The 115343-nt window shown below is 48.0% G+C and carries 111 protein-coding genes, 7 pseudogenes, 1 riboswitch and 1 other annotated feature (2 of these 120 cut by a window edge); of the genes and pseudogenes, 81 read left to right on the top strand and 37 right to left on the bottom strand.

The genetic code is table 11. From position 1 onward, the window contains the following. Window positions 1–603, top strand: the 3' portion of a protein-coding gene (locus CW734_RS17605; RefSeq protein ID WP_101192023.1) for a branched-chain amino acid aminotransferase. The gene continues 471 nt to the left of window position 1, outside the view; only the last 603 of its 1074 coding nucleotides appear in the window; the start codon falls outside the window, past its left edge; it ends in the stop codon at window positions 601–603. Between the two features lie 26 nt (window positions 604–629). On the opposite strand, the gene CW734_RS17600 is transcribed toward CW734_RS17605, so the two are convergent. After that, complete coding sequence (locus CW734_RS17600) at window positions 630–1481, bottom strand: TetR/AcrR family transcriptional regulator (RefSeq protein WP_157824189.1); 852 nt, start codon at window positions 1479–1481, stop codon at window positions 630–632. Between the two features lie 98 nt (window positions 1482–1579). On the opposite strand from CW734_RS17600, the gene CW734_RS17595 reads away from it, so the two are divergent. From CW734_RS17595 to CW734_RS17570, 6 genes and pseudogenes are all read left to right on the top strand, one after another. Beyond that, entirely contained in the window at window positions 1580–4675 is a 3096-nt protein-coding gene (locus CW734_RS17595) for an efflux RND transporter permease subunit (RefSeq protein ID WP_101192021.1), read from the top strand. A 173-nt stretch (window positions 4676–4848) separates the two neighbouring features. Further along, window positions 4849–6285 carry an alkaline phosphatase gene (locus CW734_RS17590; protein WP_101192020.1) on the top strand — a complete coding sequence of 479 codons (1437 nt, stop codon included), beginning with the start codon at window positions 4849–4851 and terminating at the stop codon, window positions 6283–6285. Window positions 6286–6307: 22 nt separating this feature from the next. Further along, window positions 6308–6943 carry a DUF4352 domain-containing protein gene (locus tag CW734_RS17585; protein ID WP_101192019.1) on the top strand — a complete coding sequence of 212 codons (636 nt, stop codon included), beginning with the start codon at window positions 6308–6310 and terminating at the stop codon, window positions 6941–6943. Window positions 6944–7127: 184 nt separating this feature from the next. After that, window positions 7128–8165 carry a DUF1700 domain-containing protein gene (locus CW734_RS17580; RefSeq protein ID WP_101192018.1) on the top strand — a complete coding sequence of 346 codons (1038 nt, stop codon included), beginning with the start codon at window positions 7128–7130 and terminating at the stop codon, window positions 8163–8165. 524 nt (window positions 8166–8689) lie between these two features. Continuing rightward, window positions 8690–9454 (top strand): annotated as a pseudogene (gene proB, locus CW734_RS17575) (glutamate 5-kinase); the annotation flags it as partial. Between the two features lie 35 nt (window positions 9455–9489). Beyond that, window positions 9490–10767 (top strand): glutamate-5-semialdehyde dehydrogenase, encoded by a 1278-nt coding sequence (locus CW734_RS17570; protein WP_101192016.1) that lies wholly within the window; start codon window positions 9490–9492, stop codon window positions 10765–10767. Between the two features lie 51 nt (window positions 10768–10818). Here the strand turns inward: CW734_RS17570 and CW734_RS17565 are convergent, their stop codons facing one another. The 3 genes from CW734_RS17565 to CW734_RS17555 form a co-directional block, all read right to left on the bottom strand. Further along, window positions 10819–11232, bottom strand: a complete 414-nt coding sequence (locus CW734_RS17565; RefSeq protein WP_101192015.1) for a DUF4395 domain-containing protein — start codon at window positions 11230–11232, stop codon at window positions 10819–10821. A 139-nt stretch (window positions 11233–11371) separates the two neighbouring features. Beyond that, the gene (mgtE, locus tag CW734_RS17560) at window positions 11372–12718 is read right to left on the bottom strand and encodes a magnesium transporter (protein ID WP_101192014.1); all 1347 of its coding nucleotides are present in this window, start codon (window positions 12716–12718) and stop codon (window positions 11372–11374) included. Between the two features lie 107 nt (window positions 12719–12825). Continuing rightward, entirely contained in the window at window positions 12826–13362 is a 537-nt protein-coding gene (locus CW734_RS17555; RefSeq protein WP_101192013.1) for a dihydrofolate reductase family protein, read from the bottom strand. A 204-nt stretch (window positions 13363–13566) separates the two neighbouring features. On the opposite strand from CW734_RS17555, the gene nhaC reads away from it, so the two are divergent. After that, a complete protein-coding gene (nhaC, locus tag CW734_RS17550; RefSeq protein ID WP_058382371.1) occupies window positions 13567–15036 on the top strand; it encodes a Na+/H+ antiporter NhaC in 1470 nt (489 codons plus the stop codon). A 49-nt stretch (window positions 15037–15085) separates the two neighbouring features. On the opposite strand, the gene CW734_RS17545 is transcribed toward nhaC, so the two are convergent. The 4 genes from CW734_RS17545 to CW734_RS17530 all read right to left on the bottom strand — a co-directional run bounded on the left by CW734_RS17545 (window position 15086) and on the right by CW734_RS17530 (window position 18855). Then, window positions 15086–16093: a FecCD family ABC transporter permease gene (locus CW734_RS17545; protein WP_101192012.1), complete on the bottom strand. Its 1008-nt coding sequence runs from the start codon at window positions 16091–16093 to the stop codon at window positions 15086–15088. Beyond that, a complete protein-coding gene (locus tag CW734_RS17540) occupies window positions 16090–17088 on the bottom strand; it encodes a FecCD family ABC transporter permease (RefSeq protein WP_083509202.1) in 999 nt (332 codons plus the stop codon). Before CW734_RS17540 ends, CW734_RS17545 begins: the two co-directional genes overlap by 4 nt. A 62-nt stretch (window positions 17089–17150) precedes the next feature. Beyond that, window positions 17151–18080, bottom strand: coding sequence for an iron-hydroxamate ABC transporter substrate-binding protein (locus tag CW734_RS17535; protein ID WP_101192011.1), 930 nt, complete (start codon window positions 18078–18080; stop codon window positions 17151–17153). 7 nt (window positions 18081–18087) lie between these two features. Continuing rightward, window positions 18088–18855, bottom strand: a complete 768-nt coding sequence (locus tag CW734_RS17530; protein ID WP_232787288.1) for an ABC transporter ATP-binding protein — start codon at window positions 18853–18855, stop codon at window positions 18088–18090. 175 nt (window positions 18856–19030) lie between these two features. Here CW734_RS17530 and CW734_RS17525 point away from each other — a divergent pair, with 175 nt between their 5' ends. Together CW734_RS17525 and CW734_RS17520 are read left to right on the top strand one after the other, a co-directional pair. Beyond that, a complete protein-coding gene (locus tag CW734_RS17525; protein ID WP_101192009.1) occupies window positions 19031–20080 on the top strand; it encodes an NAD(P)/FAD-dependent oxidoreductase in 1050 nt (349 codons plus the stop codon). 75 nt (window positions 20081–20155) lie between these two features. After that, entirely contained in the window at window positions 20156–20572 is a 417-nt protein-coding gene (locus CW734_RS17520; protein ID WP_101192008.1) for a cupin domain-containing protein, read from the top strand. Between the two features lie 55 nt (window positions 20573–20627). Here CW734_RS17520 and CW734_RS17515 read toward each other — a convergent pair whose 3' ends face one another. The 4 genes from CW734_RS17515 to CW734_RS17500 form a co-directional block, all read right to left on the bottom strand. Then, the gene (locus CW734_RS17515) at window positions 20628–21818 is read right to left on the bottom strand and encodes an MFS transporter (protein ID WP_101192007.1); all 1191 of its coding nucleotides are present in this window, start codon (window positions 21816–21818) and stop codon (window positions 20628–20630) included. Window positions 21819–22006: 188 nt separating this feature from the next. After that, a complete protein-coding gene (locus tag CW734_RS17510) occupies window positions 22007–23647 on the bottom strand; it encodes a diguanylate cyclase domain-containing protein (RefSeq protein WP_101192006.1) in 1641 nt (546 codons plus the stop codon). Window positions 23648–23761: 114 nt separating this feature from the next. Next, window positions 23762–24094, bottom strand: coding sequence for a heme oxygenase (locus CW734_RS17505; protein WP_101192005.1), 333 nt, complete (start codon window positions 24092–24094; stop codon window positions 23762–23764). Between the two features lie 83 nt (window positions 24095–24177). Next, window positions 24178–25407, bottom strand: a complete 1230-nt coding sequence (locus CW734_RS17500) for a dicarboxylate/amino acid:cation symporter (RefSeq protein WP_101192004.1) — start codon at window positions 25405–25407, stop codon at window positions 24178–24180. Between the two features lie 264 nt (window positions 25408–25671). Here CW734_RS17500 and CW734_RS17495 point away from each other — a divergent pair, with 264 nt between their 5' ends. The 8 genes and pseudogenes from CW734_RS17495 (at window position 25672) to panB (ending at window position 30435) form a co-directional block, all read left to right on the top strand. Continuing rightward, entirely contained in the window at window positions 25672–26166 is a 495-nt protein-coding gene (locus CW734_RS17495) for a DUF4181 domain-containing protein (protein ID WP_058382380.1), read from the top strand. A gap of 137 nt (window positions 26167–26303) precedes the next feature. Further along, on the top strand, window positions 26304–26756 hold the full coding sequence (locus CW734_RS17490) for an isoleucine--tRNA ligase (protein WP_101192003.1): 453 nt from the start codon (window positions 26304–26306) through the stop codon (window positions 26754–26756). A gap of 17 nt (window positions 26757–26773) precedes the next feature. Next, the gene (locus CW734_RS17485) at window positions 26774–27343 is read left to right on the top strand and encodes a GNAT family N-acetyltransferase (RefSeq protein ID WP_232787126.1); all 570 of its coding nucleotides are present in this window, start codon (window positions 26774–26776) and stop codon (window positions 27341–27343) included. Then, window positions 27324–27884 carry a GNAT family N-acetyltransferase gene (locus CW734_RS17480; RefSeq protein WP_101192002.1) on the top strand — a complete coding sequence of 187 codons (561 nt, stop codon included), beginning with the start codon at window positions 27324–27326 and terminating at the stop codon, window positions 27882–27884. The genes CW734_RS17485 and CW734_RS17480 overlap by 20 nt, the downstream gene beginning before the upstream one ends. A gap of 19 nt (window positions 27885–27903) precedes the next feature. Beyond that, window positions 27904–28428, top strand: a pseudogene (locus CW734_RS17475) (class I SAM-dependent methyltransferase); the annotation flags it as partial. A gap of 84 nt (window positions 28429–28512) precedes the next feature. Beyond that, window positions 28513–28929, top strand: a complete 417-nt coding sequence (locus tag CW734_RS18525) for an HIT family protein (protein WP_180956247.1) — start codon at window positions 28513–28515, stop codon at window positions 28927–28929. Then, the gene (locus tag CW734_RS17470; protein ID WP_232787125.1) at window positions 28926–29396 is read left to right on the top strand and encodes a GNAT family N-acetyltransferase; all 471 of its coding nucleotides are present in this window, start codon (window positions 28926–28928) and stop codon (window positions 29394–29396) included. Before CW734_RS18525 ends, CW734_RS17470 begins: the two co-directional genes overlap by 4 nt. Window positions 29397–29601: 205 nt before the next feature. Beyond that, entirely contained in the window at window positions 29602–30435 is an 834-nt protein-coding gene (gene panB, locus CW734_RS17465; protein ID WP_101192001.1) for a 3-methyl-2-oxobutanoate hydroxymethyltransferase, read from the top strand. Window positions 30436–30485: 50 nt separating this feature from the next. On the opposite strand, the gene CW734_RS17460 is transcribed toward panB, so the two are convergent. The 5 genes from CW734_RS17460 to CW734_RS17440 form a co-directional block, all read right to left on the bottom strand. Next, window positions 30486–30755, bottom strand: coding sequence for a hypothetical protein (locus CW734_RS17460; protein WP_101192000.1), 270 nt, complete (start codon window positions 30753–30755; stop codon window positions 30486–30488). A 33-nt stretch (window positions 30756–30788) separates the two neighbouring features. Next, window positions 30789–31067, bottom strand: a complete 279-nt coding sequence (locus CW734_RS17455) for a hypothetical protein (RefSeq protein WP_101191999.1) — start codon at window positions 31065–31067, stop codon at window positions 30789–30791. A gap of 35 nt (window positions 31068–31102) precedes the next feature. Continuing rightward, window positions 31103–31387 carry a hypothetical protein gene (locus CW734_RS17450; protein WP_101191998.1) on the bottom strand — a complete coding sequence of 95 codons (285 nt, stop codon included), beginning with the start codon at window positions 31385–31387 and terminating at the stop codon, window positions 31103–31105. A 39-nt stretch (window positions 31388–31426) separates the two neighbouring features. Beyond that, window positions 31427–31726 carry a hypothetical protein gene (locus CW734_RS17445; RefSeq protein ID WP_101191997.1) on the bottom strand — a complete coding sequence of 100 codons (300 nt, stop codon included), beginning with the start codon at window positions 31724–31726 and terminating at the stop codon, window positions 31427–31429. A 204-nt stretch (window positions 31727–31930) separates the two neighbouring features. Continuing rightward, window positions 31931–33250, bottom strand: a complete 1320-nt coding sequence (locus CW734_RS17440; protein ID WP_058382390.1) for a murein hydrolase activator EnvC family protein — start codon at window positions 33248–33250, stop codon at window positions 31931–31933. A gap of 406 nt (window positions 33251–33656) precedes the next feature. On the opposite strand from CW734_RS17440, the gene CW734_RS17435 reads away from it, so the two are divergent. Further along, on the top strand, window positions 33657–34706 hold the full coding sequence (locus CW734_RS17435; protein WP_058382391.1) for a M14 family zinc carboxypeptidase: 1050 nt from the start codon (window positions 33657–33659) through the stop codon (window positions 34704–34706). A gap of 58 nt (window positions 34707–34764) precedes the next feature. On the opposite strand, the gene CW734_RS17430 is transcribed toward CW734_RS17435, so the two are convergent. After that, window positions 34765–35229, bottom strand: coding sequence for a universal stress protein (locus CW734_RS17430; RefSeq protein WP_101191996.1), 465 nt, complete (start codon window positions 35227–35229; stop codon window positions 34765–34767). Between the two features lie 172 nt (window positions 35230–35401). Here CW734_RS17430 and CW734_RS17425 point away from each other — a divergent pair, with 172 nt between their 5' ends. The 17 genes from CW734_RS17425 (at window position 35402) to pabB (ending at window position 50898) form a co-directional block, all read left to right on the top strand. Further along, window positions 35402–36097 (top strand): Crp/Fnr family transcriptional regulator, encoded by a 696-nt coding sequence (locus CW734_RS17425; protein WP_374703191.1) that lies wholly within the window; start codon window positions 35402–35404, stop codon window positions 36095–36097. A gap of 1075 nt (window positions 36098–37172) precedes the next feature. After that, window positions 37173–37295, top strand: coding sequence for a hypothetical protein (locus CW734_RS17420; RefSeq protein WP_058382393.1), 123 nt, complete (start codon window positions 37173–37175; stop codon window positions 37293–37295). A gap of 18 nt (window positions 37296–37313) precedes the next feature. Then, window positions 37314–37781, top strand: a complete 468-nt coding sequence (locus CW734_RS17415) for a cytochrome c oxidase subunit II (protein ID WP_058382394.1) — start codon at window positions 37314–37316, stop codon at window positions 37779–37781. Window position 37782: 1 nt separating this feature from the next. Then, complete coding sequence (locus tag CW734_RS17410; protein WP_101191995.1) at window positions 37783–39435, top strand: b(o/a)3-type cytochrome-c oxidase subunit 1; 1653 nt, start codon at window positions 37783–37785, stop codon at window positions 39433–39435. Between the two features lie 214 nt (window positions 39436–39649). After that, window positions 39650–40204, top strand: a complete 555-nt coding sequence (locus CW734_RS17405) for a methyltransferase family protein (RefSeq protein WP_101191994.1) — start codon at window positions 39650–39652, stop codon at window positions 40202–40204. Window positions 40205–40354: 150 nt separating this feature from the next. Next, window positions 40355–40774 carry an organic hydroperoxide resistance protein gene (locus CW734_RS17400; protein WP_058382397.1) on the top strand — a complete coding sequence of 140 codons (420 nt, stop codon included), beginning with the start codon at window positions 40355–40357 and terminating at the stop codon, window positions 40772–40774. A 20-nt stretch (window positions 40775–40794) separates the two neighbouring features. Further along, the gene (locus CW734_RS17395) at window positions 40795–41232 is read left to right on the top strand and encodes a transcriptional regulator, SarA/Rot family (RefSeq protein WP_058382398.1); all 438 of its coding nucleotides are present in this window, start codon (window positions 40795–40797) and stop codon (window positions 41230–41232) included. Between the two features lie 28 nt (window positions 41233–41260). After that, on the top strand, window positions 41261–41737 hold the full coding sequence (locus tag CW734_RS17390) for a glutathione peroxidase (RefSeq protein ID WP_101191993.1): 477 nt from the start codon (window positions 41261–41263) through the stop codon (window positions 41735–41737). 72 nt (window positions 41738–41809) lie between these two features. Then, window positions 41810–41998: a DUF3934 domain-containing protein gene (locus CW734_RS17385; protein WP_058382400.1), complete on the top strand. Its 189-nt coding sequence runs from the start codon at window positions 41810–41812 to the stop codon at window positions 41996–41998. A gap of 863 nt (window positions 41999–42861) precedes the next feature. Then, a riboswitch (cobalamin riboswitch) is annotated at window positions 42862–43039 on the top strand. Between the two features lie 136 nt (window positions 43040–43175). Beyond that, on the top strand, window positions 43176–43664 hold the full coding sequence (locus CW734_RS17380; protein ID WP_101191992.1) for an acyl-CoA thioesterase: 489 nt from the start codon (window positions 43176–43178) through the stop codon (window positions 43662–43664). A 1-nt stretch (window position 43665) separates the two neighbouring features. Then, window positions 43666–45843, top strand: a complete 2178-nt coding sequence (locus CW734_RS17375) for a ribonucleoside-diphosphate reductase subunit alpha (protein ID WP_101191991.1) — start codon at window positions 43666–43668, stop codon at window positions 45841–45843. A 6-nt stretch (window positions 45844–45849) separates the two neighbouring features. Continuing rightward, a complete protein-coding gene (locus CW734_RS17370) occupies window positions 45850–46896 on the top strand; it encodes a ribonucleotide-diphosphate reductase subunit beta (RefSeq protein ID WP_101191990.1) in 1047 nt (348 codons plus the stop codon). Further along, window positions 46883–47362 (top strand): flavodoxin domain-containing protein, encoded by a 480-nt coding sequence (locus CW734_RS17365; protein WP_232787124.1) that lies wholly within the window; start codon window positions 46883–46885, stop codon window positions 47360–47362. The genes CW734_RS17370 and CW734_RS17365 overlap by 14 nt, the downstream gene beginning before the upstream one ends. Before the next feature lie 74 nt (window positions 47363–47436). Continuing rightward, window positions 47437–47616 carry a hypothetical protein gene (locus CW734_RS17360; protein ID WP_101191989.1) on the top strand — a complete coding sequence of 60 codons (180 nt, stop codon included), beginning with the start codon at window positions 47437–47439 and terminating at the stop codon, window positions 47614–47616. Between the two features lie 244 nt (window positions 47617–47860). After that, a complete protein-coding gene (locus CW734_RS17355; protein ID WP_101191988.1) occupies window positions 47861–48259 on the top strand; it encodes a DUF1259 domain-containing protein in 399 nt (132 codons plus the stop codon). A gap of 295 nt (window positions 48260–48554) precedes the next feature. Beyond that, a complete protein-coding gene (locus CW734_RS17350; protein ID WP_101191987.1) occupies window positions 48555–49178 on the top strand; it encodes an anthranilate synthase component II in 624 nt (207 codons plus the stop codon). Beyond that, window positions 49153–50898: an aminodeoxychorismate synthase component I gene (gene pabB, locus CW734_RS17345; protein WP_101191986.1), complete on the top strand. Its 1746-nt coding sequence runs from the start codon at window positions 49153–49155 to the stop codon at window positions 50896–50898. Before CW734_RS17350 ends, pabB begins: the two co-directional genes overlap by 26 nt. Window positions 50899–50953: 55 nt before the next feature. Here pabB and CW734_RS17340 read toward each other — a convergent pair whose 3' ends face one another. The 3 genes from CW734_RS17340 to CW734_RS17330 all read right to left on the bottom strand — a co-directional run bounded on the left by CW734_RS17340 (window position 50954) and on the right by CW734_RS17330 (window position 54479). Then, the gene (locus tag CW734_RS17340) at window positions 50954–51700 is read right to left on the bottom strand and encodes an ABC transporter ATP-binding protein (protein WP_101191985.1); all 747 of its coding nucleotides are present in this window, start codon (window positions 51698–51700) and stop codon (window positions 50954–50956) included. Between the two features lies 1 nt (window position 51701). Next, on the bottom strand, window positions 51702–53333 hold the full coding sequence (locus tag CW734_RS17335) for an ABC transporter permease (protein WP_101191984.1): 1632 nt from the start codon (window positions 53331–53333) through the stop codon (window positions 51702–51704). A 75-nt stretch (window positions 53334–53408) separates the two neighbouring features. Then, entirely contained in the window at window positions 53409–54479 is a 1071-nt protein-coding gene (locus CW734_RS17330; protein WP_101191983.1) for a Fe(3+) ABC transporter substrate-binding protein, read from the bottom strand. 278 nt (window positions 54480–54757) lie between these two features. Between CW734_RS17330 and CW734_RS17325 the strand changes: the two are divergent. Then, a pseudogene (locus CW734_RS17325) lies at window positions 54758–56253 on the top strand (amidase). Window positions 56254–56326: 73 nt separating this feature from the next. Here CW734_RS17325 and CW734_RS17320 read toward each other — a convergent pair. After that, on the bottom strand, window positions 56327–57610 hold the full coding sequence (locus CW734_RS17320) for an L-lactate MFS transporter (protein ID WP_101191982.1): 1284 nt from the start codon (window positions 57608–57610) through the stop codon (window positions 56327–56329). A gap of 589 nt (window positions 57611–58199) precedes the next feature. After that, window positions 58200–58871: a GntR family transcriptional regulator gene (locus CW734_RS17315; RefSeq protein ID WP_101191981.1), complete on the bottom strand. Its 672-nt coding sequence runs from the start codon at window positions 58869–58871 to the stop codon at window positions 58200–58202. A 311-nt stretch (window positions 58872–59182) separates the two neighbouring features. Between CW734_RS17315 and CW734_RS17310 the strand changes: the two genes are divergently transcribed. The 8 genes from CW734_RS17310 to CW734_RS17275 are packed head-to-tail and all read left to right on the top strand — an operon-like array spanning window position 59183 to window position 67079. Further along, window positions 59183–60427, top strand: a complete 1245-nt coding sequence (locus CW734_RS17310; protein ID WP_101191980.1) for a CaiB/BaiF CoA transferase family protein — start codon at window positions 59183–59185, stop codon at window positions 60425–60427. A gap of 13 nt (window positions 60428–60440) precedes the next feature. Further along, complete coding sequence (gene leuC / locus CW734_RS17305) at window positions 60441–61865, top strand: 3-isopropylmalate dehydratase large subunit (protein WP_101191979.1); 1425 nt, start codon at window positions 60441–60443, stop codon at window positions 61863–61865. Further along, window positions 61862–62467: a 3-isopropylmalate dehydratase small subunit gene (gene leuD / locus CW734_RS17300; protein ID WP_101191978.1), complete on the top strand. Its 606-nt coding sequence runs from the start codon at window positions 61862–61864 to the stop codon at window positions 62465–62467. The genes leuC and leuD overlap by 4 nt, the downstream gene beginning before the upstream one ends. Window positions 62468–62509: 42 nt before the next feature. Beyond that, window positions 62510–62770: a hypothetical protein gene (locus CW734_RS17295; RefSeq protein WP_101191977.1), complete on the top strand. Its 261-nt coding sequence runs from the start codon at window positions 62510–62512 to the stop codon at window positions 62768–62770. Continuing rightward, window positions 62763–64259 carry a sodium:solute symporter family protein gene (locus tag CW734_RS17290; protein WP_101191976.1) on the top strand — a complete coding sequence of 499 codons (1497 nt, stop codon included), beginning with the start codon at window positions 62763–62765 and terminating at the stop codon, window positions 64257–64259. The genes CW734_RS17295 and CW734_RS17290 overlap by 8 nt, the downstream gene beginning before the upstream one ends. Window positions 64260–64298: 39 nt before the next feature. Next, window positions 64299–65555 (top strand): MFS transporter, encoded by a 1257-nt coding sequence (locus tag CW734_RS17285; protein WP_101191975.1) that lies wholly within the window; start codon window positions 64299–64301, stop codon window positions 65553–65555. Between the two features lies 1 nt (window position 65556). Then, a complete protein-coding gene (locus CW734_RS17280) occupies window positions 65557–66180 on the top strand; it encodes a flavin reductase family protein (RefSeq protein WP_374703190.1) in 624 nt (207 codons plus the stop codon). Then, a complete protein-coding gene (locus CW734_RS17275; RefSeq protein WP_232787123.1) occupies window positions 66177–67079 on the top strand; it encodes a hydroxymethylglutaryl-CoA lyase in 903 nt (300 codons plus the stop codon). Before CW734_RS17280 ends, CW734_RS17275 begins: the two co-directional genes overlap by 4 nt. Before the next feature lie 57 nt (window positions 67080–67136). Here the strand turns inward: CW734_RS17275 and CW734_RS17270 are convergent, their stop codons facing one another. Next, on the bottom strand, window positions 67137–68066 hold the full coding sequence (locus tag CW734_RS17270) for a LysR family transcriptional regulator (RefSeq protein ID WP_101191974.1): 930 nt from the start codon (window positions 68064–68066) through the stop codon (window positions 67137–67139). Window positions 68067–68225: 159 nt separating this feature from the next. On the opposite strand from CW734_RS17270, the gene CW734_RS17265 reads away from it, so the two are divergent. The 9 genes from CW734_RS17265 (at window position 68226) to CW734_RS17225 (ending at window position 76391) form a co-directional block, all read left to right on the top strand. Beyond that, window positions 68226–69830: a gamma-glutamyltransferase family protein gene (locus tag CW734_RS17265; RefSeq protein WP_101191973.1), complete on the top strand. Its 1605-nt coding sequence runs from the start codon at window positions 68226–68228 to the stop codon at window positions 69828–69830. A 32-nt stretch (window positions 69831–69862) separates the two neighbouring features. Next, a complete protein-coding gene (locus CW734_RS17260) occupies window positions 69863–70393 on the top strand; it encodes a chromate transporter (protein ID WP_101192248.1) in 531 nt (176 codons plus the stop codon). Further along, window positions 70390–70923, top strand: coding sequence for a chromate transporter (locus CW734_RS17255; protein ID WP_101191972.1), 534 nt, complete (start codon window positions 70390–70392; stop codon window positions 70921–70923). Before CW734_RS17260 ends, CW734_RS17255 begins: the two co-directional genes overlap by 4 nt. A 16-nt stretch (window positions 70924–70939) precedes the next feature. Further along, complete coding sequence (locus tag CW734_RS17250; RefSeq protein WP_157824188.1) at window positions 70940–71911, top strand: Bug family tripartite tricarboxylate transporter substrate binding protein; 972 nt, start codon at window positions 70940–70942, stop codon at window positions 71909–71911. A 93-nt stretch (window positions 71912–72004) separates the two neighbouring features. Beyond that, the gene (locus tag CW734_RS17245; RefSeq protein ID WP_101191970.1) at window positions 72005–72487 is read left to right on the top strand and encodes a tripartite tricarboxylate transporter TctB family protein; all 483 of its coding nucleotides are present in this window, start codon (window positions 72005–72007) and stop codon (window positions 72485–72487) included. Between the two features lie 27 nt (window positions 72488–72514). Continuing rightward, a complete protein-coding gene (locus tag CW734_RS17240; protein ID WP_232787122.1) occupies window positions 72515–74038 on the top strand; it encodes a tripartite tricarboxylate transporter permease in 1524 nt (507 codons plus the stop codon). 131 nt (window positions 74039–74169) lie between these two features. Further along, a complete protein-coding gene (locus CW734_RS17235; protein WP_101191969.1) occupies window positions 74170–74850 on the top strand; it encodes a FusB/FusC family EF-G-binding protein in 681 nt (226 codons plus the stop codon). 12 nt (window positions 74851–74862) lie between these two features. Then, complete coding sequence (locus tag CW734_RS17230; RefSeq protein WP_101191968.1) at window positions 74863–75150, top strand: hypothetical protein; 288 nt, start codon at window positions 74863–74865, stop codon at window positions 75148–75150. 350 nt (window positions 75151–75500) lie between these two features. Beyond that, window positions 75501–76391, top strand: a complete 891-nt coding sequence (locus tag CW734_RS17225) for a fumarylacetoacetate hydrolase family protein (protein WP_101191967.1) — start codon at window positions 75501–75503, stop codon at window positions 76389–76391. A gap of 41 nt (window positions 76392–76432) precedes the next feature. On the opposite strand, the gene CW734_RS17220 is transcribed toward CW734_RS17225, so the two are convergent. Next, window positions 76433–77182, bottom strand: a complete 750-nt coding sequence (locus CW734_RS17220) for an SDR family NAD(P)-dependent oxidoreductase (RefSeq protein ID WP_101191966.1) — start codon at window positions 77180–77182, stop codon at window positions 76433–76435. A gap of 172 nt (window positions 77183–77354) precedes the next feature. Here CW734_RS17220 and CW734_RS17215 point away from each other — a divergent pair, with 172 nt between their 5' ends. The 9 genes from CW734_RS17215 to CW734_RS19505 all read left to right on the top strand — a co-directional run bounded on the left by CW734_RS17215 (window position 77355) and on the right by CW734_RS19505 (window position 82739). Further along, entirely contained in the window at window positions 77355–78611 is a 1257-nt protein-coding gene (locus CW734_RS17215; protein ID WP_101191965.1) for a Y-family DNA polymerase, read from the top strand. Window positions 78612–78726: 115 nt separating this feature from the next. After that, the gene (rpmG, locus tag CW734_RS17210; protein WP_058382433.1) at window positions 78727–78876 is read left to right on the top strand and encodes a 50S ribosomal protein L33; all 150 of its coding nucleotides are present in this window, start codon (window positions 78727–78729) and stop codon (window positions 78874–78876) included. 39 nt (window positions 78877–78915) lie between these two features. Continuing rightward, entirely contained in the window at window positions 78916–79185 is a 270-nt protein-coding gene (gene rpsN, locus CW734_RS17205) for a 30S ribosomal protein S14 (protein ID WP_101191964.1), read from the top strand. Window positions 79186–79208: 23 nt separating this feature from the next. After that, a complete protein-coding gene (locus CW734_RS17200) occupies window positions 79209–79562 on the top strand; it encodes a hypothetical protein (protein WP_101191963.1) in 354 nt (117 codons plus the stop codon). Window positions 79563–79688: 126 nt separating this feature from the next. After that, entirely contained in the window at window positions 79689–79931 is a 243-nt protein-coding gene (locus CW734_RS17195; RefSeq protein WP_101191962.1) for a hypothetical protein, read from the top strand. Window positions 79932–79976: 45 nt separating this feature from the next. Continuing rightward, complete coding sequence (locus CW734_RS17190) at window positions 79977–80219, top strand: hypothetical protein (protein ID WP_101191961.1); 243 nt, start codon at window positions 79977–79979, stop codon at window positions 80217–80219. Window positions 80220–80235: 16 nt separating this feature from the next. Beyond that, window positions 80236–80934, top strand: a complete 699-nt coding sequence (locus CW734_RS17185; protein WP_101191960.1) for a Type 1 glutamine amidotransferase-like domain-containing protein — start codon at window positions 80236–80238, stop codon at window positions 80932–80934. Between the two features lie 98 nt (window positions 80935–81032). Continuing rightward, complete coding sequence (aldA, locus tag CW734_RS17180; RefSeq protein ID WP_101191959.1) at window positions 81033–82472, top strand: aldehyde dehydrogenase; 1440 nt, start codon at window positions 81033–81035, stop codon at window positions 82470–82472. A gap of 144 nt (window positions 82473–82616) precedes the next feature. After that, window positions 82617–82739: a hypothetical protein gene (locus CW734_RS19505; RefSeq protein WP_257968616.1), complete on the top strand. Its 123-nt coding sequence runs from the start codon at window positions 82617–82619 to the stop codon at window positions 82737–82739. A 77-nt stretch (window positions 82740–82816) separates the two neighbouring features. On the opposite strand, the pseudogene tyrS reads toward CW734_RS19505, so the two are convergent. The 3 genes and pseudogenes from tyrS to CW734_RS17160 all read right to left on the bottom strand — a co-directional run bounded on the left by tyrS (window position 82817) and on the right by CW734_RS17160 (window position 86544). Then, a pseudogene (tyrS, locus tag CW734_RS17175) lies at window positions 82817–84030 on the bottom strand (tyrosine--tRNA ligase). Between the two features lie 78 nt (window positions 84031–84108). After that, window positions 84109–84350 (bottom strand) — a binding site (T-box leader). A 118-nt stretch (window positions 84351–84468) separates the two neighbouring features. Continuing rightward, entirely contained in the window at window positions 84469–85935 is a 1467-nt protein-coding gene (locus CW734_RS17165) for a DHA2 family efflux MFS transporter permease subunit (protein ID WP_101192246.1), read from the bottom strand. Window positions 85936–85968: 33 nt separating this feature from the next. Next, entirely contained in the window at window positions 85969–86544 is a 576-nt protein-coding gene (locus CW734_RS17160) for a TetR/AcrR family transcriptional regulator (RefSeq protein WP_101191957.1), read from the bottom strand. A 166-nt stretch (window positions 86545–86710) separates the two neighbouring features. Here CW734_RS17160 and CW734_RS17155 point away from each other — a divergent pair, with 166 nt between their 5' ends. Next, window positions 86711–87706, top strand: coding sequence for a YhdH/YhfP family quinone oxidoreductase (locus CW734_RS17155; RefSeq protein ID WP_101191956.1), 996 nt, complete (start codon window positions 86711–86713; stop codon window positions 87704–87706). Between the two features lie 82 nt (window positions 87707–87788). Here CW734_RS17155 and CW734_RS17150 read toward each other — a convergent pair whose 3' ends face one another. Then, window positions 87789–88448, bottom strand: coding sequence for a Type 1 glutamine amidotransferase-like domain-containing protein (locus CW734_RS17150; RefSeq protein ID WP_101191955.1), 660 nt, complete (start codon window positions 88446–88448; stop codon window positions 87789–87791). Between the two features lie 138 nt (window positions 88449–88586). Here CW734_RS17150 and CW734_RS17145 point away from each other — a divergent pair, with 138 nt between their 5' ends. Continuing rightward, complete coding sequence (locus CW734_RS17145; protein WP_101191954.1) at window positions 88587–89198, top strand: TetR/AcrR family transcriptional regulator; 612 nt, start codon at window positions 88587–88589, stop codon at window positions 89196–89198. Between the two features lie 26 nt (window positions 89199–89224). Continuing rightward, complete coding sequence (locus CW734_RS17140; RefSeq protein ID WP_101191953.1) at window positions 89225–91540, top strand: MMPL family transporter; 2316 nt, start codon at window positions 89225–89227, stop codon at window positions 91538–91540. Window positions 91541–91905: 365 nt separating this feature from the next. Here the strand turns inward: CW734_RS17140 and CW734_RS17135 are convergent, their stop codons facing one another. The 3 genes from CW734_RS17135 to CW734_RS17125 all read right to left on the bottom strand — a co-directional run bounded on the left by CW734_RS17135 (window position 91906) and on the right by CW734_RS17125 (window position 95378). Beyond that, a complete protein-coding gene (locus CW734_RS17135) occupies window positions 91906–94326 on the bottom strand; it encodes a heavy metal translocating P-type ATPase (protein WP_101191952.1) in 2421 nt (806 codons plus the stop codon). Next, window positions 94319–94684, bottom strand: coding sequence for an ArsR/SmtB family transcription factor (locus CW734_RS17130; protein WP_101191951.1), 366 nt, complete (start codon window positions 94682–94684; stop codon window positions 94319–94321). The genes CW734_RS17135 and CW734_RS17130 overlap by 8 nt, the downstream gene beginning before the upstream one ends. 79 nt (window positions 94685–94763) lie before the next feature. Then, window positions 94764–95378, bottom strand: coding sequence for a CadD family cadmium resistance transporter (locus tag CW734_RS17125; RefSeq protein WP_101192245.1), 615 nt, complete (start codon window positions 95376–95378; stop codon window positions 94764–94766). Window positions 95379–95785: 407 nt separating this feature from the next. Between CW734_RS17125 and CW734_RS18430 the strand changes: the two genes are divergently transcribed. Next, on the top strand, window positions 95786–95968 hold the full coding sequence (locus CW734_RS18430) for a hypothetical protein (RefSeq protein ID WP_157824187.1): 183 nt from the start codon (window positions 95786–95788) through the stop codon (window positions 95966–95968). Between the two features lie 221 nt (window positions 95969–96189). Here the strand turns inward: CW734_RS18430 and CW734_RS17115 are convergent. Further along, window positions 96190–96380 (bottom strand): annotated as a pseudogene (locus tag CW734_RS17115) (helix-turn-helix transcriptional regulator). Between the two features lie 512 nt (window positions 96381–96892). On the opposite strand from CW734_RS17115, the pseudogene CW734_RS17110 reads away from it, so the two are divergent. After that, a pseudogene (locus CW734_RS17110) lies at window positions 96893–97975 on the top strand (glycerol dehydrogenase). A gap of 391 nt (window positions 97976–98366) precedes the next feature. Here CW734_RS17110 and istB read toward each other — a convergent pair. Further along, a complete protein-coding gene (gene istB / locus CW734_RS17105; RefSeq protein WP_101191948.1) occupies window positions 98367–99110 on the bottom strand; it encodes an IS21-like element helper ATPase IstB in 744 nt (247 codons plus the stop codon). Further along, window positions 99107–100654: an IS21 family transposase gene (istA, locus tag CW734_RS17100; RefSeq protein ID WP_145990590.1), complete on the bottom strand. Its 1548-nt coding sequence runs from the start codon at window positions 100652–100654 to the stop codon at window positions 99107–99109. Before istA ends, istB begins: the two co-directional genes overlap by 4 nt. A 255-nt stretch (window positions 100655–100909) precedes the next feature. Here istA and CW734_RS17095 point away from each other — a divergent pair, with 255 nt between their 5' ends. From CW734_RS17095 to CW734_RS17045, 12 genes and pseudogenes are all read left to right on the top strand, one after another. Beyond that, the gene (locus tag CW734_RS17095; protein ID WP_101191947.1) at window positions 100910–103651 is read left to right on the top strand and encodes an ATP-dependent Clp protease ATP-binding subunit; all 2742 of its coding nucleotides are present in this window, start codon (window positions 100910–100912) and stop codon (window positions 103649–103651) included. 473 nt (window positions 103652–104124) lie between these two features. Further along, window positions 104125–104286, top strand: a pseudogene (locus CW734_RS20145) (MerR family transcriptional regulator); the annotation flags it as partial. Between the two features lie 97 nt (window positions 104287–104383). After that, a complete protein-coding gene (locus tag CW734_RS19300) occupies window positions 104384–104671 on the top strand; it encodes a hypothetical protein (RefSeq protein WP_232787121.1) in 288 nt (95 codons plus the stop codon). 165 nt (window positions 104672–104836) lie between these two features. Next, on the top strand, window positions 104837–105355 hold the full coding sequence (locus CW734_RS17085; protein ID WP_101191945.1) for an SMI1/KNR4 family protein: 519 nt from the start codon (window positions 104837–104839) through the stop codon (window positions 105353–105355). Between the two features lie 212 nt (window positions 105356–105567). Further along, complete coding sequence (locus CW734_RS17080) at window positions 105568–106023, top strand: hypothetical protein (RefSeq protein WP_101191944.1); 456 nt, start codon at window positions 105568–105570, stop codon at window positions 106021–106023. Between the two features lie 135 nt (window positions 106024–106158). After that, the gene (locus CW734_RS17075; RefSeq protein ID WP_101191943.1) at window positions 106159–106422 is read left to right on the top strand and encodes a hypothetical protein; all 264 of its coding nucleotides are present in this window, start codon (window positions 106159–106161) and stop codon (window positions 106420–106422) included. 739 nt (window positions 106423–107161) lie between these two features. Beyond that, window positions 107162–108154 carry a M23 family metallopeptidase gene (locus tag CW734_RS17070; protein WP_101191942.1) on the top strand — a complete coding sequence of 331 codons (993 nt, stop codon included), beginning with the start codon at window positions 107162–107164 and terminating at the stop codon, window positions 108152–108154. Between the two features lie 458 nt (window positions 108155–108612). Beyond that, window positions 108613–108984: a GntR family transcriptional regulator gene (locus tag CW734_RS17065; RefSeq protein WP_101191941.1), complete on the top strand. Its 372-nt coding sequence runs from the start codon at window positions 108613–108615 to the stop codon at window positions 108982–108984. Between the two features lie 5 nt (window positions 108985–108989). Further along, a complete protein-coding gene (locus CW734_RS17060; protein ID WP_101191940.1) occupies window positions 108990–109856 on the top strand; it encodes an ABC transporter ATP-binding protein in 867 nt (288 codons plus the stop codon). Continuing rightward, window positions 109849–110454, top strand: coding sequence for an ABC-2 transporter permease (locus tag CW734_RS17055; RefSeq protein ID WP_101191939.1), 606 nt, complete (start codon window positions 109849–109851; stop codon window positions 110452–110454). The genes CW734_RS17060 and CW734_RS17055 overlap by 8 nt, the downstream gene beginning before the upstream one ends. 309 nt (window positions 110455–110763) lie before the next feature. Continuing rightward, complete coding sequence (locus CW734_RS17050) at window positions 110764–111750, top strand: phosphotransferase (RefSeq protein WP_232787120.1); 987 nt, start codon at window positions 110764–110766, stop codon at window positions 111748–111750. A gap of 165 nt (window positions 111751–111915) precedes the next feature. Further along, window positions 111916–112287 carry a YrvL family regulatory protein gene (locus CW734_RS17045; protein ID WP_232787286.1) on the top strand — a complete coding sequence of 124 codons (372 nt, stop codon included), beginning with the start codon at window positions 111916–111918 and terminating at the stop codon, window positions 112285–112287. 562 nt (window positions 112288–112849) lie between these two features. Here the strand turns inward: CW734_RS17045 and CW734_RS17035 are convergent. Together CW734_RS17035 and cyoE are read right to left on the bottom strand one after the other, a co-directional pair. Then, entirely contained in the window at window positions 112850–113437 is a 588-nt protein-coding gene (locus tag CW734_RS17035) for a hypothetical protein (protein ID WP_101191935.1), read from the bottom strand. A gap of 511 nt (window positions 113438–113948) precedes the next feature. After that, window positions 113949–114848 carry a heme o synthase gene (cyoE, locus tag CW734_RS17030; RefSeq protein WP_101191934.1) on the bottom strand — a complete coding sequence of 300 codons (900 nt, stop codon included), beginning with the start codon at window positions 114846–114848 and terminating at the stop codon, window positions 113949–113951. A 205-nt stretch (window positions 114849–115053) separates the two neighbouring features. Here cyoE and CW734_RS17025 point away from each other — a divergent pair, with 205 nt between their 5' ends. After that, window positions 115054–115343, top strand: the 5' portion of a protein-coding gene (locus CW734_RS17025; protein WP_101191933.1) for a MarR family winged helix-turn-helix transcriptional regulator. 136 nt of this gene lie beyond the right edge of the window; 290 of the gene's 426 nt are visible here — the first part of the coding sequence; the start codon lies at window positions 115054–115056; its stop codon lies off the right edge, out of view.

The raw sequence follows: 115343 nt of genomic DNA, 5'->3' as shown, positions 1-115343 counted from the left end.
AAGTATATGGTCATCCTGTCTCCTGTCGGCTCCTATTTCCCAGGCGGATTGCAACCAGTTGTCATCCATGTCGAAGACAAGTTCACGCGCGCAGTCAAAGGCGGCACGGGAATGGCAAAAACGGCCGGGAACTATTCTTCCGGCTACCAGGCGCAAGCGAATGCCAAGAAAGAAGGAAATGCGGACGTGTTGTGGCTCGATGGCGTCGAGAAGCGCTATATTGAAGAAGTCGGCAGCATGAACATCTTCTTTAAGATCGATGGGGAAGTATTCACACCTGAGCTCAACGGTAGCATCTTAAAAGGCATCACGCGTATGTCGATCATTGAATTGTTGAATTCATGGGGCGTTCCGGTAACGGAAAAACGCATGGCCATCGATGAACTTTACGAAGCGTACCAAGCTGGAAAAGTCGAAGAAGTCTTCGGGACGGGAACGGCTGCGGTCATTTCCCCGGTCGGTGAACTCAACTGGCAAGGCCAGAAAATGATCATCAACAACCACGAAATCGGTGAATTGTCGCAAAAGCTGTACGACACGATTACTGGCATCCAGACAGGAAAAGTCGAAGACACACTGGACTGGACCGTGGAAATCAAGTAAATCACCGCATGTAAAAAGCCCAGACATCAATTGTCTGGGCTTTTTTTCTGTTCGTATTTCTTTAATAGATATGATAGCCATTTGGCAGGAGCGTAATCGTAGATATTGGCCTGCAAGCCGTGGAGGATCGCGCGTCTTGGCGTTTCCAACTGGAGCTCTTCGGCAAGCAGCGAGAACGATTCGGCCATGAGCGGCGGGTGCTGTCCGTCTTCCAGTAACTCGGCGATTACCGACAGCAATTTTTCTTCGGTGGTCACTTCCTCGGGACCAGGCATCGGCAATTCGACCATTTCTTCTGTCAGGTAAGCCGTAGTGGAGTAGGCGGCCAGGACGTTGGTCTTTTCGACGAGAAGCTCTGCAATTTTTTCGATATCGTGTGGATATGGATGGAACAACACCAGCTGCGAATAAATGCGCACGAAGCCTTTGATGGAAATGAGCAAGTCATAGCGGCGGCCTCGCAGCTGCTCCCCATACAACTCGTCCAATAACGACAGCAGCGAACGGTCAATCCACGTATCGTAATGGATGAGTTTCTCCAAAATTTCCTCGTTTAGGGCATGCATCGGCTCCTGTGCGTAGATCTTGGCGAAATCCGCATGCTTTTCGAGCAATGCCAGATGGGCAAGAAAATAGAGGCGCAGTTTTTCATCAGGTTTTTGCAAGCTGTTGACTACTCGGTCAATATCAGCGACAAAGCCTTTCATGAATGAATCGATGATTTCTTTGATCAATGACTCCTTTGAAGGGAAAGACAAGTAGAACGCGCCTTTTGATATGCCTGCTTCTTGGGTGATGTGCTGGACAGATGTAGCTTCAATGCCGTTTTCAGCAAAGAGTTGAAGCGCTGATTCCAGGATCTGTTGCTTTTTTGACATATTTGATTCCTCTTTTCCCCTTACTTGTTTGACGCTTGACCAATCGGTCATTACTATAGAGTAGTAAATGGATTTCGTCAAAGAAAGGAAGAATTTGTGTGCAAGGATTCGTGCGTTTTGTGCTGAAAAACAAATTTGCCGTGTGGCTGTTGACTTTAATTGTAACCTTTGCCGGCATTTATTCAACAACCCAAATGAAGATGGAGTCGATCCCTGATATTTCGATTCCCTACTTAATCGTCTCGGGGGTCTACCCGGGGGCTGCACCTGAACAGGTGATGGAAGAAGTATCGATACCTGTGGAACAGGCAGTCGAAAGCCTGGAGGATGTCAAAGCAGTTTATTCAAATTCCTCTTCGAATGTCTCCCAAATCCAGATCGAATACGATTACGGAGTCGATATGGATGAGAAAAAGCGGGAACTTGAATCCGCAGTCGATGGCGTAAACTTGCCTGAGGAAGTGGAGACTCCGTCGATCATGTCGATCGGCCTCAATATGTTCCCGGTGGTTGCACTGTCTGTCAGCAGTGACACGGAATCGATCGTCGAATTGACGGACCGTGTCCAAACGACGATTTTGCCGGAGATCGAAAAAATTGATGGCGTCGCGTCTGCTACTGTCACCGGACAGCATGTCGAAGAAATTCATCTGACATACGATGAAGCGGCAATGGCTGCCCGTGAAGTGACGGAAGAAGACATCCAGCAGATGATCGAAGCGAGCAATATTGCTTTGTCGCTCGGCCTCCGCGAATTTGAAGAAGGCGAAGAAGCGGTCTATATCGACGGTTCGGTCGCTTCTATTGAAGAATTTGAGGAATTATTGATTCCAGTGACGCCTTCAGAAGACAATCCGGAACCATTTGTTGCCCTGTCTGAACTGGCCGACGTGGAACTGGTCGGGAAAGTGCAGTCGATTTCCCGCACCAACGGCGAAGATGCCATTGCCATCCAAATCGTCAAAGGCCAGGAAGCCAATACGGTCACCGTGGTCAATGAAGTAAAAGACTTGATGGCGGATTTGGAAAGCGAAGTGGACGGCTTGATCGTCGACATTACGCTTGATCAAGGCGAGCCGATCGAGGAATCGGTCTTTGCAATGGTGGAAAAAGCCTTGTTTGGCGGCTTGATTGCCGTGCTGATCATTTTGGTGTTCTTGCGTGATCTCCGTTCGACGCTCATTGCCATCGTCTCGATCCCAGTATCCATTTTCGTGGCATTGCTCCTGTTGAACCGGCTCGATATCACCTTGAACATCATGACGCTCGGTGCCATTACCGTGTCGATCGGCCGGGTCATCGATGACTCGATTGTCGTCGTCGAGAATATTTACCGGCGCATGCATTTGAAAGAAGAGAAATTATCCGGCCGCAAATTGATCCAATCGGCGACGATCGAAATGTTCAAGCCGATCTTATCATCAACGCTTGTAACGATTGCAGTCTTTGCGCCACTGGTCTTTGTCGGTGGAATGGTCGGCGAATTGTTCTTGCCGTTCGCACTGACAATGTCGTTTGCTTTGCTTGCGTCGCTTGCAGTGGCAGTCAGCATCGTGCCGGCGATGTCGCATAGTTTCTTCAAAAAGAAATTATACGGCAAGAAAACAGCATCGAAGCATCAAGAAGTCGGAAAGATGGCGCTTTGGTTCCGTTCATTCCTTGAGAAGTCCTTGAACCATAAGTGGATCACATCGATCATTGCAGTCGTGTTGCTCGCGGGGTCTTTGGCGCTGACACCGTTGATCGGCTTCTCGTTCCTCGGCTCGCAAACCGAGAAAATGATGTACATCACGTATTCCCCTTCAGCCGGAGAGTTGCAGGAAGAGACTGTCGAGAACATCGAAGCGGTCGAGCAAGACTTGCTTGAACGCGAAGACATCGACGTTCTTCAATTATCGATCAACGATTCAGCCAATGCCGATATGGCCCAGATGATGATGGGCGGCGGAGACGGTGCATTATTGTATTTGATCTTTGATGATTCGATTTCAGTCGATGAATTCGAAGAAGCCCGCAGCCAAGTTACGGACTATCTTGCAGGACTCGACCAGTCAGGCGAGTGGGGCGAGCAGGATATGATGGGCGGCGGCATGGCGGCATCGAGTGAAGTCGCGTACACCTTGTACAGCGAAGACCTCGATGACTTGATGGATACCGTTGCACAAGTCGAAGGCGCGATGAGCGAAGTCGACGGCTTGGAAGAAGTGACCTCCGATGCGGAAGATCCTTATGTCGAACATACTTTACGCATCGAACAGCAGGAAATTCTCCAATATGGCCTGACGGCGGGACAAGTCGCGATGGCTTTGTCCGGCGGGGGCCAAAATGAAGTGCTGACGACCGTCAATACAGACGGCGGCGAACTTGAAGTCATTGTCCAGCGCGATGCCCAGCAAGACGCAGCGACTTTTGAAGAGCTTCTGGAGACGCCTGTGCCAACAGCTGCAGGTACCATGATGACTGTCGGCGAATTGGTCGAAGTCGAAGAAGGCACCACCTTGAATACCTTGAGCCGTTCGGAAGGCGCTTATTATGCGACTGTTTCCGGCACGGTGACGGGCAATGACGTATCTGCGCCAAGTGCGGCCGTCCAGGAAAATGTGGATCAACTGGATCTTCCGACAGGCGTGACGGTAGAAACCGGCGGCGTGACGGCGGATATCAATGAAACCTTCACACAGCTTGGCCTGGCGATGGCAGCGGCAATCGCGATCGTTTACTTTATCCTGGTCGTGACGTTCGGCGGCGGGCTTGCGCCATTCGCCATCCTATTCTCGCTGCCGTTTGCGGTCATCGGTGCATTTGTCGGCCTATATGTCACAGGCCAGACAATTTCCGTATCGGTCATGATGGGGCTGCTCATGCTCATCGGGATCGTCGTAACGAACGCCATCGTCCTTGTCGACCGCGTCATCCATATGGAACGCGAAGGCATGACGGTGCGCAATGCCTTGCTTGAAGCAGGAACGACGCGTCTGCGGCCGATCCTGATGACGGCAATCGCTACGATTGGTGCCATGATTCCGATGGCTCTCTCAAGCGGTGGCGGTGGCCTCGTCTCCCAAGACTTGGCGATCACCGTCATCGGCGGCTTATTGTCCTCGACCTTGCTGACACTCGTGGTCGTGCCGGTCGTCTATGAAATACTCCGTAAATTCCAGAAAAACAAATCACTCGTCGATCGCGAAGATTGATCGGCCAAAAACCGGCTTCCTTAATGGAGGCCGGTTTTTAATTTGGAAATCCCCCCGAAATTATTTCCCGGGAAATAGGATTTCTTTAACAAATTCCATACATGCCCTCAACAATTCCTTAATATTCCTTCGATACACTGGCGATGGTCAACAAACACGAGGAGGAATGCCAGATGATCCGAAAATCAATGAAAAAAATTGTTCCAGCCGCAGTGGTGGCAGCAGTCGCCGTGACGAGCTTTACCCCGTCCGCGCCAGCTGAAGCGCACGGGAATGGCAAAGCCGAAGTACATAAAGAACACAAAAATCCTGGAAAAGGGAAAGGGAAAGAGAAGGGCAAAGACAAGGATGCACCGAAAAACGTCATTTTCCTGATCGGTGATGGCGTCGGCACGTCCTATACATCCGCTTACCGTTATTTGCAGGACGATCCATCTGCGCGTTTCGCGGATGAAATGTCGTTCGATTCCTATTTGGTTGGACAGCAAATGACCTATCCGGAAGATGCGCAACAAAATGTCACCGATTCAGCGTCGGCCGCCACTGCCATGGCAGCAGGCATCAAAACCTATAACAATGCCATCGCGGTCGACAACGATGAATCGGAAGTGAAAACCGTACTTGAAGCGGCGAAAGAAAAAGGTAAAGCGACCGGGCTTGTGGCTAGCTCTGAAATCACCCACGCGACACCAGCATCATTCGGCGCGCACGATATCAGTCGCCGTAATATGAACGCCATCGCTGATGATTATTTCGATGAGCGCATCGACGGCGAACATAAAATCGACGTCTTGCTCGGTGGAGGCACCAAACTATTCGACCGCACAGATCGCGATTTGACGGAGGAATTCCAGGAGTCCGGCTATGGCTATGTAACATCGAAAGAAGAGCTGCGCGCCAATGACGACGGTCAAGTGCTCGGCCTGTTCGCAGAAGGCGGCTTGCCGAAAATGATCGACCGCGAAGACAGCGTGCCGTCTCTTGAAGACATGACGCGTTCTGCGATCGATCGCTTGAAGCAGGACGAGGACGGATTCTTCCTGATGATCGAAGGCAGCCAGGTTGACTGGGCAGGACATGACAACGATATCGTCGCAGCGATGAGCGAGATGGAGGATTACGACCGTGCATTCCAGGCGGCAATCGAATTCGCCAAGCAAGATGAAAATACATTGGTCGTAGCGACAGCCGACCACTCGACAGGCGGCTTCTCGATCGGTGCAGACGGCATATACAATTGGTTCGCCGAGCCGATCCTTGCTGCACAGCGCACACCGGATTTCATGGCTTCTGAGATTACGGGAGGTGCCGGCGTGGAGGAAACATTGGAACGCTATATCGACTTGGATTTGACTGAGGAAGAAATCGCTTCTGTGAAGAAAGCGGCCGACGAGGGCGAATACTTGGACATCGACAATGCCATCGAGCGCATCTTCGATAAGCGTTCGCACACAGGCTGGACAACTGGCGGCCATACGGGAGAAGACGTGCCGGTTTATGCTTACGGGCCAGCCAGCCAGAAATTTGCAGGGCAACTGGACAATACGGATCATGCCGGCATCATCTTCGACTTGATGGGCGCGGACGTAACGATCGACGATAAACAATAAACGATAACAGGGAGCGGATTGGATGAAAGCGAGATTAGCATGGCTGCTCGTCCCATTGGCATTATTATGGGGCTGCCAGAACGAGACAACGCAAGGCACGGCGACTGCGGCGTCTTTGTCGGAAGCGCCCGAGTACACGGAACAATATGTCCTCAGCCCACAAGTGAGTGATGACCGCCGCTTGCAGGAGCCTGGCCATAAAGCGCGTGATGCAAAAGGCGGTTTGGAGCTGTTGGCGGCCAATATGGAGCCTCAGAAGGTGCAGATCGGCGATGTCGAGCTGACCATCCATGAAACAAAGCTGCTGCAGTACACGCCGGATTACAGCTTGATCGATTTCTATCATTCCTATACGCACGACCAGGAATTCGAACTGGCGAAGTTTTTTGTCGAAATCAACAATGCCTCTAGTGAAGAAGTGAACTTTGCGCCAGTCGCATTGATCGAGACAGAAAGCGGCGAAGTGAAGACTTGGGAAGATGACGTGTATTTGGAATCGTTGAATGAAGGGCTGAAACCCGGAGAAGTAAAATCAGGAAATGTCGGCTTCATCGTGGAAGATGGGGCACAAGAAATTAAATTGACCACCAGCAAGTTATTCGCTGCGGATGGAGAGCTGCTCGCACCCGCACAAACCATCACGATCAAGCTCGATTGATGAAGCATCTGTTTCAATAGAAGAAACAAAACCCGGCTGTTGACCAGACAGCCGGGTTTTGTCGTAGAAAGAGGGAACCAAAGTGGATTTCAATATTAGAATAATCAGATTATTGTATTGAATTTTCCAGAAAAATCCTTCATGATAGAGCTAATAATAGGCTGCCTCAAAAGGAGATGGGGTTATGAAGCTAAGTGAACGGTATATTCGGGCAGTGCTGGAACGGCTGCCACAAGAAAAACGCCAGGACGCGGAAAAAGACCTGAGAAGCAAACTTTCGGAACGGCTCACGGCAGACAGTAGCGAAAGCGAAGAGCGGGCTGTCCTCCAGGAATTCGGCCATCCAGCACTCATGGCGGAGCATTACGGAAAAGTAAGGCGTTACTTGATCGGCCCGCGCTATTTCGATTTATATGTCCGCTTGCTAAGGCTGGTCATTCCGTTGGCAGTTCTCATCACGCTCCTTGTCGTGACCATCGTCGGCATCGTTTCATGGATCGGCCAGGACGAGACGCTAATCACAGTGCTCGGCTCATTGATCGGCAACATCATCAGCGCGATCTTCAATACCATCATGCAGACTTTGTTCTGGATCACACTCGTCGTTGCCGTGATGGACTGGGTGGATAAATCGGGCGTGGAGGCGCCGCTCGGGCTGACGATGGGCGAGTGGACGCCGGATGACTTGAAAGAGTGGGAAGGGCAGGAGGCGCTGCTCGAGCCGGTGGAAGCGAAAGTGGCAAAAAGTCAGATCTTCGGCAGTTTGATTTGGATGGTCATTTGGACGACGGTCTATTTCAATGCCGATAAAGTACTCGGCATTTACACTGACGATGGGGAAGGCTTGCGCTTTCAAATGGCAGTATTCAACCAGGATGTGCTGTTGTCGTATTGGCCATTCATTGCACTCGTCATCGTCCTGGAGTTGTCGCTTGCCATTTGGCAATGGCGCGCCGGCTATTGGAATTACCGGCTGGCTACATTCAATGCCGCGGTCCAAACGGTTTCCGTGCTCGTGTTTATCTTGATCTTCATCAATTCTGAATTGCTCAATCCCGAATTCCGCCAGTTCCTCACCGCTACATTCGGCGGAACCAATGCGCTGACGTGGATTTTTGGCGGCATCGTAATCATTATGATTGTGGGTGCGTTGAGCGATATCATCCAAGGCTATCGGCGAGCGGCCAAACGCCGTGAGCTGTCGAAAATAGCGCCTCATTGAATGTGGTACTTTAGAATGAAATAGCAACACTTGTACGCATTTTGCCTGCATCCCTTATGGTGTGGGCTTTTGTTGATCTTTAAATATGTCTTTTTACCTACTTTATATCCACGATGTAAGCCCTTTCATAAGGCGAAATCCCCTCCCTGTACTTGAAGTACCCTCTGGTTATGTTACACTTGCTACTTATGATTGGTGTGCTGCAGGCGATCAGCTGCCGCTGGAAATTAACGGCCGGCGAAGAATGCGCAGCCGCCATCTCCGGAACTGGAAATGGTTTATAATGAAACACGCATTTTGAATAAATATTCATAAATATGCAAGTTTTATTGTTTTGAGAACCGTTTTATAAGTATTTTTGAAATTAATAGTTGACTTAAAATGCATTTGATTGCATAATAATTCTTATTATCAGACAACGTAAGTCAGCCATTGTAAAGCGTTTTACGGAGACCGGGTTCTTCCGCTTTTGATCGTAATGGGAGAGCTCATTAAATAATCAAAATCGGGTGGTGACTGTAACAATGGAAAAGAAAAGAATAGTAGTGAAAATAGGAAGCAGCTCATTGACGGACAGCCACGGTAAATTGTCCATCACGAAGTTGCGTGAACATGTCGGGGCATTGGCCCGCTTGAAAGAAGAAGGCCATGACGTCATTTTGATCTCATCTGGCGCAGTTGCAGCCGGATGTACAAGCATGGGTTATTTATCGCGTCCGGATACAGTTGTCGACAAACAATCGGCAGCAGCCGTCGGGCAAAGCCTGCTCGCGCAGGCGTATGCGACGGAATTCAACAATTTCGATATCGTCTCTGCGCAATTGTTGTTGACGAAGGACTTGTACCAAAAAGCGGACGATACCATTTCGAAATTGTTGGAGCGCGGCATGATGCCGGTCATCAACGAAAACGATTCGGTGGCGGTCGAGGAATTGACCTTTGGCGATAACGATATGCTATCGGCCCTTGTCAGCGGGCTTGTCCGTGCTGATCAATTGATCATTTTGACCGACATCAACGGCATTTACGCCGATAATCCGAAGACCAACCCATCTGCTGAACGATATACTCATTTGAAGGATATTCCAGATGAATTGATGGAAGCCGCATCCGGTGCTGGATCGGATGTCGGGACAGGCGGCATGAAGACGAAAGTGGAAGCCGCAAAAACAGCCCATAACTTCGGCGTCGAAGTGTTCATCGGCACAGGAGAAGGCAGTGAAAAATTGGTTGAGATCATGGATGGAAACGGCGACGGGACGTATATCGCAAAACCCGTTAAAGAATTAGCGTAAGGTACGGAAATTCGAAAGGAGAAGATTGGATGACAGAAGTTCTTCAAAAGGAAGCAGCTTTGGAGACAGAACTGATACAAAAAGCGAAAAAAGCGAAAGCGGCAGCGGGGGAACTCGCGAAAGCCGACACCACCCTGAAAAATAAAGCATTAGAACTCATCTCTCAGCAGCTAATGGCTGAAAAAGCTTTCATTTTAAAAGAAAACCTGAAAGACATTGAAGCGGGGCGTGCAAACGGCATGAGTGAATCGCTCGTCGACCGCCTTAAACTCGATGAAGAGCGTCTGGCGGATATGGCGGATGCGCTGATCCAATTGACCAAACTCACCGATCCAGTCGGTGAAGTGCTCGAACATTGGCAGCAGCCAAACGGCCTCGACATGACAAAAGTACGCGTACCGCTTGGCGTGGTGGGCATGATTTACGAAGCCCGCCCGAACGTCACGGTGGATGCGTCGAGCCTTTGCCTGAAAACCGGCAATGCCGTCGTCCTGCGCGGCAGTTCGACAGCGATCTACTCGAACACGGCCATTGTAGCGGTCATCCACCGCGCACTTGAACAAAGCGAATTGCCGGTCGATTCCGTACAATTGCTCGAAGATACGAGCCGGGAAGCGGCATCTGCCATGTTCAAGCTGAACGACTATTTGGATGTCTTGATTCCGCGTGGCGGCGCCAACTTGATCAAGACGGTCGTCCAGAATTCGACAGTGCCGGTGCTTGAAACGGGCGCAGGCAATTGCCACGTCTATATCGACGAGACGGCGGACAAGGACATGGCGATCGATATCGCTTTGAACGCGAAAACCCAGCGCCCATCCGTCTGCAACTCCTGCGAAACCATTCTCGTCCACGAGAAATGGGCTGAACAGCATCTGCCGGAATTGATTTCAGCGCTCCAGGCAAAAGACGTGAAAATCCATGGCGATGAAAAGACGCAGCAATCAGGCAGCAACATCATCCCGGCTGAAGAAGCCGATTGGGGCACTGAATACTTGGCTTATGAACTCGCGCTGAAAACGGTAGGAAGCGTGGATGAAGTGGTCAAGCATATCAACCAGTACGGCACGAAGCATTCCGAGGCGATCATTTCGGAACATGCGGAAAGCGTCCAGCAATTCTTCACGGAAGTGGATGCGGCAGCGGTTTATCATAACGCATCGACGCGTTTTACGGACGGTTTTGAATTCGGCTTCGGCGCCGAAATCGGCATCAGCACGCAAAAGCTTCACGCACGCGGTCCGATGGGCTTGCCGGCACTGACTTCAACGAAATACATTATTAAAGGCAACGGCCAAACAAAATAAAAAAAGCGGAGACTGCGGTCTCCGCTTTTTTCTGTTCATTATATAAATACATCAATAATCCGTTTTCGCTCGGCGGTGTTTCCACATCATCAGCTGATAGCGGACGGTGCAGCCAATGCAATAGCCCATCAGCGCCACGCCGGCTGCGATAATGACCATAGCGCCGAAAACAGTGGCGACGATCGGCAGGCCTGCTGCGAAAAACAGGAGGGAGAGCCCAAGGCAGACAGTGGCGATCCATTGATTGAACAATTGCTGGTCGCGATCTTCCTGCAGGTAGCTGTTTGGAGGATTCGGCAAAAAGCGGCGACCGAACGCAATAAGCGGATTTTTCTTGGTGATCAAGGTAACGACTCCAATGGCGAAAGGCACGAGCAGAATCAGCGGGTGGACGATGAGCCCGGCTAACACCGTGGCGACAAGAAAAGCTTGATTGAGTTGGACGAGCGGTTTTGGAATGGTCATTGTTAATCCCTCCGAGTTTTTTATGGCCAATCGGCTCTGAAAAAGCCGCGATCAGCACGAGAATGTGATGGCATAAAGTTTCCCCTTATTATACATAGTTGATTACTCGGAATAAAGAAAACAGCTCAAAAAACACTGTTCACATCAAACGAGAGATGAACAGCGAAGCAAGCCCAAAATAAATGAGCAATGAAAGGATATCGTTGATGGTCGTAATCAATGGCCCTGATGCGACTGCCGGGTCTATTTTCAGACGGTACAGAATGAGCGGGATAACGGTACCGGCGAGCGTCCCGATGATTAAGGTTAAAAGCAATGAACTTCCGACGACGAGCCCGAGCACCAGGCTGCCTTGCCAAACATAGGCGATGAGTAAAATCAACACGGCGCACGTGACGCCAATGATGATGCTGACCCGTAATTCGCGCAGGATGAGTTTGAACGTACCTTTTTTGTCGGGCTTTTGGCCAACCAGCCCGCGCACAACGACTGCGAGCGACTGGGTGCCGGTATTGCCGGTCATGCCGGCAATCATGGGCATGAAGAACGCCAAGGCGACCACTGTCTGCAAGGTGTCTTCAAAGCGGCTGATGATGCCACCGGAGATTAGCCCGATAAACAACAGCAAAATCAGCCAAGGCAACCGGCGGTAAGCCGCGACAAAAGGCGGGGTCTGGAAATCGATCGATTTACCGGATGCGGAAAGCTTTTCAATGTCTTCATTTGCTTCTTGCAACACGACATCGATGACATCATCGACGGTGATGATGCCGAGCAGCCGGTTTTCCGTATCGACGACGGGCAATGTGATAAAGTCATAGCGCCCGATAATGGCAGCCGCTTCTTCCTGGTCGGTCAAGGCATCGACTTTGACGACGCGTGTATACATGACATCGTCGATTTGTTCATCGAGTTCACCGAGGATCAAATCTTTATAGGAAACGACCCCAAGCAGTTTCTTGTCTTCATCGACGACATATAGATAGTTCAAATACTCGGCAATTTCCGCGAAATCTCGGATTTTATCGATTGCTTCACGGATGGTGTAATGGCGCGGAATCCAGACATAGCGGTTGTTCATGATGCGTCCCGCTGTTTCCGGCGGATAATTCATGGTCTTTTGGATATAGGAAGATTCCTCGCGATTCATGCGCGACAGGAGCTCTTCGATCATGGTTGGCTCTAAATCGGACAATAGGGAGACGAGATCGTCATTGTCCATCAAGTCGAGCACTTTGGTCGATTGGTCGACGGACATTCGTTCAAGCAAACGGACCTGGTCGTTCCGGTGAAGCTCCTGCATGAGCTCGGTCAATTGGCGGACCGTCAGATGAAGCAGGAAGCGTTCGCGATGCTTTTCGGGCAGATGGAGGTATTGGACCGCGATGTCGTAAGGCTGCAGCTCATCGAGTATGTGCTGGAAATCTTGCGTCCGACCGTCTTTCAATGATTGGATCAACGCTAAAGTAATTTCATTTTCTGTCATCGCAAGACGGCAGCTCCTTCCGGGGTGGCCTTAAGTGCGAGGCGGCCTCATTTCTTCTTTCCCCAAAAGGGAGACGGTCATGTTCATTTGTTTTTAAAACATCTTCATCATCGTTCAGGAGCATAATTGGCGATCAAGACGCCTTGGTCGGTCGAAAAGCTTGTCAGCAATTTGAACGCTTTTGGCGCTACGCCGTCGCGAAACAGTTTTTTTCCTTCGCCCAATAGCAGCGGGAAGGTCATCAAATGCAATTCGTCGACCAAATCATGTTCGATCAAGGTGTCGATGAGCTCGGCGCTGCCGTAGACGAGTAAGCGCTGGCCGGTTTTCTTCAGCCGTTTGATTTCATCGACGAAATCGTGGTTGATCAGGCGCGCATTCCACTCGGTCCGCTTCAGCGTGTGCGACACGACATATTTCGGGATTTCGTTCATCCGATCCGCAAAGCCATGCTCATCTTCAGCGGTCGGCCAAGTGGCAGCGAACCCGTCATACGTGACGCGCCCGAGCAGCAAAGCATCGTTGCTGTAAAGCTGGTTCAGTTGAAACTGGGCGAGTTCATCGTCCCAATAGGCTGCTGTCCATGACGGCTCTTCCATGACGCCATCGAGTGTCACATACATCGAAACAGTCAGTTTTCCCACGTGCATCTTCCCCTTTCCATAACAGGATGCCGGAAGCTTAGGCAATACGTTTACACTTCGGGATGAGGCGGGGAGAATCCTGCTTTGAACTATTCCGAATTCCGAAAAATCGATGTAATCTGAAAATTTCTGTGGCAATGAAATCAGTATAGTGGCAAAATAAATACAAGCATTCATTCCATTTTCACAAAGGGGTTAGAGAATATGAAAGAGGAGAAGAAACGTCCAAAACAGCAGGAGATCGAAGTGCCCTTTTGGCTGGCTTTATTGCCGCTGATTTTCATGGTGGCGGCCATGGCTGTCACGATCATTATTTTTGAAGGCAGCCCGCATATTCCCTTGCTTCTTGGCACGACGATCGCGGTCATTATCGCCTGGCGGTTGGGGTACCGCTGGCATATGATCGAAGAAGGAGCTTACAAAGGAATCCGCCTCGCGCTTCCGGCATTGGTCATCATCATTATGGTCGGCATGATCATCGCTTCATGGATTGGCGGAGGCATCGTCGCGACGATGATTTATTATGGCTTGAAAATCATTACGCCGTCATTATTCCTTGTCACCATCTGTTTGATCTGCGCACTGGTTGCCGGAGCGATCGGCAGTTCCTGGTCAACGATGGGCACTGTCGGCATCGCCGGAATGGGCATTGGCGCGAGCATGGGGATTCCAGCGGCAATGGTCGCTGGAGCGGTCATCTCGGGATCTTATTTCGGGGATAAGATGTCGCCGCTGTCGGACACGACGAACTTAGCGGCAGGGGTCACGAACACCAATTTGTTCGTCCACATCCGCCACATGATCTACACGACCATTCCCGGCATGATCATTGCCCTCGGCGCTTACTTTTTCCTTGGCCGCCAGTTTGCCGGAAACTCGGTCGACAGCGCCAACATCAATACCATCCTGGCGTCGCTTGAAGACAATTTTGTCATCTCGCCGTGGCTCTTGCTCGTGCCTTTGGCGGTCATCGTATTGGTCATGAAGAAAGTGCCGGCGTTGCCGGCGCTCGGAATCGGCATCGTGCTCGGCTGGCTGTGCCACATTTTGGTGCAGGGTGGATCGGTCGCAGAAGCGGTCAATGCGCTGCATGATGGCTATGTCATCACGTCCGGCAACGAAGTGGTCGATTCCTTGTTCAATCGAGGCGGCATCGATTCGATGATGTTCGTGATTTCCTTGACGATTTTCGCCATGACGTTTGGCGGCGTATTGGAGCACACGGGCATGTTGAAATCGATCGTCACCAAGATCTTGATGCTGGCAAAAACAGCCGGCAGCCTGATCGCTGCGACTGTTGCGTCCGCGTTCTTAACGAATGTCACGGCATCTGAACAGTATATTTCGATTCTATTGCCTGGCCGAATGTATGCGCGGGCTTATCAGGACCAAGGCTTGCATTCTAAAAACCTGTCGCGCGCACTGGAAGACGGCGGGACGATCACCTCGCCGTTCGTTCCGTGGAACACATGCGGCGTGTTCATCCTGGCGACGCTCGCGGTCCATCCATTCGCCTATGCGCCGTATGCGGTGTTGAATTACTCGGTACCGATCATCGCCATCCTCATGGCGTTCCTCGGCTGGAAAGTCGAATTCATGACCGATGAGGAAATGCAGAAGCTCAAAGACCGTGAAGCGCGCATGGAAATGGATGCGCAGGAAGAACCGGTATAAAAACAGTAAAACGGCTCATGCCCTAAAAATAGGGGCATGAGCCGTTTTTTTATTTCTTCATCAATAAATAGACAAAATACGGTGCGCCGATCAATGCGGCCATGACGCCCGCCGGAATACCCGACGGTTCAAGCAAGTTGCGGCCGATCGTGTCAGCCGCGAGCAATAGCCAGCCACCGAGCAGGATGGCGACGGGCAGGAACAATTGATGGCGCGGCCCGACAAGCGCTTTTGCGAGATGCGGGGCCATCAAGCCTATAAAGGCGATGCTGCCGGTGACAGAAACTGCAGCGGCAGCAAGCGCGACGGCAGCAAGCAAAAGGACGGCGCGTTCTTTGCCGATATTGAGCCCGAGACCGATTGCGGCGGATTCGCCGAGCCCGAGGATGTTCAGCCGGTTCGCTTTATACAGAACATATGGAATCAACACGACAAGCCAAGGCAAAAGCGCCAGGATAAACGGCCAGTCGGTGCCCCAAATGGAACCTGCGAGCCACTGGGCAATGAAATCCACTTTTTCTCGTTCTGCAGATGAAATCAGGATAATCATGACGCCGGATAACGCCATGGAAAACCCGATCCCGACCAGGACGAGACGGACCGGTTGAAGGCCTGTGCGCGGATCGCGGGAGAACAAGTAAATCAGAATCGCCGTGATAAACGCGCCTAGAAACGCAACGAACGGCAATAGGAAAGCAAAAGAGCCCGGCTCTACAGGGATGAATAAAAAGAAAACGGCAATGGCGACACCGGCGCCGGAATTGATGCCGATGATACCAGGGTCGGCCAAATCATTGCGTGTAATGCTCTGCAGCACTGCGCCGGATAACGCGAGTGCCATCCCCGCCAGGAATGTAATGAGCAGCCTTGGCATCCGGATGGAATACAGCACAAACTCTTCTTTAAAATCACCTTGTCCCATCAAAACGGGCACAATCCGGCCAAAGCCGAGCGTCGAATAGCCGAGCCCCAAACTCAAGACAGCGGTGATCAAAAGAATAATGGTGAGCACAATCAAAGTGATGCGCTGCTTGCGGATCAAATGTTGTTGGATCATGTGAACGCACCTCCACCTTTACGGACAATCAGCAGGAAGAACGGCAAGCCAAGCATGGCGACCACCGCTGCGACCGGCGTTTCAAATGGTGCGTTGACCGTGCGTCCGAACAAATCGGCGAGCAGCATAAAGATGGCGCCCGTGACGGCGGACATCGGAATGATGAAGCGGTAATCGCTGCCGACAATCACGCGGACGATATGCGGAATCATCAAGCCAATGAACGCCAAGTTGCCGGCCAAAGCTACTGCAGCGCCAGCAAGCAAGGTGACCACGACAAACAGCATCGCTTTGATCTGGCCGGTCTTTTGGCCAAGCCCGATCGCCGCTTCTTCGCTCAAGCTCAATACCGCCAATTGACGGGATAGCAATAAAGCGACAAACAAGGCAATGGTGATAAAGGGAATGATAATCTGCAGCTGTCCCCAAGACGTGCCGATCAAGCCGCCGGCGGTCCACATGGAGACGTCTTTAGAGATTTTAAACAGCAAGCCGATCGCTTCTGCAATGGCGGTCAAAAAAGCCGATACCGCGGCACCGGCCAAGACGATGCGAAATGGCGAAAAGCCACCGCGCCGCGAAGCCCCGATACCGAAGACGAGCCCGGCCCCGATGGCTGCCCCGATAAAGCAGGCGATCATGATGCCAAAGTAGTTGGCTCCTGGGATAAACGCCAAAGTCGCAGCCAGTGCTGCATTGGCGCCGGCAGTCAAACCGAGCAAACCGGGATCTGCCAGCGGGTTGCGGGTCATGCCCTGCATGATCGCGCCCGACACGGCGAGTGCTGCCCCGACGAAAATCGCAGCAACTTCACGCGGCAGGCGAATTTCCTGGATGACCGATATTTGCTGTCCGGTGCTGTCGGAAAATAGCGCCAGCCAAAGATTCTTCAGGCTGACATCAGCAGCACCAAAGACCATCGACACAACAAAAGCCAGCACAAGTGCCAGCAGGCTGATTCCAAATATGTATGAAAAACGGGCGTTATAACGCATGCATCATCATCTTTTCTATAGAAAGGATAAAGGGATTCCGCTTGGCAGAATCCCTTTTGTGTTTATTGGCCAAGGAATTTTTCCTGGAACAACTCAAGCTGGTAATCGAGTGAAATCGGATCGTTGAAGTACAATTTTTTCGCATCCGCTTCAAATACTTGGTCGTTCTTTACAGCTGGCGTGTTTTGGTAAAGGTCCGTTTCCTGGAAGGAATTATCCTGTTCGGAGTCTTTGCTGAAGATAACGTAATCGCCCATATATTCAGGGAGGACTTCTTGAGACAAGGCGTAGTACCCATCAGTAAGAGCCATTTCTTTCACTTTTTCCGGCATGTTCAAGCCCATTTCCTGATAGAGGATTTCGGTGCCGCGGCCCCAGTTGTCGCCGTATACGTACAATTGCTTATCAAAGTTCTCGATGACAGAGACGGTTGCATCTTCGCCAATCTCCGCTTTGATCTCTTCACCCGCAGCTTGTGCGCGTTCTTTAAAGTCGTCAACGAATGCTTGTGCTTCGTCTTCTTTATTCAATAGTTTCCCGATTTCCAGGTGTTGTGTCAAATAGTCGACTTTGCCGTAAGTAAAAGTGACAGTCGGGGCGATTTGCTCCAACTTGTCGACGTTTTGAAGAGTCGAGTAACCGATAATTAAATCCGGATCCAATTCAATGATTTTCTCCAAGTTCTCTTCCGACACTTCTTCTACGCCGTCCAAGTATGGTTCGTAGTTCGGGTTGTCGATCGCCCAAGCGTCGATGCCGGCAAGCGGCACATCAAGTGACATGACGTTTCCGCCGTAAGCCAAGGCTACCACTCGCTGCGGGTCAGCCGGAACTTCTACTGTGCCATTTTCTGATTCGTATTGGATGGTTTCGGCTCCGCTTGCTTCGCCTTCCGAACCGCCCGCTTCCTCTGTTGTTTCTTCTGTAGATCCACAAGCGGCAAGTGCCAGCATAACGAGTAAAGCGATGGACAAGAAAAGTAATTTTTTCATGATCTGGTTAAGCTCCTTTGATTAAGTTATATGTTAGGCAAATCGGTTTTTGTGTTCGTGGGTCAAGGCCGATTTCCGCATCGATGCGGAAAACTTCACGGAGTACGTCCGGAACGATCACTTCTTCGGGTGATCCGGCTTTGATAATCTGGCCGTCTTTCATCGCGACGATATGGTCGGCGAAGCGGGCGGCGTGGTTCAAATCGTGCAGCACCATGACGATGGTGCGTTCTTCCTCGGCATTGAGTTCGCGGAGCAGTTCCAGGATTTCCAATTGATGCGCCATATCGAGGTAAGTCGTCGGTTCATCGAGGAAAATCATTTCGGTTTCCTGCGCCAGTGCCATGGCAATCCAGACGCGCTGGCGCTGGCCGCCGGATAAGGCATCAACGGGATGGTATTTGAAAAATTGCGTGCCGGTCACATTGAGCGCCCAGTCGATCATTTCATAATCCCGTTTGCTGAGCTTGCCGAATCCTTTTTGGTAAGGAAAGCGGCCGTAAGAGACGATTTCACCGACGGTCAAACCGGCAGCGTTTTCCGGCGACTGCGGCAAAATGGCGAGCTTTTTCGCCAATTGTTTGGTTTTCTCTTCAGCGATTTGCTGGCCGTCGAGAATGACCGAGCCCGATTCGTGCGGAATGACGCGTGTCATCGCTTTCAAGAAAGTCGATTTCCCGCAGCCGTTCGGCCCGATAATCGCCGTGATTTTTTTATCTGGAATCGACAGGGACAAGCCTTTGACGATTTTCCTTTCGCCATAGCTGACTTCCAGGTTTTCTGTAAAAGGCGTCCCATCGACAGCCCTCCTTTTATTAAACCGTAATTTTGGAGCAAAAATAAAATGGGATATATGTTGATAATGATTCTCACTTTCATTACAATGTATACTATAAAGTTATTGAGAATCGTTGTCAATCGGAATTTACTATAGAACGGGGATGGAAAAAATGGCCAATCACGACATCTTTGACGTAACCATCATCGGGGGAGGTCCCGCCGGCTTGTATTCAGCTTTCTACAGCGGCCTTCGGGGCATGAAAACAAAAATTATCGAGTTCCAGCCGCGCCTTGGCGGCAAGCTTCATGTCTATCCGGAGAAAATGATCTGGGACGTCGGAGGGCAGACGCCGATCCGCTGCGAGCAGCTGATCACCCAATTGGTCGAACAAGGGCTCACTTTCGACCCAACGGTATGCCTGGATGAGAAAGTGGAAAGCATGAATAAGAACGAAGACGGTTTGTTTGTGCTGGTGGGCGCTTCGGGTGAAATCCATTACTCGAAATCGGTCATTGTCGCAGTCGGCGGAGGCATTTTGAAACCGCAGAAGCTGCAAATTGAAGGAGCCGAACGCTTTGAAGTGGCCAACCTCAATTATACAGTAAAAACACTCGAACGTTTCCGTGGCAGCACGGTGCTCATTTCAGGAGGCGGCAATTCGGCAGTCGACTGGGCGAACGAGCTCGAGCCGATCGCTGAAAAAGTCTATGTTATCCACCGCAAATCTGAAATGGCCGGACATGAAGCGCAAGTGCGCCAATTGCTTGAAAGCCGCGCTGAATGCCTACTGGATTCCGCCATCACACGGCTCGTGGCATCGGATGAAGGCGACCGCGTCGAGCTGGTGGAAGTGATGAACCAAGTGACGGGCGAGCGGCGCATGCTGCCGGTCGACCAGCTCGTCATCAACCACGGCTATGAGCGCGATGCGAGTTTATTGGAAAACAGCCCACTCGATCTGGAAACAAAAGACGACTTCTATTTGCAAGGCACGCCGGCAAGCGAAACTTCCGTACCGGGAGTGTTTGCGGCAGGCGACATTCTCCAGCATGACGGCAAGCTCAATTTGATCGCCGGCACGTTCACCGACGCCGCCAATGCCGTCAATAAAGCGAAAAAGTTCATCGAACCGGATGCTGCCAATATCGCCATGGTTTCTTCCCATAATGATGTATTCAACTCCCGCAACCAGGCGCTGAAAAAACAAGCCTTGCGCTGAGCGGTTTGTTTATGTCCGATGCTCCCAGGGTAGAGAAGAGCAGGACAGAACAACAAATCGGAGGAGGAACCACACATGGAATTAAAAGATTATGGTGCTGAATCATTTGTCGTCAATATCGAAGATGCGACAAAACAAAACGATACGTTCCGGACCGCTCTTTGGACCGGGAAAAACCTACAGGTCACATTGATGAGCATCGCAGCGGGCGATGACATCGGGCTAGAAGTCCACGAACACGGCGACCAATTCCTTCGCATCGAAGAAGGGGAAGGCCTTGTGCAGATGGGCGACAGTGAAGACAACTTAAGCTTTGAAGAAAAAGCGGAAGACGATTACGCCATCCTCATCCCCGCAGGCAAATGGCACAACGTCACCAATACAGGTGATAAACCGCTGAAGATCTATTCCATCTATGCACCGCCAGAACATCCGCACAGCACAGTGCACGAAACAAAAGCGGAAGCGGACGCAGCAGAAGAGGAAGAATAAGTGAAAATAAAGAACGGCCGACATAACTTGTCGGCCGTTCTTTATTTGCATCTGTTTAATGCGCTGAAGCGAGTTTGCGTTCTTTTTTTCCATGGAGGAAATAATACGGCACAATCAACGCAAGTACGGCGATTCCCAATAAGCCGTAAAGTGCACTGTAGCCGGTGAGCGGGATGATAAAGCCGAGGATATAAGGCCCCATGCCGAGCCCGCCGTCCATCGCGACAAAAAACGTCGATGTGGCAAGCCCCATCCGGTGGGGCGGGGTCAGCTTGATAGCGACCGCTTGCGTCGTCGATTGCATATTGCCGAACCCGAGCCCGATCAAAGCGCCCGCAAACAACAGCCCCAGGCTCGAATCAGCGGCACTCAGCAGCAACAGGCCGGCCGCGAGCGACACAAGCGCGGGGTACATGATGTAATTGGCGCCGTACAAATCCATGATGCGGCCAGTGAATGGGCGAGTCAGCAAGATGACGACAGCGTAGACCAGGAAGAAGAAACTTGCCGCTTCCACCAGCCCTTTATCATTGGCATAAAAATTGATGAACGACAAAACGCTCGAATAACTGAGCGCTATCAGGAACATGACAATGGCGATTGGCACAGCGTTCGCTTCTAAATAATTGGAAAGCTGAAAGCCCGATTTCACTTCTCCAGCAGGCGGTTTCTCCAGCGTCGGCACTTTTACGAACGTGCTGAGCGCTAGCGCGGACAAGGCGATCGCGACACAGGCAGCAAAAATCACATTATAGCCAGTCCATTGGCTCATTAATAAGCCGATAAATGGCCCGAAAGCTGCACCCAGCGTAGCACTCATGCTGAAATAGCCGATGCCTTCGCCTTTACGCGTATGAGGAATGACTTGAGCGGCGATCGTGCCCGCTGCGGTACTTGCGACTCCGAGCGTCACGCCGTGCAAGAAGCGGTTCAGCATCAGGAATGGCAAACCGAGCGGCAGGAAATACAGCGCGGTCATGCCGACAAACAAAGCAGAGCCGAGCACCAAGGCGCGTTTTCGGCCGATCATATCGAGTGTGCGGCCAATGACCAAGCGTCCCGCCAGCGCCCCCAGGATGAAGATCCCGGTGACGAGGCCGGCTTCACTGGTCGAAGCGCCGTATTCTTCGACGGCGTATAAAGCGATCGTGACGATCAATAAATAAAAAACGAGCAGTAGCAGAAAATGGACGACGGAAACGCCGATAAAGTCCCGCGTCCATAATTTAGGTTTGTTGTTACTCAACTGAAAGACTCCTTCGAAAGCACAGTAGCAGTGCTATGTATAATACATCTTCGGCTTTTGCCATTATTAACCGTAGCAGACCCCGGGTGTGCCGTCCAATATGCGGCACTTGAAAAAGCGCTGCCTCTTGAGGCGGCGCTTTCAGATCCTTACGGGTATGGGCGAAGCAAACAGGCATCTTGGCTTGTTCATTCCGAGGCGATATCCCTGTAAAACGTCGTCTGGCTTTTGCCGTTTTCCTTTGACACATAAAGCGCCGCATCGGCATAAGATAATAAAGTATAGAGATTTTCGGCGTTGTCCGGATAAATAGCGATGCCAATACTGCACCCGAGCTGGACACGGCCAGCCTCTACGGTGATCGGCTTGCTTAGCCGGTCGATCAGGCGCTGCGCCAATTGCCTTGTCGGCAACTCGCCCATTCCCTCGCAAGGGAACAATAACACAAACTCATCCCCGCCAATCCGGGAAATGAACGCCTCTTCAGGCAGTTCCGCCATTAGCCGTTCGGCCACTTTCTGCAGTACATGGTCGCCCGCTAAATGCCCTAAGGTATCGTTGGCTTTTTTGAAGCCATCCAGATCCAAATAGAAAAAGGCTAATTGTTCTCCGTCGGTGTGCGCTCGTTTCATCATTCGGTCAGCGGCTTCTTCGAGTGCGATACGGTTCGGCAAGCCCGTCAGCGGATCGCGCTGCGCCAAATCCTGCATGCGCACCAAATCGGATTCCGTCGTGCCAAGTGTCATGACCAGGCTCTCAAGCGAGTTGGATAAGTCTTCAATTTCACGGACTCCCGTATTTTTTGGCAGAACCAATTGGCTGCCTTTGCGGAAGGCTTTCGCTTTGTTGGAGATTTCATTGAGCGGGCGGCTGATGCGCCCGGCTACTAACCAGCCGGCTAAGGCAAAAAGAACAGCGCTTGCCAAACCGCTCAACATGATGATGCGGCTCAAGTCGCGGGCGGCGGCGAAGGCCGTTTCTTCGGGTTGGCGGACCAGCACAGTCCATTCAAGCCCCGGATACTCCCAATTGGTTCGGCCGCCGGTGAAGCCAGTTAAATACGAATTGCCATCTGGCCATTGTTCCAGTACCCAACCGGCTCGTTTTCCTTGTGACAGGGTGTAGGAATCGATCGGAAGCGGCTTGCCGAGAAATTGTTCAGGACCGAGAATGACGCGATTGTCCCCTGGGCTTAAGACGAAAACCTCCAGTTCATTTTCGCTGCGGTTGAGCGGTCGCAACACGAATTGCATCACTTCTTGTGCCCAATCCCAGCTCAAATGGGCGGCTACTACGCCGCCGAATGAACCATCCGAGTAAAAGAAAGGGACGCTGATATCGACAAATTCGAGCTCATGGCCGCCGGGATTCGGCAATAAGTCTGCCAAAAGCAGCGCTTCGTGGACATCGCCGACGTAATCCGCTTGGCGTGCTTCGGAATAAACGGGTCTATCGGACAAGTCCATTCCTTCCAGCAATTCGTTAGTGGAAGCAGTCACGACGCCGGCCGAATCGGTGATGCCAATCCAGGAAAAAGCCGGCACTTGGTCTTGCAGCATTTCAAGCGTGGCACGCTTTTCTTCAATGGACGTAGTCAGCGCAAGTTCTTCGATTTCCCCGAAGGTCTTGATTTCGCTATAGCGTCCCCACATGTATTGATCCAGTCGGTCTTTCATCTGGAACGCTGCACTCGATAAGGCATTGCCCCGTTCTTCTTCCAGCCGCTTCGTGCTCACTTCGGAGACGAGGACGCTGAGTACAGCAGCAAAAAGCAGGATGAAGACCGCGAATATCAGGCCCCAGTAATTTCTCAGCGATAATGATTTCATATGTATCCCTTCCAGAATAGGTAATTTTCACGAACACTTTAAGTATATCAAAAGTCCTGCATAAAAGGGGAAAGAAGGCAAAAAGAAACAGGCAGCAAAAGCTGCCTGTTTCCATTATTTAGCTGCTTCGATGACCGAAGCAATTTTTGTGATGACGAGTTGGCTGCCGAGCATCGGCGACTCATTTTTCTCTTCGCCTTCTGCTGGTTCAGGACGTTTATGGGCTTGCCTGAAAACATCGCTGGATTTCCATGCTTCGTAATTGTCGAGTGTTTCCCAGTACATATTGACGTTCAGTTCATCGTATTCTTCCAGGTCCTGCGTGACGGTCACTTCGACTTTATGGAAGCCTTCCATTTCCTGCAATGCGCCTGGACGGGTGAAGTTGGGTGCCATTTTTTCAGCAAATCCCGGTTTCATTTTAATGCGGTTGGTTACGATATACATAACTGCATGTCTCCTTTTTCAATGGGATACGAGATACTCCCACTGTATCACAGAGCTCCATGTTTTGTCCGCAGCGAGTCGTGTTAAGCCTTGGCCGTGCCGCGTCTTTTCTCGCTTTGGTCGATCAATTTCGAGCCAGCCAAATCGCCTGTCACATTGAGCATTGTGGCGCCCATGCCGACAAGTGCATCGATTGCTGTCAGTAGCGCGACGGCTTCCATCGGCAATCCAAGCTGGACGAAGACAGTGGCGATCATGACGATGCCAGCGCCTGGAATGCCGGCGGTTCCGATGGTTGCGAGCGTGCCGATCAAGACGACCATGAACATTTCAGACAAGCTGAGCGGGTCACCGATGATGTTGGCAGCAAATATGGCTGAAACGGCGATGCGGATGGCCGCACCATCCATATTGATTGTCGCGCCGAGCGGCAGGCTAAAGCCGTACAAACTTTTCGGGATGCCGAGCCCGCGCGCCGCATCAAGCGTCAATGGCAAGGTGCCGGAGCTGCTTTGCGTGACGAACGCCGTTAGCATCGGTGTCCGCGCGTGTTTGAAGAAATGCAGTGGATTGACTTTGAACACCAGCATGGCGATCGTATAGAGCGCAATCTGCACCGCGATGGCGATGTAAAGAACGGCGACCATGCCGAGCAGCGATCCCAGTGTATCCAATCCTTGCGAACCGACTGTCTGCGCCATGATGGCGAAAATGCCGATCGGCACGTATTGAAGGATCGCTTTCAAGACGATCAAAGTCGCTTCGTTCAACGCGTTGATCGTTTTCATCAGATGGTTGCCAAGTTCGCCGAATTCCGCAGAGCTTCTCATATAGGAGATGGCGATGCCGAACGCGAACGCCGTAAAAATGATCCCGAGCAAGTTCATTTCACTGAATGCCGAGATGATATTGGACGGTACAATGTTCAACAGAACACTTGTAAAGCCGGGGTTGTCCGGAACATCAAAGGTTTCCGAGCCGTCGAGCTGCATGCCCGAACCCGGCTGGAAAATACTTGCGACCGTTAAGCCGACCACGATGGCGAATGCCGAACTCAATGTATAGAACAGAAAGACTTTTCCGCCCATTCGGCCTAGGTCGCCGATTTTCGATTGGTTGATTCCGACGATCAAGGTGAAGAAGATGAGTGGCACAATCAGGAAGGTCAAGAGCCGCAAGAGCAGATCCCCAAGCGGTGCCAAGACGGCTGTGTCCGGCCCGAAGATCAAGCCGACGATAACGCCGAGGATGAGCGCCACAGTGATTTTTAAGATAAGCGATACATTTGTATAAGATTTCCAAAGAGCTTTCATAAGCGCCTCCTTTATTTTTCATTTATTTTTAAAAACCATATAAACTTAGTCGGATTTGACTTAATTACGATAGCCTATGCCCTTTGTTTTGTCAAAGAAGCGAACTCGGCAGGAGAACGAAGCGCAAAAGGCGAAAAAAAGAGAAACAAATCGCTGGTTATCAGAAAACTTAAAAAATATTCTATAATTTCCCAAAAGCTCATGATACGATAAGACTAGTAGCATAATGTAAGTCTGTATTAAGCAAAAGGGTGGGGCGATAAAATGGGTGGAGTCGGTGAAACAGACGGAATGGGTTATTACGAAGCGCAATACGACTGGGTATGGCCGCTGATCGGTTTTATTGCGGTCACGGTTCTGGCAATCATGGGCGTGAACTGGATCTTGCGCAAGATTTTAAGGGTCGAGCGCAAGAAGTTCTTTTCCAGTTCATCAAATTTCGTCAATAAGCGCCACGAAAAAGTGGATGCTTATTTCCGCTGGAGCGGGGCAGCGATTTCCATTGGGGCACTCTTCGTCTTTCAAGAAACCCGATCGTTTCTTCCTTTAGCTGCGCTGCTTGCCATCAACGGGGTGCAAGGGGCGTACACTGTTTATATGGAAAGAATCCATTCTGACAATCCGAATGATTATAAATATAGCTTGCTTCAATTCGCGACCGGTACAGTCATTGTCGTTACGTCTATGTTTGCGTTCTTCCCGGATTTTTCCGAATTCATATTGGATGATATCCGTTTGCTGGCTGATCTCGTGAATTAAATGAGGGAAGTATGGTGTAGTGCCGCCTGTTAAACGGATAATTCTTTTATGTGCGCATACGGATTTTTATCCGGAAGCGGTGGCGTGTTTTTTTATGAATTTGATTGAGGGATTCTTAATAGAAGGAGGAGTGCGGTATGGTTCATCAAGGAAAAGTGCAGCGCTGGCTGCTCGTCATCATGTTATTGGCTGTCAATTTGCCGCCGCTGCTCCTGAGTTCGTTTCCAGATGGGTTTGCGCTGTATTTTCAATTCTTCGTTTCGGCACTGATCGTACTGGCTTTGTTCATCCAAGCGCTCGTTAAAGTCCGGGACAGCAATATCATTTACCGTGTCGAATTGTGGGGCCTGCCGCTTTATTATAAAACGGTTTACACCGAGGAGATTCGCCGCATTGAGTTCAAGCGCAGCAATTGGGCGTCGAAAGTGGCGATGGTCCGTGTGAAAAAAGGCATTGATATGCGCTTTGCTTTATTTGGCGACGGACTATTCGAGGATTTATCGCAATTTGCCAAACGCAACGATCTGGAACTCCGCAAGTCCAAAGATTATCAAACCATCGAAAAGCTTGGCAGCAATAGACTTCGCTAGCAGAAGAAGTCTGAAAAATGTTTCACGTGAAACAGCGAAAGGAGCAAGTGGACATGCAATTGGAGAGTGAGCGTTTGCTGCTGCGCCGTTACCGCGATGAGGACTTTGAATTCTTGTATTCGCTGTTGAAACAGCCGAAAGTCATGCAGCATATCGGGGACGGCAAAGTGAAGAGCCGCCAGCAAGCTTTTGAATTCCTCTACTGGATTTACCGCATGTACAGGGAGCATCCTGAGCACGGCTTGTTTTTGCTGGTGCGGAAAGAAGACGGCAAGCGGATCGGCCATGCCGGGCTGGTGCCGCAATCGGTAGATGGGCAAGCGGAACTTGAAGTTGGCTACTGGCTTGCACCGGAATTCTGGGGCTTTGGCTATGCCCGTGAAGCTGCACGGTTGCTTTGTGCGCGCGGTTTCGTGGAGCAAGGCCAACACGCACTCATTTCACTCATTCAACCGGATAACCAAGCCTCGCAGAAAGTAGCAAAAGCACTTGGCATGGAATGCGGAGAACCGGTTTTGCGCAACGGACAATACGTACTCGTTTACCGGGTGCAAAAGGAGCGATGGCATGCAATTTCCCACACTTGAGACGGAGCGGTTATTGCTGACGGAAATTACGGAGCAGGACACTGACCGTTTTTTCGCGCTCTTACAGCGTGAAGACGTAACTTATTATTACGGCATGGATCGGCTATTGGAGAAAGAAGAGGCGCTCGAGATGATCCGCGCTTTTCGCGTCGTGTTTGAGTTCATGCGCGGTATGCGCTGGGGGATCCGCTTGCGCGGGGAAGGAGAATTGATCGGAACAATCGGGTTCAACCAGCTTCAGCTGCGCTCGAAAAAGACCGAAGTCGGCTATGAATTGCATCCGGATTATTGGCGCAAAGGGCTGATGGAAGAAGCGCTTGCGGCCGTACTGGCCTATGCATTTGATGAGCTTGGGCTTTACCGTGTAGGCGCCACAACTTATCCGGCCAATACCGGGTCGAACCGGCTGTTGAAGAAAATGGGCTTTACGGAAGAAGGGCGGCTCCGTGGCTATTTGTATCAACGCGGAGAGTCGCACGATGCATTGATCTTTTCGCTGTTGGCCCCTGAATGGCATATGCAGCAACGAGACAATCGATGACGAGAAGGGAAGCGGCAAGATGTTAGGAAAACAAGGATTCAATGAATGGGCAGTGGAATACGACGACACGGTCCGCGAAAGCGAGCGCCAAGGGACGTATCCGTTTGCGGGTTATAGCAATGTGCTGACAGAGATTTTCGAGGCAGTTGACGAGAAACAACAGTCGTCGATTTTGGATATCGGCTTTGGGACCGGTGCATTGGCGTCTGCTTTATACGACAAAGGGCATCGTATTTTCGGGATTGATTTTTCATCTGAAATGATTGAGCGAGCCGAGAAGAAAATGCCGGAAGCGCAGCTGGTGGAATGGGACATGGCGGATGGCTTGCCGCCTGCTTTTGACGGGCTGTTTTTTGATTGCATCGTCAGTACATACGCACTTCATCACTTGGAAGACGTGGATAAATGGAGTTTCCTCAAGCAATTGCTGAAAAGGCTGGCGCCGGGAGGCACATTATGGATCGGCGATATCGCTTTTCGGACAACGGAAGACCGTCAAGCTTGCCGGAATGAATACGAAAACGTCTGGGACGGTGACGAAGCTTATGTCGTTTTTGACGAGCTCGAAGCGTCCTTGTCCAATATCGCAAAATGTGAATTCAAAGCACATTCCCATTGCGGTGCCGTTATTCAATTGCGCCCCGAGTGCCCGTTTTGCCATCCGGTTTACGACACGGAACAGCGCATCGTTTTTGAAACCGCCAATTGCTGGTTCTTGCAGCACGAGAAAGCGCAAGGCGTGCTCGAAGGATCGGGTGTCATTGTCCCGAAACAGCATCGCTCGTCGCCGTTCGAACTGACGCCCCAAGAATGGCAGGAGACACAGGAGCTGCTTAGGCTTGTGAAACCTTTCCTCGAGAAGATAGTGCCCGACGGCTATACGCTCGGCTGGAATGTCGGGGAAGCATCCAATCAATCGATCGGCCATAGCCATCTCCATGTCATCCCGCGTTTCAATGACGAACCGTATGCCGGAAAAGGCTTGCGCCATTGGCTGAAAAAACCTGAAAACCGTCGTCCTGGCAAAAGCGGGGATGCACGGTGAAAGTTAAAGAACAGGCAATGACAGAAGAAAGCGCACGGGACATCCTCGCCTGGCGCTATCCGTATCCTTACGATTTCTATAACGGGGAAGCGTCGGAGGAAAGTTTGCAAGAGCTGATGAACGGCAGCTACCGGGTGGTGACGGAGCACGGGGAGTTGTTCGGTTTTTATTGCACGGGTAAGGGTGCGCAAGTGCCGGCCGGCCATGCATCGAACGCTTATCCGGATGGGCCGGTCGATTTCGGGCTCGGCATGAAACCGGAAAAAACCGGAGCGGGGCGAGGTGCTGCGTTTGTGGATTTTTTGCTCAGTGAAATCAACAAGCGCCATCCCGGACAAGCACTGCGCCTCACCGTCGCCCAGTTCAATGCGCGTGCGATCCGTTTGTATGAAAGGGCTGGATTCGTGAAGACCGGTGAATTCAAAAACGACTACGCTGCGTTCCAAGTGATGCTGAAGGGTGAGTGACTTTCGGCTGGCGTAAGCATCTGCTATAGTAAAAACAGGGTGGTATCCATCAGGAACTGCACCTGTAAAAAAGCTTAACAACTCAATAGATCTGCCTTGATCTGAAAAACGACAGGGACGGAGAAACCGACACAATCAAATTCTGTCCGTCCGCTTTTTTGCGGCGGGCTTTTTTCAAAGGTTTCCTTCCCGGAAGGAGAGAACAATGGAAAATACAGCTTCATTGATGAAGATGAAACAGCAAGGGAACAAGATTGCGATGCTGACGGCTTACGATTATCCGTCCGCCAAAATCGCGGAAGCGGCGGGGATGGATGTGCTGCTTGTCGGCGATTCGCTCGGCATGGTCGTGCTCGGCTACGATTCAACCGTCAAGGTGACGGTCGAGGATATGGTCCATCACGGGAAAGCGGCACGGAGAGGGGCAATGGACACGTTCCTCGTCGTTGATATGCCGTTCGGCTCGTTTCACGGCAGCTGGGACCGCACGCTTGAAAATGCCATGCGAATCTTCCAGCAAACGAGCGCACAAGCCTTGAAACTCGAAGGCGCAGGAGAAGTACTTGAAGTGACAAGAAAGCTTGTTGGAGCCGGCATTCCAATTGTCGCCCATCTCGGTTTATTGCCGCAATCAGCGGCTGTGCTCGGCGGCTATAAAGTGCAAGGCAAAACAGCCAGCGCTGCCAAGCAATTGATCGAAGACGCCAAAGCGTGCGAAGCGGCAGGAGCCTGCATGCTCGTACTCGAATGCATCCCGCATCAATTGGCTGCCCAAGTCACGAAAGAACTCAACATTCCGGTCATTGGCATCGGCGCCGGCAACGAAACCGACGGGCAAGTGCTCGTCTACCACGACACCGTTAAATACGGCTCGCACCATTTGCCGAAATTCGTCCAGTCCTATGCAGAAGCAGGCGAGACCATGCAACAAGGGCTCGCCCAGTACGTCGAAGAAGTAAAGAGCGGCGCGTTCCCGAAAGAACAGCACCGCTTCACGATGAAAGAAGAAGAACTCGAGCAGCTATACGGGTCGAAATAAAAAAAGATTGCCTTCTAAGCCATTTTCATGGCGGATGAGGGCAATCTTTTTTAATGGTTGCTTTTGGAAGTGTAGCCAATATACAAAAAGCCAAGGCCGGTAATCAAAGTCACAAGTGCGAAGGCCATGCCGACAGCGCTCGCCCCGATTCCGGAGCCGACAAAGGGGCCGATGATTCGAAGGAACACTGCCATCACCAGAAAAGGCAGCAGGAAAACCGTAATGTATCCGGAATGGATCCACCGATGAGCTTGCTTGCCAGCGAAGGCTTTCACCGAAAAAATCAGCAAAGCAATATACCCAGCCAATACAAAAATCATGAAAAGCCCCCAATTCTATTTGTAGTCAACGGATTATGGTTCCTGAAAGCCGAACTTCACGACAAATAGCAAGAAAGCATATAGCACGAAAAGAACAGCATGCCCGCTAGTGAGCAGCATTCGGTAAACAGTCCGGACCCCGAACCAAGCCGCAGTGAATCCGATCACAGCCAGCACGAGCGGCGAGTAAAAACCGAGCGCAAATAACCCCTCGAATAAAAGTGTCCCTAACCGGCTGCTAGAATACGCGAAGGGGATGAGCAGGGCGAGAAATAACAGGAACGAAAAGATGGACAGCAATTTCTGTTTCATTGAAGGAACCCCCTCGTTTATTAGGATAAACCCGTTCAATAAGCCATGTATGCTCCCACCGCGAGAACTACTATAATCGCCAACGCCCGGATCCAGATCAACTTATCGCTGATGCCAGCTTTCTTTTCCAAATAGTATATGTAGTGAACTAAGATGATCAGCCCAGCGCACGGCAGAAAAAACTTAGCGGGATCCGTATCCACATTGCCGATAACCAATCCAAAGATGCCAAAAGTCAAAAGCAACATCCCTATAGCGCCGATGCTTAACGAAAAGTATGGGTTTTGTATCTTTTCTTTTCTTGATTGATTCGAATCCATTGCTCCACCTCATTATTAGAAATTGCTTTAACTCTCTGCTTAAGCTGAGAAGGTTGCTAAAACAAACGGTGAAATTATCAGCAAAACAGAAGCGGAGACCAATAAAATCGTAATCGGCCGATGCAGTTTGTCGCGCCTTGTTCCTTGATACCAACCCGAGAACTGCAGCTTATTGCGGTACAACACAAAAATCAGCACTAACACCGCGACGCCGCCGAGCCACCGATATGGTTCGGTATCAGGGCTGTTCGCATAAAATCCTGCCAAAATCAATCCACCGTCCATTCCCAGGATCACCAAGATGGCAATCACGCGGATTAGTTCGAGAAGTGTTTTCATCCTAATCTTCCTTTCCAATCTTCATATTTCTACGAATTGAATTATTGTCTTTGCAAATGACTATTATATAGAAAGAAATCTGTTTATTTCCTTCAGTCTAACATATAAAAGGAAGAATTTAACTTCTTAGCAGAATTCGATAGATGCAAAAAAGGCAGTACCCGAGATTCTCGGATACTGCCTTTTATTTATAGCGGATAGTGGTTAGCCGCCAATATAAGATGCTGGGTCAACTGCGTTTGAACGAGCGCCGTTCCAGTTGCCGATGTGGATTTCAAAGTGCAAGTGCGGGCCAGTTGAACGGCCGGTGTTGCCCATGCCGCCGATATTCTGTCCTTGTGAGACAGCTTGGCCGACAGAAACATTGATGGAATTCAAATGTGCATATGTCGTGGCGTAACTTTGTCCGTTAATGACATGTGTAATGATGATGACGTTGCCGTAACCGCCCATTGAACCAGCATGTGAGACATAACCGCTTGCTGCTGCATGGATTGGTGTTCCTGGGCTGTTGGCGATGTCATAGCCAAGGTGTGTTTCAGCTCCTGCGCCGATATCACGCCCGCCGAACCCTGAAGTGTGGCGGCCTGCTGCAGGGCGGATGAATCCAGCGCTTGATTTAGGCGCTGCCGCTTGTGTCACAGTGGCTGCAGGAGCACTGGATTGTGCTGCTTTTTTAGCTGCGGCTTTGCGGGCTGCGGCTTCTTTCGCTTTGCGTTCTTCTTCCGCTTTACGTGCGATTTCCGCTAGGCGTTTTTGTTCTTTGCCGATTTTCTTTTCGAGTGAAGAACTGATGTTCATGGCTTTTGCATGATCTTCTTCAAGTTTTGATTTTTCTTTTGCTAGGCGTTTCTGTTCTGCTTTCAAATCATCCTGCAAATCGTCTTGTTTTTTCTTTTGTGCGTCCAATGAATCTTTCAAGTCCACAAGTTCTGCTTTTTGGCTTTCTTGTTTTGCGAGCTTTTCTTCAACTTCTGCTTTTTGTTCAGCCAAAAGTTTTTTATCCTCTGCCTGTTCACGCATGATTTCGCGGTCTGCTTCGATCAAGGTGTTAACGGCAGAAGCACGGTCGATAAAGTCGACAAAGCTGTTTGCCCCAAGCAATACGTCGATATAGTCAACGGAACCGCCGCTCAATTGAATAGCGCGTGCCCGTTCTTTCAAAAGTTCTTCGCGTTCTGCGATTTTGCGTTCCAGTTCTTCGATCGATTCTTTCAACTCGTCGATTTCGACTTTCGTTTGGTCAATCTGTGCTTGAACGCCGTCGATTTTGCCTTGCGTTTCTTCGATCTCGCCGTTCAATTCCTGGATTTTGTTCATGATTTTTTCAAGCTTCGTCTGATTTTCAACGATTGCATTGTTCTTTGACTGGATTTCGGAATTCAAGTTGTTCTTTTCTTGCTCGACCTGTTGTTTTTCTTTTTCGAGGTCGGACAATTTATCAGCACTTGCTGTCGGCAAGAAGATGGATAGTGCCAGAACAGCGGATAATGCTGCTACGAACCATTTGGACCATGTGTTCAATGTGTTGTGCTCCTTTCGTGTTCCCTTACTTATTTATCGTTTCTCTATTTAAGAATTCTTTTCTGCAGTAATAAAGCATGGCTAAAGCCATGAAAAAAAGCCGTCAAAAATTCCGGCAGACCCATTGTACCACCGCATAAACCTATTTATTATTACAGTTTCTTATCAAATGCAGGTCTATGTTGTCATAAGCGACATATAAGCGGAGAAAATGTAATCTTTTATAAGGAGAAAGTAATGTTTTTGTAGAATAATTAGTATTTTCTATTATTTCTGATAGGGCTGTGGTCAGCAGAAGGTTCTTGTTTCGTATTACGAAGGAATCGTTTTCATATTTCGAGCAGGAGAAGAAGGAGGAAAAACGGAAAGGGTGGGATGGCAACATACAAAAAGGAGTGATGGATCGATGAAATCATTAAAAAAAGGGGTATTAACATTGTCATTGGCGGGGGCTCTTGCTTTGAGTGCAGTACCGATGAATTCTACTGTAGTGGAAGCAGTCGGCAACGGGCCTGGATATGGCGGCAACGAAACAATCAACACGTCCATTTTGACCACCTACTCGGAAATGGCTGACTTTCTGAAGAAACAGGATGCCAAACAAGCAAATATGGAACTCGAAGTCATTGGGCAGAGCGTTAAAGGGCGCGATTTATACGTGGCAAAATACATGACCAATCCGGAAAATCCGACCATTCTTTTCTTGACGCAGCAGCACGGCAATGAGCAACTGACGACAGAAGGAGCGCTTGAATTCATCAAGCATCTAGGCACCGGCAAAATGAAAGGCGTTACGGATAACGTCAATATCCTGGTCGTGCCAATGCTCAATGCAGACGGCGCCATGGGAGATGTCGATTTCTCATTGGACGATTACGTAGCGTCAGGCGACCGCAATTTAACGCGCTATAACGCAGTTGGGGTGGATTTGAACCGCGACCATGTTGATAAAATACAGCCTGAAACAAAAGCTTTGCATGACAATGTCATGAGCAAATATGACATCGATTATATGATCGACCTGCACCATCAAGGGGTCAATAGCGAACGCGACGGCGAATTGGTGTCGGGCTCAATCCTTTATCCGACCACACCGAACGCTGACCCTGATGTCGTGGAAGGATCGAAAAAGCTAGGGGCTGTCGTGTTTAATGCCGTCGACTCCACAGGATGGGGCCATCTTGGGAAATACCGCGGCGGTGACGCTGAAACCATCAGCCGCAACGGCATTGCAGTCGAATACGGTATTTCGACATTGCTGTTCGAGATGCGCGGCATGTCCGACCACGAATACGAGCCGTATGTCCTTGGCCAGAAGAGCAATGGCTATTTGATCAAGCAAACCATTACGACATTGGAATCGACAGTCCGTGCCATTGCGGATGGTTCGATCGATACACAAGATATTTCGTTCTGGGATACGCTGGCATTCCAGCAAACCCGCGAAACGGAGTAAGACGAAGAAAAGCCTTTCCCGCTTTAACCGGGAAAGGCTTTTCTTATGTTGGAGCTTGTTATTCGTCTGCGTCGATGTCTTCTTGGTTTCTGCGGACCACGAGCACGTCGCATTTAGCTGTGCGGACGATACGCTCGGAAACGCTCCCCATAATCAGGCGTTCCGCGGCGTTCAGCCCGGTAGCGCCACAAACGATGACGTCCACTTTCAGTTCATTCGCCAGTTTTTTTGGAATGACTGTTTTCGGTGAACCGTATTCGATCATCGTATGGACATTTGTAGCACCGTGCGAAGTCGCTTCTTCCTTGTAGCGGGCAAGCAATTCTTCCCCGCTTTGCAGTGCGCGGTCTGCAATCGTGCGGTCGTATGCTTCAATGGAGCCGAATGAGCGATTATCGATGACATGCACGAGGTAGAGGTCAGCGTGATTTCGGGAAGCTGCGGCTGCGGCTTTCTTGAAAGCCCATTCAGCTTCTTTCGAACCATCCACTGCCACCAAAATTCGAGAATATTTCAAAGTCATTGTTCATTCCTCCTTCTATACTGCTACCTTTCGATACATTGTCGGGGACTTCCTTCTTTTTTCAGAAAATTTCCCATAAGATTTGGCTGAATTGTGAAAACGCATCCAAATTTTATGGGGGATATGGTACGCTTGAAAAAAGCAAGAGTACGAGAAAGGAGGGGGGAACCCTTTGGAATCAGGAATCGGCAATTTGACACCCGAGCTCGAGAAGCTACTGACGATCAGCCATCAAGTCAAAAAATATCAAAAAGGTGATTATCTTTTCCGTGAAGGGGAGGCGGTAAAAGGCCTTTACATTCTCCGTTCCGGAAAAGTGCAGATCGGAAAAGTAACACCCGATGGCCGTGAGCTATCATTGAAGATTTGCGGCACCGGTCAAATGGTCGGCGAGATTACCGTGTTCGCAAAAGGGGCCACTTATTTACTGGACGCCCGTGCGCTGACCAAGACCGTCTGCTTAAAAATTCCCGTCGAAGAACTGGAACAATCGCTTGAAAAAGACCCTTCGCTTGCGATGGCATTCATGAAATGGATGGGCATCGACCAGCAGAAAACGCAAACCCGTTTCCGTGATTTGATGCTCCACGGCAAAAAAGGGGCTTTGTATTCGACTTTGATCCGCCTCGGCAATAGCTACGGCGTAGAAGCGGAAGGCGGCCTATTGATCGATGTCTTGTTGACGAATCAAGAGTTGGCGAATTTCTGCGGCATGAGCCGGGAAATGGTCAACCGGATGCTCAGCGACTTGCGCAAACAAGGAACCGTCGGCATGAAAGACGGCAAAATCGTTCTATACAATATTCCCAAACTGAAATTCGACATCAATTGTGAAGAATGCCCAATTTACCTCTGCAAAATCGACTAATCTTAAAGCCTGCCGTTACGGTAGGCTTTTTGTTTGCTCTAGTAAAATTGGCTTTTTCTCCTTAAGAGCGTGGTGCAAAGGAGTTATATAGCTAAAATATAAGAGCAATGAAAGGAAAAGCTTCGGCTTTTCGACTTCGTTGCAGGGGCACGCTTTCCGGAGGGCTCGCATTGAGCCGCTTCGTCGCTGCGCTCCTGCAGGGTCTCAATTGTCTCGCTAATCCTCCCGGAGTCGGCCCCTTCCACTCCGTCTCTAGCTTTAGAGTGGAAGATCAGTTCTTCAGCTCCTTTAAAATGAAATGTAGAAATTCATATTATTCTATAGCTTGCTTCAAACAGGTAGAAGAATGAAGGGTCACATGTCTCTATCTACCAAACAAACCCATAACCTTAACTTGCTCAATCAGCGGCTTTTCAGATGCACCATCTCAGGAAGCGATTCCCACACTAGCCGGCAATTGCATATTGAAGCAGATGCGATTAAACAATCTACAGGCAATGAAATCTCTCAGCTGCCGGCGCCTAGGGTGAGCCGACGCAGTAAGACAAGTGTTCTTCTTGGCTTACTGCCAAAGGCCAACCCAAAGCAAGGCAGCGAATATTACCAAGAAGAAAAATAGAACAGGGGAACAACGCCACTCGCAAACTCCAACTATCCTGCACACACCTAATCCAGGAAGCGATTCCTCCACTAGCCGGCAACTGAATAAAGAAGCAGATCTGATTAAACATACCCGACTCAATGAAATCTCTCAGCCGCCGAGCGTAAAAGGGTGAGCCGACGTCGTAAGACAGGTGCTCTTCCTGGCTTATGGCAAGAGGCCAACCCAAAGCCCGGCGGCGACTGCCAACATGAAACTCCAATAGAACAGCGGAACAACGCCACACGCTATCTCCACCATTCATTCCAACAAATAGCAACTACCTAAAAGCCTGCTCATCTGCAGGCTTTATTTTTTTGGCGAAAATATGGACAGCTAAAAATAAAAACGGCTAGGTGTGATTTATGTCACAGCTAAACCGAAACTTAGGTCCTATGCTAAAGGAAACAGCAAACGAGCGAAGAGGTGGAAGCAATGGATAAGAAGCAATCGGATCATGAGGTGAATTTGAAGGGGACACTCGTCAGTGTATTCTTCGTCGGCATCGTCATCGTTGCCATGTGGGTTGCCGTGTATTTGATGTACGTAGCGAGATAAAAAAAGGAGAGATTCATCATGCATTTCCATAAATACGAGAAGATTTGGCTCAGTTTCGGCATCGTCTCGCTCATCGTCTTTTTGAGCGTCGTCGGCGTCAGCGCATTTTCGCAAAATCACACGCCGTCCGGAGGGATGGACACCATCGACCCGGAGAAAGTGAACGAAACCGCGCCATTCGATAACCCGGGAGTCACGCAATTGGACGAAGATACATATCAAGTAGCGATCGTCGCACTGGCTTTCGGCTACAACGCACCGGACTTGCGGGTGCCGGCCGGCAAAGAAATCATTTTTAAAGTCACCAGCACGGATGTGGTGCACAGCTTTACGATCGACAACACGAAAGTCAATATGATGGTCGTTCCCGGACGGATTACGACCAAATCCTACACATTTGAAGAACCGGGCAAGTATTTGATTCTGTGCAACGAATACTGTGGCACCGGGCACCATATGATGTCTACGGAAATTGAGGTGTACTGACATGATTGCCCAACCAGAACGTAAAATCGCCTTATGGCACTTAGGTGTCGCTTATACCGCATTTTTGATCGGTACGCTCATGGGCGTCTTGCAGGTATTTATCCGCAACGACGCACTTCAGCTCCCGGCTTGGCTTGATTATTACCAAATCCTTACTGCGCACGGCGTCTTGCTTGCACTTATTTATACGACCTTTTTCATTTTCGCCTTCTTTATCACCGGCATGAGCAAAAGCCTTGGCAGCTTCGGCCCTAAAGTCCGCTTGTTTTCATGGATCGGTCTGTGGGTGACGCTGCTCGGAACGGTCATGGCTACAGTCATGATTGTGGCCGGTGAAGCTTCAGTGCTTTATACATTTTACGCCCCGCTGAAAGCGAACGGATTTTATTATGTCGGCCTGGCTTTGGTCATTGTCGGCACGTGGATCTCGAGTTTTGCCTTGGTCGGCCATTACATGGTTTGGCGCCGTAACAATAAAGGGCAATTGAGTCCCTTGTTTGCGTTCATGACGGTCACGACCATCGTGTTATGGATCATCGCCTGTCTTGGCGTTGTTGCGACTGTGTTGTTCCAATACATTCCGTGGGCATTCGGTTGGACGGATACGATCAATGTGGAATTGAGCCGTTCGCTGTTCTGGTATTTCGGCCACCCGCTTGTGTATTTCTGGCTGCTTCCAGCGTACATCGCTTGGTACACGATCGTGCCGAAACTGCTTGGCGTGAAAGTGTTCAGTGATTCCTTGGCACGTCTCGCCTTCGTCTTGTTTATTCTGTTCTCGATTCCGGTCGGGTTCCATCATCAATTGACGGAGCCGGGTATCTCGAACTTCTGGAAGTTCCTGCAGGTCGTCTTGACCTTTATGGTCATCGTGCCATCACTCATGACGGCGTTCTCGATGTTTGCGACCTTTGAAATTTCAGGGCGCAAAAAAGGCGGCACCGGCCTCTTTGGCTGGTTCAAGAAATTGCCGTGGCGAGATGTCCGGTTCACGTCGATTTTCATCGCCATGGCGTTCTTCATTCCTGGGGGCGCTGGCGGGATCATCAATGCCAGTTTTCAATTGAATGAAGTCGTCCACAATACCTTATGGATTGTCGGGCATTTCCATATTACCGTCGGAACGCCTGTCGCGATGACGTTTATGGGCTTGACCTTCTGGCTCATCCCATATTTGACGGGGCGCCGTTTCACGAAGCGCATGCAGCGCCTCGGCTTTGTCCAGATCATCACGTGGTCGATCGGTATGCTGCTCATGTCGACTGCACAGCACGTATTAGGCTTGATGGGGGCTCCGCGCCGCACAGCTTACAGCGGCTATAACGACCACCCGTCGGCGATGGAATGGTTTGACGGCATCATCTCGAACCATGTGACGATGGCGATCGGCGGCACGATTTTGTTCCTGTCTGCCATGATCTTGATGTATATCGTCATCATGACGATGTTCGTTTCGCCAAAAGCGGAAACGCCTGAACAGATGGTGGAATTCCCGCTGGCGGAAAGCGATATGTCGAATACACCGAAATGGCTGGAAAACTGGTGGATTTGGATCGGCATTGCCGCCGCGTTGATCATCATTGCATACGCGATTCCACTGACCCACATGATCCAACATGCACCGCCTGGCTCGAAAGGATTTATTACATGGTAGGAGTTGAGGACAATGTTCACGATGGTAATCGCATTAATGGCCATTTTCATCGTTTTCACCGCGATGCTCGTTGAGTTGTCGGTGACGGACGAAGACTAAAGAAGAGCTGTTCCGGTAAGGTGCCGGGACAGCTTTTTCTATTCGCAACCAGTTGGAAATTGTATTTGAGCGGCATCTTCTATAGTATTTTAAGGAGAAGAAAGAGGTGGATGTGATGGGGTGGATGGACTGGGTTTTCACCGCTGTGAGCGTTATTTGGCTGGTCGAATTCATCGTTTTTAAAAATCGCGAGACCGGGCAAGGCGACCCGGTCGAAAAAAGGACATTCTTCGGGATCCTATTGTCGCTGATTGCCACCATCGTGTTTGGTTATTGGCTTCAGGAGCTGGCGGAAACAGAAATTGCCTCGGTGCTCAGGCCGATCGGGCTCGTGTTGCTTATCATCGGCGTCTTTTTGCGATTTTGGGGGATCATTCACTTGAAATCACAATTCACACGCCACGTGACGGTTAGGGAAGGCGATACGATCGTCAGCAGCGGCCCTTACCGCAAGCTGCGCCACCCGCTTTATACTGGCTTGTTTTTGATCGGCATCGGCATGGCGCTGTTCTTTACGAGCCCGATTTCGGCGATTGCCGGCGGCTTGTTGCTCGCTTTTGCACTCAATAAACGCATGCAGCACGAAGAAGCCTTGCTCGTCGAAAAGTTCGGGCCCGAATACAAGGAATGGATGAAGCACCGCGCCCGCTTGATTCCTTATATTTATTGAAGCTCAGCTATCGCGAATAAAGAAGTGGAAATCCCGGATCTTGCATCTGGGATTTTTCTTTTGAAAAAAACCAAAGCATTTCATTTTACATCGTGTACGATTTATTCTAATATAGATCGTGTAAGATATAATTTTTGGAGGGATATAAAAATGAAACCAATTTTTGAAACGACAATGATCAACAGCGGTGGACGTGAAGGCACGGTTTATTCACCAGATAATATTTTCAATCTTGATGTAGCAAAGCCAGTCGCGCTTGGCGGCCAGCCGAATACGGCAACCAACCCTGAGCAATTGTTTGCGGCAGGCTATAGCTCTTGCTTCAACAGTGCATTGGACTTCGTGTTGGAACGTGATAAAGTGAAAGTAACGAACAGCGAAGTCACAGCGACAGTTTCCTTGCTGGGCGATAAAACAGACGGCGGCGTGAAACTCGCAGTGCGCCTCGAAGTGGATATCGACGGCCTGGAAGATGGCAAGAAACAGGAATACGTCGACAAAGCCCACGCGTATTGCCCATATTCCAAAGCGATCAAAGATTCAGTGGACGTGGAGATTGTCGTTCGATAAGCAGAAAAACAGGTGATGACATGGACAAACCAACCAAGCTGGAACAGCAACTATGCTTTGAAGTGTATAAAGCGTCGAGCAATTTCTCGAAACTTTATGCGAAGACCTTAGAACCGTTCGGCCTGACCTTTACGCAGTATTTGGTCTTGCTCGTGTTGTGGGAAGAAGACGGCTTGACGATGAAAGAAATCGGGGGGCAACTCGGCCTCGGCACCGGCACGCTCAACCCGATCATCAACCGAATGATTCAAAATGGCCGCATCGTGAAAGAACAATCGGCTGAAGACCGCCGCGCTTTCCGGATTTCTTTGACGGAAAAGTCGCGTGCGGATGAAAAGCCGATTGAGCAGGCCATTCACGACAAGATTACCAGCTGCAATTATCTCGATGTCAATGCCATCGAACTGATGAACAACCTGAAAGCCTTAAATGCATTTTTCGGCGAGATGGATTTATGAAAATTCATGGAAACAGGAGTGATGAATGATGGGAATCTACGATATTAAGGTCACCGATGCCAGCGGGGAAGAGTATAAGCTCGAACGCTACAAAGGCCAGCCGATGGTCATCGTCAACACGGCGACCAAATGCGGCCTGCGCGGCCAGTTTGACGGCCTCGAAAAGATTTACCAGCGCTACAAAGATGAAGGCCTAGTCGTACTTGGCTTTCCGTCCGATCAGTTCGGCCAGGAAGTCGGGGAAGCGGCAGATGCCGAATCGTCGTGCCGCATGACTTACGGCGTCACGTTCCCGATGCACGACATCATCAAAGTGAACGGAAAAGATGCGCACCCGCTGTTCGATCATTTGACGTCGAACACGAAAGGCTTCCTGTCGAGCGGCATCAAATGGAATTTCACGAAGTTCCTTGTCGACCCGAATGGCAAAGTCGTGGCGAGGTTCGCACCGAAAGATACGCCTGATTCGATGCACAAAGATATCCAGAAAGTGCTCGAGGCCTAAACACGAACTGTTCACGAAAGCGGCGGGATGTGGTAAGCTGAACGTCACGATGAGTGAACGGGAGTGAAAGAAATGGGCAAAGCGAAAGCAAAATCAAAAAGCGGCGTAGGCCAAGGAACCGGCAAAAAAGGCTGGAACCGTTGGGAAAAAGGCAAAAACAAAGCCAAAAGTTTTAAGCCGTATACAAGCAAAGACAATAAAGAAGCCACGAACCAAAAAGGAAAGCAGCCAGAAGCTGAATCTGAATGGGTCGATGGATAACAAAAACCGCGCAGGCAATTGCGCGGTCTTTTTATTTCCTGGGAAATAGAGGGGGGAGCGGAGATAGCGTTTGGAGTTTTACTAAGAGCTAATCCAAAGCTAGACAGCGCAGTTGATGTGAAGAACAAATAGAATGCTGAAATCATTCGAAATGACCTCCACACTATCTTATTACATGCCCATCCAGGGAAGCGATTTCCCCACTAGCCGGCAACGTATACAGAAGCAGAGCTGGTTAATCATACTCCACACAATGAAATTTCCAAGCAGCCGAGCGCAAAGGGGTGAGCCGACGCAATAAGACAGGCGCTCTTCTTGGCTTATTGAGAGAGGCCAACCCAAAGTCCGGCGGTGACTACCAAGATGATGCATAACTGGAACGCCTGAACGATTTCACAAGTAAGCTCTCGCTGTCTTCACCGAAGCCTGCCCCGGGAAGCGATTTCCCCACTAGCCGGCAACTAACTAAAGAAATAAAACTATTTAAACAGTCTACTCACAATGAAATCTCCGAGCCGCCGAGCGCAAAAGGGTGAGCCGAAGCAATAAGACAGACGCTCTTCCTGGCTTATTGCGAGAGGCCAACCCAAAGCCCGGAGGCGACTACTAAAATGAAGCATAAACCAACCACTGGAACGATTCTAGAAGCAAACTCTCGCCATCTATACACAACCAGCAAGATTCAACGAACCACGTATCAAAAATTAACTACAAATTGAAAGTTTTATACGAAAAACACGCCAGCAACTAGACCCTTTTTCACTTTCTACAGGAAGTGCGAGAAAATCCTTGCGGCGAAATTCGAACTGGTCTATAGTGAAACTACAAGATTTGGTGATGATGTAAAATTTCAACACCATATATAGTGATACCGCAACAAAGGTGCCCAATATGGGCTGAATAGGGAATCCGGTGAAATCCCGGAGCTGTTCCCGCAACTGTAAGCGCAGACGAACCATGAAATCCCACTGTCCAATGGACGGGAAGGGCATGGGAGAGTGACGCGCGAGCCAGGAGACCTGCCTCTGTTGTCGTTTTGCACTTCTCCGGGAATTGGGAAGGATGACAAAGGTTTGGTTTGTGCGGCCCAAGTGTGCCCACCTAATTAACTTGCGTTTATGCCCCCATTCTCTTCGGAGAGTGGGGGCTTTTTTGTTTTTATAAGGAGGAATTCGTTATGCATAGAGAACAACTTCCGGCTGGCGTATCCAGGACCATCCAGTCCCGGCTCGTCTTGCCGCCGGATACCAATCATATGGGCACGATTTTCGGGGGCACCGTCCTCGCGTATATCGACGAAATCGCCGCCATCTCGGCAATGAAACATAGCCGCCGCGCAGTCGTGACCGCATCGATCGACAACGTCAATTTCCTGTCCTCGGCAAAAGTCGGCGATATCTTGATTTTGGAAGGCGTCGTCATTTCAACAGGCCGGACCTCGATGGAAGTGTACGTCAAAGCAGAATGCCAGCACATCGAAAGCGGCACGCGCAGTTTGACGACCACTTCGATTTTAACGATGGTGGCCGTGGATGCAGAAGGTCGGCCGACGCCGGTCGCAGGCGTAGTACCGGAAACGGAAAATGAAAAACGTTTGTTTGAGAACGCACAGGAGCGAAAAGAACGCCGAATGATCGCAAACGAATACGCAAAGGAGCTGTGTTGAAATGACTTTAGGGGCAGTAGAACGCGATAAAAAAATTCAAGATGCACTTGACCGGGTGTCGATGGACGAGCCGCATTGGACCTTCGAAGCAGCAGGATTGTATTTGGAGAAATTATACGAACAAGCTGCACAAACGCGCGGCTATAGCGCAGCGAACAAATACGATGATTTTTACGGGTTGATCGAGGGGCTGAGCCGACTCGGCATTTATTCGAAAGATTTGCTGGAAGCTTATTCCGAGGACGAAATCCGTGTATTAGGCCAAGAAATTGCGCCAGAACGCGATGAATTATTCAATTACATAGGCCTGTTTTTATTGGCGGATCGTTATTTGGCAAAAGACTATGACGGGCGTGTGTGGGAATTGCCGCAGGAGCGGTTTCTTGTCATCGCGATGACCTTGATGCAAAAAGAGCCGAAAGTGCGCCGCCTCGAACTCGTCAAAGAAGCATATTGGGCGATGAGCAATTTGTATATGACAGTGGCGACACCGACCTTATCGAATGCCGGGAAGAGCTTCGGGCAAATGTCCTCGTGCTTTATCGACACAGTAGCGGATTCGCTTGATGGCATTTACCAGAACAACTGGGACGTCGCGCGCCTCAGTAAAGACGGCGGCGGCCTCGGCGTTTATTACGGGAAAGTGCGCGCACTTGGTTCCGACATCCGTAAATTCAAAGGCAATTCGTCAGGCGTCATCCCGTGGATTCGCCTGCTTAACGACACAGCCGTCAGCGTCGACCAGCTTGGCCAGCGCCAAGGCGCAGTGGCAGTTTACCTTGATGTATTCCATAAAGACATCATGAATGGCTTCTTGGATTTGAAAACAAATAACGGCGATGAGCGCCGCAAAGCACACGATATTTTCACCGGCGTGTCGATTCCGGATTTGTTTATGCAAAAATTGCAGGAAACGGATGACAACGGCCGCAGCATCGGCGAATGGCATACGTTTTGCCCGCACGAAGTCAAGCAAGTGATGGGCTGGAAAGACGACCAGGGCAATCCGCTTGGCCTGGAAGATTTCTACGATGAAACGGACCGTAAATACTTTACGGAAAAATACGAGGAAGCGGTCAACCATCCTTTATTGGCCAGAAAATCGTTCCGTGCGATGGATGTTATGGCGCGCATCATGGTGTCGCAACTCGAGACCGGAACGCCGTACATGTTCTACCGCGACGAAGTGAACCGCCAAAACCCAAACAAGCACTTGCGCGGCATTGGCAAAACATCTATCTACTGCAGTAATCTGTGCAGTGAAATCGCACAGAACATGTCGCCGACTGAAATTATCAAAGAATACAAAGACGAAGAAGGCAATTTGGTCACTGTGAAAAAACCGGGCGATTTCGTCGTCTGCAATTTATCGTCCATCAACTTGCCAAGAGCGGTGCAGGCGGACGTCTTATCCCGCCTCATCCCGATTCAATTGCGCATGCTCGATAATGTCATCGACTTGAACACGATTTCGGTCGGCCAGGCAGAAGTGACGAATGGCAAGTACCGCGCCGTTGGGTTAGGAACATTCGGTTGGCATCATCTGCTGGCGCTTCGCAGCATCCATTGGGAAACAGAAGAAGCGGTCGAGTATGCAGACAGTTTGTACGAAGAAATCGCTTGGCACACCATCCGCGCATCTGCGGGATTGGCAGAGGAAAAAGGGGCTTTCAGTGAATTCCAGAATTCCGAATGGCATACAGGCAGCTTTTTCGAGCGCCGCGGCTACAACAGTGAACGCTGGGACGCGCTGCGCCGCAAAGTTGCAGCATCTGGTGTCCGCAATGGCTGGATGATGGCTGTTGCGCCGAACTCGTCGACCGCTAAAATTGGCGGTTCGACAGACGGCATCGATCCGCTGTATGCCGTCGAATACGCAGAAGAGAAAAAGAATTTCCGCTTTAATGTAACGGCACCGGACCTCAATCACCGGACATATGACTATTACCGCCGCGCACGCCACGTGCTCGACCAAAAATGGAGCATCCGCCAAAATGCCGCGAGACAGCGCCATATCGACCAGTCGATCAGTTTTAATTTGTATGTGCCGCACACGATCCGCGCTAAGGAATTGCTGGAGTTGCACCTCGAAGCGTGGAATTGCGGATTGAAGACGAGCTATTATGTGCGCAGCACGTCGCAGGAAGAAATCGAAGCATGCGAGGCATGTGAAAGCTAAGAAAGGATGAGGAGTATGCAAACCTTAACGAAACAACCATTGATGGACCCGGATGCACCGAACCGCTCGACCGCCATTGTCGGCGGGGCGAGCTCCGGCTTGCTCAATTGGAACGATATCGCCCATCCGCATATGTATGAACTGTACCAAGCGCTGCTGGCGAACTTCTGGAAAGCGCAGGAAATCAATATGCAGGATGATATTAAAAATTGGGACTCACTATCGGATACCGAAAAAGACGTCTTTTTGCGCATCAACACACAACTCGCGTCTCTTGACAGCCTGCAGACGCCGACGATGACTCAAGTAATGGACTATGTCAGCGATTCGAGCTTCAAGTCGATTTTTGCCGTCATCGCCCAGCAGGAAGCGGTCCATACCGAGTCGTATTCCTACGTACTCAGTTCACTCGTGCCACTTGATGAACAGAACCGGCGCTTTGACGAAGCAAAGAACGACCCGCTCGTCAGAAAGCGCAACGCACGGATCTTATCTGCGTACGAAGCGTTCCGTACGGAGCCCAATCTGGAAAACTTATTGAAGCTTGCGGTCAATTCGATTAACTTGGAAGGCATTTATTTCTATGCGGGCTTTGCGTTTTTCTACCACCTAGCCCGCCAGCAGAAAATGCTCAAAACGAGCACGATGATCAGCTATATCCAGCGTGACGAAATGCAGCACGCCTATTTCGTTTCCCAGTTTATCCGTATCTTGATCGCAGAAAACCCGGAACTCGCGACAGATGAGATGAACGACTGGATCCGCGATGAAGTAGCGCACGCCGTCGAACTCGAAAAAGAATGGGCACAGCATATCCTAGGGGATATCGACGGCCTGGATCTTGATGAGTTCAACGAATACGTCGAGTATTTGGCAAACAAGCGACTGCGCCAAATCGGCCTCGGCAACCTCTATGAAACACGCGATAACCCGATGCCGTGGATCCGCGTCTTCGGCGATGAGATGATGAACAGTACGAAGTCGGATTTCTTCGAACAGAAATCACGCGCCTATACGAAAGTATCGGAGTCGAACGGCTTTGACGAATTATAAACCGAACGTCGCAATTGTCTATGCTTCTGCGACGGGGCATACCGAATGCCTCGCCCGTATGGTAGTGGATGCATTCGTGCGGCAGGGGCTGCAGCCGGATGTTTTTCGAGTGAAAGAATTCAATCTCTCTAAACTATCCCGTTACGATATAGTTTTAGTCGGTACTTATACGTGGATGAACGGGGAAATCCCGAAGCAGCTGCATGGCCTGTACGAAGCGATGGAACAGCAGGATAAGACGCACATCACAGGCGTATTCGGAACAGGAGACCGCTGCTTTGCGACGTATTGTGGCGCGGTAGATCTGTTCCGGGACATGCTGCATGCGACAACCGTCTTAGCCGCAACGCTCAAAGTCGAACAGATGCCGTCTGCGGATGACCGTCTGCGCTGTGATGCGTTCGCGAAAAGTGTGTTGACGAAATACAGCCATCATAAAGGCGTGCCCTTAGCTGCCAACTTTTGAAAGTCTCCTGTAGTTTCTCCTTTTGACAAGCGGGTATAGAGCTAATAAGGAACTGAAACAGAGGAGGAAGGTCTATGGCACAACAGAAATGGCTGAAAGTCGGCGCAGCTGCAATATTGTCTGCGGGAATGCTTGCTGCTTGCGGCGGCGAGGAAGACGAGCCGGAGATGGAGCAAGAAACGGATGTCATGCCGGGCGAGAATCAAGGGGATTCGGAAGATAATGAAGATGATGAAGAAGATGAAGAAGATTGATTTTGTATAAGTAAGTGTAGGCCTATAGTTTCCCTTTTTGAACGATTTATCTTATACTATTCACGAACGGGAAGCCATAGTATTTCCGATCAGGCATTAATTATCACTGCTCAAAAACATACAACTCTAATTTGGTAAAATGGAACAGACTATAGCGCTGGAACCAACGCCGAAAAAAGCCCTTGCTTGGGTTTTTTTCGGCGTTTTCTTTTCGGCGTAATTTGCTTTAAGAAAGGGGAACGATATGAAAATCGAACACACTATCATGGACCTGGCACAACAGGTCGGTAACTTGCTTGAGGCAGAAACCGATACCACGGACATGGAATGCCTGATCAAGAAAAACCGGACCGTAACCATTCAATTGCATGATAAAAGTTTTGATTGCACACTGGAACACGATATATCGTTTCGAAACCTGAAATCCGATGGCTCTGCCATGAATGAAGCAGACATTTACCTGCTCCCTGAAGAAGTGCCGTTATTTACGCAAGCATTGCAGCAATACCCGATTGCCTTGCCGACAGAATTTGAACAAAGCATCGACTCGAACCCGAATATTGTGTGTCTGCGCCTGATTGCAGAGGAACCGCCGGAGAATTTCGCCGCACGGCTCGCTGCCGCATTGCGCCAGATCGATTAAATAGACAAAACCCGGACGCCTGGCGATCCGGGTTTTTAGTATGCATCCTTTATTTGGAAAATGAGGGTCAGCATGTTATTGTGGGCATGCTGGCAGATTTAATTATCTAAAGTGGCGAATCTAGATAAACTAGCTTTGTGCTTTACGGATGAGGCTATTTATAGTCAGTGTTCCGTTAAGTAAACTTAATTCGGAAATGCTTCTGTTTGCATGCTATTGCATAAGCTATACTTAATCGCCTCACTCCCTTTATAATGAAACTACGCAACATTTCACTTGAAGAGGAGTTTTTCCCGTGATTGTCATCATCGATCATTATGATTCATTTACATATAATCTGGTCCATTACTTCGAACGGCTCGGTGCGCGTGTGGAGGTCTTCCAGAATGACCAGGCCGTGCTCCAAGACATCGAAGCCTTATCACCGGAGCTGATTGTGCTGTCGCCAGGGCCGGGCAAGCCTTTGCAGCCAGGCGTCGGGACCAAAGCGCTCGAACAGCTCAGCGGGACTGTGCCAATACTCGGCGTGTGCCTGGGCCACCAGAGCATTGTCGAGTTTTACGGAGGCAAAGTCCGTAAAGGCGCACAGCCTGTCCACGGCAAAGTATCGGAAGTGGTACACAGCGGGCAGGGAGTTTTTGCGGGGTTGAGTTCACCGACGCCGGTCGTGCGTTATCATTCGCTCGTGGCAGAAATCGATACGCTTCCAGACATTCTCGAAGTGACGGCAACAGCAGAGGATGGCAGCATCATGGGCGTGCGCCACAAAGAATTGCCGGTCGAGGGCATCCAATTTCATCCCGAATCGATTTTGACGAAGGATGGGTTTCAAATGCTTGCGACTGCCTATCAGAACGCCCAATTATGGAATCGTGAGAAGAAAGGAGGCGCACATGATGGCCCCTTATCTGCAGTTTGATTTTGCGAAAGACGACGGAACGCCGGAGACGATCGCCTTTTCCGAACCGCACGCGGTGCTTGAAGCGAAGTCGCTTAAGGACGTGGCAGCCGTTTTTGAACAAGTCGACCGTTACACGTCACAAGGCTATTACGCGGCGGGCTATGTCTCCTACGAAGCGGCGCCTGCTTTCCATCCGGAAATGGCTGTGCATGAGGGAGCCGAAATGCCGCTCGTCTGGTTTGGCATCTATAGCGAAACACAAGCGCCAACACCTTCAGGCGATGGAAATTATGAAGTGTCGGCCTGGACGCTCGAAGGCTCCGTGGCTGAGTACAAGAACGGCATCCAGAAAATCCGCCAGGCGATCGAAGAAGGCGATACTTATCAAGTGAATTACACGGAACGCCTCACCGCTGGATTCAACGGGGATGCGAAAGCATTTTACCAGCAGCTTGCACGTAACCAGCAAGCAGATTACAGCGCTTACTTAGATATCGGGCGCCATCAGATTTTGTCGGCATCGCCCGAATTATTCTTCCGCATCGACGGCCCGCGTATCCGCACGAAGCCGATGAAAGGCACCGCACCGCGCGGCAGGACGAGCTGGGAAGATGAGGCCATTTTGGATGTGCTGCTCGAATCGGAAAAAGAACGCGCCGAGAACTTGATGATCGTCGATCTATTGCGAAACGATATGAGCCGACTCGCCAAGCGGGGAACAGTGCAAGTGCCGAAGCTGTTTGAAGCGGAAAAATACCCGACTGTCCATCAGCTCACGTCAACAGTAGAAGCTGAACTGCCGGAAGGGCTCAGCGTATTCGACTGGTTCCAGGCATTGTTTCCGTGCGGCTCAATCACTGGCGCGCCGAAAGTCAGCACGATGAGCTACATCGCCGAACTCGAACAGACGCCGCGGGAAGTCTACTGCGGCGCAATCGGCTACATCACGCCAGGAAAAAATGCCGTCTTCAACGTGCCGATCCGTACCGTCGTCATCGATCAGGACAAATCGGCTGCACGCTACGGCGTAGGCGGCGGCATCACCTGGGATTCGACATCCGAAGGCGAGTACGAGGAGCTATTGACGAAAGCCCGCGTGCTGACCGACCAGCGTCCGGAATTCGCCTTGCTCGAATCGCTCAAGCTGGAAGACGGAAACTATCCGCTGGTCGCGCTTCACCTCGCGAGGCTGAAAAAAAGCGCGGCATATTTCCGTTTTGCATGGGATGAAGAGGCTGTGGCGAAACAATTGGAATCACTTGCCTCACAGTATGCGACAGGCCTTTTCAAAGTTCGCCTGACGCTTGAGCGCAGCGGCAGGATGGAGCTGACTGCACAGCCGGCAGCCCGAATCGAGCAGCCGATCCGCTGCGCACTCGCCAAATCGCCGGTCGACAACCGAAATGCATTTCTCTATCACAAAACGACCAACCGCGGCATCTATGAACAGCACCAACAGCACGCACCTGACGCTTTTTCCGTACTGCTATGGAATGAACGTGAAGAATTGACCGAGTTCACCATCGGCAACCTGGTCGCAGAAAAAGACGGCCGTTTCTACACGCCGCCTGTCTCAAGCGGCCTGCTCGGCGGCACCTATCGCGAACAGCTGATTGAAGAAGGGCGCATCGAAACGAAAGTGCTGAAAAAAGAAGAGCTCGGCACATTCGACGCCATCTGGTTCATCAACAGCGTCCGCGGATGGATGAAAGTGGAAATTGATACTCATGCTATGTGAAAATAGCAGTTAAAAAAGCCGGCCCTTCCATCACGGAAGAGCCGGCTTTTCTATATTACGCATTGACGGTAGCTTTAGGTTTCAATACTTCTTCGGATTCGGCAATGGCTTCTTGGCGGAACGTATCGAGCATATCGCACGGGCGCCCGACAAAATCCATTTTGCCGTCTTTTAATTTCACAATGCGGTCGGCGAGGATATGCGCGTCTTTTTCATCGTGGGTTACGAAGATGGAGGTGATGTTCGCCTTTTTCAAAATCTCCCGAAGATCTTTGCGAATTTTCCCTTGCAACTCGGCATCCAAATTACTGAACGGTTCATCCAGCAGGATCAAATGAGGGTTCGGCGCAATCGCTCGGGCAATTGCCACACGCTGCTGCTGGCCGCCGCTCAATTGATGCGGATAGCGCTTTTCGTATTCTTCCAATTCGACGAGTTCAAGCATTTCGCGCATGCGCCGCTTCTTGTCAGCTTTTTTCATGCCTGACAAGCCGAACATGATATTCGCGGCAACCGTCATATGCGGGAACAAGGCGTAGTCCTGGAAGACCATGCCGATGCCGCGCTTTTCCGGCTGCAAAAATGTCTTGTCGTCGAACAAGGTCTCGTCCTGGATGACCAGGCGTCCATGTTTCGGCCGCTCAAGCCCGGCGAGCAAGCGCAAAATCGTGCTTTTTCCGCTGCCGCTGCGCCCGAGGATCGAAATGACCTCACCTTTTTTAATGTCTAGCGTGAACCGATCAAGTGCAGGGGCCTGTGTATTCGGATAGGAAAAACTCACATCTTCAATGGCGACAAACATATCAATCCATCTCCTTCTCGAGTATCTTATAGAAAATCACAATGGCCAAGGCGCTAATACCGACAATCAAAAGGGAAGCTTGTGAAGCCTCCATGATTTTTTCATCACTTGCGTACTGGAAAGCTTTTGTTGACAATGTATCAAAATTAAACGGTCTGAGGATCAATGTCAAGGGAATCTCCTTGAGTACATCGATGAAGACCAGGATAAATCCACTGATAATCGCGCCTTTCATCATCGGTACATCGACTTTGAAAAAGGTCTTCGTCGGGCCAGCGCCGAGCAGTCTTGAAGCATCCCGGAAGTTCGTGCCGATCTTATCGTAGCCTGTCTCGATCGAATTGTAGCCGATGGCGAAGAACCGAATGATGTAAGCTGCAAGCAGCAGAACAATGCTGACGCTCAGCACCAGCGTCGTCTCAAGGCCGATCGCCAGATAAAGGGGAGCGAGGTAGCCGTCGAGTGCGACAAAAGCCGTGACGACGGCAACCGCGATAACTGCCCCAGGAATCGAATAGCCGAGAACCGTCAGTTTTGGCAAGAGCTTCGTGTATTTGCCTTGGACCATGCGGGCGAAATTCCCGACGATGAGCGCAAGGATGACAATCAAGGTGGCGCTGAGCCCGGCGACAAACACCGAGTTTTGCACATAGCGCATGAACTCTTCCATCGGGATTGTCCCGAAGGTCAACACCGTCCAGTCAACCAGTTGAATGACAGGGATGAAGAATCCAAGGCTCAAGATCAGCATGCCGTAGCCTGCCGCCGCAAAGCCTTTCCATCCGCTCAGCGGAATGAGCTGGAGCGGGCGCACTTTCGTTGAGAAATAGCTGTATTGCCGCCTGCCGCGAAGCAATTTCTCGATGAGCAGGATGATGATGACAAAGCCCATGAGTGAAGCGGCCAGTTTGATCGACGTATCCAAATCCCCAAGGCCGAACCAGCTTTGGAAGATGGCGGTCGTAAAGGTTTGAATGCCGTAATATTTCACGACTCCGTAATCATTCAGCACTTCCAATACGACGAGGCTCGCGCCGGCGATGATGGAAATCCGGGAAATCGGCAGCACCACTTGGAAAAACGTGCGCCAAGGGCCTTTGCCGAGCAAACGCGTGCTTTCGATCAATGACGCCGATTGTTCGGACAAGTAAACTTGCGTAATCGTATAAACATACGGGTACAAAAACATCGTGTAAATGAAAATCGCCCCGGGCAAGTTCATGATATCGAAATATGCCGGGTCTAATTCCATTCCGAATCCCTCGCGCAGCGTCGTCTGCACGGCGCCGGTGAAATTCAAAATGCCGTGGTACGTGTAAGCACCGATAAACGGCGGGATGGAAAGAGGGAGGATCAACGCCCACTTCAAAAAGCGCCGGAATGGAAAATCGTATTGCGCGATCAGCCAAGCGAGGCTCAGCCCGATCAGGATCGTGAAGAACGCTGTCGCGAGCGTCAGAATCAGTGAGTTGATGACAAACTGACGCAATACGAATTCTTTCATATGTTCCCAATTGTCATTCGAGGGCGTGAAAAACCCGGTGACAATGGTCAAATTCGGCAGGAACAGCATCAGGATGATGACGACTGCCCCTACCGTCCAGATATTGAAATTTGCCAATCTGCGTTGCAAAATCCAGGCACCTCTTTCCAACTCGCAAGAAATCCCTTGCCGCACTAAACCAGCGGCAAGGGGAGATCATTTAGGTTATTTCCAGCCGACTTCGTTGAACAATAGAATCGCCTTGGCGTTGTTTTCGCCGAGTGCAGACATCGAGATGTCCTGCTCTTTGAAGTCACCCCATGATTGCAGCAATTCGGATGGTTCCACTGCTTCGTTTACTGGGTATTCATAATTGACGGAAGCGAATGTTTCTTGTGCTTCCGGTGCGGAGAGAAACTCCAGCAATTTGATTGCATTTTCTTGGTTCTTAGCTGATTTTACCACACCCGCGCCGCTGACGTTCACGTGCGTGCCTGTCGTATCCTGGTTCGGGAAGAACACATCGAGGCCTTCAGCCACTTTGACTTCTTCAGGGTCTTCAGAATTCAGCATTTGGCCGAAGTAATACGTGTTCATGATGGCTACATCGCCAACGCCCGCTGCGATTGCTTTCGCTTGGTCGCGGTCGCCGCCTTCAGGGTCGCGTGCAAAGTTCTCGACCATGCCGGCTGCCCATTCTTTCGCTTCTTCTTCGCCGTTCAATTCAATGAAAGAAGCGAGCAACGATTGATTGTAGATGTTTTCAGAGCTGCGGATCAATACGCGTCCAGCCCACTCGTCTTCCGTCAATGCTTCGTACGTGGAGAGTTCAGACGGGTCGACTGTTTCTTTGTCATACAGGATGACGCGTGCGCGTTTTGTCAGGCCATACCACATTTGGTCTTCGTCCTGGAAGTTGGCAGGAATCTGCTCATCCAGCAATTCACTTGAAACAGACTGCAAAATGCCGTCTTCTTTCGCGCGGTGCAGGCGGCCTGCATCAGCTGTCAAAAACAAATCGGCTTGCGTAGCGTCGCCTTCGCGCTTGATGCGTTCAAGCAACTCATCGGCTTCGCCTTTGATCAAGTTGACTTTGATGCCGGTTTCTTCTTCGAATTTCTTGTAGAGCTCATCGTCCACATCGTAGTGGCGTGCAGTATATAGATTCACTTCGTTGCTGGCAGTTTCTTCGCCGGATGTTTCCGCCGGTTGTTCTTCTGAGCTGTTCGAGCTGCCGCATGCAGCAAGCACGAGAAGCGTGCCGAGCACTAATAAGAATGAAAGCAATTTCTTCATGGGTGTCTCTCCTTTGAATTGGTTGATGAATCTTATTCAAATGAAAACGATTCTCATTTACTAGTATAGCCAGCCATGTATTAAAGTCAACGGTTTTAGGGGGAAACTTGTTTTAAATGTGTCCATTTTCGTTATATTTTAGATAACAAATGAAAGCGCTTAGTTCGAAAGCTTTCCAAAGTCTCATCGACCCCTTGGCTATTTGCCAGTCTCAGGAAATGCTACACTTTAGAATGAGAAACAACGGGACTGATCTAACGGAAACGGGGGCATACGGAATGGATATGAAAACATACTTATCGCTAGACGCGACAGCGCTTGCGGGATTGGTGAAAAAAGGGGAAGTTAACCCAAGAGAATTGGTGGAACTGAGCTTTCAGCGCTTGGATGAAGTGGAGCCGAAACTCCATGCTTTCACAGCGGAGCGCCACGAGCAGGCTTTGCTGGATGCGGAGAATGGAGGAAACGGCATCTTCGGTGGTGTGCCGGTTGCCTTGAAGAATATCTCGCAGGCACTCGCAGGACAGCGCTTGAGTGCAGGATCGAAATTGCTGGCAGACTTCCGCCCGGAACGCGATTCTCATTTCGTCGCGCGCTTGAAAGCGGCCGGGCTTATCCCGATCGGGCACACGAATACGCCGGAATTCGGCTTGAAAAATATCTCAGAACCGGAGCTGTTCGGCCCGACGCACAATCCGTGGAATACGGATCATTCACCAGGCGGCTCAAGCGGCGGGGCAGCGGCCGCTGTCGCATCCGGCATCGTGCCGGTCGCCGGCGCCAGCGACGGTGGCGGCTCGATTCGCATCCCTGCTTCGTTTACCGGATTATTCGGGCTCAAGCCGACGCGTGGCAGAACCCCTGTCGGACCGGGAGCCGGGCGGCAATGGCAAGGGGCATCGATCGATTTTGCGCTGAGCCGGACGGTACGGGACAGCGCTGCGCTATTGGACGAGCTGCAAGTTGTCCAGCCGGAAGCCGCATTTCAGACGCCGTTATTTCCCGGTAGCTATACGCAGCAGCTGCACCACGAGTTTAGCGGGCCGCTGACGATTGCATTTTCACTGGAGTCACCGGTCGGCACGATGGTCTCTCGGAAGATGCGAAACAAGCCGTGCTGAAGACAGTGCGCTGGCTCGAGGAGCAAGGGCATCGAGTCGAAGAACAAACCCCGGACATCGACGGCGTTCAATTGATGCGAGAATATTATTTGATGAACAGCGGAGAAATGGCGCTGCTACAGAAAAATCTGGAGAAAACATTCGGCCGCCGTTTGACGGAAGACGATATGGAAATTGAGTCCTGGTTATTGGCGACGGCTGGCAAACGGGTTTCGGCCGCTGATTACTCGGCGAGCCTTGCTGCATGGGATGCAGCAGCTGCAAAAATGGCAGAATTGCACGCGCGCTTTGATTTCTACATTACTCCCGCCACGGCGCATCCTGCTCCAGAAATCGGTGAATTGAGCCATTCTAAAGAATCACGTACACGCTTATTGCAAGCACTCGACATGGCGCGTGATACGACCGATCAGCAAGAACTCATCTATGCGATGTTTTTGCCAAGCCTTAGCTACACGCCGTTCACGCAGCTGGCGAATTTAACCGGCCAGCCGGCGATGTCTTTGCCGCTTCATGTGACCGAGGCGAATTTGCCGATCGGCGTCCAGGTAATGGCCCAAAAAGGGGAAGAGCATCGCTTGCTCCAGTTGGCGCGGCAAATCGAACAAAGCGATTTATGGATTGGCCAGCGCGGCAACCCATTCTTTCAATAAATCGAATCTATTTATAGAAGGAAACACAAAAAGCCCTGGAAAAGGAATTCCTTTTCCAGGGCTTTCATTCATTTTAAGAAGAAACGGCTTGCTGGGTCGCTTGGACCTTGTCGTCTTTTTCGTAATTGCGTTCCACTCGGCGGATGTCCATGCGGATCAAGATGGACAAGACGAGCGCAACGGAGATCAATCCGATGAAGATATAGAAAACCGGCACATAGCTGTTTGTTGCGGAATAGACTTGTGAAACGATCGCCGGCCCGATGATGCCGCCAAGAGACCAGGTCGTCAGCAAATAGCCATGGATAGCACCAAGCTGTCTTGTGCCGAACATATCGCCGATAAACGCCGGCAAGTTCGAGAAGCCGCCGCCGTAGCAGCTGACAATAAGCAAGATAAACACTTGGAAAATGATGACGTTCGTGATGCCCGGAAGCATGACGAAAGCGATGATTTGAATGATGAAGAACAGCATGAACACGGTCGGGCGCCCGATGTAATCGGAGATTGCGGCCCAGCCGAGGCGACCGCCGCCGTTGAAGATCCCCATGATACCGACGAGTGTCGCGGCACCGGCTGCCGTCAAGCCGACCAATTCCTGTGCCATTGGAGAAGCGACCGAAATAATCATGATGCCGGCGCTGACGTTGATGAGCATCATCGTCCAGAGCATCCAGAAGCGGCGTGTTTTCACAGCTTCTCTAGCTGTCAGTTGCGCCAAGTCTTTTTTCATGACTTTTTTGCCGGAAGCAAGGTCCGCTTCCATTCCTTTAGGCATGAATCCTTCAGGCGGCGGTGCGATATAGGAAGCACCGAGTGAGATCAAGATGAAATAACTGATACCGAGAATATAGAAAGTCGTCGTCACGCCAACAGAAGCGATCAAACTTGCGGCAACCGGAGCGGTGATGAGTGCTCCGGCGCCAAAGCCCATGACGGCCATGCCAGTCGCGAGGCCGCGGCGGTCAGGGAACCATTTGACGAGTGTCGAGATTGGCGCGATATACCCGACGCCAAGCCCCATTCCGCTCATGAATCCGTATGTAAGCAGGAACAGCACGAGTGAATCGATTTGTGTTGCAAAGCCAGCGCCTGCTTGTCCGATACCGAACAAGAAAGCTGCTACCATAGCGGATTTTCGGGGGCCATTCTTTTCAACAAAGCCACCGAAGAACGCAGCGGAAATCCCGCCGAGTGCCATCATGATCGTGAAGGCGTAAGTGATTTCCGTTGGAGACCAGCCCATCGTTTCGCTGATGGGTTTCGTATAGACGCTGTAGGCATAAGCCGCACCGATCGACAATTGGATCGCGATGGCGGATAAAGCAATCAGCCATCTGTTTTTGTTAGTCTTCATTGTGAAATTCCTCCTTTGTGAGTGAAACTGTTCTTTCGAGAATACATGCTTTTCACTATTTCGACAAACTAATTTTCAGAATAGAAAACTAATCTAATAAAAATGATATTGCTGTTAATGCAGACTAGTGATTTGCGCGTCTCAGGAGGTAAAATCACTTGTTTTAATGAAAAGGAATAAAATAGGTGTTTTAAAGTAAGCGTTTTCAGAAAAGTGCAATTTAGATTGGGAATATATACTCATTTTCACTGAGGGAGAAATTTTCTGGTTTAAAGGAGAGATTCTATGTTTGGGAGAGATGAGGAGTGTTTGGAATCCAGTGTTCATGCGGTTTTGAAGGTTCTTAGAAAAAGAATTTCAATTATTCTAAAATATTCTGCTTCAGTTATCAATTTCTCTCTTTCAGAAGTAAAAATGCTATTTCAGACAATGTAATTATTGAGATATAAGAAAACCGGAAACGCCTCGGTATGTGAGGGGTTCCGGTTTGGCGTCAGGCTATTGTTAATCCATTAATCAGTCAACCGATTAGTTAAGTGGTTTTAAATAAAGGACACGAGTATACCTGACTATCTGCAAAAGTATAATTTTATTTCACATTCTCTTTCCATATCTCCAATTCAGGATCGCTCAATTGCTTCAATACATCGTCCCGCCCTTGGTAAATATGTTCTTGCATAGCAATTTTCGCTCGCTCCGGTTCTTGATTTTCGATCGCCTTCCAGATGGTGTTATGAACATCCAATGAGCGCATCAATTGGTTTTCGTTGTACCAATAGAAAGAACGGAAAATAAGGGGGACTACCACTACTTTGGAGATAAGCGACATCAGGTACTCGTTCTTGGTAGCTTTGTAAATCTCTTCGTGAAACGCTTGGTTCGCTTCCTGCAAGCTGCGGATCGAGTATATGTCCTCGCGATCCAATTCATTGATCGCTTTTTCGTAGGCCAAATTTTTATTGTGGATTTTTTCTAAATCTCCCTCTGTCCGGTAAAGGGCGGCTTCGCTAGTTCCGTAGCTTTCCAGAAGCGCCCGGACGTTATAGATTTGGCGAATGTCTTGAATTGTGAATTCGCGGACCGTATAGCCCCGTCTTTGGAAAGGGGTGATGAGGCCGTCAGATTCAAGCTGTTTAATCGCTTCTCTTACCGGGGTCCTACTGACTTGAAAGCGTTCGGCCAATGCCTCTTCCGTTAAACGCTTGCCGGGTGGCAATTTGCCGATGATGATTTCATTTTTTATCATTTCGTATGCGTTCATGTTCAACACCTCTCATTTTATTGTATACAAAATTAGATTTGGAGACAAATATCCATAGCAGTCAAACAGATTCCTTTTTATTTTTAAGCGGTATAACAAGGAATTAAATTTTATTTAAGAAAGAGTGTTGACCTTATTGTATACAATGTGTTATTTTTTTATCAATTGCTAATTATCCGAAAATTTATCCGTGTTGACAAAACCACGCCGCATCAGCGCCTTTAATCCATAGGGCAATGTGCTGCCTGCTTCAGAAGATGGGGAAACGGACAAATTGGATACAATGCAAAAAATAAATGGGGGTGCCACATATGACAAACCTACAAGAAGCAATCGATATCCAAGGCAAACCACAACAAGAAGACAGGCTGCCGCTGCAGGGAGTACGCGTCCTGGAATTAGGCACGTTGCTTGCCGGCCCATTTACGGGGAGGATGCTCGGGGATTTTGGAGCAGAAATCATCAAAATCGAAGCACCTGATAAAGCGGATCCGCTGCGCGAATGGGGGCAACAAAAGGATGGAGAAGGTTTGTGGTGGCCGATCCAGTCGCGCAATAAAAAATCAGTGACCTTGAACTTGCGGACGGCGGAAGGACAGGAGATTTTTAAAGAGTTGGTCAAAAATGCCGACATCATCATTGAGAATTTCCGCCCTGGAACAATGGAAAAATGGAACCTTTCCTATGAGCAATTAGCCGAAATCAATCCGGGCATCATCATGACGAGAACGTCTGGATATGGCCAAACCGGCCCTTATAAAGAAAGAGCAGGGTTTGGCAGTGTCGGCGAAGCGATGGGCGGCATCCGAAACGTTACGGGCTTTCCGGATCGTGCGCCTTCGCGCATCGGAATTTCTATTGGAGACACGCTGGCCGCGCTATTTGCAACCATTGGAACACTGACGGCCCTCCACGAGCGCCATCATTCCGGAAAAGGGCAGGTGGTCGATACAGCCATTTATGAATCGGTCTTCTCTGTCATGGAAAGCACCATTCCGGATTATTTGCTGGCGGGTTATGTGCGTGAGCGAATGGGCAATATTCTGCCGGGTGTCGCGCCTTCCAATATTTATAAAACAAAAGACGATACGTACATCGTCATCGGTGCCAATGCAAACGGGGTCTTTAAGCGTTTATGTGAAGCGATGGGTGAACCGGAGCTATACGACAACCCGAAATACAATACCCACCACGCGAGAAGCGAGAACATGACAGAACTGGATGAACTCATCGAAGCCTGGACGAAACAGCAAGACACACAGGTGGCGCTCGAAATTTTAGCGGAAAAAGGCGTGCCGTCAGGATTGATCTACACCGCCAAAGACATTGTCGAAGACCCCCATTATGAAGCGCGCGAAATGATCATCAAAAGGGAACACCCGACACTCGGCGAATTTCCGATGCCCGGAGTCGTCCCGAAATTGAGCCGGACGCCTGGTGAAGTGAAGCACGTAGGAGCGGAGCGTGCAGGAAAAGACAATGCACTCATTTACGGAAAAATCTTGGAATATGGCGAAGAAAAACTGAAAGAGCTGGAGGAGCGCGAAATCATTTAAGGAGTGATGGGTTTTGGGAAAGACTTTATATGAAAAAATCTGGGACCGGCATGTAGTGGCTCAACAGCCAGAACAGCCCGACATTCTTTACATCGATCTGCATCTAGTGCACGAAGTGACTTCACCGCAGGCATTTGACGGCTTAAGGCAAGCGGGCAGGAACGTGCGCAGGCCAGACCGGACTTTGGCGACCATGGACCATAGCATACCGACCCTTAACCGCGACCAGCCCTTTGAAGATGAAATTGCGCAAAAGCAAGTAGAGGCATTGCGTAAAAACTGCGAAGACTTTGGCATAAAACTTTTCGATCTTTTCCATAAACAGCAAGGCATCGTCCATATCATTGCGCCCGAACTCGGATTGACGCAACCAGGGCAGACGATCGTCTGTGGAGACAGCCATACAGCGACGCACGGGGCATTTGGCACATTGGCATTTGGCATCGGCACGAGCGAAGTTGAACATGTCCTTGCCACACAGACCTTGAAGCAAAGCAAATCCAAAACGATGGCGATTGAATTCCGAGGGCAATTGCCGACCGGTACTTCCGCGAAAGACTTAATCTTGGCGTTGATCGGGCGATACGGGCATGATTTTGCAACCGGTTACACAATCGAATATCGCGGCGAAGCCATCCGCAAGCTGTCGATGGAAGAGCGGATGACTGTCTGCAATATGTCGATTGAAATCGGCGCAAGAGCAGGCATGATCGCGCCGGATGACACGACATTCACTTATTTGTCAGACAAGCACTATGTCCCGGAAGGTGAACAATGGGAACGAGCACAAGCAGAATGGAAAGAATTGTTCAGCGACGAAGACGCAGCATTCGACAAAGTGGTGGAATTTGATTGCGGCACAGTAGAGCCCCAAGTGACGTGGGGGACAAACCCCGGCATGGTCGTTTCAGTGAATGGTCAAGTGCCGGCGCTGGAAGATCTGTCTATGGAACAGAAGAAAATCGCGGAAAGCGCTTTGGCTTATATGGGGCTGGAGCCAGGAGTAAGGATGAAAGACATCGAAATCGATACGGTCTTTATCGGCTCGTGCACAAATGGGCGGATTGAAGATTTGCGGGAAGCGGCGGCTGTTGTAGATGGCTATCGCATAAAAGGTGGCATTCGGGCACTGGTCGTTCCAGGTTCCCAGGCAGTCAAAGCACAAGCTGAATCAGAGAACTTGGATCGCATCTTTAAAGATGCTGGATTTGAATGGCGGGAGGCAGGATGTTCCATGTGTCTCGGCATGAATCCAGATATCGCTAAGCCCGGAGAACGGGTAGCTTCCACTTCCAACCGAAATTTTGAAGGCCGACAAGGACGCCAGTCAAGAAGCCATTTGGTCAGCCCAGCTATGGCTGCGGCAGCAGCAATTACCGGACGCTTTACCGATGTACGGGACTGGCCGCTCAGAACCGGGGAAGGGGTGACAGGATGAAAGCACTGAAAACTCATACGGGTACATTGATGCCGCTGGACCGTGCCAATATTGATACAGATGCCATCATTCCGAAGCAATTTTTGAAACGTATCGAAAAAAGTGGCTACGGGAAATTCCTCTTTTTCGATTGGCGTTTTAATGAAGATGGCATAGAAAACGCGGAGTTTATTCTAAATCGAGAACCCTACCGTAACGCTACTGTTTTGCTGACGCGCGATAATTTTGGCTGTGGCTCTTCACGCGAGCATGCACCCTGGGCAATTGAAGACTATGGATTTCGTGTTATTTTGGCTTCTTCTTTCGCGGATATCTTCTATAACAACTGCTTCAAAAATGGCATTTTGCCGATCCAATTGCCTAAAGAACAGATAGAAGAACTGTTTAGCAAGGTTTCGGCACAGCCCGAATATACTTTGACGGTAGATTTGGAATCGCAGGAAATTCGGGATTCCAATGGCATGACAAAGCATTTTGAAGTAGATGACTACCGAAAGCATATGCTGCTTGAAGGAATGGACGAAATTTCTGCAACAATCAGACATGAGAAGCAAATTGATGCATTCGAGCAACAGCACCGGCTTTACTACAGCCTGCAATAAGGACGACGGTTCAAAATAAAGCAATTAAAAGGAGCTTCGGATATGGAGAAAAAGCAAATTAAAGAGCCGATTCGAAAAAAATGGATTTGGATCGCTTTATTATTGATTGTGATCGGAAACGTCCCGTGGTATTTGCCAATCGGCTCCTATGAACCCTTGATTTTCGGTGTTCCTTATTGGGCTTTGATCATTTTGGCGTTTTCCCTGATTTTATGCGGATTTTTAAGCTGGGTGACGTTAAAAGAATGGGACATTGTAGAAGATGAAGAAGAAGCGGAGAAGAGGGGGAGAGTAAATGAATGATTTGGTGTTTGCAGGCCTGGATGGCGTGTTGATTCTGTCAGCTTATGCAATTGTCATGCTATTGATCGGCTATTTCTCAGGCCGTGGAGACAAAACACTCCATGACAGCTTGAGCAATTATTATTTGGCAGGAAAGAATCTAGGGATTGTGGCGTTATTCTTCACGCTTTATGCCACACAGTATAGCGGGAATACCATTATCGGCTATGCTCCGACCGCTTACCGCACCGGTTTTTCCTGGCTGCAGTCGATTTCCTTCATGACCATCATTATCGGGGTCTATTTGCTCTTTGCTCCCCGCATGTATGTGGTATCGAAGAAAATGAATTTCATTACACCGGCGGACTGGATCGCGCATCGCTTCAAATCGAAATCGGTTACAATCCTGGCTGTCGTGCTTATGCTTTGGGGCCTTGGAAACTATTTGCTTGAACAGTTGGTAGCGATCGGCCACGCCGCTTCGAGTCTGACAGGAGGAACGATTCCTTATCAAGTGGCGGTCATCGCCTTTGTGTTGGTCATGTTGATCTACGAATGGTTGGGCGGAATGAAAGCGGTTGCTTTTACTGACGTTATGCAAGGCTTGGTTTTGATGGTGGGGATTGTCATTTTCCTGGTCGGCGCTGTGTATCTTGTAGGGGGAGATATCTCTTCTGCAACACAGTATATCGCTGCGAATGAACCTGCGAAGCTCGGCGTTCCGGATATGATGACTTCGATCAACTGGTTCAGTATGCTGCTGTTGGTCGGGCTCGGGGCAGCGATTTATCCGCACGCCGTGCAGCGGATTTTCGCAGCAGACAGCGAACGCACGTTGAAACGCTCGTTCTCGCGCATGGCATGGATGCCGCCGATTACGACAGGCTTGGTGTTTGTCATCGGGATTTTGGGCATCGCGCTCATTCCGAACTTGGATACGACCGGTTCTGAACAATTGGTCGGGTTGATGGCGAATGAAATTGCCGGCATCAACGGATTCTTTTACTGGGTCATGATCATTTTCTTCGGGGCGATCGTCGCCGCGATTGTCTCGACTGCCGATTCTGTGCTATTAAGTTTCTCATCCATCGTTTCCAATGACATCTACGGCCGCTTCATCAACCCGAAAGCTCCCGAGAAGAAAAAAGTGATGGTTGGGAAAGTGACCGGCGTCGCGGCTGTCGGCTTGCTGTTGTGGATCGCTTGGAACCCACCCGCCACGCTTTATGAGATTTTCGTGCTGAAATTTGAATTGCTTGTCCAGGTATTCCCGGCATTTGTTTTGGGACTTTACTGGAAGCGCATGGCCGCACAGCCTGTATTCTGGGGCATGTTGGCCGGGGCGATCATTGCCGGCGTATTGACGTGGACTGGCTATAAGACGGTGTTTGGCATTCACGGCGGCGTCATCGGACTCGCTGCTAACTTCTTTATCGCTGTTGTCGGTTCGTACCTTGTACCGCTGACCGTCGAAAAAGAAGCGGAACTCAAAAAAATCGATTTGGCATAAACAGTTTTCCTTCATGCTAAATAAGAATGTGGCGATCAAATGGACAATTCAACACTTGTGAAACCATTCAAATCAATCAATCCCTGGCATATGCTCGGCTGGCTGCTTGTCGCCCAGGTAATGGTCGCATTCATCGGCCGGAGCCTGGCGCCGCTTGGGGTATTGATCGGAGAAGATTTGTCTCTGACCAAGGCCCAGATCGGCATGCTGCCGGCTGCTCTGTTCCTCGGCCAGTCCATTGCCTCCATCCCCGCAGGATTTGTCGTCGACCGCATCGGTTCCAAACGCTTATTGCTGTATTTATCGTTCGGCCTTGGCGGCGCTTTTATGCTAATGGCTATCAGCAGTAATTACTTTTTCGTGCTGTTGATGGTGGCCATCGGTGGAGTGGGCTATGGCACAATGCATCCCACATCCAATAAAGGGATTTTGCACTGGTTCCAACAAAAGCGCGGAACGGCAATGGGCATCAAGCAAATGGGTGTTACATTGGGGTCGGCTCTTTCGGCCCTTTTGTTATTGCCGCTGGCAGCGGTTTGGGGTTGGCGCCTGGCATTACTGGCAGCATGCGGTTTATTGATGGTGACAGGCGTGCTTGCTTACCGCTTTTACCGGGATCCGCCCTCAGCGGAGCCTCATGAGCCAGAAAGGAAAATCAGCTGGTCCTATTTAAAGGAATCGATTGGGGCAATGTTCCGCCATAAACCGCTCGTTCTTCTCAGTATTGCCGCTATGGGCTTGAGCGGGAGCCAATTGATCTTGAATACGTATATCGTCTTATTTGCTTATGAACAGCTAGGGCTCAGCCTTTTGCTGGCCGGCATGCTGCTGGTCATTTCAGAAGTCAGCGGTTCCTTCGGCAGAGTGGCCTGGGGGATTATCAGCGATACTATTTTTAAAGGACAGCGTTTGATTGTGCTTGTTTATATTGCGGCACTCTCAATCGGTATCGCCTTGATTGTCACGCGGCTTCCTGCAGGGATTTCGTTCTGGGCTATTGCTTCAGTGGTCGCCGTTTTCGGCTTTTGTATTTCAGGATTCAATGGTATCTGGATGAATGCGGCTACCGAACTTGTGCCTTTCAAGCAAGCCGGAATCGCAAGCGGCTTCACTTTGATGGTCGGCTCTTGGGGCGTAATCATCGGCCCTCCGCTATTCGGCTATATCGTCGATCTTTCAGGGAATTTCAATTATGGCTGGTTCTTTCTATCTTTCGTTTTACTTTTCGTTATTGTCCTGCTTTTATGGGCGAAACGATTAGCATATAAAGAAAGCGAGTCTCACAAGGGAGTGTAAAATGATGAATATTGATTTGCGCAGCATCGACACAAAACAAGCGTATAAATTGATGACAGGGTCGATCGTGCCCCGGCCAATCGCTTGGGTCTCTACTATAGATGAAGACGGCAACCGCAATTTAGCGCCTTTCAGCTTTTTTACAGTTGCCTCGCGAAACCCGGCTACATTATGCATTTCAGTCGGTCCCGGTGTCGGCGACAGGGAAGGAACGACCAAGGATACCTTATCGAATATCCGAAGCACCAAGCAATTCGTCATCAATATCGTGAATTCTCCACTTGGCGACGAGATGCACATCAGCTCGGGTAATTTGCCTGTTGAAGTGGATGAGTTTGAAGCTGCAGGGCTAACACCGGTTGAGAGCATTAATGTGCAAGCGCCGCGAGTAGGTGAAGCACCGATTTCTTTTGAGTTGGAGCTGGATCAAATCATCGAACTTGGCAGCGATCATCTGATTTTGGGAAGAGTCGTTCAATACCATATCCAGGATGAATATTATCTTGGCAATTATAAAGTAGACCTTGAAAAGCTCAAGCCGCTGGGCAGGCTGGCAGGAAATTATTGTGAAGTCGATAATTTGTTCACTTTGCCCAGAGTAAAAGTGGAAGAAGGGATCAAATGATGGACGAAAGAGTGATCATGACCGATGTCACGGGCAGAGATGGATTTCAAATGGAAAAGGACTGGATCGATACCGAAGATAAAATCCGAGTCATTAACCAAATTATCGCAGCAGGGATTCCGCGCATCGAAGCGACTTCGTTTGTTTCACCGAAAGCCGTTCCGCAAATGCGCGATGCACGTGAAGTGATCAGGGGAATCAAACGCGAAAACGTGGAAGTGATTGCACTCGTCCCCAATGTCAAAGGTGCTGAGCTGGCACTGGAAGCAGGCGTGGATGAAGTGAATTACGTGCTGTCCATCAGCGAGACGCACAACCAGAAAAATGTCAGGAAAACGGTCGGTGAATCGATCGAAGGGGTTAAAGACATCCAGAAGCTAATGGATTCTTCAAAGATTACGGTGAGTCTAGCCACAGCATTTGGATGCCCGTTCGAGGGGTTGTATGAAGTCGACAAAATCCTTGGCAATATCGAAACTTTGACAGCGGCCGGCCTCAGCCGATTCACCATTGCCGATACAACCGGCATGGCGAATCCGGTACAGATGACGGAATTTATCTCGACGATTAAGAAACAATATCCGCAACATTATTTCGGGCTGCATCTCCATAACACAAGGGGGATGGGCTTGGCGAATATCTATGCGGCATACCAGTCGGGGATGCGCCATTTCGATGCAGCTTTGGGCGGCATCGGGGGCTGCCCGTTTGCTCCTGGTGCGAGTGGCAATGTCTCGTTAGAAGACGTCGTTCACATGTTCGAGTTCATGGACGTGCCGGTTGAGGGCAAACTGCCGCAATTGCTTGATGCAGCACTCGATATGGAGAAATTGCTCGGCAGAACGCTCCCGGGGCAAGTCATGAAATCGGGACAAGCCGATAAAACGCATATTGCATAAGAAAATGGCAAGAGGCATGCAGCCTCTTGCCATTTTTCATTGTGGAAAACGGAAGCGTTATTTGTCTGCCAAACGCTTCTTCGTATGCACCGAGACTTTTTCATCCATGACATAGGAGTCAAGAAAGTCCAAAAACAGTTGGGCAGCCTGTGTATGGAAGCTCGAGCGGTGGGTGATGTAATGAAAACGGCTCTTGTTCGGGAAATCGGTCAGGCTGATCGCGCCAATGGTTCCGCTATTCGTCTCGCTTCTGACGGTGGATTCGGATAGGTAGGAGATGCCAAGGCCGAGTGCGACCGATTCCTTGATCGTCTGGGAGCTGCCGAAGCTCATCACTTTCTTCGGTGCAATGCCAAGCTGGGCGAACAGCTTATCGGTCACATCGCGCGTGCCGGAGCCGGGTTCGCGGATAATCCAAGTTTCCGCTTCAAGCAAGCGGCGGTCGACTTGTGAGTTGCGGATAATCGGATGGTTGGGGCGTGCGACGATGACCATTTCTTCTTCCGTAAACAATTCGATGTCGATATCCGGATTGCCGATGTCGCCTTCGACGATAAAGCCGATATCGAGTTCCTGCTTATGGGTTTGCTCGATGATGGCTTTGGAGTTGTGGATTGTAATGGTTGGCGTGATGTTCGGGTGGCGTTTGTTGAATGCATAGATGATGCTTGGCAGAAAGTATTCGCCGAACGTATAGGCCGCCCCGATCGACAATGGCATGGCCGCGGACGGTTCGAGTTCTAACAGGGCGATTTTCAATTGGTCGTATTTTAGAAGGATCTCTTTAGCCTGTCCGTAACTCACTTGCCCGGCTTCCGTTAATTGGACGTATTTATTATTGCGGTCGAACAGCCGAACGCCGAGCTTTTTCTCGAGTGCCTTGATGCTCAAAGAAATGGCGGAAGGCGTCATGTGAAGCAGCTCGGCTGCGCGCGTGAAACTTTTCTGCTCTGCTGTGGTCACGAAGATTTCAAGTTTATGATCCATAATTTCACCTCAATGAGTTTTTAATCATACCATTAAATATATTTAATTTTACTTATCAAAGATATTTTTGTAAAATTTGAATAATACAAAAATGACATCTTTATTCGGAAGGTGATAACTTATTCAACCGGATGAAAGTATTATATAGGAGGAAATGACATGGATTATACGAATCATCCCTTCTCAGGGAAACGCCATACAGTCTTCGGCAAAAAAGGTATGGTGGCGACATCGCAGCCGCTTGCTGCACAGACTGGGCTTGAGATCTTGAAAAAAGGCGGCAACGCCATTGACGCTGCAATTGCGACCGCTGCGACCTTAACGGTTGTGGAACCGACATCAAATGGCATCGGGGGAGATGCCTTCGCCCTGGTTTGGGTAAAAGGCGAGCTGCACGGCCTGAATGCTTCCGGGCCATCCCCTCAGGAACTCACGATTGAAGCGGTGAAGGCGAAAGGGCACGACAAGATGCCGACACACGGATTGGTGCCAATTACGGTCCCTGGCGTCCCGGCGGCATGGGCGGAGCTGTCGAAACGCTTTGGCAAATTATCGCTTGCGGAAACATTGGAACCTGCGATCCGCTACGCGGAAGAAGGCTATCCGCTGACGCCGATCCTCGGGAAGTTCTGGAAAAAGGCATACGATAATTTCAAGAAGACTTTTACCGATAAAGAATTCGAAGCCTGGTTCGACACTTTCGCACCGGACGGCCGTGCGCCGGAAATCGGCGAAATGTGGAAATCACCTGGCCATGCCGACACGCTCCGTAAAATCGGCGACAGCGATGCGAAAGCCTTTTACGAAGGCGAGCTGGCAGAGAAAATCGACAGCTTCATGACTGAACACGGCGGTTTCCTGAAAAAACAAGACCTAGCTACATACAAAGCGGAATGGGTCAAGCCGATCTCGACGAGTTATAAAGGGCATGAAGTATGGGAGATCCCGCCGAACGGCCAGGGCATGGTCGCGCAAATGGCGCTCAATATTTTCAAGCAGCAGGACGAGCCGGCGTGGCAAAGCGCTAACACGCTGCACCAGCAAATCGAATCGATGAAACTGGCGTATACAGACGGCCAGGCATTCATCACCGAACAAACGGATATGCCGGTGACGGCTGAACATTTATTATCCGACGATTATGCCGCGAGCCGCGCGAAGGAAATCGGCGCTGAAGCCATCGACCCTGTCGCGTACGAGCTTCCAAGAGGCGGTACGGTCTATCTCGCCGCCGCCGACGAAGAAGGCAATATGATTTCGTACATCCAAAGCAATTACATGGGCTTCGGATCGGGCATCGTCATCCCGGGCACAGGCATCGGCCTGCAGAACCGCGGGGCGGATTTCTCACTTGATGAAAACCATCCGAATGCCTTGAAACCCGGCAAGCGCACCTTCCATACGATCATCCCCGGTTTTTTGACGAAGGCGGGAGAAGCGGTCGGGCCATTCGGCGTCATGGGCGGCTATATGCAGCCACAAGGCCATTTCCAAGTAGTGGTGAATACGCTCGATTACCTCCTCAATCCGCAAGCGGCACTCGATATGCCGCGCTGGCAATGGATGGGCGGCAAGAAAGTGACCGTGGAAGCGGAATTCCCGAATTACCTGGCGCAGCAATTGCAGCAAAGAGGGCATCAAGTGGAAGTGATGGCTGATTCAGGAAGCTTCGGGCGCGGCCAGATCATTTGGCGCAATCCCGAAACTGGCGTGCTTGCAGGAGGCACCGAATCCCGGACAGACGGGGCGATTGCTGTTTGGTAAAAGAACAAGGCGTCAAATCGCTCGACCTGACGATGGCGTTCTTTCGCGCAGGCATGCTCGGGTTCGGCGGCGGTCCGGCGGTCATTCCGATTATGCAGCGTGACGTGGTGGAACGCTACGGCTGGATGACGGATGAAGATTACGGCGATACGATTGCCCTCGCCAACACAATGCCTGGGCCGATTGCGACCAAACTCGCCGGTTATATCGGTTATCGTGTGGCAGGGCTGCGCGGCTGTTTGATCGCCCTTGCCGCCTCCGTCATCCCTACCGTCATCTTGATGATCCTGCTTCTTGGCATCCTGCAAAATTATAAAGATGTGCCATGGGTAGCGAATATGTCAAATGCGGTCGTTCCGGTTGTGGCCGTTATGCTTGGCGTCCTGACCTGGAATTTCGTCCAGCAATCCGAAAAAGCGCTGGGATGGAGCCGGGCAATCCTGTTGATCGTTGTATCGATTGTTCTTCTTGAAGTGCTTGGGCTGCATCCGGCTTTCCTGATTGCCGCCTTGATTCTTCTGGTTCTCGTGCCATTCATTAAAAGGACGGTGAGCAGAAAATGATTTACTGGCAGATATTCCTGGCGTTTTTCATTCCAGGCATCATCGGTTATGGCGGCGGGCCGGCATCGATCCCGCTCGTTGAAAAGGAAGTCGTCGACCGGTATGGCTGGATGGATACGCAGGAATTCAGTGAAGTGCTGGCGCTCGGCAATTCCTTGCCCGGGCCGATTGCAACGAAAATGGCCGGTTACATCGGCTATGCTGAGGGGGGGGCCCTCGGCGCAATCGTCGGCCTGTTCGGTGCCGTGGCCCCGTCGTTAATCTTGATGATTGCGCTGATGGCAGTTCTTTTCAAATACAAAGATTCACGTGAAGTGAAAAATATATCGAAGGTCGTCAAGCCGGTCATCGCCGTACTAATTGGTGTGATGACGCTCGACTTCATTCTCACATCCGAAGCTGCACTTGGCGGCATCCAGACGGCAGTGCTCATCGTCGTCAGTTACTTGATGCTTGAGAAATGGAAACTGCATCCCGCCTTGGTAATCGGACTGGCGCTGTTGTATGGGGCGCTGACAGGAATTTCTTAAAAAAGGAGAAATGTATATGAGACGAAATGCATGGAAAAAAATGGCGTTGGCGACAGGAGTTTCAGCAGCTGCATTCGGACTTGTAGCTTGCGGTGAAGAAGATAGCGGGGCAGCAGTCGAAAATTACCCCGAGCGTGAAGTGGAAATGATCATTCCTTGGGCTCCGGGTGGAGGAAGCGATATCGAAGGGCGCCTTGTCGCTGAACATGGCGGGACGCATTTTGACCAATCCTTCGTTGTCATCAATTCACCTGGCGTCGGCGGTACCGTCGGCTTGGAGGAATTGACTGAACGGGAAGCGGACGGCTATAGCATCGGGCAAGTCCATGAAGGGCTCTTGGTTGCCCACCATACGGATATTACGCCAATCAACTATGACAGCTTTGAACCGATCGCTTCAATGTCCGCCTCTGACCAGATTTTAGCGGTATCGAATGACCTTGGGATCGACTCCTTGGAGGAATTCGTGGAATACGGCAAAGAAAATGAAGTGCGCTTCGGCGGAACGGTTGCCGGCATCCCGCGCGTATGGGTAGAGCAACTTGGCCGTGCGCTGGAAATTAATTACAACCTCGTCGGCTACGAAGGTTTGAGTGAAGCGATTCAAGCACTCGCAGGCGGCCATATCGATGCGGCGATCGTTGATTATTCTTCTGCGAATGAATTCGTTGAAGCCGGGCACATGAAGTTCCTGGCTATCGGTACATCGGAACGCATCGAGCGATTGCCTGACGTCCCGACATTCGTGGAAAGTGGCTATGATGTGACGATGAGCATCAACCGCGGTTATGTGGCACCGGAAGGAACAGATCCGGCAATCGTTGAAAAATTGGCGGCCGCATTTGAAGAGGCTTCAAATGATCCTGCTTATATCGAAGCTGTACAGAACGTAGGAACCGAAGTCGATTTCATGGGGCCGGAAGAATACCGCACCCATCTAGAGGAACAAGACGCAATCATTAGCGAAATCGTCCAAGACCTCGAATAGAAAGTGGACTAAACGGATGTTGAAGCGGAAGCCTGGGGGTCCATCAAGACTCCCGGGCTTCGTGCATCCAATAAGAAGGTGAGGAACAACATCATGGGTGAGATATTGATAGGTGTAACATTGATTGCGCTCGGCGCTGTAATTTATTTACAATCAAACGATTTTCCGGCGCTCAACGAAGTCCATCTTGATGCCGGCTCCTTTCCAAAGTTGATTGCTGGTCTTTTGATCTTGTTATCGCTGATGCTGATCATCAAGCAAGGGCTGGTTCTTATGAAGTCCAAATCGACTGGGGAGCGGCAAGGAGCAGGTGAAAGAGCGCGCGATTTTTATAATGAATACAAACTGGTGATTCTTACGCTACTGGTTTTCTTTATTTACATTTTCCTGATGCAATTTATCGGGTTTGTCGTCTCTACGATTGTGTTCATTATCTTTACGGGTTTACTGGTCGGCTCTCGTGCCAAAAAAGATATTATGGTCATTACTATCGTTTCTGTAGCCATAACACTTGGGACTTATTTTTTCTTTGAAAACTTCCTGAATGTCCGTTTCCCTTCCGGAATTTTCTTTTAAACCAACACAGAAAGGAGGACCTTCTCAATGATGGACTTATTTATTCTAGGAATTGCTGAAATATTTCAATGGCGCATTTTATTGATCATTTTGGTAGGAGTAGTCGTTGGGATTCTAGCAGGTTTGATCCCGGGCTTTACAGTCGCTATGGCGATTGTCCTGACGCTTCCGCTGACATTCGGAATGGACCCTGTGTCTGGTGTCGCAGCGATGATCGGTGTCTTTGTCGGCGGCATGTCCGGCGGTTTGATCACAGCAGCGCTACTTGGGATCCCAGGGACGCCTTCGTCTATCGCTACCACGTTCGATGCATATCCGATGGCGCAAAATGGAGAACCGGGTAAGGCGCTATCAATCGGCATATGGGCATCATTTCTAAGCTCAATCATCAGTTTCATTCTTCTCGTCTCGATTGCACCTCAAATCTCTAGATTTGCGTTGATGATGGGGCCGTGGGAAATGTTCTCGCTCATCGTCGTTTCCTTGACGATTATCGCAAGCGTTACGGGTGATTCAATTATCAAAGGCTTGATTGCTGGTTTATTCGGTATTTTAATCGCAACAGTTGGGGCGGATCCTATTTCCGGCATTTCACGCTTCTCCTTCGATTTACAAACTTTGCGGGCAGGCATCCCCTTCCTTGTTGTTTTGATTGGGATGTTTGCGATTTCGCGCCTTCTTGTCTCACTTGAGCGCAAAGAATTAGACAAAGACGACGCTAAGCGCGCTGAAGAAAAATTAAAAGATGTTCAATTTGTTCTACGTCCGATCCATACGATGCTGACTGTACTGAAAAGGCCAGGGACGCTTCTCGGTTCCTCAGCAATCGGTGCGATCATCGGTGCGATTCCAGGCGCCGGGGGGAGTATCGCCAATATTGTAGCCTATGACCAAGCAAAGAAATGGTCAAAAAATCCAGAGAAGTTCGGGACGGGTTGTGAAGAGGGGGTCATCGCCTCCGAAGCTGGAAACAACTCCACTGTAGGAGGAGATTTGATTCCGACGGTAGCTCTCGGCATACCCGGTTCAGCCGTCACAGCTGTTTTGCTTTCTGCATTAATGGTCCATGGTATCACGCCCGGACCCTTACTGATCGTCAACGAGCCGAACATCGTCGGGGGAATTTTCTTTGCTTTTCTTGTCGCTTCTTTCTGGATGCTAATTACTCAGTTTCTGGGTATGCGTTATTTCATGAAAGTGACGCAGGTGCCGGTCCAGGTTTTGGTCCCTGTTATCTTGGTATTGTGTGTCATCGGGACGTTTGTTCTTAATAACCGTTTTACGGATCTCTATATTTTAATCGTCATGGGATTCATCGGTTATCTTTTCACCAAGTATAATTTTTCTCTGGCTCCTGCAATTATCGGGGTTATTCTCGGGCCAATTGCGGAAGTCAATCTACGACGGGCAGTAATGGCCGATCCGGAATGGACACTGTTTCTGACTCGTCCCATTTCCTTAACATTCCTTATTCTCGCAGTTCTGTCTATCGTATTCACAGCATGGCAGAACTACCGCACCAACTATCGCTTAAAAAAGAATATCAGTTAATTGCAAAGGCTAGTGACCCGTTACAATATCCGGGTCACTGGCTTTTCAAATGGGCTATAATGGAAACAGCCTTTTAGATGCAGTATGATGTAAGAGAAGATAACCAGAACCTGAAAAGGAGATGGAGAACGATGGCTATCATCAAAGAATCGACGGATCGGACGAATGTTTCAGGCCAGCCCGAAGCGTTTATCCGCAACCATCAATATAATTTCATTAAAGAGCAGGCCTTGGCGCTTGTGACGGCACATGCGACAGCGAACGATGCTGAAGTGTTGAGCGTGCTGCGCCATTTAAGCCATGAGAAAGTATTCGCCATGTTCCCAGCGTTAACGGAAGAACAGAAGAATGTATTGCGTCCGCTGACGGCCGTCAAAGACACTAACGCTGCGGAAGAGTTTCTGTCGGGGCTGCGCCCTTACTTGATTCCCTTTCCAACCGTCAACCTCGACAATTTGAAGCGTTTGTTTCCAAAAGCAAAAAGGCTGAAAGGGCCGAATCTTGCGGCAATGGATTTTCACGCCTTATCGTATTTGTCCTGGCAGGAAAACACCAACCGCTTTTTGGTCGCCGAACGGAACGGCCGCCTGCAAACGGTGAGCGGCCAATTCGGTGCGAGCCGCAAGCAGGGCATCTGCATGATTTGCCATAAACACAGTTCGGTCGGCTTATTCATGGCCAAGACCAAAGGCGCGAACATCGACAGCTACGTCAAGCACGGCCAGTACATCTGTGCAGATGAAGCGGCATGCAACGCCCGACTGACGACCGTCGACCGCCTCGAGAAATTCCTGGATCGGCTGGAACGTTAAATGGAGAATGGCATGGATTGGGTATGGCTAATCGGATTGTCATTAGGGGCTGTTGGCGCGGTGTATTTACTGCTGAGCCAGCAAATCCAGGCATTGGAGGTGCGCATGAAGCATATGTCAAAACGCATTGAACAATTGGAAGCGGAAGTCACATTGGAAGAACCGGCAATCAATGGTGAGCTGCGGCGCTTGATTGCTGAAGGGCAGGAAATCCGGGCCGTGAAAGCGGCGCGTGTCGCATTCGGCTATTCGCTCCTCGAAGCGAAACAATATATCGATGGATTAAAAGTAAACGATTGAAACCAGCAGGCTTTTGAGAAACTCAAGAAAGTCGTATTTTCCGAAGCTTATCGCTCGCTTTCCGTGGGCTCGCGCCCAAGCCTCCTCAGCCGCTTCGCGTCTTGCGGGGTCTCGGTCGTCTCGCTTTACCACTGGAGTCGAGCGAACGCTTCACCAAATACTTTGCTATGTCATTGATTTTTAGAAGTCGAAGAGGCTAAAATCTTTTGAATTATAGTGTATTACGGAGTTGTTCAACATTCTGCTAACAGGCTTTCCTTTAGAAGGAAGGCCTGTTTTTCTGTCTTTCGGCAGGGTTTCGGCCGGAAGAAACCGAAATAAAGGGAAAGGAAAGGAAAGGGGGAGGTGTGATGCGCCTCGCGACAATCCAGTGGAACGGCACAGAAGAAGCGGCGCTGGTCATGAAGGACGGCTTTTTGCCATTGCGCAAACTCAACGAACATACCGCAGAAAACTGGCCGACCGATTTGTTCACGCTGATCGAAACAGGAGAACTCGAGCTCTTGAAGAGGTGGCTGAGGGAGGAATTCGAACGCATGCCTGAAGGGGCGCTTGAAGCATCGCTCATGGCGTTTTCCGAAGCGGATTATGCGCCTTTATACCGCCATCCGCGAAAAATCTGGGGCATCGGGCTGAATTACGCCGAACATGCGGCCGATTTGAAGGAAGTATCGCCAGACACCGAACCGGCGAGTTTCATGAAACCCGATACGATGGTTATCGGGCCGGGAGAGGCGATCGAGCTGCCGAAGCAGTCTAACCGGGTGACGGCGGAAGCGGAGCTCGGCATCATTATCGGAACCGAATGTAAGAACGTTTCAAGAGAAGATGCATTCGATGTGGTGGCGGGTTTTACGACGATTATCGATATGACCGCTGAAGACATTCTCGAGAAAAATCCGCGCTATTTGACGCGCGCGAAGAGCTTTGACACCTTCTTCAGTTTCGGTCCGGAACTCGTGACGCCTGACGAAGTGGAGGCTGTGCTTGAACTGACGGTGGCGACCGTCAAGAACGGCGAAGTCCACCGGAAAAACAGCGTCTCAAATATGACGTTCCGGCCGCGGGATCTCATAGCGTTTCATTCGGAAGTGATGACGCTATTGCCTGGAGACATCATCTCAACTGGAACGCCGGGGGCAGTCGTCATCCGCGATGGCGATGTGGTCGAATGCCGCATCGATGGATTTCAGACTTTGCACAACCCGGTCGAAGATTTGAAATTGCCAGGCCGTGAATAAATAAAAGACGGACATCCCGAATGGTGGGTGTCCGTCTTTTTCTATAATGCGGCCATGCCGCCATCCACGCGGTACTGGGCGCCTGAGATGAACGTACTTTCATCGGAAGCGAGGAACAGCACTAGATTGGAGATATCCTCGGATTCGGCGTAGCGGCCGAGCGGAATCGTTTTCGACAAAGTTTTTTCGGTCGTACCGAGTCCTTCCTCGAGCGAACGCATCATGCATGAATTGACGGGCGACGGGTGGACCGAATTGACGCGGACTTGATGGCGCGCACTTTCGTAAGCTGCGGCTTTCGTCAAACCGACGACCGCGTGCTTTGATGTGATATACGGGCTGACGTTCGGCGAACCGCTAAGGCCCGACACCGATGACATATTAATGACGCTCCCGGAGCCTTGCTTGTACATGACCGGCAGCACATGTTTCATGCCGAGAAAGACGCCGCGCACATTGATGGCGATGACTTGATCGAAATCTTCCACTGTCTGCTCGGTGAGCGGAGCGACTTTTCCTTCGATCCCTGCATTGTTGAAGAACACGTCGATCTTGCCGAACGCTTCGATCGCTTTGTCGACATAGTTTTTGACATCTGCTTCTTTGGAGACATCAGCTTGGACAATTTCCACTTCGCCGCCAAGTTCTTGCTTCGTTTCTTGGAGGGTCTGTTCAGAAATATCGACGAGCACGACTTTTGCCCCTTCCTCCAAAAACCGTTTCGCCGTCACTTTACCGATTACGCCAGCGCCTCCGGTAATGACGGCCACTTTCCCTTCCAATCTTGCCATTATGGCATTCCTCCCTCGAATTGTTCTTTCCATCTTTGCTCTTTAAGTTTACTGATTATCCCAAATTAGTTCAAAACATTCTGTATTTTTGGGAATTCCTCTCTTTTGCCTCTTGCCGCTTTCTATCTTTTCCATTAAAATAAGAACAAACGTTCTATATGGGAGTGGCGTCATGGGAAAACAAACAGGAAAGCCCCGCTATATCGCCTGTATCGACATGCGCAGCTTTTACGCCAGCTGTTCAGCAGTCGAGCGCGGCCTTGATCCGATGGAAGCGTGCATCGCCATCGTCGGGAACCAGGAGCGAAAAGGCAGCGTCGTGCTCGCAGCCTCGCCGGAAATGAAAAAACGCTTCGGTGTCAAAACCGGCACACGGCTATTTGAAATTCCGGATCATCCGGATATCCTGCTCATTGAGCCGAGGATGCAGTTTTACTTGGAGATTTCGATGGCCATTACCGACCTGTTCGCCCAGTATGTCCCGAAAGAAGACATCCATGTCTACAGTGTGGATGAGAGTTTCATCGATTTGACGGGCATCATTCATGTGTATGGAACTCCGGAAAAAGCAGCCATCGACATGCAGGATTCGATCATGCGCCAGTTCGGCTTGCCGTCTGCAGTCGGCATCGGGCCGAATATGCTGCTGGCCAAGCTGGCACTCGACTTAGAAGGCAAGAAAAGAGGGCTCGCGCATTGGACGATGAAAGACGTGCCGAGAAAATTATGGCCGGTTTCACCGCTCAGCAAAATGTGGGGCATCGGCAGCCGAATGGAGCGCAACCTCAATAATATGGGCATATTCACAGTCGGCGACTTGGCGCGGGCGGACGTCAAACGGCTAGAGGACCGCTTCGGCATCATGGGCCATCAACTGCACCAGCACGCGCGCGGCATCGATTACTCGGAACTTGGATCGCTGCTCATCGAAGGCCAGAAAAGTTTCGGGAAAGGCCAAATTCTTTACCGCGATTATGAAACGCGTGAAGACATCCTGACGATTGTGCTGGAAATGTGTGAAGATGTCGCGATGCGCACACGGGAAGCGCGCATGGCAGGGCGCACGATCCATCTCGGCATGAGCTACAGCAAAACTTCATTCGGCGGAGGCTTCTCACGCTCGCGTTCGATCGACGAAGCAACCAACGACACCTTGAAAATCTACGCTGTGTGCAAAGAACTGTTCCGGGAATTCTACACCGGCCAGCCCGTCCGTCAAATCTCGCTGTCCATCACCAATCTGGAAGACGAAACTTCGATGCAGCTGAGCTTGTTCGAAGCGGATAAATGGCAAAGGCGGCGCCTTGGCGCAGCGATGGATGCGATCAAGCGCAAGCACGGGCCGACCGCGATTTACCGTGGCGTTTCCGGTACAGACGCCGGCACGGCGATTGACCGCACGAAGCTGATCGGCGGCCACAAAAAATAAGGAAATGGCAGCTTCGGCGCTGCCTTTTTCGCTGCAGGAAAAATTCTTGCGCTTTCCGGGGAAGAGTATATAGTGTAAATAGTAATAATTACGATTTATAGGAGTGGAGAAACAAATGAGAGTGAACATTACATTGGCCTGCACAGAAACGGGCGACCGCAATTACTCGACGACCAAAAACAAGCGCAACAACCCGGAGCGCATCGAATTGAAAAAATATTGCCCGCGTTTGAAAAAAGTGACTTTGCACCGCGAAACCAAGTAATCCAGCAAAAATTATTGCATAATAGAGAGGAGCCTATCGATGGCCAAGAAATCAAAAGTAGCACGCGATAAAAAACAACGTGAAATGGTGGTGCGCTATGCGGAACTTCGCAAAGAACTGAAAACGCAAGGCGATCACGAAGCATTGGCGAAACTGCCGAAAGATTCGTCGCCGACCCGTTTGAAGAACCGTTGCGAAGTGACCGGGCGCCCGCGCGGCTTCATGCGCAAATTCGGCATGTCCCGCATCGCATTCCGCGACCTTGCACATAAAGGGCAGATCCCCGGCGTCAAAAAATCAAGTTGGTAAGACAGTGAAAGAGGAGTGGGGCAATGAACGACGGCATGATTGCCTATTTGCTGAAAAGCGAAGTGGCGAAACTGGGTGAGGAGCAGCGGCAACTGTACCGCTTTATCATAGAACTGGAAGATGCACTGGCTGAACAAGCGGATACAGTAGAGGAATTTCGCCGTTTGCTGGTGCTTCATTCGCCGTTCGAGCAGGCAGCTTACCGCTTCAACCGCTCGCTCAAGGAAATCGCCACCATGATGCAACAAATCGAAGCGGAGCTCGGCGATAAAATCGAAGCCCGCCGAGAACGCGCCAAATGGCTCGACTATACAGACCGTTTCGCCGGCGAAGCAGGACAGGAAGACAAGCAGGTTTTCCTGTTTATCAGCGAATGAACTTTATCTGAATACGTAAAAGCCGCCAGGGAATTTTCTCTGACGGCTTTTTTTGTAAAGAAATTTTTGCCTTTTATGAAACCTTTATTGGAAATGAGAGTAAAATAATGAAAGGAGTCGAGAAAAATGACACGCTGCACGAATTGTCGATATCGCTGGAAATCTAAAGAAAAGCATTGGTTGTATGAATTAAAGGATGGCTGCCCATGCCCGAACTGCGGGGTTGTCCAGTATATGAAAGTGGAAGATCACACATTTCGGGACATGCTGTTTTGGGGAACGTGGCTGGAATGCTTATGGGAAATGAAAGACCATCTGTTCATGAAGCTGAGCAGTGAAAATGAAGAAATGCAATTGAAGAAACGCTGATGCTTTATCTATAGAAGACAAATAGATCTGGAAAGGATGAAGACTATGGCACATTGCACAAATTGTGGAGTTAAATGGAAAGCAAAAGATATCTGGAAACTGGGCATGGCAAAAGATGGGAAAAATTGCCCGTCTTGCGGCGAGCGACAATACGTATCATTCAACAATGGCGGCTTTTTGATGGGGCTCGGGTATTTAAGCGGAACAATTGGGCTATTGCTCATCGTGCTGTTTCCGTATTACATCCGCTTGAGCAATCAAAAAGATAAAGAGCTGTATGGGGGATAGAGAGGGAGGAAACCCAATGAAACAGATTATCGCACTAGGCGGAGGCGGCTTCTCGATGGAGCCTGACAATCCACTCCTCGATTTATACATATTGGAGCAATCACCGAAAAAAACGCCAAAGATCTGCTTTATCCCAACTGCGAGCGGGGACGCGGACAGCTATATCGCGCGCTTCTACGATTTCTTCGAACAACAAAGCTGCGAGCCGACGCATCTGTCATTATTCAAGCCGCCCGCACAAGATCTGGAAGAGTTTGTCTTGTCGCAGGACATTTTGTATGTCGGCGGGGGCAATACGAAAAACTTGCTTGCGTTGTGGCGGGAATGGGGCTTGGACCGGATCATTGAAAAAGCTTGGAATCAAGGAATTATCCTGGCAGGCATCAGTGCGGGATCGATTTGCTGGTTCGAACAAGGCGTCACCGATTCTTATGGCGATGAGCTTCATCAATTGGACTGCTTAGGGTTTTTGACCGGCAGCAATTGCCCCCATTACGACGGGGAAACACACCGGCGTCCGACGTTTCAACGGCTGCTGAAGCACGGGCAGATCAAGCCAGGGCTCGCGGCGGATGACGGCGTGGCGCTTCATTTTACTGGACAGGACTTGCATAGCGCTGTCAGTTCACGCCCTTACGCCAAGGCTTACCGTGTAGGCGAGGGATATGAACATGAACTGGAAACTAAGTTTCTGGGAAACCCTGACGCTGTGTAAAAGTTTAAGCCTGTCTAAGCATGTTAGTGCAGAAGGCCAAGTTTACCGGTAACCATAAAGGGAAAAACCTACTAATTGGAAAATTAGGAGGAGATCTTTTGCAAACTCACCAAATGTATGTGAACGGCGAATATATAAAGTCTACTGGAGACGAATGGATCGACATCATCAACCCGGCAACGGAACAAGTGATTTCTAAGATTCCTAAAGGAACGGAAGAAGATGTGGATAAGGCAGTAGAAGCGGCGCATCAGGCACAACAGGCTTGGGAATTGAAACCGAATATCGAACGCGGGAAAATTGTCCGCAAGCTGGGCGATAAGATCGCTGAAAACCGTGATAAATTTATCGACTTATTGCAGGAAGAGCAAGGAAAAGACTATGAACTGGCAAGCGGCGAAGTCGACTTGGCGATTGATTACTTCCATTATATGTCCGAATGGGCACGACGCATCGAGGGGGAAATCGTCCCAAGCGACCGCCCGAATGAAAATATCTTAGTCTACAAGAAGCCGATCGGCGTCGTGGCAGGCATTATCCCTTGGAATTTCCCGGTATTCATCCTGGCACGGAAAGTCGCGACAGCGCTCGTCACTGGCTGCACAATCGTCATCAAACCGAGCCAGCAAACACCGAATACTGCAATGGAATTCACGAAAATCGTCGACGCGATGGAAGAAATTCCAAAAGGCGTCTACAATGTGGTAACCGGAACCGGTTCTGAGATTGGCAACGCAATGGCTTCGCATAAAAAAGTCCAAATGATCACGATGACAGGAAGCTTGCCAGCCGGCACGAAAGTAATGGAAGCGGCAGCGCAAAACATCACCAAGGTCAATCTCGAACTTGGCGGCAAAGCGCCAGCCATCGTCACACAGCATGCAGATTTGGACCTGGCCGCAAAAGCCATCACCACATCGAGACTCGCAAATGGCGGACAGGCGTGTACGAATGCGGAGCGCCTTTATGTCCATGAAAGCGTGGCAGAAGAGCTCAGCCAAAAACTTATCCAGGCATTTGAAGCGACCAAGCTTGGCGACCCGAGAGAAAGCAAAGACGTAACAATGGGGCCGCTGATTAGCCAGGACCGTTTGGAAACTGTCGAAGGCATGGTTAAAGATGCAGTGTCGCAAGGGGCGACCGTTGCGACAGGCGGGGAACGCGCGGATCTGGCCGGGTTCTTCTACAAGCCAACTATTTTAACGAACGTGACGCACGATTCCGATATCATGCGCGAAGAGATTTTCGGGCCGGTGCTTCCGATGACCACCTTCAGTACAATAGAAGAAGCGATTGAAATGGCCAACGATACGGTCTTCGGCTTGTCTTCTTCTATCTATACAGACGACTTGAACGAAGCAATGCGCGTCGTCAATGAAATGAAGTTCGGCGAGACTTACGTCAACCGCGAAAACTTCGAAGCAGTGCAAGGCTATCACGCCGGCATGCGCCAATCCGGCCTCGGCGGTGCGGACGGCAAGCACGGCATGGAAGACTTCCTTGCGACACAAGTTGTTTATATGCAGTATAAAAAATAAAGTAAAAAAGGGTCTGTCCCATACGTATATAAAATGAAGCAGCCGGAGAAAAAAGATTCTTTTTCTCCGGCTGTTTTAATTATGTCTGACTTTTTTATAATTTTTATTTTCATAACAGCTGATGGAAATGGAGGCGGCGAATAAATGAACGAAGTGGAACTGAGTTCATTTATTTGCGACGCATCTGCATTGCAGATGTGGGAGCAACGAAATTACATGGTGCCCTGGCAGCTGGCAACGCGACGTCCTGTCGCGCCAGCTGCATGACCCACATCCTGTGGCCCCGAAAGCGTCCGTCGCAATGGACATCAACCTTTACTTTCGGTCACTCTCCTTTTCTTTACTTATTTTTCAAAACGCACGAAGCGCTTTTTGCCGATCTGCAGGACGTCGCCGTTATGGACGATGGTGTCGAGTTCTTCGCGTGTCAGCTTGTCGCCGTTAAACGATACGCCGTTTTGTTCAATGAGCCGGACAAATTCACTTTTGCTGCGGACAAATCCGGATTCCACGAGCTGCGGGATGACTTCTTCGATGCGTTCCTTGCCGATTTCCACCAGCAGCGAAGGGATATTTTCCGGGATTTCACGCTTTTGGAAGGCGGTCTCGAAGTAGCGTTTTGCTTCTTTCATCGCGTCTTCGCCGTGGTAGAGCGCCGTGATGATTTCCGCCAGTTCCAATTTGATATTGCGCGGGTTTTCGCCGTCTTCAAGCCGGTCGAGCAGCGATTCAATCGCCAAGGGATGCTCATCGGTCGTCAGTTCAAAGTATTTGAAGACCAAAGGATCGGGGACTTCCATTACCTTTTTGAACATGATTTCAGGCGCTTCGCTGACGCCGATGTAATTGCCCAGGCTTTTGCTCATCTTTTCAACGCCGTCGAGCCCTTCGATCAGCGGCATGAAGATGGCGACTTGTTTTCCTGGCCCATGTGCTTTTGCAGCGTGCGGCCCATTAAAATATTGAAGGTCTGGTCGGTGCCGCCGATTTCGATGTCCGCTTTTAGTTCAACGGAATCGTAGGCTTGCATGAGCGGGTAGAAAAACTCATGGAGGCCGATCGGCGACTGGCTTTGGTAGCGGTTCTGGAAATCGTCGCGTTCGAGCATGCGCGCGACCGACGTGCTGGCTGCAAGCTTCCCGACTTCCTCGAAATTCAGTTTCGACAGCCATTCGCTATTGAAGCGCACCGTTGTCTTCGTTTTGTCGAGCACTTTGAAGATCTGTTCATAGTAAGTTTCCGCATTCTCCCGGACCGCTTCGTCACTGAGCGCGGTCCGTCCTTTCGCTTTGCCGGAAGGATCGCCGATGCGCCCGGTGAAGTCGCCGATCAAAATGACCGCCTGGTGGCCGAGGTCCTGTAATTGCTTGATTTTGCGCAAAACTACTGCGTGGCCAAGGTGGATATCAGGTGCGGACGGATCGAGCCCAAGCTTGATGGTGAGCGGGCGCTGTTCATTGTATGAGCGTTCGAGCTTTTCGAGCAATTCGCCTTCCTCGATGATTTCGGCTGCTCCTTTTTCGATGATTTTCATTTGTTCAGCGGGTCTGAGTCGCATGCTAACATCTCCTTGTCTTGGAATAGTCATATCGCAAAATCTATAAGAATACAAAAAAGCGCCCTCTAGGGAAAAACCCTAAAGGACGCGGATATGCGTGTTACCACCTTAGTTCGGAAGCTGCTCGCACAGCTTCCCTTGGAAAGTACGGCCGAAGCGATACTTCTGCATGGATTACGGATGCAACTCCGGTGTAGCCTACTGAAGGTTCGGTACACAGCTCAAAGAGGTATTTCCCCAGACACCGCATGCGCCTCTCATCAACCGGCTGCTTTCTGTATGCTTCAGTCACAGGTACTCGTTCTTATCATCGCTTTTGATCTTATACTCCGAAATGCTCGGGCAAATCTTCGTTATGCAGATATTGTTTTTCATTATAACTGGAATAAAAAAGAAGTCAAATCCTAAATTGAAACCAGCTGAATCGATCGTTCATTTTTAAGTGTTTTCGACAACTTTTCTTTGAGGTGCTTCTTCTTTGGCCAGGTGGACGGATTTGATGAAGAAAGAAATCACCAAGCCGATCACAGCGAGCACCAAACCGAATGTAAAGGCATTTTGCACGCCGGCAGTCAGTGCTTCGGGAATAGCGGAAGCGCTGTTTGGATCGGATACAGTTTGCATATAGGTCGATTGTGTCGATGACATGATGGTAATGGCGACCGCTGTCCCGATGGCGCCTGATACTTGCTGAAGGGTGTTCATCAAAGCGGTGCCATCTGGATACAAGTCTTTTGGCAATTGATTCAACGCATTGGTTTGGGCAGGCATCATCACCAATGAAACCCCGACCATCAAAAGAGTATTCAAGACGACGATTGTGACTGCGGTCGTGGCGGTCGTGACGCCTGATAAGTTCCACAAGGTAATGATGATGATGGAAAATCCGGGAATGACCAATCCTCTCGGCCCGTATTTATCGTAAATCCGCCCGGTAATCGGTGACATCAATCCATTTAACACGCCGCCCGGCAGGAGGATGAGCCCGGCTGTGACAGCTGCCAAGCCAAGTCCCGTCTGCAAATACAGCGGCAGCAGAATAGCTGATGACAGGATGACCATGAACGCGATAAACACAGCCGCGAGCCCGAGTGTGAACATAGGGTATTTAAAGACGCGGAGGTTGATCATTGGCTGGTCCATTTTAAATTGCCGGATGGAGAACAAGAACAATGAGACAAATCCAACCGCAATAGATGCGATGACGATGAAGCTGCCCCAGCCGCTTTCCCCAGCGGTACTGAATCCATAGACAATCCCGCCAAACCCAAGGGAAGACAGCACGATGGAAGTGATGTCGATCTTAGGTTTTGTAATCACGCTGACGTTCTGCATGAACATGATGCCGAAAACTAGTGCAAACACTAGAAACGGAAGAGACACCCAGAAAATCCAATGCCAGCTTAAGTTTTCAATTAAAAATCCGGAAATCGTCGGCCCGATCGCCGGAGCGAACATGATCACCAAGCCCATCAATCCCATAATCGCCCCTCTGCGATGAATAGGGAAGATCAATAGAATCGTGTTGAACATGAGCGGCAACAGCAAGCCTGTTCCGATTGCCTGGATGACACGAGCCACCATGAGAATGCTGAAGCTCGGCGCCAGTGCAGCGATCAAGGTGCCGGTCACTGAAAAGGCCAGCGCGGCAATGAATAGCTGTCTTGTGCTGAACCATTGCAGCAATAAGCCCGACACAGGGACCAGTATGCCGAGTGTCAGCAAGTATCCGGTCGTGAGCCATTGGATGGTGGACGACCCTACGCCGAATTGTTGGATTAAATCACCCAATGCCATATTGAGCGCAGTCTCACTGAACAATCCAATGAAGCCAGCGATTAAGAATGAAATTAAAATAGGGGTCGTTTTGATGGTTTCTTGTTGCTGTCCTGCTATTGTTGCCATATCTTTATCCATTCCTCTCTGAAAAGCCTGATTCTAATTCTCTCTTTTTGACAAGATGAAAGGAATTTGATCGGCGATGATTAAAAGCGATTCCTCGCTTTTGGTAGTAAGTGAAAGAAGAATGCCTCCCTCGATCGCGGCCAGAATGAAAACTCCGTAATCTTTAGCCTGCTTTTCACTGTATCCTGCTTCAAAAAACTTAGTGGAGTATAGTTCACTCCACTCTTCGAATGCCGTTTGGCACGCGGACCTGATCGGTTCATTGGTCGAATATTTTTCAGCCGCAATCGTTCCAATCGGAAACCCGACTTGTTCTGTCTCATCTTTCAATAGAGCGGCCAGCTGATGAATATGGTCTTGCACCGCTTTGACAGGATCGCCGATTTGTTCGAACGACTCTTCAATCCATGCCAAAACAATATCTTTGGTATGGTGAATGGCTTCGACAGCCAGCTCTTCTTTGCCATTAGGGAAATAATGGTACAAGGAGCCTTTAGGAATATTGATCTCTTTTAAAATATCGTTAAGACTGATCCCTTCGTAGCCGTGCAGGCGGAACAATCTGGAAGCAGCCTGGATCAACGCCACTTTCGTATTGGGTTTAGACATAATTCACCTCTTTAAACAATTAAACCGACCAGTCTAATATAATTGTTGAATAAATCATTGTCAAAGAATGGGTTTACTCACATCAGTAAAATAGTGCAAGAGGATCTCTCTAGATAATGCATGCTGCCACACTGAATCGGGAAGAGAAGAGCAAGGAGGGATTTTCATGGATTTATTTAAAGCGATTGTCATTAAACAGCAAGAAGATGAAGTGACCTACGGCGTGGAACAAATCAGTGAAGACCAATTATCGCAAGGAGACGTCTTGGTGAAAGTGGCGTATTCGTCAATCAATTACAAGGATATGCTCGCGGTGCAGAAAAAAGGCGGAGTCATCCGCGATTACCCGATGATTCCCGGAATCGATTTCAGCGGAACGGTTGTACATACAGCGGACGGGCGATTCCAGCAAGGCCAGGAAGTGATTGTCACAGGATTTGAGATGGGAATGAGCCACACCGGCGGGTTCTCTGAATATGCCCGCGTGCCGGCCGAGTGGATCGTGCCTTTGCCGGACGGCTTGAGCTTGAAAGACGCTATGGTGTTCGGGACGGCAGGATTCACGGCGGCATTGTCCATCCAAGCACTCGAACAAAACGGTATGGACCCAAAAAACAATCCGGAGCTATTGGTGACAGGATCGACTGGCGGCGTCGGAAGCGTCGCGCTGCAGATTCTATCCAAAATCGGCTACACCAATATCACGGCCTTGGTGCGCAAAGACCATCAAGTGGACGTGGCGAAATCGCTCGGCGCAAACGAAGTCATTTTCCCGGATGATCTGGGCGAACTGAAAAAGCCATTGAACAAGCAAAAATTCGATTATGTCCTCGATACCGTCGGCGGCGATGTGGCATCGGTCCTCATCCCGCAAATTTCTTATGGCGGTAGCATGAGCATGTGCGGCAACGCAGCTGGCCTTCAACTGACGGCGACGGTGCTGCCGTTCATCCTAAGAGGCGTCAATTTGCTTGGCATCGATTCAGTCAATGTGCCGATCGAAAAACGCGGCGCCATCTGGGACAAGATGTCAGCCGACTGGAACATCACCCAAACAACCTTGACGGACGAAGTCTCGCTCGAACAAATTCCTGATACGATCGAGGCGATCAAAAACGGGGAGCATTTAGGGAGAACGATCGTTAATTGCCAAAATGCTTAAATCAATCAAAAAAACGTTCGGCAAGCATGAAATTCTGCTTGCCGAACGTTTTTAGTTTTGCCTTTTGATGCAGCCAATGAAGCTAAAAAGTCTCATCTAATTTCCGGATGTTTGAGCGCGACATGACATAGACATCCCCTAAAATATCGATATGGCCGCCTTTTGAGCGCAAGGCACAGTCTTTATTTGACGCATACACGTTCATCTCATCCGACAGGGCAGAGAGTTCTTCTTGTACGAGTTCCATATTGTTTTCGAGGTCGAAATGGGACAGCACGGAGAAAGGGTCTAGCGCGAGGCCGTCGCAAACAACGTCCATGCCAACAGGATATCCAAAGCGTTCCGAGCATTTCCATTTGGCGGACATATTGATCGCTCCGGCACTGGCCCCCATGACCAAGGCGGCGCTCGTTTTGATTGGCTCTGCCAATTCGTACTCCTCCGTCAAAAACCGGTTTTGCTTAAGGGTATCTCCGCCCAATAGGAAAATGGCCGAGGCATTTCTGATTAAGGCATGGGCCACTTCCTGCTCTACACTCGAATCGATTAAATGATATTCATCGAATGAAATGCCTGCCTGATCTAACCAGGAACGTTCCACAGCGCCGTCCACTTCAGCATCTGATGGATCCGAACTGACCATCACGAGCGATTTCCGTTCTGGAAGGTCTTCCCTTAAGGCTTTGCTTAGGTTCTCCGGGAAGAAATCAGTAAACCAACCTAAATAATAATGGGTTTTCATAAGGGCCTCCTTCGTACAAGTGATGATAACCATTATACAGCCAATCGGTTCGTCTTTTTATAATTGCCCAAAGGGAAATATTGCACATTGGGCAATTTTTGTGGTATAACATGTAAGAATTGAAAATGAGGTGATAGAATGACTGACAGCGGTTTGCGGGATATGAAAAAAATAGCGACACGCCAAGCCTTGGCCGAAGCTGCTTTTAACTTAGCGGTGGAGCACGGTGTGGACGGGTTTGTTGTGGAAGATATCGTTAAAACGGCAGGCTATTCACGCCGGACATTCGCCAATTATTTTTCATGCAAGGAAGAAGCGATCGCCAACTCCTTGACGATGAATGATTATTTAGAGCGCGACGACCAATTCACATTCTCCACGGAAATGTATACGCCCTTGGATACCATCGAGTTATATATCCGCGGAAGTTTCACGATCAACAAACTAAGGCGTCTCAACCAGCTCATTTCACTGTCGCGCAACTCCCCGACGCTGAAGCTCTATGTCACAGGCGCGTTGATGGAAGTACAAAATTTTGCGAAACGCGGCATCAGCGAAGAGTTCGGCAGCGATTATCCAGAAGAGTATTACCATATTCTGATCGGCGCCGTATTCGGTGCGATCTTGCCGGTGCTCGATGAAAGCATCGCCGTCAAATTGCCGGAAGACGGGGAACAGGACGAAGCCGATAACGAATTTAACCAGTACATCGATATCGTCTTTGGCCACTTACGAAAAGGCTTTAACTAACGAAAATAGAGAACGGAGTTGCACACGTGTCGAGATTTTTTTACAGCATCGGAAAAACAGCCTATAGCAAGCCATGGATCTTCATTGCCAGCTGGCTGCTCATTTTAGGAATCATCATCACAGCCATCGTCACAAATGGCGTGAATACAAGCAGTGAAACAAGAATTGACGGCACCGCCGCACAGGACGTGCTGGACGAATTGGCGGAAGAATACCCAGCCGCATCCGGTGGGCAAGGCAGTTATTTATTCGAAGTGCCGGAAGGGGAAGCCATTGACGATCCGGCCAATGCCCAAGCTTTAGCCATGGCAGCCAATGAAATTTACAGTTTGGAACATGTCGTCAATCCAATGGACATGCTGCAGGACGAGGAAGCAATGGCACAGATGCAGTCAATGCAAGAGATGATGAGCCAGCTTCCGGCGTCTGAAGTCAACCACCGGCCGTTCATCGTTCAAGAAATGCCGGTTCCGGGCATCCAAATTTCAGAGGACGGAACGGTCGCATTATTCCAGTTCCAACTGACCAAAACAGCGGAAGACTTGAGTGAAGCGGAACGCGAAGAACTTGCGGATGCCGCAAATATCGCTCAAGAAAATTCTTCCATCACAGTCATTCCGACGGGTGCGCTGCAAGGCGTCGATATCCCGATCGGCGGTACGCATGAAATCATCGGGCTCGCGATCGCAGCAGTCATCCTGGTCGTCACGCTCGGCTCACTCATCGCAGCGGGCTTGCCGCTAGTCGTGGCATTGATCGGCGTCGGTGTGGGTGTCGGCGGGACGTTCGCCTTGTCGAGCATGTTCGAAATCAACAGCCTGACACCGGTTCTCGCTTTGATGATCGGCCTTGCTGTCGGCATCGATTATGCCTTGTTCATTGTTAACAGACAGCGCAAACTGATCACCGAACAACAATTGACCGCGAAAGAAGCGGCTGCCCGTGCAGTCGGCACAGCAGGCAGCGCGGTATTCTTTGCCGGCTTGACCGTCATCATCGCGCTCAGCGGTTTGCTGGTCATCGGCATCTCGTTCCTCAGCAGTATGGCAATCGTCGCCGCATTGACGGTGTTAATCGATGTGCTGGTCGCGCTCACACTGCTCCCGGCATTGCTCGGATTGATTGGTGAGCGGATCGTCTCAGCCAAAACGAGAAATAAAGCTCAAACGAACAACAGCTCGAAACAAAGCTTTGCCCAAGGATGGATTACTGGCTTATTGAAAATGAAATGGGTCGCGGTCATACTGGTCATTATCATTCTCGGTACACTCGCAGTGCCGGTCGCGCAAATGAACCTCGGCATGCCTTCGGGTGAAAGCGCTAATCAAGACACCGCTGTCAGGCAGAGCTATGACGTCATTTCCGACAGCTTCGGCGAAGGTTTTAACGGCCCGCTTCTTGTCGTGGCCAAAGACCAGGACGCAGCTGCAGTAAATCCACAGGAATATTTCCAGCTGCTCAGCAATATCTCACAGCTTGACGGCGTAGCGGAAGTATCGCCAGGCGGCTTCAATGAAGACGGAACAATCGCCATCATCAGCATCATCCCAGAAAACGGGCCGACTGATGAAGCGACAAAACAATTGGTGGAAAGTTTGCGGACAGATACCGCTGCCACTGAAAACACCAACGCAGAAATCGGCGTGACGGGCTTGACGGCGGTCAATATCGACATTTCGGAGAAGTTGGGTGAAGTGTTCCCGATCTATATCGCCATTATCGTCGTGCTGTCATTGCTTATCCTGTTAGTCGTCTTCCGTTCGATCTTGATCCCGATCAAGGCAACGGTCGGTTTCCTGTTGAGCATCATGGCAACATTCGGCGCCACAACCGCCGTCTTCCAGTGGGGCTGGCTCGGATCACTTTTCGGAATCGATACCGGCGGTCCATTGCTGAGCTTTATCCCGATTATGGTCACCGGCATCCTGTACGGGCTCGCCATGGATTACCAAGTATTCCTTGTGTCGTCGATGCGCGAAGCCTATATACATGGTGAAAAAGGCGATGGGGCCATCGTCAGCGGCTACAAGACGGCGAGTAAAGTGGTCGTCGCCGCGGCATTAATCATGGTTTCGGTATTCTCTGGCTTCATCTTCACGGATGACATCATGATCAAGCAAATCGGCTTTGCCTTAGCGTTCGGCATCCTCGTCGATGCCTTCCTGATCCGCATGATCTTCGTGCCGGCCGTCATGTCGATGTTCGGCGACAAAATCTGGTGGCTGCCAAAATGGCTCGACAAGATTCTCCCGGATTTGGACATTGAAGGCGAAAAATTGCTCCACGAATTGAATGAAAAAGATAAAACGATACGCACGAATACTGGAGAAAACTCCATCTAAAGATAGCTAAAACTGCCGGGAAGCTTCCCGGCAGTTTTTCTTTGGTTAAAAAATTCCTGAAGATCGCTCGTCAGGAAGTGGGGTTCTGATGGTAACTGAAAAGCGTTCGTAAAAGTGTTTGAGAATTAGCGAACGTTCGTAAAGTTATTTTATACATTTACGAACGCTATACTCGGTCGTTTCCAGTCCATTTCGGAGTGTTCGTAAAAGTGTACTTTTACGAACGCTTTTCATTCAGTATATTATTAACTCTAATGCCAGCTATTGAAAGGTACTAATTCTTGAACGCTGTGAACCTGATGAATTATCTTTAGTATTAATGTGAAAACAGCGTGCATCTTTTCAGGTGCACGCTGTATTTCGTTCTATTCTTTTACGCGCATCAGCCGTAAACTGTTGAGTGCGACCAGAAGGGTAGCCCCCATATCGGACATAATAGCAATCCAGAGCGTCAACCAACCCGGAATAACCAGCAGCAATGCGATCGCTTTAATGCCGATTGCGAATGCAATGTTCGCTTTGATGATATTCAATGATTTCCGGCTCAATTTCACCGTGAACGGCAGTTTGCTCAAATCATCGCCCATCAAGACCACATCAGCGGTCTCCATCGCGGTATCGGTTCCGGCACCGCCCATGGCAATTCCGACAGTAGAAGCAGCAAGTGCCGGAGCATCGTTCACGCCGTCTCCAACCATCGCGACGTTGCCGTATTCGGCTCGTAAGCGTTTGATGAAATTCAATTTATCCTCCGGCATCAGTTCGGCCTGGATTTCGGTGACGCCGACCTGCTGGCCAATGGCCTGACCGGTCCCTTTGTTATCGCCTGTCAGCATAATCGTCTTCTTGATGCCCATTTGATGCAGCTTCTGGATGACTTCCTTGCTGGATTCACGGACTTCATCTGCCACAGCAATGACCGCCAGGATCCTTTGTTCCGTTCCGATGATCATCGCCGTCTTGCCCTGATTTTGAAGAGCTGCGACGTTTTGTTCCAAGTTCTTATCCGCACTTGCGGCACCCAGCTCGGTAAAGAGAGTTGGGTTGCCGATGTAGTACGTGATGCCTTCGACAGTTCCTTTAATCCCTTTGCCGGTAATGGAAGAGAAGTCCTCGACCAAGACATCGGAATAAGAAATGTTTTCTGCGTCCGCTTTTTTCATGATGGCCGAAGCAAGGGGATGCTGCGAGCGATACTCGAGCGCTGTGACGATGGAAAGCAGTTCTTTTTCATTGATGCTCTTGTTCAATACCTCAAAGTCTGTGACAACGGGAACCCCTTTGGTTAGGGTGCCGGTCTTGTCAAACGCAATCGCTTTGATGGCACCCATTTCTTCCAGGTACACGCCGCCTTTTACCAAAACCCCTTTTTTGGCTGCATTGCCAATAGCGGATACAATCGAAATCGGAGTCGAAATGACCAACGCACACGGACAGCCAACGACTAGCACAGCCAGTCCTTGATAGACCCAGGTTTCCCAGCTGGCGTCAAACAAGAGGGGAGGGACAATGGCGACGAGTGCGGCAACGGCCATGATGATCGGTGTATAATATTTGGCGAATTTATCGACAAATGCCTGGGAAGGGGCCCGTTCGCCCTGTGCTTCTTCTACCAAATGGATGATTTTTGCAATGGTCGTGTCTTCGACCAGCTTGGTGACTTTGACTTCAAGCAGGCCTTCTTCGTTCAGCGTGCCGGCGAAGACTTCATCATCCACCGTTTTGCCGACGGGCACGGATTCACCCGTAATCGCTGCCTGATTGACCGCCGAATAGCCGTTGACCACCATGCCGTCCATCGCAATCTTTTGTCCGGGTTTGACGATCATGATATCCCCGACGGCAATGTCATCTACCGAAATCAGCTGTTCTTGTCCATTTCGTCGAACCAGTGCCTCTTTCGGGGCAATGTCCATCAACGAACGGATGGATTGTCGGGCCCGGTCCATGGAATAGCGTTCCAATGCTTCACTGATGGCGAAGAGAATCACCACGATGGAAGCTTCTGCCCATTCGCCGATGATAGCTGCCCCAATGACGGCAACCGTCATGAGGGTTTTCATGTCGAAATCCAGGCGTATCAAGTTCTGGAAGCCGACTTTAAAGAGCGAGTACCCGCCAATGACGATGGCTGCCACGAACAGGAGCGATGTCATCAGGTTTTCTTCGCCGTTTACGAATTGCGAAATGTACCCAAAGACAATCAACAGGGTGGAGTAGAGCAAGACGCTGTACTTTTGGTAGAACGGCACTTTCTTCTCTTTTGCAGCCGTCGTTTTTTCGGTTTCGGTTTTCGGACCAGCTTGCCGGCTTGTGATTTCAGGAGCGATCTTCAAGTTTTCAAAAGCACCGGCTTTTTCCAACTCTTCAACCGAGGCCGTCCCGTAAACGGAAATCTTCGAAGCCCCGAAATTGACTTTTGCATCTTGGACACCGGGAATTTGCTTGACGTTGTTCTCAAACTTCCCGGCACAGTTGGCACACGTAAAGCCTTCCACCCGGAAGACATTCTTGTCTTCAATTGCGACTTTCGCTTCTGGAGCTGTCTGACGTTTTGGTTTTTCCGGTGCCACTTTCAAATTCTCGAAAGCGCCAGCTTTTTCCAGTTCCTCGACTGTCGCTTCTCCGTAAACGGAAATTTTCGAAGCGCCGAAATTCACTTTCGCATCCTCAACACCGGAAAGGTTTTTGACGTTCTTCTCGAATTTCCCGGCACAGTTGGCGCACGAAAATCCTTCCACACGGTAGACTGTTTTTTCTTCTTCTATCTTTGCTTTCTCAACCAACGCTGACACCCTCCTTCTGGTGAGTGAAGGCCACTTGCACGAGATGTTTCACATGTGCATCATCCAACGAATAATAGACCAATTTTCCTTCTTTGCGGTATTTTGCCAATCCCATATTTTTTAGCAATCGTAGGTGATAGGAAGCCGTCGCCGTAGAAGAGCCGATGATATTCGCAACGTCACAGACACAGAGTGTGTCTTCCAGCGATAAGGCATAAGCGATTTTGATTCTCGTATCGTCGGACAATGCCTTGAAAATTTTCGCGACTTCCAGCGGGTTTTGTTCCGAAAGCTGTTGCTGGACTCGCACAACTTTTTCTTCGTCCACACATAAAATTTCGCATGTATCTTTGCTCATTTCATTTTCCTCTTTTCATCAAATAAATAGGTTGCAGTAAGTTTTTCTTCTATAGGAACAGAGCATGTGAAAAATCATTTCAGCTCACCAGACTCCAAAGGAATCGAAAGGTTCCGTTCTCCACCATGATTAAGATGCCAAGTCCGATGAAGACAATCGGTACAATCCAGCGTTCCCATTTCTCAAACGTTTCAGAGACCGACTTAACGGATGCCAAACGGTAGCTAAGGTAACACAAAATCGCGACCATGACGGCAAAGACAATAAGCATCACAACGGTCTCACTCGGATTCAAAGTTGAAAAATAGGGTATGTAGACGCCGATGTTGTCGCCGCCAGCCGCCAATGTAATGACTGTGACGGTTACAAACAAACGATTGGAATTTCCGGAAGACAATCGGGACAGGATATCCTCTTCGTCGTTTTCCCCTTCCTCTTTAAACCACACTTTGATTCCCAGATAAATCGGAATGAGTCCGAGTAGCCCGACCCAATGTTCCGGAACGAAGGTAAGGCCGGATGCAGCCAATAGACTGACGCCAACCAATAGGGCTGTCCCCAAATACTGGCCGACGACAATGGATTTTAATTGGCCGGATTTTTTGGTCTGTGAAAACAAAATCAATAAAATGATGACGTAATCAATACTTGTCGCAATATAAGCTGCAGTGGCGGAAAAAATAGTGGATATCAGCATTACCAACTCCTTTGTGAATCCTAGCTTTAACGAATACTTTACTATTAGTCAAACATTCAAATGAACGTTTGAATAATGCAAGTGTATAAATATTTCGCTGGATTGTCAATCAAACATTCAAATGAATGTTTAAATATTATATTTGACGTACTAAAACCTCTAGGGAAAGGGAGTGATAAATACAGAAGAAGCTTTCAACGGGTTCATTTAGATGTAGGTTTACATATCATGAGGTTATCGGAAGTAATCAGTTGTATCTCATATAACTAAAACAAAAAGGGACTGCTCCAAAAGGTCATGAAAATTATGACTCTCAGGGACAGTCCCTTCCTTTTTTATCTAACGCTCCGATTTACATCAATTCCTTGTTTCTGTTATAGGAACGCTTCAAAGAAATGAAATTAATGAAAAACATCATCAATCCTGCCAATGTTGAGAAACCTAAAGTTCCAAGCCATTCACTGATACTGGCTGGCAACCCACTTATGAATGGATATACTAAAATAAACATAGCCGTAAATCCGGCTGATTTCACAACAATCACTTTTAATTCTTTTTATATTCCTGTTCAGTTGCAATATTCGTAAATTCGATGCCCGATATGATATATCTTCCTAAAACGTAAATCACGAACAGAACAACGTGCAGAAAGAGAACTGTTTCTGTGTCAAAGTTAATGAACCTGCTGCTAATGAGTGTGACAAGAAGGGATAAGAAAAGGATGATTGCCCCTTCCGAGAGGAAATGCAACAACTTTTTCTTTTGTATTCGTCATCTGGTAATAAAAAGGATATCCAAGATTTCATGATTACTCGACCTCCCAAAATAATTCGTCAAGGTTTTGCCCAGTTCTTTTGCGATAGACACAAAGATGAAGGCTGGGGTTATATTGTCCTTTTCAATTAATCCGATTGTTTGCCTTGTTGCTCCAACTCTGTTGGCTAACTGTTCTTGAGTGATGGATAGTTTCATCCGAGTTATTTTCACATTATTTTTCATTGATCCACCTGCTCTTTTGCAATATATCTAACATATGCAATTTATATATTACATTATATCTGGAAGATGTCAACTTCTTATAGCCTTTTATTTAATCGAAGATGGAAATTGAGTGAAGAACGGTTTACATATGAGGGCTTATCGGAAGGAGGGCAGGTTAATATCATCCTTTTCTTTTGCTTGATAAAGCATCATTTTTATGGTTATGGATTAGAGCACGGCAAGTTGTTCATATACAAAGCCAGGAATTAACTAGAACCGAAAGATATTTTCATAAATTCTAAATGACTTCTAGAGTGCTATTCTATTTTAAATTGCCCTTTAAATTTTGTTGAATAAGAGAATTCTTTTCGATAGATTTTATCAAAATGGCAAAAGCCGGCTTCGTTGACAACAAGTCGTGGAAAGCGTTAAGTTTAACTGGAAGATACCTGTAATTTAGAAGTTGCAGGAAAAGAATCCAATACGTCACTATTTAAAGTAAAACGATTTTTCAAGAGAAGGGAGCAATTATTAATGCAAAGAAAATTTTATTTCACCAAAAATATATTCAAGGTGCTGGTGTTCTAAGTCTGCTTGGTGAAGAAGTTGCTAAAATTGGAGTAACGCCCTTTGTTTTATCCGATAGTACGGTTTGGGAATAACTGGAAGTACAGTTGAGGAAAGCTTCCAAGCATCCAATACTTCTTATATTTATGAAGAATTTACCGGAGAAGCTTCAATACAGAAATTGAGCGTCTGACTAAGATAGGGAAAGACAAAAAGCTGATGTTGTCATCGGGTTAGGCGGTGGAAAAACGATAGATACGGCAAAAGCCGTTGGGGATGCGCTTGAATTGCTGTCGTGGTTGCTCCTACAACTGCATCTACAGATGCACCAACCAGTGCGCTATCCGTAATTTATTCTGACGATGGAGTATTTGAAGGATATAAATTCTATACCAAAATCCGGATTTGGTTTTGGTCGACTCAAAAGTAATCGTCAATGCGCCGGTGTTTCTTTTGGCTTCAGGTATGGGAGATGCGATGGCCACGTTTGTTGAAACCCGAGCTTCATTGAAACGAAATTCAAATACCATGGCTGGCGGGAGGCAACTCTTGCTGGACAGGCTATTGCGGAAAAAGCTGAAGAAGTGCTGTTCGATCAAGGTATTGCTGCATACAGAGCTGCGAAACAAGGGCTTGTCACACCGCAAGTCGAAGCAATTATCGAAGCGAACACCTTATTATCAGGACTAGGATTCGAGAATGGCGGATTAGCGTCAGCACATGCTATCCATAATGGCTTTACTGCACTTGAAGGAGAAATCCACAAGTTGACTCATGGCCAAAAAGCCCTATGGTGTCTTGACTCAGTTAGTACTAGAAGGATACGCAGAATCTGATATCTTACGTTATGCAGACTTCTTTAAAGAAATTGAGTTGCCAACAACTCTGAAAGATCTTCATTTAGAAAATGCGCCCTATGAAGATTTACTTAAAATTGGAGAACTGGCCACCGTGGCAGGAGAAACATCGCATAACATGAATCCGAACTTACACCGGAACAAATTGCAGATGCCATTTTAGCAGTAAACGCAATTACAACTGCTTGATTTTTATCGAGAGTAAGTATATTTAGATGGAAGCATATCTAAGAGGGAGTTAACTCATCAGCATGAGTTAGCTTCCTTTCTTTTGATTTTATATGTTCGCAAAATCTTAATTTAACGAACATAATTTTCGGTTCCGGATATTCTATAGTTGCCACTAAATAAATTCAGCTATTCAAAATTCTTTTTAAAAGAAAAACAGAAGAGGAACAGCTTGATTAGAGCTGCTCCTCTTCTTCTAGTCTGGATTCCTACTGGTAGTATGAAGAAGGACAAGCTCGAGAACCACTCGTGCCATAAAATAGAACCACCTCGGACAAAATCTAGAACCACTTCGGACATGTGAGAACCAGTCATAAGAATAAGAAGACCGCTCGCGGGCGGCTTCTTATCCTTATGACTGAATCCCGAGTCTTTCACGCATGGAAATCTTGCCATCAATAAAAAGAGAATGCGAACTATGGATGACCCGATCGAGGATGGCATCGGCGAGCGTCGCTTCCCCAATCTGTTCATACCAACCGCTAGGTTCAAACTGAGAACAGAAAATGGTGGAGGCATTCTGGTATCTTGATTCAACGATTTCCAGTACATCTCGCGCTTCATGCTCAGTCAAGGAGACAAGCAGCCACTCGTCTAAAATTAATAAGTTTACCTTCCGGTAAGCTTTCATGGTTTTTTGGTACGTCCCATTTAATCGTGCCAGCGCCAATTCATCCAGTAATTCTGGCAGGCGCATGTATTTGGCCGTATAGCCGTTTCGGCAAGCACTGACGCCAAGCGCACATGCTAAATAAGATTTGCCGTTTCCAGATGCCCCTTTTAAAATGACGTTCTGTTTTTCGCCGATGTAATTGCAGCTGGCTAAACGCAAGATAGTGGTGCGATCCAGCTTCCTGTCTTCGAAGTAATGGATGTCTTCGATGCAAGCATCTGGCATACGCAAATTCGCTGTACGGATCAGCCGTTCCAATTTGCTGTTCTTCCGGCGGATGTACTCGCTGTCAATCAATAAATTGAAGCGATCTTCGAAAGACAGTTCCCGGTATTGAGGATCGTTCATTTGCTTATAATACGTTTCGGCTATCGCGCTCAGGCGCATTTCGTTTAGTTTGGTGATTGTAGATTCAATGGTCATTGATCTTTCCTCCCGTAATAGTCTGCCCCTCTGACAAATCCATGCTCTTTTGAAAGGCTGACAGTTTTCTTGTTCGACTGAGTCGTCGTTTTGATGTCACGCTCTGTTTTGAGAATCGTTTTGACCGTATTCAAGCTCACTCTCGGAGAGAAGGCCAATGACTTCTCGCAAGCCACCTCAAGTTCGCGTTCACTATACTGGGCAACAAGTTTTGAGAGCCCTAAGCAGAGCTTGAGTGCCTGCTTTTCATTGGTTCCATTGGCTAGAATCGTACGGACGGCTTTTTCCGTAGAGGGTCCGATGGACTCTCCCCATTCAATGAAATGCGCCGGTGTAAATGTAAGAAACTGCTGGTGCTTGGCTGGCAGATGTTCGAAAAGCGAAGACGTTTGCCCTTCTTTACCGAACAATCGCTTGTGAGAGGCAATTCGGAAGTTGTTGAAAAACACTTCGACCATTGTTCGGGTCACCCGTATTTCCACCACGTGTTTAATGTATTCGTAAGGCACTGAATAATACATCTTGTCTTCCTCAATATGATAATCTGGTTGTAAAGTGGCTTTCTTCCATTGAGCCATTTCGTACCGGGAAGCAGGCAGCGGGAGAAGCGCAAACTTCTCCTCTTCCAAGAAGGCAGTGAGCCGGCTTCCTTTTTTCTTTTGAAACTCTTTCTCATTGAATTCCTTCAGCTTAAGCCGAACGGCTTCATTCAGCTCCTGCAGCGAAAAGAACACCTGATTTCTCAGTGAAGCGATAATCCAGGTGGTGATGGTACCGACGGTTCCTTCGACACTGGGCTTGTCCTTGGGTTTTCTGACTCGTGCCGGGATGACAACGGTGTGATAATGCTCGGCCAATTCTTGATAAGTCCGGTTGATCACGGGATCGCTATAAGAAGGCTTTTCGACTCCCGTTTTCAAATTATCGGGCACGATCGTCTGTGTGACGCCCCCAAAGAATTCAAATGCATGAATATGTCCGGTAATCCAATGAAGTGAGTTCATGGAATAGAACCCTTCGACATACGAATAGCCACTGCAGGACAGGGTGGCCGCAAAAAGTGACACCTCATGTACTTCACCTGTTGTTTGATCTCTTACGCTCATCGAAGTGCCGGCCCAATCGACTTCCAGGGTTTCAGCCGGTTTTCGTTTAATGCGCATGGTCGCTTTGGTTGTGGTGACGAACTTCGTGTATTCCCGGCAGAACTGGCGATAGCTGTAGGGAATCTGATTCCCGTTCCGGCAGACGATTACGTATTCGTGCCAGAGGAGTGAGAGTGTAACGCCTGTTTTCGCCATTTCTTTATGGACGTAGTCCATGTCAGGTAAGTGTCTTTCGTCTTTAACATGCTTCTCCGGGAATAGAAGCTTTTGAAGCTCTCTGTCTCCTAACCCCTCTGGTAGAGGCCAGGAAATCCCTTTCTTTTCTGCTTGCTCCAGCACATCATTAATCGTGCTCCTTGAACACTTACAGCTGGCTGCGATTCCCCGTTTGGATGCCTCCTGAGCATCTAGCCGGAGAATCTCTCGATATTTGATCATAAAAAACCTCCTACACAATCAATTTACGGAATATTCCGAAAACTAATTATATAGGAGTGGTTCTCTCATGTCTTAAGTGGTTCTATTTTTTGTCCGTAGTGGTTCTAAAATTTGGCACTGGTGGTTCTATTAAGTGGCTGTATGCAATAATTGTAGAAAACCAATATATTATTATAAATACCATGTTTTTATTAACTGAATTTTGGGTAAACTATATATACTTTAACAATTCGATTGATGGAGGAGGAAGAAAATATGGCGACGGGTAGATGTGATATTTGTGGAAAACCAGCATCAGCAAGAGTCCAAGCAAACTTGAATGGGCAGTTACGAACTATGCAGTTATGTGAAGGTCATTATCACGAAGTTTTACAACGCAATGGATTAAATATTTCTCCTATGGAATCGTTATTTGGACTACGTGGCACCATGCTCGACAACTTTTTTTCGAGCAAACTGCCATTTTTTAATGTAGATGAAGAAGTTAGTGAAGAAAGTTTTTATGATGAAACAACGAGTGAAGTGGCAAAACGTAAGCGTGGTAGTGCTTTAACTAGCCGATTGAGTGAGAATGCGGAAGAAATGCTTCAAAAAGCGGGGCAATATGCATCTGAATATAACAGACCCGAAATAGATACCGAGCACTTGTTGTTGGCGTTGACAGATAGTGAGGTTGTTCAAAGTGTATTTAACCAATTTAAAATTAAAGTGGATGATTTGAAGAGACAAATTGAAGCTGAAGCTAAACGTGGAGAGAGGTTGAATGAAGGTGAGATTGGCGTGTCACCGCGAGTAAAAGACGCTTTAAGTCGCGCTTTTGCTGCTTCAAATGATTTAGGACACGCTTATGTAGGGCCTGAACACTTTTTGATAGGTTTATCTGAAGAGGGAGAGGGGCTGGCTGCAAACCTCCTTCGCAAATATGGTTTGACGCCTCAGTCTATAAGACAGCAAGTGAGTAGGGTTGTCGGCAACGGTGAAAACGAAGGGAGTCTATCCAATGTGAGTAACACCCCTGAACTGGAAAAGTTTTCGCGAGATCTTACTAAGATGGCTAAAGAAGGGAAGTTAGATCCGGTCATCGGTCGTGCTGAAGAAGTGGAAACCACAATAGAGATATTAGCTAGACGTAGAAAAAATAACCCAGTACTGATTGGTGATCCAGGGGTTGGTAAAACTGCTATTGTAGAAGGGTTAGCACAACGAATTGTTGATGGTGAAGTACCTGAAGGTTTAAAAGACAAGCGATTAGTGGAGTTAGATATTAACGCTATGGTTGCTGGATCAAAATACAGAGGAGAGTTTGAAGAACGTACTCAAAAAGTGTTGAAGGAAATTTCTGAAAATAAAGATGATTTAATTATGTTCATTGATGAAGTCCATACGATTGTAGGAGCTGGACAAGGTGGGGGGGAAGGCGGTCTAGACATAGCTAACGTTTTCAAACCAATGCTTGCTAGAGGAGAGTTGAATCTCATTGGCGCGACTACTCTGAACGAATATCAAAAGCACATTGAAACAGATGCAGCTTTAGAAAGAAGATTTCAACCGGTTATTATTCATGAGACGACTCCAGAGCAAACGATTATGATTTTAAGAGGTTTGCGCGATACTTTTGAAGCGTATCATAAGGTGACTATAACCGAAGAAGCTATTATTTCTGCAGTAGAGTTATCGGATCGATATATTCCTTCTCGTTTTTTACCTGATAAAGCCATTGACCTTCTTGATCAAGCGGCAGCTAGAGTTAAACTGATTGCCACTTCACGACCTGCGGAAATTCAAGAAATCGAAGCTGAATTGCAGCAACTTCGAAGAGAACGAGATTACGTTGCAAATAGAAAGCAGTACGATAAAGCGGGCGAGCTTACAAAAGTGATTGAAGGAAAAGAAAGTGAGTTAAAGAAAATAACAGAAGAATGGGAAGTCGAAAGAGGCTCAGGGAGTACAGAGGTAAAACCTGAACATATTGCTCATGTGGTTTCACGTTTGACTGGCATTCCAGTGAACGAACTAACAACAGAAGAAAAAGACAAACTATTACGATTGGAAGAACAACTACATCAGCGCTTAGTAGGTCAAGAAGAGGCAGTAAGCGCTGTTTCAGATGCAGTTCGTTTGTCTCGTTCTGGATTACGTGAAGAAAATAAGCCTGTTGCTACTTTTCTTTTCTTAGGACCAACCGGGGTAGGTAAGACCGAGCTTGCAAAGGCTTTATCGGAAGTTATTTATGGAGATGAGAATGCATTATTACGAATTGATATGTCAGAATACGGAGAACGGCATTCAGTGGCGCGTCTTGTAGGCGCTCCTCCTGGGTATGTGGGGTATGATGAAGGCGGTCAGCTCACTGAAAAAGTACGACGTTCACCTTACAGTGTGATATTGTTAGACGAAATTGAAAAGGCTCATCCTGACGTGTACAATATCTTACTTCAAGTTTTCGATGATGGAAGACTTACTGATGGAAAAGGAAGAGTTGTTGATTTCACCAACACGATAATTATAGCTACGTCAAATTTAGGGTCAGATATTATTCGTACTCGATTAAACAGCGAAAGTTCTTCTAAACAAGATTATGAAGACGTAAAAAAAGAGGTTATGACTGTATTAGCAAGTCATTTCCGTCCTGAGTTTTTAAACAGGATTGATGAAATTATTGTATTTAGTGCTTTAAGTAAGGATGAAATAAACGAGATTGTATCACTTCAACTACAACGTGTAGCGAAGAATGTGTCGAGACAAGGTATTACTATTTCTTTCGATCAAACTTTAGCTCGTCACTTTTCAGAAGAAGGATACAAACCTGAATTTGGTGCCCGAGAACTCAAACGTGTAATCCGTAGTGAATTAGAAACGAAATTAGCTCGTGAAATTCTAGGGGGTGCTATTGAAAAAGGGGATAAAATCTTAGCTAAATGGGACGAACAATCCCAACAAATTGTTTTTGAACGAACGGAAATTAATGAGGATGATAAACCAAGTTTGGAAGTATAACCTATATTTTCGAGAAGGTATATGGAGCGCGAACGGGTTGGATTATGCGAAAATAAAAGCACAATATTTTTTATAAACTATCCCCTGTGTAATAGGCACTGAAAAAGTCTATTGCACGGGGTTTTTGTGTACAAGGAACCTAACCGTAATGGGAGTGGGTCCAAATGACGGAAAATTTTTACACCAAGAGAGATGGATAGGTTAGCCATAAAGTCCTTTGTCAAATCCGTGAGCCAGAAAGGAATCACCCATACCGATGAAATCTTCGTGGCTCAAACAACGGAAGGAGAATTTCCTATAGAAATATTCTAAGATTGTGAATTTGACGTGAGGTTATCATTTGGAAGTCCCATAAAAAGTTGAGAAGGTGCTAGTAATAAGAATCGTTTCTTTTTTATTCTATAAATCTTCTGAAATGTTTTCTTTTAGCTTAAAACAAGCATAAAATAAAGCTAAATTTAAGGAGTGGGAATATGCGAATTCCGATCAGCCGGCTTGTAAAAGAACTGAATCTCGAAGCTCATCAACTCCGGGAATGGGAAAAAAGAGATTGGCTTGGGGAAGTAATAAAAGATCCCCGGCAAAATCATCAAAGGGTTTATACCGAAGAACAGATAGAATGCATTGAGATGATCGCCCAGACTATCCAAAACCAGCGAGTGAAAGGAATCAAACGGACCAACTTTGAAGAAGTTGAAGCTAAGTTGCTGGACCGGTTCGGGGGAGAAGATATTGATTTTGGTGGTCGCTCCGCAAACTCTCAATCAGATTGTCGAATTGCTCATGGGCCAGAATCAAAAAATCAACGACCTGCAGCAACTCATCGAACAGCAACCGAAAAACCAATTGCAGGATCCGATAGACCACACTGAAGTACTTGCGGACATGAAAAACGAACTGAAAAAGAGCCAGGAACGGGAAGAACAGCTTTTGGCCATCGTTCAGCAGCTGCAAATCGATCTGGATGAATTGAAAAAAGTCCCGGCAAAATCCAAATGGAGGTTTTGGGGCAAAGACTAGACACTGAATGTAACTTTAGTGCAGTTAAGTTACATTCAATCCCCTAAATTTCATTGATTATCTTGCTGATTTGCCAACATCAAGTTTTGAAATTATTAATAAAGCTTTACAGATACAATCTTGATATTATATACAGAATACTCACGGAGAGGTGGAGAAGAGTATATGTCTAAATTAACTTCAGCAATAAGTAATTTGAAAAAAAGATTAGATAAGGATGAAGCTCTGTGGGTCCAACAGGAGAATGGATATTTGGAAAAAGTATATGTGAAGCTAAATGCCCCTGCCACAAAAAAAGAAATCGAGCATTTTCCATTTAAGCTACCGCAAGATTATGAAGAATTTTTACGACTGCATCACGGTGGACGCCTCTTTTCCACTAAAGACGGTGGAAATAATGGGATAGAACTTTACACGATAGAACAAATTTTAGAACATAGATCGTATTACGCTGATGACTTCCCCGAAAACTGGTATCCAGTAGCCATGGGCTACGATGGTTCTTTTCTTATCGTTACGAATCAGCATATAGAGGGCGGGTATTTAAGCTGGTTCGAAACAGGAAATGATTTCGATGACGATATATCCATTGGAATGACATTCGAAGATTGGCTTGAAAAGTTGATTATCGCTCAAGGCTCTAAGTTTTGGGAATGGGATGTTAGAAGACCTACAGGGATATAAAAAATACTTTTCAAAAAGAGAATTTGCTTTGGAGTGGCTTTGTTTTAGGTATTCAACAATTACCTGCAGTCGTTTTGTTGAATCTGAATGTAACTTAATGTGAATTAAGTTACATTCAAAACCCCAGAAACTGAAAGCTTAAGGAGGGAAAAAAGATGAGCCTAGAACATGAATTTTTCTTAGTGCCCAATACAGTGGCCTAACCAGAATTGATGAAGCGCATTGAACAAAATATAGACATTATTGACTCTATAGATATACCAGACGATTTGATTCAATACATAGCCGATTCTTTGAACTGGATTCCATGTAAAAATCCAGCAATATCGATGACGAAAGAAAACACAGGAATAAATTATTATGGGGTGACCCTTTTTGATCAAACGTCAGCAGCAACTATGAAAAGTATCTTTACGGCATGGCTCTCTTTATTTACGAATTCCCCTGAAAAGCTGGAACTGACTGGGGAATTCGTCCATTCTTCCAACAAAAAAGTGTTAGGCGGGCGTGAACGTCTAGTATTTTGTAGAAATGATGTGCTCGAATTATTGAAAAGACTGCTGTCTATGATTGAGAGATGGAAGAAGAGTCTCTATCTTTACCATTTAGAATATGAAAACGAATGTAACTTATTAGCAATTAAGTTACATTCATTTATCGGAGATTAATACCTTTAAAAGAGTTGAAATATTTATAAAATAAGTAGTTAAGTTCCAATTATTGGTGTTATGATATTTAGTAGTTTAAATCGGTAAATCAATGTCATAATCAATGCTTTTAAACAATTTTAAGGAGGTTTATTTATGTTTTCGGTCGATGAGTATATCAGTTCTATCAAAGCCAACTTGGAGAAAGAATCTCCTTTAGTGGTTTCAAATATGAAAAGAATTTTTACATACAATTTTTCTTCTGACATAGACCTTTTAGATTTCACCCCATCTATTGAACCTACCAGGTTCGAACTATCCATAACCATGTTCTCCATGGATAAAGACGCCAACGAAGTTTTCAACGAAGGAAATGACCAAACAGTTTTGCTGGAAGTGAAGAGGTCCTGCCAGAAGTAGAATATTATCAGGTAAATGATGATCAGCTGGAGGCATTTTTGACTTTTACGAGCAGAATGAGGAAACGTTAGTTCCACAAGAACAACAGGTATTTGCAGATTGGTTCCGTCAATGCTGGGAAACCGCAGGTGGGCTTCATTGATTTGCCATCATACTTTGTTTTTCACGACGAAGGCACATCGTATGACTTAAAGAATAAACAATGGGTAGACGATGAAGAAAATGGTCATAAATATCGCTGAAAATGCCTTTTGAGAGGCATTTTTGTTGTTAAAATTTAAATCTGAATGTAACTTATGTCTAATTAAGTTACATTCAGTTCCTGGATTTTACTGACTTCACCAGAAAATCATTTCAAACTATTTTCATTAGAAAAAATGATGCATTCAGAATGCTGTTCTGTATGCTTTTGAAGCTTGAATCTCAAAAGATATAGGGTTAGATATCCGAACTTATTAGAAGTCATTCCAATATCAAGGGAGAAAAGAAGTACTGGAATCAGACTCTTTTCTCCCTTTTTGTCTGTATATGTGTACTTTTACGAACGGATTTAGGTGAAAATTAGAGGAGCTATTCCCATAGATTTGATCACCTATTAAATGTCAGTATTTTTAAAAATCATGATTTTAATCCTAGAAGAAAAGATGAAACCGGAACTTTAGCCGAACGTTGCTCGTATACTTATATATATCTTGGATTATCATGTTGTTACTAATAGTTGGAGTAAGGAGGAACTTTCATGAGGCTGCAAAAAGATGAAGTGATAGAGCCCAGTGAATTTGGCAACCGATTTTTACACGGCGACTTTGAAATCATTTACAAGCAGTGTTCAAATGATTTCAGGGAGTTAATCAGCTTCGAAGACTTCCGTAAATTAGCAAAGTCCTCTAATCGAGGTGTAGTAAGTTACCAGGTGGCAGAAGAAATATCTATGGGGGATTTTAAGCATTACCTCTGGCTGGACAACAGCGGTAAAAAGGCAGTTTTTGTTTCTTTTGATGAAAATTACATCATCCACAGCATTTATTTGAAGCCGTATACGATCTATCCTCGAAGAGATGAAACCTTTACACAAAACAGGTTTATCATGCCGATTACAGATGAATGGTTCGTTTTCTGGGGCGGCAAGAATGAGTTTTTAAATTACCACTATGTTTATGAATCTCAGCGGTATGCGTATGATTTGGTGGTCATGAAAGAGAAAAAAACGTACCGGGAGAGTGAGATACTCAACGAAAATTACTTTGCATTCAACAAAGAGCTTGTGGCACCGGCAACTGGCCAAGTCGTTAAAGTAGTCGGTGGCGTTAAGGACAATACGCCTGGGGATATGAATGAATCACAGCCAGCTGGAAATTATGTCGTGATGAGGCATTCTGTTGACGAATACAGTCTGGTGGCGCACTTTAAGCAAAATTCGATTCAAGTTAGAGAAGGAGAAACGGTTCAACAAGGCCAAATGATCGGCTTGTGCGGGAATTCCGGTAATTCCTCAGAACCGCATATTCACTTTCAGGTAATGGATTCTCCGGATCTGTTTAACTGTACATCAATCTGTATCCGTTTTACAGATGGGTGCCAGCCAATTCAAGGTGATACGGTTACTCAAGGACCATTGGAAAACGATATAGACAAGCCTTCACTTGATAACTTCGAGAAAGCTGAAATCGCGTTCTCTTTATCGGATGTACTAGGGTTTATTCCTCGCATAATCGGCCAATTCTTTAAGTAATAGTCAAGATGAAAAGTGCTATATCCACCTGTAAATCATAAATTAGATAATATCCACTCAGCAAGAAAGTTCAATTTGAAATAATATGAGTTTACATATCGCAGCTTACAGGGAGTTACTTAAATATTTGAGATGAGAAGATGAGACTGAAAACTCATCTTCTTTTTATAAAGTAGTTTTTAAATTGATTTGATTTTGAAAATCTATTTTGAATATGTTGATATCAAATTACCTTTCGATTCTTTTAGACTGGCTGGAATATACTTGCTTTTGTATTAAATAATAATAGTTGCACGATAAATTGAATTTGTATATAGTGTATTTATAGTATATATACATTATTTCTATATTTATTGATTGTGTATTGATTCAGGATGTGAATTTTTGAAAACTTACACTTTTAAATCAGTACAATAAATTACAATATATGGATATTAAAAATTTAGAAGAGGATTAGTATGCAAATAATTATTTCTAACAGTTCGAAAGAGCCGATTTACGAACAAATTTCATATCAAATAAAATCTGCTATTTTAATTGGGGAACTACAGGAAGGCGAAGCAATTCCCTCTATGCGGAAACTCGCAAAAGATTTGCATGTTAGTGTCATAACGACAAAACGTGCATATGAGGAATTGGAGAAGGCTGGCTTTATCTATTCCATTGTTGGCAAAGGCTCTTTTGTTGCGGAGCAAAACTTAGAACTGATCAAAGAAAAGAAATTGAAGGTCATTGAAGAACAGCTGAATGCTGTCATAACGAATAGTCGAGAGATTGGTCTTTCTTATGATGAGCTGAAGCAACTATTGAAGATTTTATATGAGGAGTGATTGAGATGGAAAATATTATTGAATTGAAAAACGTAACGAAGAAGTTCAAAGGGTTTTCTGTTGAAAACATTGATATGCAAGTGAAGCAAGGCTTTGTAACAGGATTCATTGGAGCAAATGGGGCTGGTAAGTCAACAACTATAAAAATGATAATGAACCTTTTAAAACCAGATTCTGGAGAAGTGAAAGTGTTTGGGTTGGAGTACAAGACGCATGAAAAGGAGATTAAAGAGCGCATCGGGTTTGTATACGATGGTAATGTATTCTTTGAAGGACTAAATTTAAAAGATATTGAACGTATAGTCGCCCCGGCTTACAAACAGTGGGATGATGCAGTATTTCATCAATACATAAAACAGTTCGAATTACCGCTTAATAAGGCAATAAAAACTTTTTCCAAAGGCATGCAGATGAAGGCCTCATTGGCGATAGCCTTATCACATCATGCGGAACTGATTATTATGGACGAGCCAACAGCAGGCTTAGACCCCATTTTTAGACGCGAACTATTGGATTTATTGCAGGAATTGATGATTGATGGAAAGCGTACTATCTTTTTCTCTACGCATATTACATCTGATTTAGATCGTATAGCAGACTATATCGCATTTATTCAAAGTGGAGAGTTGGTATTTAATCACACCATTCACGATATAGCTGATAATTATGTCATCGTAAAAGGAAGATTAGATCTTCTGGATAAAGACACTGAAAAATCTTTTATCCACGTTCACCGGTCTTCAACCGGATTTGAAGCCTTATCAGACAATAGTCAGGCAGTAAAAGCTATTTTCGGAGAGGCCGTTGTCATTGAACGCGCATCTCTTGAAGATATCATGTACTACTTGAAGGGAGGTTTATCGCATGTTTAATTTAATTCGACGCGACGTCATACTCCAAAAAAGGCAGTTGCTGTTATTTATTCCTGCGATCTTATTCTTTATCATTATGGGGGCACCACCAATTCTAACTATTCTCGTTGCCAGTATTTTTATTCCCTTTAATACTTACGCTTACGATGAAAAAGTAGAGACGAATATATTATTAAATTCCTTGCCTTATACGCGTAGGGAAATTATCGCATCACGCTACCTGGGAGCTATTGTTTATATGGTTTTAGCTATTGGGATCACAAGTTTAGCCTTATTCGTTTTCAACACACCATTTACACTGACTGATATTTCAATTGGCAGTGGCTTATTCTTGTTATTTGCTGCACTAACATTTCCATTGTTTCAAATACTCAAACCAGGCTATATTACGACTGTTATTCTCGCCACCTTTATCCTTTTAACCTTTTTAGCAAGACCGATAGGATTGTTTATAGCCGAGCACTTAACAGGAATGATTGATTTTATAGTCAACTTATCCGTTACAACTTTATATACGTGGGCCACACTTATTATCGTGGGACTCTATCTCACTTCGTGGGGAATTACTACCCTTATTTATCAACGAAAAGCGTTCTAAGTGAATTCTTTGTGCGCTCTGAAAAGATTTCCTTCACTTTGATATGATTTAAAGCCGACAAATAGAAGTAAACCTAAATCAATTTTTATTGATGACCTTGAGTAGAATATTCAATAATTTTACGGAAATTAATAAATGACTAACTTCTATTGAGTCTAGTAGAAGATATTTAAATATTACGGAGCTAGTAGTAAACTAGCTTTCTTTTTTTTGTACTTAAAATTTTACTTTTGCGAATGCTTTTAGGGTGTATATCTACATATTTATTATTTTTTCTAAATATTGGTAAAATATAGAGGCGGAGTATAAATGATGGATCTCAAACAAAAGAATCCATTATTAAAAACGAGGAGGAATAAAATGAATGCTAAAACCATCGTGAAGAAATTTGGTTTCGAAGCCGAAAAAGAGCCAGTCAGTATCTACCCGTTTTCGCCGGTCTACCGGGTGGCAGGTACAGAAGGGGATTTCATAATTAAAAAAACGCAGCACCCCATTCAAAAAGCACATCATCTTATGGATTACATAAAAAAGTTGAACGAACAAGGCATTGAGGTGGTCACTCCAGCAAAGATTCCAGCGAACAATCCGATGACTTTTGAGGAGAATACCTTCGTTGTGTACCCTTTCATCACAGGAGAACCTTATTCAGCGACGCCTCATGAAATTATGGAAGCAGGCAGGTTGCTCGGAAGGATACATTCACTATCGTCTTCTGGGAATGAATTTGAATTGGAGGAGTACGATGTATATGACTTTACCGAAGAGGAAGTTGACGAGAGTTTCCAAGATATTGTGGAGAATGCAGCTCCGCATGGGATCGTAATAGGCCTTGAATTAAAGAGCCGTTTATTAAAGGCTGTTTATCAACAGGAGGAGTTGAAGGAAATTGCATTGCCATCTGTTGCAACACCGTATGATTTTAAAGCGAACAATCTTATTTATACCCCTCAACCATATTTGATTGATCCAGATAATGCGACATGGGTTCCCCGTATCTTTGATTTAGCATTGGTTTTGCTGCTGTTTCACAACGAACTGATTTCGGCACCGGACCAGCCGTTCACAAGAAATCAATGGGATTTATTTCTAAGCGGATATGGGGAATTCGTAACCTTATCCCAAGAAGAGAAAACATGCTGGCCGAAAGCACTCGAACATATCTTTCTAGATGAAGTGATGTGGTTGATGGCGGATGTGAAAGAGGATTGGGAGAATCCAGCTCAACGCAGTTTATTTACTAGACTCATTGAATTGTTGCTGAATCTCAAAGAATTTAATTTAGATCAAAATTGAAAATCGACAGTAAGAGGCACTGTTTAGAAGGATTGAGAATATGAAAATGATATGTAACGTAATTGCAGTTAAGTTACATTCACGTACATAATAGCAAGGGGGGCGTTCGAACTGAATAAAATCAAAACAATTAGCATCTGTGCATGTGTCGTCCTCACAATTTTGATGATTATCACGTTTTTTGAATACATCTTCTTAAGAGTGCTGGGCTTTCAATATGACTCAATTGGTGCTCTAGTATTTTTCTTTTTTCTATATCTATTTCTAGAAATGCCTCTCTCACTCATTACAAATGCCATACCAAAAGCGTTAAAATCGGTTGGCATGATTCAATCAAGTAAGGGATGGTTGGTATTTAGTTTAAATGCACTGCTTACTTTTGCGTTAATTGAACTGCTTGATAACTTCATGACGAACATTTCAATCACTTGGCAAGGTGCACTAATATTTGCCTTGTTCTCTGGATTGACCAGCTTGAAGTTAACAGAGAAAGAGAAAGAACCTCCAGAAATTGATAGTGAGAATTTAAATCGCTAGAAAAGATTTAATTCTAAAAGTTAATTTTCGAAGTATGGATTTTCACTAATCTGAATTAAGTTACATTCCTTCCGAGATTTATAGGTCGTTCCTCTACATAAATAATCGAACGGGAAATGAGGTGGAAAGCAATGAATAAATATCATCGATCAAGCCTGCAACTGCTCATCATTGTCGCCATAACATTAATTTTATCTGTATATTGGCTGAATCTAGAGATTGGTTATGGAATTATATTTTTGCTCATAACAGTTGGATATACCATCTATCTCAATTCCAATGCAGCCAAAAAAAGTAAACATGAACAATGAATCTTGATACTTCTTATCTTTGATTTCACTCTCAAGGGGACCTAGTTTGACATCAATACGGTATTTGCTTGAGTTAGAAAAAAATACTAATTAATATCAATAAGTGTCATATCTAATAATTAGATTTCATTAATTTCTAACAAAGTGAATGGAACTTGATAGCAATTAAGTTCCATTCAGATCCAATCAAATAGAGAACAGAATAAATCCTCCACTTTTTTATTAAGTGGGGGGGGTAACCGTCTTATTATTTATTTTAAATCTCTAATGACATTAAACATCTCGTAATAAAGTCCTCTAACAATTTCTTTATGTTCTTTCTCAGTAAGATCCTTTGCTAAAATGTTAAATTGCCAACCTGCAGCGCCTTCTTTAGCTGCTGGGTAATAACCTGAAGAAAAGATTTCCTCATCATGGACTCTCTTGGAATAATCTATGTAACTTATCTCATCATCTACAAAGGGAAAGTAATAAGCTTCCGTTTTGATGAAGAAAAAGAGAACATCTGAATTTGCAAATACTTCAGTATAGGGACCATCAGCAGCCCTTTCTAAATACTCTTTCATGACGAAAAAACTATCGTATTGTTCGACTGTTTCGATACTCAACTCTTCGATCTCCACCGTACTGAAAGTGATTTTCTCTGAGTCTATTTCTGGCGGAGTGCCTAATACCCCTATCTCAAGATTTCGTCCTAGATACTCTTCTTGAGTGTCTTGTTTATTAGGCTCTACGACTTCTTGTTGTGTGTCTTCTGTTTGGGAGCTGCAGGCTGCTATGATGAATAAAAACAATATGACCATTGAAATCATAAAAATTCTATTTAGTTTCTTTAGCAAGGTTTTGGCTCCCTTCTTAAATTTTAATTTCCATATTTTTACCTTAGCATACTTTTAAAACCAGTTATACGGAGAAGGTAATCCTTGTTTTAATGGAACTTAAGTCCAGTTAAGTTATATTCAGAATCCTTATTTTAGAGAAGTTCGAGGCACCACCAGAGAAAGTGAATTTACCAGAAAATGATACCTTCAAAATTTGAGCAATAAGATTTTAAAGTCCAAATTTCAAATAGAAAGGAAAAGCAAAGATTGCATATTGCATCGTTATAGCCTTTTTGTCTGCAACTTCTTTATGAAAAACTCAATATGTATAGATGCTGTTAGAGCAACAAATTCATGCAATCAGTACTATGTGAAATGAAATACAAAATTTATATATAAGTCCTCGGGTTAATTGCTGAAAATAAAAAAGAAGATGAATCAGCACCCTGAATCCCTCATCTTCTTCCTTTCTTCCAGAAGCCTATTGAATAACAAATCGTGATTCCGGGCAGAACGATACTTGAGCCAGTCAAGAAGTGGCAGTTAGAATTAACCCTACAGAAGCGTAAATAATCACAGTAAAGTAAATGCCGACCATGTGGACTAAGGAAAATAAGAACATTTTATTCGCCCAGACTTCAGTTCCTCTCTTGTGTGAGCCAAATAAACTCAAGCCTAGCCAAAATAACCCTAGAATCAGTGAAACCAAAGTCAGACCAAGGCTTAACGGCAGGAATAGCAAGCTGGAAAACACTAACAAGATCAGATATGCATTGGTTTGGAGGTAGGTGCGTTTTCTGCTTTTTACGACTGGCAGCATTGGAATATTTGCAGCAGCATAATCTTCATGCTTGCGAATGGCAATCGCATAAAAATGAGGCATTTGCCAAATGACTAGGATTAAAAATAAAGCCCAACATGCAGGATGCCAAATATCGGGCCCTACTGCAGCCCACCCAATCAAAGGAGGCATCGCGCCTGAGATGCTTCCCACTTCCGTATTCCAGATTGTATAGCGTTTTGTCCACATGGTATATGGAATCACATAGAAGAATATGCCTAAAAATCCAAGAAAGGAGGCTAGCGGGGCGGCCAAGTACAATAAAGCTAGCCCGCCACCTAACAACAGAACTGCAACGACCACCACTTTTTTAAGTGGTATAGTGCCGGTAACGGTTGGACGATTTTTTGTTCGTGCCATTACGGAATCAATATCGCGGTCATAAATATTATTGAATGAACCAGCTGCCGCAATAACAGCAGCAGTACCTAAAAGCGCAAAGATAATATTTACGATATTATCTATAAAACTATATTGATATGTATATAAGGCGAGCATAAGTCCTGCAAGCATTGGAATTAAATTTGACTTGATGATTCCGGTTTTCACGACTTGAGCCCATAAGTTTCTCTGGGTTTGTTCTATCATTTTTAGTTCCAACTCCTTTAAGCCTACAAAGGTTAATATACCTTAATTGATAAACAGATTTCTAAGGAATAATTATTTTTACGTATACAATATGAACATTCTAAGTCTATCCCGACAGAGTAAGCGTGGTTGAAAGCATTTGACAGCCGATTTTCACGATGATATATTTAGTGGGCTAAATATATTGACTAGTGGAGGGAAATCTATGAAGGCCTCTGTAGATTGTGATATCCGTGAGTCGTTAGATAAAGTATCATCCAAGATGCGTCGGGATTATAGTGAAAGCTTAAGAGAGATCAATCTTTATGTAGGGCAGGACAATTTGCTCGCCCGTTTATGGGCAGGAGATGGAATCACTCAAATGCAATTGGGCGATCATTTGAAATGTGAACCACCGACGGTCACCAATATGGTCAAATCGCTGGAACAAAACGGCTTTATCATCCGTAAGCGTGACGAACAAGATGGCAGGGTTATGCGGATATATCTAACGGA

This window comes from Planococcus sp. MB-3u-03 (genome assembly GCF_002833405.1).
Taxonomy (GTDB): Bacteria; Bacillota; Bacilli; order Bacillales_A; family Planococcaceae; genus Planococcus.
Note: the sequence above shows the minus strand (reverse complement) of the source record. Positions and strands in the feature narration are given on the sequence as shown.

Coding starts and splice junctions, on each gene's coding strand:
- CW734_RS17600 (WP_157824189.1), bottom strand. CDS start 1,481: ATGTCAAAAAAGCAACAGATCCTGGAATCAGCGCTTCAACTCTTTGCT.
- CW734_RS17590 (WP_101192020.1), top strand. CDS start 4,849: ATGATCCGAAAATCAATGAAAAAAATTGTTCCAGCCGCAGTGGTGGCA.
- CW734_RS17585 (WP_101192019.1), top strand. CDS start 6,308: ATGAAAGCGAGATTAGCATGGCTGCTCGTCCCATTGGCATTATTATGG.
- CW734_RS17580 (WP_101192018.1), top strand. CDS start 7,128: ATGAAGCTAAGTGAACGGTATATTCGGGCAGTGCTGGAACGGCTGCCA.
- CW734_RS17570 (WP_101192016.1), top strand. CDS start 9,490: ATGACAGAAGTTCTTCAAAAGGAAGCAGCTTTGGAGACAGAACTGATA.
- CW734_RS17565 (WP_101192015.1), bottom strand. CDS start 11,232: ATGACCATTCCAAAACCGCTCGTCCAACTCAATCAAGCTTTTCTTGTC.
- mgtE (WP_101192014.1), bottom strand. CDS start 12,718: ATGACAGAAAATGAAATTACTTTAGCGTTGATCCAATCATTGAAAGAC.
- nhaC (WP_058382371.1), top strand. CDS start 13,567: ATGAAAGAGGAGAAGAAACGTCCAAAACAGCAGGAGATCGAAGTGCCC.
- CW734_RS17545 (WP_101192012.1), bottom strand. CDS start 16,093: ATGATCCAACAACATTTGATCCGCAAGCAGCGCATCACTTTGATTGTG.
- CW734_RS17540 (WP_083509202.1), bottom strand. CDS start 17,088: ATGCGTTATAACGCCCGTTTTTCATACATATTTGGAATCAGCCTGCTG.
- CW734_RS17535 (WP_101192011.1), bottom strand. CDS start 18,080: ATGAAAAAATTACTTTTCTTGTCCATCGCTTTACTCGTTATGCTGGCA.
- CW734_RS17525 (WP_101192009.1), top strand. CDS start 19,031: ATGGCCAATCACGACATCTTTGACGTAACCATCATCGGGGGAGGTCCC.
- CW734_RS17520 (WP_101192008.1), top strand. CDS start 20,156: ATGGAATTAAAAGATTATGGTGCTGAATCATTTGTCGTCAATATCGAA.
- CW734_RS17510 (WP_101192006.1), bottom strand. CDS start 23,647: ATGAAATCATTATCGCTGAGAAATTACTGGGGCCTGATATTCGCGGTC.
- CW734_RS17505 (WP_101192005.1), bottom strand. CDS start 24,094: ATGTATATCGTAACCAACCGCATTAAAATGAAACCGGGATTTGCTGAA.
- CW734_RS17500 (WP_101192004.1), bottom strand. CDS start 25,407: ATGAAAGCTCTTTGGAAATCTTATACAAATGTATCGCTTATCTTAAAA.
- CW734_RS17495 (WP_058382380.1), top strand. CDS start 25,672: ATGGGTGGAGTCGGTGAAACAGACGGAATGGGTTATTACGAAGCGCAA.
- CW734_RS17490 (WP_101192003.1), top strand. CDS start 26,304: ATGGTTCATCAAGGAAAAGTGCAGCGCTGGCTGCTCGTCATCATGTTA.
- CW734_RS17485 (WP_232787126.1), top strand. CDS start 26,774: ATGTTTCACGTGAAACAGCGAAAGGAGCAAGTGGACATGCAATTGGAG.
- CW734_RS17480 (WP_101192002.1), top strand. CDS start 27,324: ATGCAATTTCCCACACTTGAGACGGAGCGGTTATTGCTGACGGAAATT.
- panB (WP_101192001.1), top strand. CDS start 29,602: ATGGAAAATACAGCTTCATTGATGAAGATGAAACAGCAAGGGAACAAG.
- CW734_RS17460 (WP_101192000.1), bottom strand. CDS start 30,755: ATGATTTTTGTATTGGCTGGGTATATTGCTTTGCTGATTTTTTCGGTG.
- CW734_RS17455 (WP_101191999.1), bottom strand. CDS start 31,067: ATGAAACAGAAATTGCTGTCCATCTTTTCGTTCCTGTTATTTCTCGCC.
- CW734_RS17450 (WP_101191998.1), bottom strand. CDS start 31,387: ATGGATTCGAATCAATCAAGAAAAGAAAAGATACAAAACCCATACTTT.
- CW734_RS17445 (WP_101191997.1), bottom strand. CDS start 31,726: ATGAAAACACTTCTCGAACTAATCCGCGTGATTGCCATCTTGGTGATC.
- CW734_RS17435 (WP_058382391.1), top strand. CDS start 33,657: ATGAAATCATTAAAAAAAGGGGTATTAACATTGTCATTGGCGGGGGCT.
- CW734_RS17430 (WP_101191996.1), bottom strand. CDS start 35,229: ATGACTTTGAAATATTCTCGAATTTTGGTGGCAGTGGATGGTTCGAAA.
- CW734_RS17420 (WP_058382393.1), top strand. CDS start 37,173: ATGGATAAGAAGCAATCGGATCATGAGGTGAATTTGAAGGGGACACTC.
- CW734_RS17415 (WP_058382394.1), top strand. CDS start 37,314: ATGCATTTCCATAAATACGAGAAGATTTGGCTCAGTTTCGGCATCGTC.
- CW734_RS17410 (WP_101191995.1), top strand. CDS start 37,783: ATGATTGCCCAACCAGAACGTAAAATCGCCTTATGGCACTTAGGTGTC.
- CW734_RS17405 (WP_101191994.1), top strand. CDS start 39,650: ATGGGGTGGATGGACTGGGTTTTCACCGCTGTGAGCGTTATTTGGCTG.
- CW734_RS17400 (WP_058382397.1), top strand. CDS start 40,355: ATGAAACCAATTTTTGAAACGACAATGATCAACAGCGGTGGACGTGAA.
- CW734_RS17395 (WP_058382398.1), top strand. CDS start 40,795: ATGGACAAACCAACCAAGCTGGAACAGCAACTATGCTTTGAAGTGTAT.
- CW734_RS17390 (WP_101191993.1), top strand. CDS start 41,261: ATGGGAATCTACGATATTAAGGTCACCGATGCCAGCGGGGAAGAGTAT.
- CW734_RS17385 (WP_058382400.1), top strand. CDS start 41,810: ATGGGCAAAGCGAAAGCAAAATCAAAAAGCGGCGTAGGCCAAGGAACC.
- CW734_RS17380 (WP_101191992.1), top strand. CDS start 43,176: ATGCATAGAGAACAACTTCCGGCTGGCGTATCCAGGACCATCCAGTCC.
- CW734_RS17375 (WP_101191991.1), top strand. CDS start 43,666: ATGACTTTAGGGGCAGTAGAACGCGATAAAAAAATTCAAGATGCACTT.
- CW734_RS17370 (WP_101191990.1), top strand. CDS start 45,850: ATGAGGAGTATGCAAACCTTAACGAAACAACCATTGATGGACCCGGAT.
- CW734_RS17360 (WP_101191989.1), top strand. CDS start 47,437: ATGGCACAACAGAAATGGCTGAAAGTCGGCGCAGCTGCAATATTGTCT.
- CW734_RS17355 (WP_101191988.1), top strand. CDS start 47,861: ATGAAAATCGAACACACTATCATGGACCTGGCACAACAGGTCGGTAAC.
- pabB (WP_101191986.1), top strand. CDS start 49,153: ATGATGGCCCCTTATCTGCAGTTTGATTTTGCGAAAGACGACGGAACG.
- CW734_RS17340 (WP_101191985.1), bottom strand. CDS start 51,700: ATGTTTGTCGCCATTGAAGATGTGAGTTTTTCCTATCCGAATACACAG.
- CW734_RS17330 (WP_101191983.1), bottom strand. CDS start 54,479: ATGAAGAAATTGCTTTCATTCTTATTAGTGCTCGGCACGCTTCTCGTG.
- CW734_RS17320 (WP_101191982.1), bottom strand. CDS start 57,610: ATGAAGACTAACAAAAACAGATGGCTGATTGCTTTATCCGCCATCGCG.
- CW734_RS17315 (WP_101191981.1), bottom strand. CDS start 58,871: ATGAACGCATACGAAATGATAAAAAATGAAATCATCATCGGCAAATTG.
- CW734_RS17310 (WP_101191980.1), top strand. CDS start 59,183: ATGACAAACCTACAAGAAGCAATCGATATCCAAGGCAAACCACAACAA.
- leuD (WP_101191978.1), top strand. CDS start 61,862: ATGAAAGCACTGAAAACTCATACGGGTACATTGATGCCGCTGGACCGT.
- CW734_RS17295 (WP_101191977.1), top strand. CDS start 62,510: ATGGAGAAAAAGCAAATTAAAGAGCCGATTCGAAAAAAATGGATTTGG.
- CW734_RS17290 (WP_101191976.1), top strand. CDS start 62,763: ATGAATGATTTGGTGTTTGCAGGCCTGGATGGCGTGTTGATTCTGTCA.
- CW734_RS17285 (WP_101191975.1), top strand. CDS start 64,299: ATGGACAATTCAACACTTGTGAAACCATTCAAATCAATCAATCCCTGG.
- CW734_RS17280 (WP_374703190.1), top strand. CDS start 65,557: ATGATGAATATTGATTTGCGCAGCATCGACACAAAACAAGCGTATAAA.
- CW734_RS17275 (WP_232787123.1), top strand. CDS start 66,177: ATGATGGACGAAAGAGTGATCATGACCGATGTCACGGGCAGAGATGGA.
- CW734_RS17270 (WP_101191974.1), bottom strand. CDS start 68,066: ATGGATCATAAACTTGAAATCTTCGTGACCACAGCAGAGCAGAAAAGT.
- CW734_RS17265 (WP_101191973.1), top strand. CDS start 68,226: ATGGATTATACGAATCATCCCTTCTCAGGGAAACGCCATACAGTCTTC.
- CW734_RS17260 (WP_101192248.1), top strand. CDS start 69,863: ATGGCGTTCTTTCGCGCAGGCATGCTCGGGTTCGGCGGCGGTCCGGCG.
- CW734_RS17255 (WP_101191972.1), top strand. CDS start 70,390: ATGATTTACTGGCAGATATTCCTGGCGTTTTTCATTCCAGGCATCATC.
- CW734_RS17250 (WP_157824188.1), top strand. CDS start 70,940: ATGAGACGAAATGCATGGAAAAAAATGGCGTTGGCGACAGGAGTTTCA.
- CW734_RS17245 (WP_101191970.1), top strand. CDS start 72,005: ATGGGTGAGATATTGATAGGTGTAACATTGATTGCGCTCGGCGCTGTA.
- CW734_RS17240 (WP_232787122.1), top strand. CDS start 72,515: ATGATGGACTTATTTATTCTAGGAATTGCTGAAATATTTCAATGGCGC.
- CW734_RS17235 (WP_101191969.1), top strand. CDS start 74,170: ATGGCTATCATCAAAGAATCGACGGATCGGACGAATGTTTCAGGCCAG.
- CW734_RS17230 (WP_101191968.1), top strand. CDS start 74,863: ATGGATTGGGTATGGCTAATCGGATTGTCATTAGGGGCTGTTGGCGCG.
- CW734_RS17225 (WP_101191967.1), top strand. CDS start 75,501: ATGCGCCTCGCGACAATCCAGTGGAACGGCACAGAAGAAGCGGCGCTG.
- CW734_RS17220 (WP_101191966.1), bottom strand. CDS start 77,182: ATGGCAAGATTGGAAGGGAAAGTGGCCGTCATTACCGGAGGCGCTGGC.
- CW734_RS17215 (WP_101191965.1), top strand. CDS start 77,355: ATGGGAAAACAAACAGGAAAGCCCCGCTATATCGCCTGTATCGACATG.
- rpmG (WP_058382433.1), top strand. CDS start 78,727: ATGAGAGTGAACATTACATTGGCCTGCACAGAAACGGGCGACCGCAAT.
- rpsN (WP_101191964.1), top strand. CDS start 78,916: ATGGCCAAGAAATCAAAAGTAGCACGCGATAAAAAACAACGTGAAATG.
- CW734_RS17200 (WP_101191963.1), top strand. CDS start 79,209: ATGAACGACGGCATGATTGCCTATTTGCTGAAAAGCGAAGTGGCGAAA.
- CW734_RS17195 (WP_101191962.1), top strand. CDS start 79,689: ATGACACGCTGCACGAATTGTCGATATCGCTGGAAATCTAAAGAAAAG.
- CW734_RS17190 (WP_101191961.1), top strand. CDS start 79,977: ATGGCACATTGCACAAATTGTGGAGTTAAATGGAAAGCAAAAGATATC.
- CW734_RS17185 (WP_101191960.1), top strand. CDS start 80,236: ATGAAACAGATTATCGCACTAGGCGGAGGCGGCTTCTCGATGGAGCCT.
- CW734_RS19505 (WP_257968616.1), top strand. CDS start 82,617: ATGAACGAAGTGGAACTGAGTTCATTTATTTGCGACGCATCTGCATTG.
- CW734_RS17165 (WP_101192246.1), bottom strand. CDS start 85,935: ATGGCAACAATAGCAGGACAGCAACAAGAAACCATCAAAACGACCCCT.
- CW734_RS17160 (WP_101191957.1), bottom strand. CDS start 86,544: ATGTCTAAACCCAATACGAAAGTGGCGTTGATCCAGGCTGCTTCCAGA.
- CW734_RS17155 (WP_101191956.1), top strand. CDS start 86,711: ATGGATTTATTTAAAGCGATTGTCATTAAACAGCAAGAAGATGAAGTG.
- CW734_RS17150 (WP_101191955.1), bottom strand. CDS start 88,448: ATGAAAACCCATTATTATTTAGGTTGGTTTACTGATTTCTTCCCGGAG.
- CW734_RS17145 (WP_101191954.1), top strand. CDS start 88,587: ATGACTGACAGCGGTTTGCGGGATATGAAAAAAATAGCGACACGCCAA.
- CW734_RS17130 (WP_101191951.1), bottom strand. CDS start 94,684: ATGAGCAAAGATACATGCGAAATTTTATGTGTGGACGAAGAAAAAGTT.
- CW734_RS18430 (WP_157824187.1), top strand. CDS start 95,786: ATGAAAAACATCATCAATCCTGCCAATGTTGAGAAACCTAAAGTTCCA.
- istB (WP_101191948.1), bottom strand. CDS start 99,110: ATGACCATTGAATCTACAATCACCAAACTAAACGAAATGCGCCTGAGC.
- istA (WP_145990590.1), bottom strand. CDS start 100,654: ATGATCAAATATCGAGAGATTCTCCGGCTAGATGCTCAGGAGGCATCC.
- CW734_RS17095 (WP_101191947.1), top strand. CDS start 100,910: ATGGCGACGGGTAGATGTGATATTTGTGGAAAACCAGCATCAGCAAGA.
- CW734_RS17085 (WP_101191945.1), top strand. CDS start 104,837: ATGTCTAAATTAACTTCAGCAATAAGTAATTTGAAAAAAAGATTAGAT.
- CW734_RS17080 (WP_101191944.1), top strand. CDS start 105,568: ATGAAGCGCATTGAACAAAATATAGACATTATTGACTCTATAGATATA.
- CW734_RS17075 (WP_101191943.1), top strand. CDS start 106,159: ATGTTTTCGGTCGATGAGTATATCAGTTCTATCAAAGCCAACTTGGAG.
- CW734_RS17070 (WP_101191942.1), top strand. CDS start 107,162: ATGAGGCTGCAAAAAGATGAAGTGATAGAGCCCAGTGAATTTGGCAAC.
- CW734_RS17065 (WP_101191941.1), top strand. CDS start 108,613: ATGCAAATAATTATTTCTAACAGTTCGAAAGAGCCGATTTACGAACAA.
- CW734_RS17060 (WP_101191940.1), top strand. CDS start 108,990: ATGGAAAATATTATTGAATTGAAAAACGTAACGAAGAAGTTCAAAGGG.
- CW734_RS17055 (WP_101191939.1), top strand. CDS start 109,849: ATGTTTAATTTAATTCGACGCGACGTCATACTCCAAAAAAGGCAGTTG.
- CW734_RS17050 (WP_232787120.1), top strand. CDS start 110,764: ATGATGGATCTCAAACAAAAGAATCCATTATTAAAAACGAGGAGGAAT.
- CW734_RS17045 (WP_232787286.1), top strand. CDS start 111,916: ATGATTATCACGTTTTTTGAATACATCTTCTTAAGAGTGCTGGGCTTT.
- cyoE (WP_101191934.1), bottom strand. CDS start 114,848: ATGATAGAACAAACCCAGAGAAACTTATGGGCTCAAGTCGTGAAAACC.